General features: G+C 64.6%; 90 protein-coding genes and 1 pseudogene (2 of these 91 only partly in view). 48 read left to right on the forward strand and 43 right to left on the reverse strand.

Features of this window, described 5'->3' with window-relative positions; genetic code table 11:
- The 6 genes from ACSX1D_RS10845 to ACSX1D_RS10870 all read right to left on the reverse strand — a co-directional run.
- Positions 1 to 274 carry the beginning of a P-loop NTPase fold protein gene (locus tag ACSX1D_RS10845; RefSeq protein ID WP_439862212.1) on the reverse strand. It extends 3104 nt beyond the left edge of the window, so only the first 274 of its 3378 coding nucleotides appear in the window; the start codon lies at positions 272 to 274; its stop codon lies off the left edge, out of view.
- Positions 275 to 510: 236 nt separating this feature from the next.
- The gene (locus ACSX1D_RS10850; RefSeq protein WP_439862213.1) at positions 511 to 1227 is read right to left on the reverse strand and encodes a M48 family metallopeptidase; all 717 of its coding nucleotides are present in this window, start codon (positions 1225 to 1227) and stop codon (positions 511 to 513) included.
- Positions 1217 to 4444, reverse strand: coding sequence for a type I restriction endonuclease subunit R (locus tag ACSX1D_RS10855; protein WP_439862214.1), 3228 nt, complete (start codon positions 4442 to 4444; stop codon positions 1217 to 1219). Before ACSX1D_RS10855 ends, ACSX1D_RS10850 begins: the two co-directional genes overlap by 11 nt.
- Positions 4356 to 5147 (reverse strand): hypothetical protein, encoded by a 792-nt coding sequence (locus ACSX1D_RS10860; protein WP_439862215.1) that lies wholly within the window; start codon positions 5145 to 5147, stop codon positions 4356 to 4358. The genes ACSX1D_RS10855 and ACSX1D_RS10860 overlap by 89 nt, the downstream gene beginning before the upstream one ends.
- Positions 5144 to 6391 (reverse strand): restriction endonuclease subunit S, encoded by a 1248-nt coding sequence (locus ACSX1D_RS10865; RefSeq protein ID WP_439862216.1) that lies wholly within the window; start codon positions 6389 to 6391, stop codon positions 5144 to 5146. The genes ACSX1D_RS10860 and ACSX1D_RS10865 overlap by 4 nt, the downstream gene beginning before the upstream one ends.
- Positions 6388 to 8787 (reverse strand): type I restriction-modification system subunit M, encoded by a 2400-nt coding sequence (locus tag ACSX1D_RS10870; protein ID WP_439862217.1) that lies wholly within the window; start codon positions 8785 to 8787, stop codon positions 6388 to 6390. Before ACSX1D_RS10870 ends, ACSX1D_RS10865 begins: the two co-directional genes overlap by 4 nt.
- A gap of 577 nt (positions 8788 to 9364) precedes the next feature.
- Here ACSX1D_RS10870 and ACSX1D_RS10875 point away from each other — a divergent pair.
- Positions 9365 to 11509, forward strand: a complete 2145-nt coding sequence (locus tag ACSX1D_RS10875) for an AAA family ATPase (RefSeq protein WP_439862218.1) — start codon at positions 9365 to 9367, stop codon at positions 11507 to 11509.
- Positions 11510 to 11520: 11 nt separating this feature from the next.
- The gene (gene greB, locus ACSX1D_RS10880; RefSeq protein WP_439862219.1) at positions 11521 to 11994 is read left to right on the forward strand and encodes a transcription elongation factor GreB; all 474 of its coding nucleotides are present in this window, start codon (positions 11521 to 11523) and stop codon (positions 11992 to 11994) included.
- 91 nt (positions 11995 to 12085) lie between these two features.
- On the opposite strand, the pseudogene ACSX1D_RS10885 reads toward greB, so the two are convergent.
- The 3 genes and pseudogenes from ACSX1D_RS10885 to ACSX1D_RS10895 all read right to left on the reverse strand — a co-directional run.
- Positions 12086 to 12253, reverse strand: a pseudogene (locus ACSX1D_RS10885) (transcription elongation factor GreB); the annotation flags it as partial.
- Between the two features lie 34 nt (positions 12254 to 12287).
- Positions 12288 to 14792, reverse strand: coding sequence for an ABC transporter permease (locus ACSX1D_RS10890; protein WP_439862220.1), 2505 nt, complete (start codon positions 14790 to 14792; stop codon positions 12288 to 12290).
- Positions 14792 to 15475 (reverse strand): ABC transporter ATP-binding protein, encoded by a 684-nt coding sequence (locus ACSX1D_RS10895; RefSeq protein ID WP_439862221.1) that lies wholly within the window; start codon positions 15473 to 15475, stop codon positions 14792 to 14794. Before ACSX1D_RS10895 ends, ACSX1D_RS10890 begins: the two co-directional genes overlap by 1 nt.
- 10 nt (positions 15476 to 15485) lie before the next feature.
- Here ACSX1D_RS10895 and ACSX1D_RS10900 point away from each other — a divergent pair, with 10 nt between their 5' ends.
- From ACSX1D_RS10900 to ACSX1D_RS10915, 4 genes are all read left to right on the forward strand, one after another.
- Entirely contained in the window at positions 15486 to 16091 is a 606-nt protein-coding gene (locus ACSX1D_RS10900) for an arylesterase (protein ID WP_439862222.1), read from the forward strand.
- Positions 16092 to 16149: 58 nt separating this feature from the next.
- Positions 16150 to 16431, forward strand: coding sequence for a hypothetical protein (locus tag ACSX1D_RS10905; RefSeq protein ID WP_208706796.1), 282 nt, complete (start codon positions 16150 to 16152; stop codon positions 16429 to 16431).
- Between the two features lie 75 nt (positions 16432 to 16506).
- Positions 16507 to 17463 (forward strand): L,D-transpeptidase family protein, encoded by a 957-nt coding sequence (locus ACSX1D_RS10910; RefSeq protein WP_439862223.1) that lies wholly within the window; start codon positions 16507 to 16509, stop codon positions 17461 to 17463.
- 187 nt (positions 17464 to 17650) lie between these two features.
- A complete protein-coding gene (locus ACSX1D_RS10915; protein WP_439862224.1) occupies positions 17651 to 18853 on the forward strand; it encodes an ISL3 family transposase in 1203 nt (400 codons plus the stop codon).
- Between the two features lie 56 nt (positions 18854 to 18909).
- Here ACSX1D_RS10915 and oprI read toward each other — a convergent pair whose 3' ends face one another.
- Positions 18910 to 19161, reverse strand: a complete 252-nt coding sequence (gene oprI / locus ACSX1D_RS10920; RefSeq protein ID WP_003239826.1) for an outer membrane lipoprotei OprI — start codon at positions 19159 to 19161, stop codon at positions 18910 to 18912.
- Positions 19162 to 19705: 544 nt separating this feature from the next.
- Here oprI and ACSX1D_RS10925 point away from each other — a divergent pair.
- Complete coding sequence (locus ACSX1D_RS10925) at positions 19706 to 20971, forward strand: hypothetical protein (protein ID WP_439862225.1); 1266 nt, start codon at positions 19706 to 19708, stop codon at positions 20969 to 20971.
- 19 nt (positions 20972 to 20990) lie between these two features.
- Positions 20991 to 21272 (forward strand): GNAT family N-acetyltransferase, encoded by a 282-nt coding sequence (locus ACSX1D_RS10930; protein ID WP_439862226.1) that lies wholly within the window; start codon positions 20991 to 20993, stop codon positions 21270 to 21272.
- A 58-nt stretch (positions 21273 to 21330) separates the two neighbouring features.
- On the opposite strand, the gene ACSX1D_RS10935 is transcribed toward ACSX1D_RS10930, so the two are convergent.
- Both ACSX1D_RS10935 and ACSX1D_RS10940 read right to left on the reverse strand, forming a co-directional pair.
- Positions 21331 to 22407, reverse strand: a complete 1077-nt coding sequence (locus ACSX1D_RS10935; RefSeq protein ID WP_439862227.1) for a 3-deoxy-7-phosphoheptulonate synthase — start codon at positions 22405 to 22407, stop codon at positions 21331 to 21333.
- A gap of 172 nt (positions 22408 to 22579) precedes the next feature.
- Positions 22580 to 22999: a PilZ domain-containing protein gene (locus tag ACSX1D_RS10940; RefSeq protein WP_439862228.1), complete on the reverse strand. Its 420-nt coding sequence runs from the start codon at positions 22997 to 22999 to the stop codon at positions 22580 to 22582.
- Here ACSX1D_RS10940 and ACSX1D_RS10945 point away from each other — a divergent pair.
- The 4 genes from ACSX1D_RS10945 (at position 22998) to cysB (ending at position 26157) form a co-directional block, all read left to right on the forward strand.
- Positions 22998 to 23384: a thioredoxin gene (locus ACSX1D_RS10945; protein ID WP_439862229.1), complete on the forward strand. Its 387-nt coding sequence runs from the start codon at positions 22998 to 23000 to the stop codon at positions 23382 to 23384. The genes ACSX1D_RS10940 and ACSX1D_RS10945 overlap by 2 nt on opposite strands.
- A gap of 160 nt (positions 23385 to 23544) precedes the next feature.
- A complete protein-coding gene (locus ACSX1D_RS10950) occupies positions 23545 to 24450 on the forward strand; it encodes a 5'-nucleotidase (protein WP_439862230.1) in 906 nt (301 codons plus the stop codon).
- A 113-nt stretch (positions 24451 to 24563) separates the two neighbouring features.
- Positions 24564 to 25064: a universal stress protein gene (locus ACSX1D_RS10955; RefSeq protein WP_439862231.1), complete on the forward strand. Its 501-nt coding sequence runs from the start codon at positions 24564 to 24566 to the stop codon at positions 25062 to 25064.
- A 118-nt stretch (positions 25065 to 25182) separates the two neighbouring features.
- The gene (gene cysB / locus ACSX1D_RS10960; protein WP_208706805.1) at positions 25183 to 26157 is read left to right on the forward strand and encodes an HTH-type transcriptional regulator CysB; all 975 of its coding nucleotides are present in this window, start codon (positions 25183 to 25185) and stop codon (positions 26155 to 26157) included.
- Between the two features lie 138 nt (positions 26158 to 26295).
- On the opposite strand, the gene ACSX1D_RS10965 is transcribed toward cysB, so the two are convergent.
- On the reverse strand, positions 26296 to 27885 hold the full coding sequence (locus ACSX1D_RS10965) for an ABC-F family ATPase (RefSeq protein ID WP_439862232.1): 1590 nt from the start codon (positions 27883 to 27885) through the stop codon (positions 26296 to 26298).
- Positions 27886 to 28004: 119 nt separating this feature from the next.
- Entirely contained in the window at positions 28005 to 28283 is a 279-nt protein-coding gene (locus tag ACSX1D_RS10970) for a peptidylprolyl isomerase (RefSeq protein ID WP_208706807.1), read from the reverse strand.
- A gap of 164 nt (positions 28284 to 28447) precedes the next feature.
- Between ACSX1D_RS10970 and ACSX1D_RS10975 the strand changes: the two genes are divergently transcribed.
- Positions 28448 to 29647, forward strand: a complete 1200-nt coding sequence (locus tag ACSX1D_RS10975) for a PilT/PilU family type 4a pilus ATPase (protein ID WP_439862233.1) — start codon at positions 28448 to 28450, stop codon at positions 29645 to 29647.
- 128 nt (positions 29648 to 29775) lie between these two features.
- Positions 29776 to 30378 (forward strand): DJ-1/PfpI family protein, encoded by a 603-nt coding sequence (locus ACSX1D_RS10980; RefSeq protein WP_439862234.1) that lies wholly within the window; start codon positions 29776 to 29778, stop codon positions 30376 to 30378.
- Positions 30379 to 30433: 55 nt separating this feature from the next.
- Here the strand turns inward: ACSX1D_RS10980 and ACSX1D_RS10985 are convergent, their stop codons facing one another.
- From ACSX1D_RS10985 to ACSX1D_RS11045, 13 genes are all read right to left on the reverse strand, one after another.
- The gene (locus ACSX1D_RS10985) at positions 30434 to 30748 is read right to left on the reverse strand and encodes a cupin domain-containing protein (RefSeq protein ID WP_439862235.1); all 315 of its coding nucleotides are present in this window, start codon (positions 30746 to 30748) and stop codon (positions 30434 to 30436) included.
- Positions 30749 to 30799: 51 nt separating this feature from the next.
- The gene (locus tag ACSX1D_RS10990; RefSeq protein WP_439862236.1) at positions 30800 to 31105 is read right to left on the reverse strand and encodes a chorismate mutase; all 306 of its coding nucleotides are present in this window, start codon (positions 31103 to 31105) and stop codon (positions 30800 to 30802) included.
- A gap of 39 nt (positions 31106 to 31144) precedes the next feature.
- Entirely contained in the window at positions 31145 to 31627 is a 483-nt protein-coding gene (locus tag ACSX1D_RS10995; protein ID WP_439862237.1) for a DUF3291 domain-containing protein, read from the reverse strand.
- A 48-nt stretch (positions 31628 to 31675) separates the two neighbouring features.
- On the reverse strand, positions 31676 to 32497 hold the full coding sequence (locus tag ACSX1D_RS11000; protein WP_439862238.1) for a GNAT family N-acetyltransferase: 822 nt from the start codon (positions 32495 to 32497) through the stop codon (positions 31676 to 31678).
- Between the two features lie 226 nt (positions 32498 to 32723).
- Complete coding sequence (locus ACSX1D_RS11005) at positions 32724 to 34679, reverse strand: acetoacetate--CoA ligase (protein ID WP_439862239.1); 1956 nt, start codon at positions 34677 to 34679, stop codon at positions 32724 to 32726.
- Between the two features lie 222 nt (positions 34680 to 34901).
- Positions 34902 to 35804, reverse strand: a complete 903-nt coding sequence (locus ACSX1D_RS11010; RefSeq protein WP_439862240.1) for a hydroxymethylglutaryl-CoA lyase — start codon at positions 35802 to 35804, stop codon at positions 34902 to 34904.
- 140 nt (positions 35805 to 35944) lie between these two features.
- Positions 35945 to 37903, reverse strand: coding sequence for an acetyl/propionyl/methylcrotonyl-CoA carboxylase subunit alpha (locus tag ACSX1D_RS11015; protein ID WP_439862241.1), 1959 nt, complete (start codon positions 37901 to 37903; stop codon positions 35945 to 35947).
- A complete protein-coding gene (locus ACSX1D_RS11020; protein WP_439859427.1) occupies positions 37900 to 38700 on the reverse strand; it encodes a gamma-carboxygeranoyl-CoA hydratase in 801 nt (266 codons plus the stop codon). The genes ACSX1D_RS11015 and ACSX1D_RS11020 overlap by 4 nt, the downstream gene beginning before the upstream one ends.
- A 76-nt stretch (positions 38701 to 38776) precedes the next feature.
- The gene (locus ACSX1D_RS11025) at positions 38777 to 40384 is read right to left on the reverse strand and encodes a carboxyl transferase domain-containing protein (RefSeq protein ID WP_439862242.1); all 1608 of its coding nucleotides are present in this window, start codon (positions 40382 to 40384) and stop codon (positions 38777 to 38779) included.
- Between the two features lie 83 nt (positions 40385 to 40467).
- A complete protein-coding gene (locus tag ACSX1D_RS11030) occupies positions 40468 to 41631 on the reverse strand; it encodes an isovaleryl-CoA dehydrogenase (RefSeq protein WP_439862243.1) in 1164 nt (387 codons plus the stop codon).
- 29 nt (positions 41632 to 41660) lie between these two features.
- Positions 41661 to 42059, reverse strand: coding sequence for a MerR family transcriptional regulator (locus ACSX1D_RS11035; RefSeq protein ID WP_208706818.1), 399 nt, complete (start codon positions 42057 to 42059; stop codon positions 41661 to 41663).
- A 275-nt stretch (positions 42060 to 42334) separates the two neighbouring features.
- On the reverse strand, positions 42335 to 44050 hold the full coding sequence (locus ACSX1D_RS11040) for a S8 family peptidase (protein ID WP_439862244.1): 1716 nt from the start codon (positions 44048 to 44050) through the stop codon (positions 42335 to 42337).
- 532 nt (positions 44051 to 44582) lie between these two features.
- Positions 44583 to 46214 carry a S8 family peptidase gene (locus ACSX1D_RS11045; protein ID WP_439862245.1) on the reverse strand — a complete coding sequence of 544 codons (1632 nt, stop codon included), beginning with the start codon at positions 46212 to 46214 and terminating at the stop codon, positions 44583 to 44585.
- Between the two features lie 774 nt (positions 46215 to 46988).
- Between ACSX1D_RS11045 and ACSX1D_RS11050 the strand changes: the two genes are divergently transcribed.
- The 8 genes from ACSX1D_RS11050 to ACSX1D_RS11085 all read left to right on the forward strand — a co-directional run bounded on the left by ACSX1D_RS11050 (position 46989) and on the right by ACSX1D_RS11085 (position 56214).
- Positions 46989 to 48026 carry an AraC family transcriptional regulator gene (locus tag ACSX1D_RS11050; protein WP_439858575.1) on the forward strand — a complete coding sequence of 346 codons (1038 nt, stop codon included), beginning with the start codon at positions 46989 to 46991 and terminating at the stop codon, positions 48024 to 48026.
- 128 nt (positions 48027 to 48154) lie between these two features.
- Positions 48155 to 48922 (forward strand): 3-hydroxyacyl-CoA dehydrogenase, encoded by a 768-nt coding sequence (locus ACSX1D_RS11055; protein ID WP_439858576.1) that lies wholly within the window; start codon positions 48155 to 48157, stop codon positions 48920 to 48922.
- A gap of 70 nt (positions 48923 to 48992) precedes the next feature.
- Positions 48993 to 50186, forward strand: a complete 1194-nt coding sequence (locus ACSX1D_RS11060) for an acetyl-CoA C-acyltransferase (RefSeq protein ID WP_439858577.1) — start codon at positions 48993 to 48995, stop codon at positions 50184 to 50186.
- 14 nt (positions 50187 to 50200) lie between these two features.
- Positions 50201 to 51328, forward strand: coding sequence for an acyl-CoA dehydrogenase family protein (locus tag ACSX1D_RS11065; protein ID WP_439858578.1), 1128 nt, complete (start codon positions 50201 to 50203; stop codon positions 51326 to 51328).
- Positions 51329 to 51561: 233 nt separating this feature from the next.
- On the forward strand, positions 51562 to 52647 hold the full coding sequence (locus ACSX1D_RS11070; RefSeq protein WP_439862309.1) for a gluconokinase, GntK/IdnK-type: 1086 nt from the start codon (positions 51562 to 51564) through the stop codon (positions 52645 to 52647).
- A 63-nt stretch (positions 52648 to 52710) separates the two neighbouring features.
- Complete coding sequence (locus ACSX1D_RS11075; RefSeq protein WP_439858579.1) at positions 52711 to 53988, forward strand: TRAP transporter large permease subunit; 1278 nt, start codon at positions 52711 to 52713, stop codon at positions 53986 to 53988.
- Between the two features lie 74 nt (positions 53989 to 54062).
- Positions 54063 to 55076, forward strand: coding sequence for a TRAP transporter substrate-binding protein (locus ACSX1D_RS11080; protein ID WP_439858580.1), 1014 nt, complete (start codon positions 54063 to 54065; stop codon positions 55074 to 55076).
- A gap of 118 nt (positions 55077 to 55194) precedes the next feature.
- Complete coding sequence (locus ACSX1D_RS11085) at positions 55195 to 56214, forward strand: LacI family DNA-binding transcriptional regulator (protein ID WP_439858581.1); 1020 nt, start codon at positions 55195 to 55197, stop codon at positions 56212 to 56214.
- A gap of 62 nt (positions 56215 to 56276) precedes the next feature.
- On the opposite strand, the gene ACSX1D_RS11090 is transcribed toward ACSX1D_RS11085, so the two are convergent.
- Positions 56277 to 57209, reverse strand: a complete 933-nt coding sequence (locus tag ACSX1D_RS11090; RefSeq protein WP_439858582.1) for a LysR family transcriptional regulator — start codon at positions 57207 to 57209, stop codon at positions 56277 to 56279.
- A 156-nt stretch (positions 57210 to 57365) separates the two neighbouring features.
- Here ACSX1D_RS11090 and ACSX1D_RS11095 point away from each other — a divergent pair, with 156 nt between their 5' ends.
- Positions 57366 to 58595 carry an acyl-CoA dehydrogenase gene (locus ACSX1D_RS11095; protein ID WP_439858583.1) on the forward strand — a complete coding sequence of 410 codons (1230 nt, stop codon included), beginning with the start codon at positions 57366 to 57368 and terminating at the stop codon, positions 58593 to 58595.
- A 59-nt stretch (positions 58596 to 58654) separates the two neighbouring features.
- Here ACSX1D_RS11095 and ACSX1D_RS11100 read toward each other — a convergent pair whose 3' ends face one another.
- The 3 genes from ACSX1D_RS11100 to xthA all read right to left on the reverse strand — a co-directional run bounded on the left by ACSX1D_RS11100 (position 58655) and on the right by xthA (position 62161).
- Complete coding sequence (locus ACSX1D_RS11100) at positions 58655 to 59662, reverse strand: TerC family protein (RefSeq protein ID WP_439858584.1); 1008 nt, start codon at positions 59660 to 59662, stop codon at positions 58655 to 58657.
- 150 nt (positions 59663 to 59812) lie between these two features.
- Positions 59813 to 61195 (reverse strand): substrate-binding domain-containing protein, encoded by a 1383-nt coding sequence (locus ACSX1D_RS11105; RefSeq protein ID WP_439858585.1) that lies wholly within the window; start codon positions 61193 to 61195, stop codon positions 59813 to 59815.
- Between the two features lie 153 nt (positions 61196 to 61348).
- A complete protein-coding gene (xthA, locus tag ACSX1D_RS11110) occupies positions 61349 to 62161 on the reverse strand; it encodes an exodeoxyribonuclease III (protein WP_439858586.1) in 813 nt (270 codons plus the stop codon).
- A gap of 147 nt (positions 62162 to 62308) precedes the next feature.
- On the opposite strand from xthA, the gene ACSX1D_RS11115 reads away from it, so the two are divergent.
- The 17 genes from ACSX1D_RS11115 to ACSX1D_RS11195 all read left to right on the forward strand — a co-directional run bounded on the left by ACSX1D_RS11115 (position 62309) and on the right by ACSX1D_RS11195 (position 92187).
- Complete coding sequence (locus tag ACSX1D_RS11115; RefSeq protein ID WP_439858587.1) at positions 62309 to 62950, forward strand: GNAT family N-acetyltransferase; 642 nt, start codon at positions 62309 to 62311, stop codon at positions 62948 to 62950.
- 76 nt (positions 62951 to 63026) lie between these two features.
- Complete coding sequence (locus tag ACSX1D_RS11120; RefSeq protein WP_439858588.1) at positions 63027 to 64754, forward strand: autotransporter assembly complex protein TamA; 1728 nt, start codon at positions 63027 to 63029, stop codon at positions 64752 to 64754.
- The gene (locus ACSX1D_RS11125; RefSeq protein WP_439858589.1) at positions 64751 to 68419 is read left to right on the forward strand and encodes a translocation/assembly module TamB domain-containing protein; all 3669 of its coding nucleotides are present in this window, start codon (positions 64751 to 64753) and stop codon (positions 68417 to 68419) included. Before ACSX1D_RS11120 ends, ACSX1D_RS11125 begins: the two co-directional genes overlap by 4 nt.
- Positions 68420 to 68553: 134 nt before the next feature.
- Positions 68554 to 69054 carry a thiol peroxidase gene (gene tpx, locus ACSX1D_RS11130; RefSeq protein ID WP_208706837.1) on the forward strand — a complete coding sequence of 167 codons (501 nt, stop codon included), beginning with the start codon at positions 68554 to 68556 and terminating at the stop codon, positions 69052 to 69054.
- Positions 69055 to 69213: 159 nt separating this feature from the next.
- The gene (locus ACSX1D_RS11135; protein WP_439858590.1) at positions 69214 to 70425 is read left to right on the forward strand and encodes an MdtA/MuxA family multidrug efflux RND transporter periplasmic adaptor subunit; all 1212 of its coding nucleotides are present in this window, start codon (positions 69214 to 69216) and stop codon (positions 70423 to 70425) included.
- Positions 70422 to 73520, forward strand: coding sequence for an MdtB/MuxB family multidrug efflux RND transporter permease subunit (locus ACSX1D_RS11140; RefSeq protein WP_439858591.1), 3099 nt, complete (start codon positions 70422 to 70424; stop codon positions 73518 to 73520). The genes ACSX1D_RS11135 and ACSX1D_RS11140 overlap by 4 nt, the downstream gene beginning before the upstream one ends.
- Positions 73517 to 76624, forward strand: a complete 3108-nt coding sequence (locus tag ACSX1D_RS11145; RefSeq protein ID WP_439858592.1) for an efflux RND transporter permease subunit — start codon at positions 73517 to 73519, stop codon at positions 76622 to 76624. The genes ACSX1D_RS11140 and ACSX1D_RS11145 overlap by 4 nt, the downstream gene beginning before the upstream one ends.
- Complete coding sequence (locus tag ACSX1D_RS11150; protein WP_439858593.1) at positions 76621 to 78090, forward strand: efflux transporter outer membrane subunit; 1470 nt, start codon at positions 76621 to 76623, stop codon at positions 78088 to 78090. Before ACSX1D_RS11145 ends, ACSX1D_RS11150 begins: the two co-directional genes overlap by 4 nt.
- A gap of 99 nt (positions 78091 to 78189) precedes the next feature.
- Positions 78190 to 78669, forward strand: a complete 480-nt coding sequence (locus ACSX1D_RS11155; RefSeq protein ID WP_439858594.1) for a chemotaxis protein CheW — start codon at positions 78190 to 78192, stop codon at positions 78667 to 78669.
- Positions 78656 to 80179: a CheR family methyltransferase gene (locus ACSX1D_RS11160; protein WP_439858595.1), complete on the forward strand. Its 1524-nt coding sequence runs from the start codon at positions 78656 to 78658 to the stop codon at positions 80177 to 80179. Before ACSX1D_RS11155 ends, ACSX1D_RS11160 begins: the two co-directional genes overlap by 14 nt.
- On the forward strand, positions 80164 to 80772 hold the full coding sequence (locus tag ACSX1D_RS11165) for a chemotaxis protein CheW (protein WP_439858596.1): 609 nt from the start codon (positions 80164 to 80166) through the stop codon (positions 80770 to 80772). Before ACSX1D_RS11160 ends, ACSX1D_RS11165 begins: the two co-directional genes overlap by 16 nt.
- 4 nt (positions 80773 to 80776) lie before the next feature.
- Positions 80777 to 82423 (forward strand): methyl-accepting chemotaxis protein, encoded by a 1647-nt coding sequence (locus tag ACSX1D_RS11170; protein WP_439858597.1) that lies wholly within the window; start codon positions 80777 to 80779, stop codon positions 82421 to 82423.
- A gap of 54 nt (positions 82424 to 82477) precedes the next feature.
- The gene (locus tag ACSX1D_RS11175) at positions 82478 to 84244 is read left to right on the forward strand and encodes a methyl-accepting chemotaxis protein (protein ID WP_439858598.1); all 1767 of its coding nucleotides are present in this window, start codon (positions 82478 to 82480) and stop codon (positions 84242 to 84244) included.
- A 7-nt stretch (positions 84245 to 84251) separates the two neighbouring features.
- The gene (locus ACSX1D_RS11180; protein WP_439858599.1) at positions 84252 to 86450 is read left to right on the forward strand and encodes a hybrid sensor histidine kinase/response regulator; all 2199 of its coding nucleotides are present in this window, start codon (positions 84252 to 84254) and stop codon (positions 86448 to 86450) included.
- 12 nt (positions 86451 to 86462) lie between these two features.
- The gene (locus ACSX1D_RS11185) at positions 86463 to 87512 is read left to right on the forward strand and encodes a chemotaxis protein CheB (protein WP_439858600.1); all 1050 of its coding nucleotides are present in this window, start codon (positions 86463 to 86465) and stop codon (positions 87510 to 87512) included.
- Positions 87513 to 87514: 2 nt separating this feature from the next.
- Entirely contained in the window at positions 87515 to 91090 is a 3576-nt protein-coding gene (locus ACSX1D_RS11190) for an EAL domain-containing protein (RefSeq protein ID WP_439858601.1), read from the forward strand.
- Between the two features lie 119 nt (positions 91091 to 91209).
- Positions 91210 to 92187, forward strand: a complete 978-nt coding sequence (locus tag ACSX1D_RS11195) for a cysteine synthase A (RefSeq protein WP_439858602.1) — start codon at positions 91210 to 91212, stop codon at positions 92185 to 92187.
- A gap of 25 nt (positions 92188 to 92212) precedes the next feature.
- Here ACSX1D_RS11195 and ACSX1D_RS11200 read toward each other — a convergent pair whose 3' ends face one another.
- The gene (locus ACSX1D_RS11200; RefSeq protein WP_439858603.1) at positions 92213 to 92974 is read right to left on the reverse strand and encodes a Mut7-C RNAse domain-containing protein; all 762 of its coding nucleotides are present in this window, start codon (positions 92972 to 92974) and stop codon (positions 92213 to 92215) included.
- A gap of 327 nt (positions 92975 to 93301) precedes the next feature.
- Here ACSX1D_RS11200 and ACSX1D_RS11205 point away from each other — a divergent pair, with 327 nt between their 5' ends.
- Positions 93302 to 95383 (forward strand): putative bifunctional diguanylate cyclase/phosphodiesterase, encoded by a 2082-nt coding sequence (locus ACSX1D_RS11205; protein WP_439858604.1) that lies wholly within the window; start codon positions 93302 to 93304, stop codon positions 95381 to 95383.
- A gap of 27 nt (positions 95384 to 95410) precedes the next feature.
- Here the strand turns inward: ACSX1D_RS11205 and ACSX1D_RS11210 are convergent, their stop codons facing one another.
- Entirely contained in the window at positions 95411 to 96415 is a 1005-nt protein-coding gene (locus ACSX1D_RS11210; RefSeq protein ID WP_439858605.1) for a TRAP transporter substrate-binding protein, read from the reverse strand.
- Between the two features lie 413 nt (positions 96416 to 96828).
- Here ACSX1D_RS11210 and ACSX1D_RS11215 point away from each other — a divergent pair, with 413 nt between their 5' ends.
- Positions 96829 to 97563, forward strand: coding sequence for an SDR family oxidoreductase (locus ACSX1D_RS11215; protein WP_208706852.1), 735 nt, complete (start codon positions 96829 to 96831; stop codon positions 97561 to 97563).
- A 114-nt stretch (positions 97564 to 97677) separates the two neighbouring features.
- Here ACSX1D_RS11215 and ACSX1D_RS11220 read toward each other — a convergent pair whose 3' ends face one another.
- The 4 genes from ACSX1D_RS11220 to ACSX1D_RS11235 all read right to left on the reverse strand — a co-directional run bounded on the left by ACSX1D_RS11220 (position 97678) and on the right by ACSX1D_RS11235 (position 104641).
- Positions 97678 to 99066: an efflux transporter outer membrane subunit gene (locus ACSX1D_RS11220; protein WP_439858606.1), complete on the reverse strand. Its 1389-nt coding sequence runs from the start codon at positions 99064 to 99066 to the stop codon at positions 97678 to 97680.
- Entirely contained in the window at positions 99063 to 102236 is a 3174-nt protein-coding gene (locus ACSX1D_RS11225; protein WP_439858607.1) for an efflux RND transporter permease subunit, read from the reverse strand. The genes ACSX1D_RS11220 and ACSX1D_RS11225 overlap by 4 nt, the downstream gene beginning before the upstream one ends.
- Before the next feature lie 91 nt (positions 102237 to 102327).
- Complete coding sequence (mexE, locus tag ACSX1D_RS11230; protein WP_439858608.1) at positions 102328 to 103563, reverse strand: multidrug efflux RND transporter periplasmic adaptor subunit MexE; 1236 nt, start codon at positions 103561 to 103563, stop codon at positions 102328 to 102330.
- A gap of 160 nt (positions 103564 to 103723) precedes the next feature.
- Complete coding sequence (locus ACSX1D_RS11235) at positions 103724 to 104641, reverse strand: LysR family transcriptional regulator (RefSeq protein WP_256625431.1); 918 nt, start codon at positions 104639 to 104641, stop codon at positions 103724 to 103726.
- A gap of 213 nt (positions 104642 to 104854) precedes the next feature.
- Here ACSX1D_RS11235 and ACSX1D_RS11240 point away from each other — a divergent pair, with 213 nt between their 5' ends.
- Both ACSX1D_RS11240 and ACSX1D_RS11245 read left to right on the forward strand, forming a co-directional pair.
- Positions 104855 to 105868, forward strand: coding sequence for a zinc-dependent alcohol dehydrogenase family protein (locus ACSX1D_RS11240; protein WP_439858609.1), 1014 nt, complete (start codon positions 104855 to 104857; stop codon positions 105866 to 105868).
- A gap of 130 nt (positions 105869 to 105998) precedes the next feature.
- Positions 105999 to 106682 (forward strand): phosphoribosyltransferase, encoded by a 684-nt coding sequence (locus tag ACSX1D_RS11245; RefSeq protein ID WP_439858610.1) that lies wholly within the window; start codon positions 105999 to 106001, stop codon positions 106680 to 106682.
- Positions 106683 to 106715: 33 nt separating this feature from the next.
- Here ACSX1D_RS11245 and ACSX1D_RS11250 read toward each other — a convergent pair whose 3' ends face one another.
- The 4 genes from ACSX1D_RS11250 to ACSX1D_RS11265 form a co-directional block, all read right to left on the reverse strand.
- A complete protein-coding gene (locus ACSX1D_RS11250) occupies positions 106716 to 107276 on the reverse strand; it encodes a phosphoribosyltransferase family protein (protein ID WP_439858611.1) in 561 nt (186 codons plus the stop codon).
- A gap of 66 nt (positions 107277 to 107342) precedes the next feature.
- Complete coding sequence (locus ACSX1D_RS11255) at positions 107343 to 108467, reverse strand: CapA family protein (RefSeq protein WP_439858612.1); 1125 nt, start codon at positions 108465 to 108467, stop codon at positions 107343 to 107345.
- Between the two features lie 117 nt (positions 108468 to 108584).
- Positions 108585 to 108776, reverse strand: coding sequence for a hypothetical protein (locus ACSX1D_RS11260; RefSeq protein WP_439858613.1), 192 nt, complete (start codon positions 108774 to 108776; stop codon positions 108585 to 108587).
- 355 nt (positions 108777 to 109131) lie between these two features.
- Positions 109132 to 109305: a YgjP-like metallopeptidase domain-containing protein gene (locus ACSX1D_RS11265; RefSeq protein WP_439862310.1), complete on the reverse strand. Its 174-nt coding sequence runs from the start codon at positions 109303 to 109305 to the stop codon at positions 109132 to 109134.
- A gap of 607 nt (positions 109306 to 109912) precedes the next feature.
- Here ACSX1D_RS11265 and ACSX1D_RS11270 point away from each other — a divergent pair.
- The 4 genes from ACSX1D_RS11270 to ACSX1D_RS11285 are packed head-to-tail and all read left to right on the forward strand — an operon-like array spanning position 109913 to position 113035.
- Positions 109913 to 111049: a radical SAM protein gene (locus tag ACSX1D_RS11270; protein ID WP_439858614.1), complete on the forward strand. Its 1137-nt coding sequence runs from the start codon at positions 109913 to 109915 to the stop codon at positions 111047 to 111049.
- A complete protein-coding gene (locus ACSX1D_RS11275; RefSeq protein ID WP_439858615.1) occupies positions 111049 to 111663 on the forward strand; it encodes a 3'-5' exonuclease in 615 nt (204 codons plus the stop codon). Before ACSX1D_RS11270 ends, ACSX1D_RS11275 begins: the two co-directional genes overlap by 1 nt.
- Positions 111660 to 112241 (forward strand): AAA family ATPase, encoded by a 582-nt coding sequence (locus tag ACSX1D_RS11280; RefSeq protein WP_439858616.1) that lies wholly within the window; start codon positions 111660 to 111662, stop codon positions 112239 to 112241. Before ACSX1D_RS11275 ends, ACSX1D_RS11280 begins: the two co-directional genes overlap by 4 nt.
- The gene (locus ACSX1D_RS11285) at positions 112238 to 113035 is read left to right on the forward strand and encodes an aldo/keto reductase (protein WP_439858617.1); all 798 of its coding nucleotides are present in this window, start codon (positions 112238 to 112240) and stop codon (positions 113033 to 113035) included. The genes ACSX1D_RS11280 and ACSX1D_RS11285 overlap by 4 nt, the downstream gene beginning before the upstream one ends.
- A 119-nt stretch (positions 113036 to 113154) precedes the next feature.
- Here the strand turns inward: ACSX1D_RS11285 and ACSX1D_RS11290 are convergent, their stop codons facing one another.
- Both ACSX1D_RS11290 and ACSX1D_RS11295 read right to left on the reverse strand, forming a co-directional pair.
- Positions 113155 to 115161, reverse strand: a complete 2007-nt coding sequence (locus tag ACSX1D_RS11290; protein WP_439858618.1) for a UvrD-helicase domain-containing protein — start codon at positions 115159 to 115161, stop codon at positions 113155 to 113157.
- Positions 115158 to 115343 carry the 3' end of a TOPRIM nucleotidyl transferase/hydrolase domain-containing protein gene (locus tag ACSX1D_RS11295; protein ID WP_439858619.1) on the reverse strand. The gene runs 609 nt beyond the window's last position, so 186 of the gene's 795 nt are visible here — the last part of the coding sequence; its start codon lies beyond the right edge, outside the window; its stop codon occupies positions 115158 to 115160. The genes ACSX1D_RS11290 and ACSX1D_RS11295 overlap by 4 nt, the downstream gene beginning before the upstream one ends.

Raw genomic sequence — 115343 nt, forward strand, 5'->3', positions numbered from 1 at the left:
GCTCTATAAAATGACTCTTGATTGATCCTTGATAGTTTTGCTCACAGTCAAAAAACCAAACTTTGTAACCCTGGTCTCGTTCTGAAAGCTGAGCATCAAGCATGTGTAGTATCGAGCTTTTCCCAGACCCAAACTCACCATCCAAACCTATCACTCGGGATGATTCAGAGTTAAGGATGTACGATGAGATGGCCTGAGCCACCTTTTGATGGCTTCCACCGGGGAATGCATCAGTATTGGCAGGGTGTTCGCTATGGAAGTTCACTTTCAGCATGACAAGTCCTTGTTATATAGGCGAGTCCTTTCAGCAGGCACTTGCCTCAACATACCTTTTTCATTGCCACTGACAGTAGCGCAATGACATCGCAGGGTCTACTTGCTCCCCCAAAACTACCCCCTCACGCCGGTTGATCTGATCGACAACAGCCATCAGCCGCTCAGCGCCAGGCCTTGGTTTGGGCGCTAAAAGATCAGACGTCCGCTCACCACACTGGATTGATGTATCAGGCCTTAAAACTCTGTCAGCACTGAACTATTCAGCTCCTCACGCAGCGTTCGCCATTGCGGCAAATGCAGGTCGAGGAGGGCGGTGAAGCGGTCGTTGTGATGCCGCTCATGCAGGTGAGCCAGCTCATGTACCAGGATGTACTCCAGGCACTGCACGGGCTTCTTGGCCAGCTCCAGGTTGAGCCAGATGCGCCGGGCTTCGATGTTGCAGGTGCCCCACTTGGTCTTCATGCGCTTGATGCCCCAGGCGCGCACTTCAACACCTAACTTCGGCTGCCATTTCTCCAGCAGCTCCGGCAGCAGACGCTTCAGTTCGGCTCGGTAGAAGTCGTGCAGCACCTGCTCGCGGCGTTCGACTGTGGTGTCAGGGCGCACAAACAAATCCATGGTGGCTGTGCCACGCAGGGCGAGGCGTAACGCACCCGTGGTTTCGTGAACGCGCAGGCGGTAGCGACGCCCCAGGAAGTAATGGCTTTCTCCACTGACCATGCGCCGCTGTGATTGTCGGGGCTGGGCCTGAAACTTTGCTCGCTGGCGTTTGATCCAGCCGAGCTTACCCACGACAGCCAAGCGCACCGCTTCATCGTCGACCGCCAGCGGAGCTGCCACACGCACACGCCCCTGCGGCGGATAAACGCCAAGGTGCAGGTTTTTGATCGGCTTGCGCACGATCTCCACGGTCAAACCGCTGACCGTGATATTGCGAGACTCAATATTCATGCTGATGCTTGACCAGTTCCAGCAAGGCTTCCAGCCGCTCGTTGTCCGAGCCGGCTTGGTAGTCGCCCTGGATTTCGGCAGCATCCTTGCCCCATTGATCCAATACCTGCTTAATCGCCAGGCGCACACGTTTGATCTTCATGGCATTGGCGCGCCAGTCGTCCTGCCTGCTATCCAGCACGGCGGCATCTACAGCCAATGCCAGGCCAGCGTTCTGGCCAAGGTTGTCATACAGCGCCTTGCGAGCGTTGCTGTTGATCGAGCCAGGGTAGCTGTTGGCGCTGGTGGGGTTCTTCGCCTGTTTGGTGAGTTCCACCACCTCGGCCAGGTATTCCTGATAGCTGATGGCGTCTTCCTTGCGCTTGGCAATCAGGGCATCGAGTAGCGAGGACATAGTTTCGTAGTACTTCGGGTTGATCGGAGACTCATCGATGATCAACTTGCGCACGTTGTTCTCGATGGTTTCGGCCACCGCTTCCTGGCTTTCGCGGATGCCCTTGGGCAGCGCGTCGATGGCACCCACGCCGCGTTCAACGATCAGCTCAATCAGCGACATATCGTCGAAGGCGGAAATCTTCTCGCTGTCCTCGGCACGGATGTAGGTGTCGATCAAAAAGCGCATGTCCGGCTCGTAAGCCTTGAGGTCGATGTAGTCGCCGCTGGCGAGCTTTACCTCATCGCGCACCTTAGAGAAGTGATCTACTTCGGCCTGGATCTCAGCAATTTCCTTGGTGCTGTAGCCCGCCTCTTCCAGCTCGTTGGCGATATTGCCGAAGCAACGGATCAGCGCCGAAGTCATCTTGTACAGGTTCAGGCGCTTGGGTTCGTTGGTCTTGAGCTGCTCGGCGTTGCCCGACTCAGTACCGCAGAAGAAACGCAGATAAGCCGGCGTATCCTTCGGTTGCTCCACCGGCTCGCAAAGCGCCTTGATTGCCTCGCGGGCATCTTCCAGATCTTCCTCTGCTTTGCTCAGACGGTCTCCCAAGAGCCCGGCCACATCGGCCTCATCGTAGCCGTCCAGCGCACCGCTGGTGTAGTCACCGATGGCACCTTCTAACTGCTTGAACAGGTCTTTGTAGTCGATGATGTAGCCGTACTGCTTGTCCTCACCGTCCAGGCGGTTGACCCGGCAGATGGCCTGGAACAGGCCGTGGTCGCGCATCTGCTTGTCGATGTAGAGGTAGGTGGCTGATGGCGCATCGAAGCCGGTCAGTAGCTTGTCCACCACGATAAGCAGGCGCATCTGCCCCGGCTCTTTGATGAAGCGCTGTTTCACCTCCTTCTCGAAGGTCTCCGGGTCTTTGTCGCCCAGCATCTGGTTGTAGATGGCGTACTGACGCAGCTTTTCGGTCAGCCCTTCGCCAGTGGCTTCACCCTTGATGTCAGCAGGCGATGGCTTGTAGCTGGTGACGATGGCGCACTTGTCACCCATGCCCGCTTTGCTGAATAGCTCGTAGCACTTACAGGCTTCGAAGATACTGCTGGTTACCAGCATGGCATTGCCTCGGCCATCGGCCAGGCGCTGCTTGGTGGCCATATCCAGCAGAATGTCGGCGACGATTTTCTCCAGCCGCGACTGGCTCGACAATACCTTCTGCAAGGTGCCCCAGCGCTGCTTAAGTTGAGCCTTGGCCAGGTCGTTTAGCCCCTTGGTTTTGGCCTCAAACCACTGATCGATTTTCTTCTGTGAGGTGATGTTTTGGTCGATATCGCGGGCCTCGTAGCGCAGGTCGAGCACCACGCCATCGGCTACGGCTTCATTGAATTTGTAGGTGTGGATGTAGCGGCCAAACACCTCGATGCTTTTCTGCTTGTCGGCCTTGAGCAGCGGCGTGCCGGTGAAGCCGATAAACACCGCATTTGGCAGGATCATCTTCATGGCTTTGTGCAGCTCGCCGGACTGAGTGCGGTGGCACTCATCGACGAACACATAGAGATCGCCCTTGGCGCGGAAGTCTGGCGGTAGGCTCTTGCGCAGTTCTTCCACAAAGCTTTCCACGTCGGCATCTTCGCGGGCACCGAACTTGTGGATCAGTGAGCAAAGCAACCAGGGCGATGGCTGGTTTAGCTTGTCGATCAGGTCGGCACCGCTGGTGGTACGGACGATCTGCTCGTTGACGCCGGTAAACACCTTCTCGATCTGCTCATCCAGCTCGGTGCGGTCGGTGATGATCAGCACACGCGAGTCCTGGATGTTTTCCCGAATCCATTTGGTCAGCCAGACCATGGTCAGCGATTTGCCCGAGCCTTGGGTGTGCCAGATGATCCCGCCCTCGCGACGACGCAGGTAACGCTGTGCCTCGCGGATGCCGAAGTACTGGTTATGCCGGCAGAGCTTTTTTACCCCACTGTCGAAAACGATGTAGTCGTGGATCAGCTCCAGAAAGCGCGTTTTGTTGCACAACTGAAGCAGATGCCGATCCAGCAGATTGTCGGCAGTGGCGTTGTCCGCGTTTTCCTCTTTCCAGGTGAGGTAGTACTTCTCGCCGGTCTGGATGGTGCCGTAGCGCAGGCCCTGGGTGTCATTGCCGGCCATCACGTACTGCATGGTGGAGAAGAACGGCTGGATAAATTCAGCCTTCTGGTTATCCAGGTTCTGCCGGATGCCCTCGTTCACTGCCACCTTAGAGCGCTTGAGTTCCAACACACCCAGGGCAATACCATTCACATAGAGCACGATATCCGGACGCTTGGTATTGGCCTTGGCATCAGCCCCCTTGATGGTGACTTCCTCGGCAATCGCGAAGTGGTTGCGCTCAGGCTGCTTCCAGTTGATAAGCCAGACGGTCTGGGTGTTCTCACCGACCTCGGGCTTGATCTTCACTCCATAGCGCAACAGCTCATACACCGCCTTGTTGCGGTCATACAGGCCCTTGTTGGCATCGTTGGCGACCCGATTCAGTTCGAAGATGGCTCGACCGGCAAGATTGGTTTCAACACTTTGCTTCAACAGCCAGTCACGCAGCAGTTCGGTTTCGATATTGGCGTTACCCGAGCGCTCGGCCCAGTCGCCCAGGTACTCGTAGCCCAGTTGCTGCCGGAACAGCGCTACAACACGCTGCTGAGTCATTTTTTCGATCTGGCCGACAGTGCTCATGCGTCCTATTTGCTCCGAGTATAAGTTTCCGTCACGAACTGATTTTGCATGCCCAGTCGTAAAGTTCTGGGCCGAATATCGTTTTAATAAATGAGTTAGTTGCAAGGTACTTTTGAGCAATCCTGCTTTTCGGTTCTTGGTCTGCCAAGTGTTTTTCGGCGGTGTCTTTTAAGAACCTGAATGCTCTGATTTCATTGGGGAAATCTGGCTGATCCCACTCAAGGTAAGGGGCGTCAATTTCACCCATTAAGTCTTCCATGTGCCAGCCGCGTATTTTTATAAACGGGTTAAGCAAAAGCACTTGGTCAGCCTCGCGCATGAGCCATACTTTATCACTTTGAAAGGCGGCGATGGTTCCTGGATGTTTTTCTTCATATGGCTTCCAGGCAGATGGAAGTATGGTAATCCCAATCCAGTTTTCAGCTTGCTCTGCTTCGTGAGCCTCTACTAAGGCAGTTCCAAAGTACACCTGATGCTTCTCAGATTCATCGTTGTGAACCTCAAATGATCCAAAGCTGATTGCGCCTCTTGCCGGTATGCCCTCGGCCAAAAGTGTGGTCAGAATGAAAGAGCCGATTGCATAAGAATCCAAAAATGCCCAATCGCCATACCCTTGCGGCTCTTGATGAAAAAGGAACGTGTCAGAAAAATAAATTGTCTTGAATGCGCCGTTCAATCTTTCCCAGCGGTTAAAAGCTTCAAGCGCTTTATTGATGACACCCAATATCTCATCACTACCTTTAGTGCGTACGAGCTGGCTAAGTCCTAGAATATCTATGAGAAGCAAGTGGCGCCCTTGACACGTTAGTGCTTGGCCACTCATACAAGCCTCACTCTTCCGGTCAGCAGCTCCTGCATCATGCCCTGTTTTAGCTGGCGAGTCTTTTCAAGACGGGATTCGAGGCTGGCAATTTCTGTGTCCATATCGGTGAGTATGGCGGCGATAGCATTTTGTTCTTCTATGGAAGGAATCATGAGTTCAAATTTTTTCATGTCTGCACCGTATAAGTGGAATACAGTGCTTCCAGTTACCAGTTTCAACACCTGATCCTCGTCATGACGGATCACATAGCTTAGAAAAGATCCATTAACCGAGTTTGGGTTGGGGCGAATGACAAGAATATCTCCACCTAAGACCACGTCTTTCAGTGAAAGGCAGCTGGCTTTGGCAAGACCTCTTGGCGTTACATCTGATGTTGGCATCAACACGTCATTTTCTTTAGAAAGAAATCCAGCTAGTTCATTATTTGTTCTGCTTGTCACTTCTTGGATCGTAACGGAGTAATGGGTGAACAGCTCACCGTAATGAATACATGGTCGCGTGCCATCAACGACTAAATCACTTTTGGATAATCCCTGTCCCTTCATAAAAGTGGCAAGACTTCCTAGTCGTGTCATCTCCCACTCCCCACAAAATCCAGGCAGGCGGCGTTGGCCGGTGAGGAGTTGTTGCATGGCGGCTTGCTGGATGTCACGCTTTTTGGCGATCAGTTGATCTAGACTGGTGATCACTGACTCAACTCCAGAAAGAGCAGAAGCTATTGCTTTCTGTTCTGCAAATGGAGGTGTCGGGTAGACGAAATTAACAGCATCACTGATGTTGAACTGCTTTTGTGCAGTGCCGTACTGTACGTTCTCGACTTGTTTTCGGCCAATATCCGAGTTCATGACATAGCAAAGCCAGGTTGAGTCAAATGCTCGGCCTTGCCTTATGATCATCATAGAAGCGCAATTACATCCATCAAGCTCAGGAGGGACTACAGCTGTAACTCCAGGCTCGCCAACACGAACCATGACTAAATCGTTGGCATACAGTCGTGAAGCGGAAACTTGATTGTTGCTCTTCTCGGTAATTTTATTCGCGGTTTGCCATGAAATTGAGTTTTCACTGACATGCGAACCGACAAGCATTGGTATTGTTCCGGCCTCATCGAAATATGAACTTGGATTTATGACAAGGCCTACTGTTTGTGATGGTGAGATGTCTCGTAGTCGTTTGACTTCCCAGTCTTGAGGTATAATTCCGACCTCGGTCTGCTTATACCCCGGCCTCGCTTCTGCATTCATACCGCAAACCCCATCTTCGTCAGGTGCGCATTGACCTTGGCCGCCAGCGCTTCCACCTCGGCATTTAGCGCCGGTAATGGAGTGGCATAACGCTCAGCCAGTTGGCGAATACGGCCACTGAGGGCCTGGGACACCCGACCCAGCTCGGTCTGCACATCGGCTTGCAGGGTTGCTAGCCATTTGTCGTCCACCACCAGGGTTTTCAGCTCAACTTCACTGAGCTGGGCATAGTGGGCCTGCACCTTGGCATCCAGCGCTTTCTGTGCGGCTTTGACCTTCTTGCTGGTCTCGCCCTCGCGCTCGATCAGCGTCAGGCACTTTCCCAGCGCCTGACGTTCTTCATCGGCATCCCAGTCGTGCTTGATGGCTTTCAGCCGAGTCTTGACGCTGGCGGCGGTGAGTTTGCCCTTATCGGTCTTGCCTTCTGACAGCGGGCCATCTTCGCCGCCCTGTTCCTCGTCCAGCTCTTCTAGCTCGCGGCTTATGGCGTCGCGCTTGGCCTCCAGCTCAGTGATGGCGGCAGCCTCGGCGGCGTAATAGCGGCGCACGATCAGTTCAGGCGGCAGCAGGTCGGTGTTCGGCTCGCCTTTACTCAGGCCACTGGCAATCAACGGCTGCCAGCCGTCGATTACCAGTTGGTAAACGTCATCCTGCAAGGTGGCGTACCAATAGTCCTGAAGGTGCTGGTATACGTCGTAGGCATTCAGCAGCGGAGCCGCCTCGAAGCGGTGAAGCAGGTCTTCGGCCAGGGTATTGAGCAGCGCCTTGGGCCGGTCGCCAATAGTGATGCCTTGCAGGCGCGGTCGGTGCTCGTTGCGCCAGGCATCGAACAGGCCACTGATGGTCTGGTTAAACGCGGTGAACTCGGGGTGTGCAAAGATGCTGGACTTGATCTCGGTCTGCACCACCTTGAGTTGCAGGTAACCGGGACGCTGCGGGGCGAACAGGGAGCTGCGCAAGTTGGGCATTACATCCCAGTAGGCTTGCAGGGCATCCACATCGCGCTCGGGGATGCCACCGTGCAGGTGGGCGTCGATGTCTTGCAGGTCTTCCGCTGCGCTGGTGTCGATATAGCGCGGGATATTCAGGTTGAAGTCGTTGGCCTCGATTTCGGCAAGCGGCACCAGGCGTGAGAACTTTGGCAGCTCGCGCTGCTGTGTGCAGGCATCGACGATCTTGTGAATGTCCTGCTCTCGCAGGCGGTTCTTGTTGCCGTCTTTGATAAAGCCTTTGCTAGCGTCGATCAGGAACAGGCCCTTGCGACCGGCGCTGCTGGCTTTGTCGAGAATGATAATGCAGGCGGGAATACCGGTGCCGAAGAACAGGTTGGCCGGCAAGCCGATAATGGCCTGGATATAGCCCTGCTGGAGGATGCGCTTGCGGATCACACCTTCGGCACCGCCACGGAACAACACACCGTGGGGCAGAATCACCGCCGCCTTGCCGGTGCTCTTCAGCGAGGTGAGCATGTGCAGGAGGAAAGCGTAGTCGCCGTTCTTGTCGGGTGGAATGCCGTAGCTGAAACGGTTGTAGTCGTCCTCGGCTGGATTGAAGCCATTGCTCCAGGCCTTGGTCGAGAACGGCGGGTTGGCGACGATGAAGTCGAACAGCTTGAGGTTGCCCATCGGATCTTTGAAATGCGGCGCGGACAGGGTGTTGTCTTTCCATATTTCCGCCGTGGGGCAGTCGTGCAGGATCATGTTCATCTTGGCCAAGGCGCTGGTGGCGTTGTCCATTTCCTGGCCGTAGATTGCCAAGTCGAGGCCGGTGGTGCTCTTGGCTTCATCGTGAGCTTTGAGCAGCAGCGAGCCCGAGCCGCAGGTTGGGTCGTAAATGCTCTGCTTGCTGTCAGTGGCACCGGCCAGGCCGATGACCTGGGCCATGATCCGCGACACTTCTGCCGGGGTGTAGAACTGCCCCTTGCTCTTGCCGGACTCGGTGGCGAAGTGACGCATCAGGTATTCGTAGGCATCACCAAGGATGTCGTCGCCCTGGGCGCGGTTGCTGCGAAAATCCAGTCCCGGCGTATTGAAGATACTGACGAGGTTGGACAGGCGGTCGACCATCTCCTTGCCCTTACCGAGCTTCTCCTGGTCGTTGAAGTCGGCCACGTCTATGACGCCGGTGAGGTTATTGGCCTCGGCTAGGCGAGCGATGATCTGGTTGATCTTGTCGCCGATCTCTTTGTCGCCCTTGAGCGCCACCATGTCGGCAAAGCTGCCGCCGTCCGGCACCTCGATCAGCGAGTTGGGGTCGCCCGCGTACTTGTCCGACACGTACTTTACGAACAAGAGCACCAGGACGTAGTCCTTGTACTGCGAGGCATCCATCCCGCCACGGAGCTCGTCGCAGGATTTCCAAAGGGATGAGTAGAGTTCGGATTTCTTGATAGCCATCGGGCGTACTACCTTGCAATGCGGGATAGCAGGTAGCAGAGGGTCAAGGCCTCGTCCGCGTCCCTGCCGAAAGGATGTAGCGAGAGTACCAGAAATGCGGTGCAGGCCTCATCCTTGGCCGGCAGCAGAGTAGCCTTCGAGATGCTGAAATTCTGAAGGACAGGCACCAACGCCACATCAGCCTTTAGGATGCGGCATCGGCGGATCGTGGCTTGAGTTTTAGGGAGATTCCTTCCTTGTCGCCCTCAATGACCAGCTCATCTCCCAAAGCCCAGCCAAGCTTCTCCAGTAGCGCCGGAGGAAGCTCAACGATGACGTCTCCGCTGCCATCTCCTGGGTCTTGGCAGACAACTCGCCAGCTCTCTGATGCAGCCATGGCTTCGATCTCACGGTTAATGTAATCAGTATGGCAGTATCATCGCGGATAGGACGGCTTCATAGGTTGGGATTGCGACGGACTGGTTTGAGCGTCGCGGTGGAAAGTCAGACCTCAATCAGTTCCGCCAAATGGCTTCCTAATCTCACCACTCAGACCTAGGATGAAGCCTTGGTAGCCGTTTCTCGATAGGGACTGTCAGTGATAAAACAAATCATTCTGCGAGGTGTGACCAGCTATTCCCCGGTTGCGAGTTTGACAATTGGGCCACTGACTAAGGTCAACATGCTCTACGGCCACAATGGTACAGGTAAGACCACCATCAGCAATTACCTCCAAGATCCCAACGACCTGATTTATTCCGAGTGCAACATTCAACCTTCAAATCCTGACCGTGAGTTGCTGGTCTACAACCACAATTTCATGGAAAACCATTTTCAGGAGAGCTCGCAGCCTGGTGTTTTCACCCTCAACGAAGGGAACATTGAGGCAGAAAATGCATTGCTAGCTGCGGAGGAGGAGCTAAAGAAACTGGCGGAACAGCGACAAACTGAGGTTGATGCTGGCAAAGCCTTAACTGCGTCCCAGAAAGCGAACAGAGAAGCCTTGCTAGATAATCTCTGGGCCTTGAGAAAGCAACACGACAGCTCAGATTTGAAGTTCTGTTTTACCGCTTTACACACTAGGGAGCGACTAGCGGAAAAGGTCGAGAGCTTGAATTTGGAGCCTGTATCAGACTCGTTCGATACTTTAGCTCTGGAGGCGAGCGAACTACAGTCTGCAAGTGACCAAGAACGTCCGGTGCTTCCTTTATTCAGTTTTCCAGAGAGGGATGTTGAGTTCAGTCCTGTGCTGGCGGAATCGATAACTGGCTCTGATAGCTCTTACCTCAGCGATATAATTAACGATCTTGGTAATTCCGATTGGATAAAGCAGGCCTTTAGGTTCGTTGATAAAAATAACGACACATGCCCTTTTTGCCAGCAGAAGCTCCAGGCTAACTTCTACGAGGAGCTCGGAAAAGTTTTCGATAAGACCTACCAGAGAAGAATGGAGGGTTTGATTGCATTGAATGAGAGGTATGAAGCAGGTGCAGTCCGGCTAAAGGCGCAATACCAACAGCCTAGCTATCAAATGCCGGAATTCGCGATAGGTATTGCTGAGCTTGAGGTTCTTCTACAAAAAAATTGTCGTCTGCTTGCCGAAAAACTTGCTAATCCTTCAGTCCCGGTCGCCTTAGAGTCGTCAACCGAAATAATAGGCAGCCTGAACTCTTTAGTGAAGGTTGAGCAGGATAAGACCATCGCCTTCAACCTCAAGGTAAAGGACAAAAAAGGTAACCTGGAGAGGATCAAGTCTCGATTCTGGAATTGTTTCAGAGCTGTGAGCGATTCCGTGCTTGCTAGTGCTAAATCTGTTCGGGACGACCTCGATAGACAGATTTCCGCAAAGCGTCAGGCTATTGAATTAATCAAAAGCCAGGCTCAAGAGCATAAGAGAATCATTGCTGAGAATAGGGCAAAAATAACCAATATTGACCAGTCAATAGACAGCATCAATACGTCGCTCAGTACGCTGGGTCTAAAAGGTTTCTTAGTGGTACGGGAAGAGGGCGATTTACCCCGATACCGCCTAGAAAGGCCGGTTCAGCAGCAGGGGGTATTCAAGACCCTGAGTGAGGGCGAGAAGACACTGATTTCATTCCTATATTTCTTAGAGGTTTGCAATGGTGATCTCGATAGTAAGGGCGGAAAGCTCAAGACGAATCGCGTTATTGTTATCGACGATCCAATCTCCAGCCTGTCTCATAATTATGTCTACGATATCGCATCGCTAATCTACCGGAGGGTGCTAAGCCCAAAGGATAGATTCAAACAGGTTTTCATCCTAACCCACAACCTGTTCTTTTTCCATGAGATGCTCAAGCATCTGAAGAAGGCCGATGACTTTTCGCTATTTAGAATCACCAAGGCACAATACACCATTGTCATGCCAATGAAGGCATCTGATATACAGAACGACTACCAATCGTTCTGGCAGGCAATAAAAGACGCCCAGTCAGGCCGAACCTCTGTATCCGTAATTCCGAATATGATGAGAAATATTCTGGAACACTATTTCACCTTTGTGCACAGGCAGGATGATCTCGCAAAGGCATTGCAGGAATTGGCTGAAGAGGACAAAGATTTCAAGTCTCTGTATCGCTATGTCAATCGTGAGTCCCACTCAGATGCTGTGAACCTTACTGACTTTGGTGAGATTGAGCCAGACCACTATATCGAGCGATTCAGGCAGGTATTCGTTCGTACTGGTTTTGAACAACACTACGAGAAAATGATGGCCTAAGGAGTTTGCGTTTGAGCACAAACATAATCACGCAGCAGGGATTCGAGGCTCTGAAAGAAGAGCTTGATCATCTCTGGCGTGTCAAACGGCCAGACACAACCCGCAAGGTGACCTGGGCAGCCTCGCTTGGTGACCGCTCGGAGAACGCGGATTATCAGTACAACAAGAAGCTTTTGCGAGAAATTGACCGAAGAGTCAGATATTTGCGGAAGCGCCTTGAGGATGTTCGGGTTGTTGAGTATTCGCCCGAACAGGAAGGTAGGGTCTTTTTCGGCGCGTGGGTCGAGATTGAGAACGAGGCGGGGGAGCTGAAGAGATTCCGAATCGTGGGGTATGACGAGATCTACGGACGGAGCGACTACATCTCGATTGACTCACCAATGGCTCGTGCCCTTCTGAAGAAAGAAGTGGGTGACGAGGCTACTGTGCAGACCCCGTCCGGCGAAATGGTCTGGTGGGTGAATGAAATTGTGTACGAGAAATAGTATGCAGTTTCGAGTATGTATACTTTTTCTGAGGCCTCGATTTTAGAGGGTTTGTCATGATTTAGTATGCAGGGTAGGGGTCTCCGTTATTCTCGGCGTTTTCCGATCGGTCGCCCTGGGCGGCCGCTTCGCTGACCGACTGAGTGACCTGGGGTCGGCGCACGTGCCACAGCTCATGCAGTTCGGCGCGCAGGCGCGCTTCGCCTTCGGGGGTGATCAGTGGGGTGCCGGCGGAACGGGGTGGACGATAACGACTCATGGGACTGCTTTGGCGATGGTAAGCCGCGATCTTATCAGCCCTCGCGCAGCACCGTCAGCGGGCTAACGTTCAACGCCCGGCGAGTGCCGATAACGCCGGCGCCGCCCACCAGCAGGGCGCCGATCAGCGGCAGGATCAGCAGCCAGGGGTGCGGCTGCCAGTTCAGGTCGAAGGCGTAGCGATAGAGCAGGAAGCTGATCAGCTCGCAGCCCAAGGCGGCCAACAGGCCGCTGGCCGCCCCGAGCAGGGCGAACTCGCTGCGCCGGGCACTGATCAGCAGGCGGCGTTCGGCGCCCAGGGCACGTAGCAGTGCGCCCTGGCGAATGCGCTCATCCAGGGTTGCTTGCAGGCCGGCGAACAGGACCGCGAGCCCGGCGGCGAGGACGAACAACAGCACGTACTCGATGGCCAGGGTGACCTGGGCGACGATGCTGCGCAGCTGCGCCAGCAGGGCATCGACCTGTAGCAGGGTGACGGAGGGGAAGGCGTGCGCGAGTTCGACCAGCTGGCGTTCCTGCCGCGGCGGCAGGTAGAAGCTGGTGAGGTAGGTGACCGGCAGATCCTGCAGGGTGTCGGGCTGGAAGATCATGTAGAAGTTGGGGCGGAAATTGTTCCAGTCAACTTCCCGTAGGCTGCTGACGCGGGCGTCGCGGCTGAGTCCGCCGACACTGAAGCTCAGGCGATCGCCGAGCTTGATCTGCAGACTCTCGGCCAACTTTGATTCCACCGAGACGCCAGGTAGTTCGCCATCCTTGATGGTGCTCCACCAGCTGCCGGCCAGCAGCTGGTTGTCCGCGGGCAGCTCGCTGGCCCAGGTCAGGCTCAGGTCGCGGCGGATGGCGCGCTCGCCCTGACTGTCCTTGCTGACGACCTGACGCACCGGCTCGCCATTGATCTTGACCAGGCGCCCAGGAACGACCGGGTAGAGCGGCACGGGTTCCGGCGACAGTTCGGCCAGGCGGGCGGCGAAGGCGTCCTTTTCGGCCGGCAGCACGTTCAGGGCGAAATGATTGGGGGCTTTGGCGGGTAATTGCTCCTGCCAGGTGTCGAGCAGCTCGCCGCGCAACAGGGCGATCAGCGCCATGGCCAGGATGATCAGGCCGAAGGCCAGGGACTGCCCGACTGCGGCCAGCGGGTGGCGCAACAGCTGGCCGAGGCCGAGGCGCCAGGGCAGAGCGGCGCGCGACAGCAGTCGGCGCAGCGCCTGCAGGCCGAACAGCAGCAGGGCGCCAAGCACCAGGGTGGCCAGCAGGCCGCCACCGAGCAGGGCCAGGGTCAACTTCAGGTCCAGGCTCAGGCGCCACATGATCAGCCCCAGGGCCAGCAGCGCGGCGCCATAGACCAGCCAGGAGCTGAGTGGAACCGGCAACAGGTCACGGCGCAGCACCCGTAACGGCGGTACCCGCCCGAGTGCGGCCAGCGGCGGCAAGGCAAAGCCGGCGAGGGCGACCAGTCCCGTGGCCATGCCGGCCAGGGCGGGGCCTGGCCCACCTGCGGGCAGATCGGCGGGAAGCAGACCCTGCAACAGATAGAACAGACCATGCTGGCCGAGCCAGCCCAACAGGGCGCCGCTCAGGCTGGCGACCAGACCCAGCATCGCCAGCTGCAGGCTGAACAGTCCCAGCGCCTGCCGGCGTGACAGGCCGAGGCAGCGCAGCAGGGCACTGGCGTCGAAGCGGCGGGCGGCGAAGCGCGCGGCAGACAGCGCCACCGCGACACCCGCCAGCAGAACCGCAGCCAGACTGGCCAGGTTCAGGTAGCGCTCGGCGCGCTCCAGCGCACCGCCGACCTGGCGGCTGCCGTCACGCGCATCCTCCAGGCGCTGGTTGGCGGCCAGGCTGGGCTCGACCGTCTGCCGGTAGGCGCCGAGCGCCTCGGGCGAGCCGCGCCACTGCTCGCGGTACCTGACCCGGCTGCCCGGCTGCACCACTTCGGTGGCTGCCAGATCGTCCAGGTGCATCAACACGTGCGGGGTCAGGCTATAGAAATCTCCGGCCTCATCCGGCAGGTAGGTCAGTACACGGCTCAGACGCAGGCTCGTCGAGCCAAGCTCGATACGCTCGCCGACCTGCAGGTTGAGGGCCGCCAACACGCGTGCCTCGGCCCAGACCTCGCCGGGGCTCGGCCCTGGACCGGGCTTTTCCGCGCCATAGGCGGCGCCCGCGCTCCTCAGCTGGCCGCGCAGCGGGTAGTTGCTGTCGGCCGCCTTGACGCTAACCAGCTGAATAGCTTGGTCGCTGGCGATCACGCTGGAGAACTCGACCAGCCGGGCATGCTCCAGGCCCAGGCGTTTACCCGCCTCGATCTGCGCAGGGGCGGCCGGCGAGGTACCGGTGAGCAATAGATCGGCGCCGAGGAACTCGCTGGCGCGGCGCAGCATGCCGTCGTTCAAGCGCGCGCTGAAATAGCCGATCGCCGTGCTGGCCGTGACAGCCACCAGCAGGGCGAAGAACAGCACGCGTAGCTCACCGGCGCGGGCGTCTCGCACAAGCTGGCGGGTTGCCAGCGCCAGCAGGCGGGCGAGCGGCGGGCCAGTCATCAGGGTTCCACGTGATCGATCAGCCGCCCGCCTTCCAGGCGAATAAGGCGCTGACATCGGTGAGCCAGGCGCTCGTCGTGGGTGACCAGCACCAGGGTCGCGCCGCGTTCCCGGTTCAACTCGAACAGCAGCTCGCTGATGCGCTCGCCGGTGTGGCTGTCGAGGTTGCCGGTCGGCTCGTCGGCGAACAGCACCGCCGGCTCGGCGACGAAGGCGCGGGCGATGGCGACGCGCTGCTGCTCGCCACCGGATAGTTGGCGCGGGTAGTGGGTAAGACGCTGGCCCAGGCCGACGCGGTCGAGCAGGGCGCGGGCGCGCTCGCGGGCATCGTGCCGACCTTCGAGCTCCAGCGGCAGCATCACATTCTCCAGGGCGTTGAGGCTGTCGAGCAGCTGGAACGACTGGAAGACGAAACCGACGTGTTCGGCGCGCACCCGCGCGCGCTGGTCTTCATCGAGACGGCCTAGGTCGTTGCCCGCGAGGCTGACCTCACCATCGCTCGGTAAGTCCAGGCCGGCGAGCAGGCCGAGCAGGGTCGACTTGCCTGAACCCGAGCTGCCGACGATGGCCAGGCTGTCGCCCGAATTCAATTCGAGGGAAAGGTCGTGGAGTATGGTCAACTCGCCTTCCGTGCTGGGAACCACTTTGCTAAGGTTCCGCGCGGTGAGAATGCTCGAGGTCATGGAGAATCCGATGCGTAGAGGGTTGGTTGTCGCCGTTTTCGCTCTGCTGCTATCGGTGCAGGCCGCCGTGGCCGATACCGTGCTGGTGGTCGGCGATAGTATCAGTGCAGCTTTCGGCCTGGATACCCGCCAGGGCTGGGTCGCACTCCTCGAGCAGCGCCTGGCCGAACAGGGCTACCCGCACCGGGTGGTGAACGCCTCGATCAGCGGCGACACCAGCTCAGGCGGCGCCGCACGGCTCCCGGCGCTGCTTGCCGAGCATCTTCCAAGCCTGGTGGTGCTCGAGTTGGGGGGCAACGATGGCCTGCGCGGGCAGCCTCCGGCGCAACTGCAACAGAATCTTTCGGCGATGATCGATCAGGCGCGGGCCAGCGGCGCTCGGGTGCTGCTCTTGGGCATGCGCCTGCCCCCTAATTATGGCGCGCGCTACACCCGGGCGTTTGCCGAGGTGTTCACCGCACTGGCCGAGGAGAAGGAGGTTGCCCTGGTGCCGTTCTTCCTCGACGGCGTCGGCGGCGCTCCAGGGATGATGCAGGACGACGGTATCCACCCCACGGCCGCCGCTCAGCCGGTCCTTCTGGAAAATATCTGGCCGCGCCTGCAGCCGCTGTTGTGACAGGCTTTTCTGCACTCAACCTTTCGGCTAATGTGGCGCCCCCGCCCTGGAGCCCTCGATGCCGCGTCCTGCCTGGTCATTGCATGCCTACCAACTGATCGAGCCGGACGAACAGCTGGATCTGTTCGCCTGTCGGGAGGTACGCCTGCACCTGGTCGCGCGCCAGCTGGAGTTGGGCGAGTACGCCGATCGAACCCTGTGCGGCGGCCTGCTGCCCGCGCAACCGCGCTGGCGCGGGCTGGCCAAGCAGATGCTGCGCGACGCGCGCCTGTGCCCGGGATGCCGCGCCACCTTCGAGGCACAGCGCCGTGGCCTTCGACCCGATTGGCCGCTACGTTGAGTACTCCCGGATAGCCTGCGGGCGGTGTACAATCGCCTATTGAACTTGTCAGCCATTCTCGCCAAGGATTACCGGATGTTGTCGCGCATTCCTGCCGTCGCCCGCTCCCTGCCTCTCGCCGCATTGTTTGCAGCGAGTTCAGCCGTTGCCCTGGAGTTACCTCTGCCGCCGCCTGGCGAGGACATCGTCGGCCAGGTGCAGGTGGTCAAAGCCAAATACGAAGACACCTTCGCCGACCTCGGTGTGGCCAACGACTTGGGCTACCTGGAGATGATCGCCGCCAATCCGGGCGTGGATGCCTGGCTGCCAGGCGAGGGTACCGAAATCATCCTGCCCACGCGCTTTATATTGCCGCCGGGTCCGCGCGAGGGAATCGTGATCAATCTGGCAGAGTACCGCATGTACTACTTCCCGAAGGGGCAGAACGTCGTGCATACCTACCCGCTGGGGATCGGGCGCGAGGGCTGGAGTTCGCCAGTGACCGACACCCGGATCACCGCCAAGACACCGAACCCGGGCTGGACCCCGCCCAAGTCGATTCTCGAGGAACATGCGGCCAACGGCGATCCACTGCCATCCTACGTGCCGCCGGGTCCTGACAACCCGCTGGGTCCGTACAAGATGACATTGTCCGTGCCGGGTTATCTGATCCATGGCACCAACAAGAAGTTCGGTATCGGCATGCGTGTCAGCCACGGCTGCTTCCGCATGCTCAACCAGAACGTGCTGCAATTGGCCGATATGGTGCCAGTCGGTACGCCGGTACGCATCCTCAACGAGCCGTACAAGTTCGGCCGCAGCAACGGCAAGGTCTACCTCGAGGCGCATACGCCCCTTGAGGATGCGGGTGCAACGTCGGTAGTCGATAAGCACACCGCCGTGATCAACGCACTGCTCAAGCGCGAGGAACTGGGCGATCTGCGCCTGGACTGGAAGATGGTGCGCGAAGTAGTCGCGGCCGAAGATGGTCTGCCAGTGGAAATAGCCGAGCCTGATGCGACGCTGGTCAGCAGCGCCAGTCTGACGTACTGACCACGGACTGACGATAAAGCCCGCCCTGCGCAAGCAGCGGCGGGTTTTTTATTGCCACTTAGATGCCACTTCCGCAGGCAATAAAAAAGGTTCTTCGCGGACTCTGGGGAAAGAGCGAGTTGACAGTCAGGGAAATGGGTAGATTGGCAGTCGCCAAACACACCAACTCCCAGTCCCTGCTGTCGCCGTGCATCCTATTGATCTTGCCGCTTTCTGGCCAGGCTACGAGGTCGTCGCCTGCCGCCCCGCCGCTGAAAACACCCTGCTGATTGAGCTGGAGCCCCAGGCCAACCAGCTACCCCAGTGTGGGCGCTGTGGCCAGCCCTGTCCGTTGATCCACGAACGGCGCATGCGCCAGGTGCGTGACCGTGACCTGCTGGATCGGCGTGTTGTTCTGCAGTTACCCGTGCGCCGCGTCGACTGCCTGACCTGTGGACGCGTGACCGAGCGGATCGACTGGTTGGCGCCGGCCGCACGCTTGACCCGGCGCTTGCAGATCTGGCTCGAAGGCCTGTTGCAGCTCTTGCCGATAAGCCATGTCAGTCGCCTGACCGGCTTGCACTGGCACACCCTTAAAGCCATCGACAAGCGTCGATTGGAAGCCGCAGTGGGCGCCTTCGAGCCCGCTGACGTGCGGCGCTTGGTGATGGACGAGTTCGCCCTGCACAAGGGCCATCGCTACGCCACGGTGATCATGGATGCCGAGCGAACCCGCGTGCTGTGGGTCGGGCACGGCAACAGCCGCGAGGCGATTCGGCCGTTCTTCGAACTGCTCGGCGAGCGCTGCCAGCAGATCGAGGCGGTGGCGATGGACATGAACACGGCCTTCGACCTGGAGGTGAAGCGCCATTGCCCGCGGGCCGAGGTGGTGTACGACCTGTTCCATGTGGTGGCGCGCTACGGCCGCGAGGTGATCGACCGTATCCGCGTGGACCAGGCCAACCTGCTGCGGCATGACAAACCGGCGCGCCAAGTGGTCAAGCGCAGTCGCTGGTTGCTGCTGCGCAACCGGGCCAACCTCAAGAGCGAGCAGGCGGTGCAGTTGCAGGAACTGCTGCAAGCCAATCAGTCACTGGCCACCGTCTACCTGCTCAAGGATGCGCTCAAGGACATCTGGTACGCGCCCAGCGTCTGGGAGGGCTGGCAGCGTTGGCGGGACTGGCAACGGCATGTCCGGGACAGTGCCCTGGCGCCGCTGCAGCGCTTCGCCAAGAACCTCAGGCGTTACCTCCGCGGCATCCTCGCCAGTGCCCGCTTCCCGATGCACACCAGCGTGCTGGAGGGGGTGAACAACCGCATCAAGGTCATCAAGCGCATGGCCTATGGCTTCCGCGACTCGGACTACTTCTTCCTGAAAATCAAGGCCGCCTTCCCCGGGAAAGTGCGATGAACCATAAAAAAGCCGACCCAGCAACCTGAGTCGGCTCTAACAGCCGTTGCAAGCTATTACTTGCGGCTGGCTTTTTCCAGCATGCGCAGAGCGCGCTCGTTGGCTTCGTCAGCGGTCTGCTGAGCCTTCTGAGCGGCGGCCAGAGCCTCATCAGCCTTGCGATAGGCTTCGTCGGCACGGGCTTGAGCGCGAGCGGCTGCGTCTTCGGTAGCAGTCAGGCGAGCTTCAGTTTCTTTGGACATGCTGCTGCAACCGGTAGCCAGAACTGCGGCCAGGGCCAGAGCAGAGAATTTCAGAACGTTGTTCATCGTGTTCCCCTTGAGGTGGAGTTTTCCATAAAAGCAATTTCCCAATGGTGGGAAATTAGCCGGCGTACATACTACCTATAACCGGCGGTAAGTAAACGGAGCGCAGGTGGGCGCAACACATTTTTTTCATCATCTTGTGGGGGCCGACTATAAGTGGCGCTGTTTTGTATAAAAAACATACAGCCGATCGAGGGGCTCCCACCTGCATTGCCTGGTAATCCCAAAAAGTCTGGACCCTTCGGCCGGCACGGCCAAGTAACCGCAATTGAAGTTGCACGCCTGTCGGAGTCTCCGGCAGGTATGCCGGCCCCTTGTGCGGCACATTTTTTATGTGGAGCCCGGGCATCGCTGGTGCGTTCGCGCAAGTGACAACCCGGCGATATGAGCGAGTCTACTATTTCGGTGCGTTTTAAGGTGCGCGCGTCGTGCGGCTAATCCCTGGGGACGCTAACCCATTGATTCAGCATGGCCGATCCCAAGGCGGCCTGATAAGCTCGGGCAATCTGTAGTGCGGAGCCACCTGTCTCGGACCAAGGATGCGTGCATGTCGAAGTTGATTAAATGGAGTTTGTTGGCGGTACTGGCAATTGCGGTGCTGATCAAGCTGTCCCTGTGGCTGTCGGTGCGTTCGGTCATGGACGATTTCGCCGAGCGACTCTCGCCGATCATGGATATTCGCTACGGCGGTATAACCTCGTCCTTCGATGGACGGGTAGGCTTGAGCAACGTGCAGATTCGAGTGCCTGCGATGGGCGATAGCCTGCAGGTGGCCCATGCCGAACTCAAGTTCGAGGGACTTGGCGAGCTACTGCGCTTCAAAGAGCGCCTGGCCGAAGGCAAGTTTCCCGAGCAGATGACCGTAACCCTCGAGCGCTTGAGTCTGAATGTACACGGCCCGTTCATGCGCCAGCTCTATGCGGCGCCAGCCGAGCGCAGCCTGTTCACGGCAATGAGCGAGGTCGCTTGTGGCAAGATTCGTAACATAGGTGCCGACGAGCTGTTGGATATGGGTTATCGCACCTTCGAAACCGATGGCCAGTTTTCCTACCGATTCCAGCCTGGCGCGCAGACGCTCAGTTTCAGCCTGACGTCCGATACCCGCGATATGGGCGAGCTGCGTGTTGCCTTGTCGGTCATGAATATGCCGGACAATCCAGGGGATCTGCGCGTCAACCCGCCCCGCGTGCAGAGAGTAAGTGTCGAGCTCAACGACAACCAGTACCAGCGCAAGGTCCAAGACTATTGCGCCACCAAGCTCGGGATGGACAGGGAGGCGTACTTGAAGGCCTCAGTAGAGCAATTCCAGAGAGTTTTGCGCAGCCAGCGCATTGCGCTGGACCAGCCGTTACTGGACGCCTATGCCGGCTACCTGGACGACCCACAGTCGTTGCGGGTCGAGCTCGAGCCCACCGAAGGCATGGTCTGGAATGGTCTGCAGTTCTTCGATCCCAAGGATGTATTGGCGATGCTGCGACCGGTGGTCCTGGTCAATCGCCAGGCGGTGCAGCCGCTTGGGTTTTCCTGGGTCGACCCTGCTTCGCTGCCTGTGCCTAGTACGCAAGAGCCGGAGGCCGAACAGCGAGTCGGCTCTGTGGCGGAAGGCGCACGCACCGGCTTTGTCAGCGTGTCCAGCCTGGCCAATCATGTTGGTAAGCGTTTGCGTTTTGTAACCTACGATGGCATGTATTATCAGGGTATCCTGACGCGGGTTGCCAACAACAAGGCCTACCTCCGCCTGCAGGCGGGTAACGGTACGGCACAAATGTCGCTGCGCCTGGAAAAAATCGATCAGGTTCGGGTGCAGTTCTAGGGTCACGAGAGGAGTAGCAATGAGCGAGGCGTTGTCCATTCACCATGACCATAGAGGTCATCAATTCGAGACCATAGTGGATGGGGATCGTGCCTACCTGGCGTATATGGATCTGGGCAAGCAGACCTTGGACATTTATCGGACCTTCGTGCCGAACTCGCTGCGCGGTCGTGGAATTGCCGCGGCACTGACAGAGCACGCCCTGCAGTACGCCGAGCGCACCGGTTATACGGTGATTCCTTCGTGTTCCTATGTCGAGCGCTATATCGAGCGACGCCAGCGCCTCACCGCCAAGAGCTGAGGGGCTGCGGGACAAATAAAAAAGCCGGGCAACGCCCAGCTTTTTTATTGCCGCCTGATCAGGCGCGATGCCGCTTTGGCAGCACATCCTTGAGCTTGGCATGCATGCCGCGCAGGGTCTTCTCCGTGCTGTCCCAATCGATGCACGCATCGGTGATGGAGACGCCGTACTTGAGTTGGGCCAGGTCCTTGGGGATCGACTGGTTGCCCCAGCCCAGGTGGCTTTCCACCATCAGGCCGACGATAGACTGGTTGCCCTCGAGGATCTGATTGGCCACGTTGTCCATTACCAGGGGTTGCAGCGCCGGGTCCTTGTTGGAATTGGCGTGACTGCAGTCGACCATGATGTTCGGGCGGATACCGGCCTTGGTCAGCTCCTGCTCACACACCGCGACACTGACCGAATCGTAGTTCGGCTTGCCGTTGCCGCCGCGCAGCACCACGTGGCCATAGGCGTTGCCCTTGGTGGTGACGATGGATACGCCGCCTTCCTGGTTGATGCCGAGGAAGCGGTGCGGGCTGGAAACCGACTGCAGAGCGTTGATCGCGACAGTCAGGCCTCCATCGGTGCCGTTCTTGAAGCCCACGGCGGAGGAGAGGCCGGAGGCCATTTCCCGGTGGGTCTGGGACTCGGTGGTGCGGGCGCCGATGGCCGACCAGCTGATCAAGTCCTGCAGGTACTGTGGGGAGATCGGGTCGAGCGCTTCGGTAGCGGTCGGCAGGCCCATCTCGGCCAAGTCGCGCAACAGCTGGCGGCCGATGTGCAAACCATCCTGAATCTTGAACGAGTCATCCAGGTAAGGGTCGTTGATCAGTCCCTTCCAGCCGACGGTGGTGCGCGGCTTCTCGAAATACACGCGCATCACCAGGTAGAGACTGTCCGACACTTCGGCGGCAAGCACCTTCAGGCGCTCGGCATATTCATGGGCGGCCTTGATATCGTGGATCGAGCAGGGGCCCACTACCACGAACAGGCGATGATCCTTGCCGTCGAGGATGTCGCGAATCACCTGGCGACCGTTTGCGACAGTGCGCAGCGCAGAATCGGTCAGGGGAATTTCCCGCTTGAGCTGCGCAGGGGTGATCAGGGTTTCGTTGGAGGCAACGTTAAGGTCGTCGATCGGTAAATCAGCCATCGTGCTTTTCATCAGGTCAGAGTCGTCAGGTCACGGGTGCCGGCCGCCAGCGATCCCCGTGTGGCGGAGCACAGCAGTATGAGCACAGCGGGGAAGCTGAACCTTAGCGCGATAAGGGGCGGCGAGACAATGGGGCGAAAGGCGTTACTCGGCTCGCCGAGGGTAGGGACGGCTAAGAGAGGCTGGCGTCGGAGAATTCGCCGGCATGCTGGGCGATCCATTCCCCTGCGACGCTCTCGATCTGCAACTGCTGGCCGAGCTCCCGCTCACGTTGCCGACGATAGTGCTCGATCTGGCAGACTTGCTCGACCATGCGAGCACGGAACAGCGTGTCTTCATCGGTAAAAGCGATCCCCACCAGATAGTCCTCGTCGAGCTTGTGACACCAGGCCACCACACCCTCGTAGCGCGCCTGCTCGCCGAGCAGTGGGATGCGCAACTCAACCGACGTACCGCGGCGAAAGCCACGGCTGGAGTTGCACGCCACGCCCCCCAGGCTGATATTGTTCAGGCGCTGGGCGGGCAGAGGTTTTTGTTTGCGGAGCACCAGCTCCACGGGCATATCACTGGGATGACGCAAGAAACGACGCATGACTACCGACCCCCAATGCCATCAGATTGACATCGTTAATCACAGTATAGTGAATGAACTGCAATTGACCGATTTTGATGCGGATCGCCGACTGCTCGATCTGCCCGGCACCTCGCTGCTTATCTTCACAAGCACGGGCTGTGCCAGCTGTCGCTGGGCGCGTCGGGAGTTGCCGCGGCAGCCTCTGCCTGTGGCGCGCCTGGCCTGGATTGATGCTGCCGACAACGCAGGACTGGTGGCGCGCTACGAGGTCTTCCACCTGCCGGCCATGTTCGTGGTGCGCGATGGTCAATTTTTCGGCGCGTTGCAGAGCCGTCTGCGTACCGACGATCTGCTCGGCGGCTTGGCTGAGGCCCTCCGGCGTCCCGCGGACGAGCTTCCTTGACTACAGCCAACCTGGGCCTGCGTATATGCTGACAGTCGCGCATCGAGCCAGGTGTTGTCCCTGGCCGCCGCCGAGCGAGCGTCGACGGCCGCGGGTTCGCACCCTGTACCAGGCCCTGTGCTTTCTCGCTCAGGCCGACCGCTAGAACGTTGAGGTGTGCATGAGCAAGGGAATGGGCGATAAACTGGTGCTGGCGATCTCCTCGAGCGCACTGTTCGACTTGCGTGAGAGTCACCAGGTGTACGAAAGCCAGGGCGTGGAAGCCTATCGCCAGTACCAGATCGAGCACGAGGACGAGATCCTGCTGCCCGGCGATGCCTTTCCCTTGGTCGAAAAGTTGCTCGCATTGAATCTCGCCCTGGGGCAGCCTCGGGTCGAGGTGATCCTGGTCTCGCGCAACAGCGCCGACACCGGCTTGCGCGCGTTCAACTCGATCCAGCACTACGGACTGGGCATCTCTCGAGCCGCCTTTGTCGGCGGGCGCAGTCCCGACCCGTACCTGGCAGCCTTTGGCTGTCAGCTGTTCCTCTCGACCCACGCCGAGGACGTGCGCAACGCGCTGCGCTCGGGGTTCGGTGCGGCGACCATCCTCTCCGGCGGCGCCCGCCGGGCGGCGAGCAACGAGCTGCGCATCGCCTTCGACGGGGATGCCGTGCTGTTTTCCGACGAGTCGGAGCGGGTCTACCAACAAGGCGGCCTGGAAGCCTTTCAGAGTCATGAGCGCGACGCCGCGCGCCGGCTCTTGGGCGGCGGACCGTTCAAGCCCTTTCTCGCCGCGCTGCACCTGTTGCAGCAAGAGTTCCCCGAAGAGGCCTGTCCGATTCGCACGGCGCTGGTCACCGCCCGTTCGGCGCCTGCCCACGAGCGAGTCATTCGCACCCTGCGCGAGTGGAATATCCGCCTGGACGAGTCCTACTTCCTGGGAGGGCTGGAGAAAGCGGCGATCCTCGAGGCTTTCGCCGCCGACGTGTTCTTCGACGATCAGGCCGGCCACTGCGAGAAGGCCCGTGAGGTGGTAGCCACAGGCCATGTCCCCCATGGCGTGAGCAACGAGCTGCAGCCCTAGTCGATCCCCCGTGCATATATCCATTCGTCCTAAATGGCCCCGCCTTAGTTGACTTGCGGAGCGCGCTGCTAAGCTCAGAAAAGGCCCGCCGCGCCGGCAGTCGAGGAGGCCGCATGATTCGCTCGATTCTTTATGCCACCGATCTTGGTCTTTACGCCCCTTATGTCCTCCAGCACGCGCTGGCGCTGACGCGCGCCTTTAACGCCGGCCTGTATGTCGTGCATGCGGTAGAGCCGCTGGGGCTGTTCGCCGAGTCGGTACTGCAGACCTATCTGGATGAGGATCGACTCAAGGAGTTGCGCAGCCAGGGCCTGAACACGGTGATGACGAGCATCGAGCAGCGCGTGCTGGAGGGGTTTCGCGACGAACTCGGCGAGGCCCAGCATGAGCTGGACGTGATCCGCGCCGTGAGGGTGGTGCAGGGCGACCCACCCCTGGTCATTCTCGAGGAGGCGCAGAGGCTCGGCGTCGACCTGCTGGTGGTCGGCAGTCACAGCCATGGCACCGAGCTGGAGATACCGCTGGGGCGCACGGCCGCGCGCCTGCTGCAATTGTCGGAAGTGCCGGTGTATCTGGTGCCGATGCTGCAGCACCGTGGACGGGGCGAAGCATGAAACAAAGATTCGGCAGCAGTTAAAAATAAATAGTCTAGATTTAACGTCTAAGCCACTAATATGGTTATATAAAATTGCCGGCAAGTGCACGGCTGCCTACCTGCTCTGAGGGTTTTCTATGAAGCTTCAGCAATTGCGCTACATCTGGGAAGTCGCGCATCACGACCTCAACGTTTCGGCCACAGCGCAGAGCCTCTATACCTCGCAGCCGGGGATCAGCAAGCAGATACGTCTGCTGGAAGATGAGCTTGGCGTCGAGGTGTTCGCCCGCAGTGGCAAGCATCTGACCCGCGTCACCCCGGCCGGCGAGCGGATCATCACCACCGCCGGTGAAATTCTGCGCAAGGTGGAAAGCATCAAGCAGATCGCCCAGGAGTTCTCCAACGAGAAGAAGGGCACCCTGTCCATTGCCACCACCCACACGCAGGCACGCTACGCCTTGCCCACGGTGATCAGCAGCTTCATCAAGCAGTATCCCGACGTCGCCTTGCACATGCACCAGGGCACGCCGATGCAGATTGCCGAGATGGCAGCCGATGGCACCGTGGACTTCGCCATCGCCACCGAAGGGTTGGAGCTGTTCAACGACCTGGTGATGATGCCTTGCTACCGCTGGAATCGCTGTGTGGTGGTGCCCCAGGGGCATCCGCTGGCCAAGCTGCCGAAGCTGACCCTGGAGGCCCTGGCCGAGCACTCGATCGTCACCTACGTGTTCGGCTTCACCGGCCGCTCCAAGCTGGACGAGGCCTTCAGCCACCGCGGCCTGACGCCGAAGGTGGTGTTCACCGCAGCCGATGCCGACGTGATCAAGACCTACGTGCGCCTCGGCCTGGGCGTGGGCATCCTGGCCAAGATGGCGGTGGACCCCAAGCTCGACCCGGACCTCGTGGTGCTCGATGCCAGCGACCTGTTCGAGGCCAGCGTGACCAAGATCGGCTTCCGCCGCGGCACCTTCCTGCGCGGCTTCATGTGCGACTTCATCGAGACATTCGCCCCGCACCTGACGCGCGACGTGCTGGCCAAGGCCGTGCATTGCCATAACAAGTCCGAGCTGGAGGAACTGTTCCACGACGTCGAGCTACCGACCTACTAGTCCAGACGAGTGCCTGGGCGGCTGCGCGCCTGACGCCACTCAGCTGGATTTATCGGCGACATAAAAATGCCCGTATCTTGCGATACGGGCATTTTCTTGAGCGGGGTGCTGGCGCCCCAAGGGGGGCACCAGCCGCGATCAGACCAGCACGCCCTGGCTGCGCAGGTAGTCGTCGTAGGTGCCACTGAAGTCGACCACACCGCTGTCGCTCAGTTCGATGATGCGGGTGGCCAGGGAGGAAACGAACTCGCGGTCGTGGCTGACGAAGATCAGCGTGCCGGGATAGTTCTCCAGGGCCAGGTTGAGCGCCTCGATGGACTCCATGTCGAGGTGGTTGGTCGGTTCGTCCATCACCAGCACGTTGGGCTTCTGCAGGATCAGCTTGCCGAACAGCATGCGCCCCTGCTCGCCACCGGAAATCACCTTCACCGACTTGAGTATCTCGTCGTTGGAGAACAGCATGCGGCCCAGGGTGCCGCGTACCAGCTGTTCGCCGCCCTGGGTCCACTGGCCCATCCAGTCGAACAGGTTGCAGTCGTCGGCGAACTCATGGGCATGGTCCTGGGCGTAGTAGCCCAGCTCGGCACTGTCGGTCCATTTCACCGTGCCGGCATCCGGGCTCAGCTCGCCGACCAGGGTGCGCAGCAGGGTGGTCTTGCCGATGCCGTTGGGACCGATGATGGCCACGCGCTCGCCGGCCTCGATCTGGAAGCTGAAGCCCTTGAACAGCGGCTTGCCGTCGAAGCCCTTGGCCATGTTTTCCACGGTCACGGCCTGGCGGTGCAGCTTCTTGGTCTGCTCGAAGCGGATGAAGGGGCTGACACGGCTGGACGGCTTGACCTCGGCCAGCTGAATCTTGTCGATCTGCTTGGCCCGCGAGGTGGCCTGCTTGGCCTTGGAGGCGTTGGCCGAGAAGCGGCTGACGAAGGTCTGCAGCTCGGCGATCTGTGCCTTCTTCTTGGCGTTATCGGCCAGCAGCTGCTCGCGCGACTGGGTCGCCGCGGTCATGTACTCGTCATAGTTGCCCGGGAACAGGCGCAGCTCGCCGTAGTCCAGGTCGGCCATGTGGGTGCACACACTGTTGAGGAAGTGGCGATCGTGGGAAATGATGATCATGGTGCTGTTGCGCGCGGTCAGCACGTTTTCCAGCCAGCGGATGGTGTTGATATCCAGATGGTTGGTCGGCTCGTCGAGCAGCAGCACGTCCGGGTCGGAAAACAGCGCCTGGGCCAGCAGCACGCGCAGCTTCCAGCCGGGCGCCACTTCGCTCATCGGGCCGAAGTGCTGATGCAGCGGAATGCCCAGGCCTAGCAGCAACTCACCGGCGCGGGATTCGGCGGTGTAGCCGTCCAGTTCGGCGAATTCGGTTTCCAGCTCGGCCACCGCCATGCCTTCTTCTTCGGTCATTTCCGCCAACGAGTAGATGCGGTCACGCTCGGCCTTGATGCGCCACAGCTCGTGGTGCCCCATGATCACCGTGTCGATCACGTTGAACTCTTCGTAGGCGAACTGATCCTGGCGCAGCTTGCCGAGGCGCACATTGGGCTCGAGCATCACCTGGCCGGCGGAGGGTTCGAGGTCGCCGCCGAGGATCTTCATGAAGGTCGACTTGCCGCAGCCATTGGCGCCGATCAGGCCGTAGCGGTTGCCGTTGCCGAACTTGACGGAAACGTTCTCGAACAGCGGCTTGGCGCCGAACTGCATGGTGATGTTGGCGGTAGAAATCACGAATCTTGATCCAGGAAGCGGGCGCATGTGCGCGAAAGGGGCGCGATTGTAGCGGTTTAGCCCGCACAAGGGCAGGGCCAGGGATGGGCGGCGGGACTCTCGTTGCGACGGCAGGGCACTCAGTCGCGGAAGAACACCTGCACCAGGTGATAGCCGAACTGGCTCTTGACCGGACCATGCACCTCGCGCAGCGGCTTCTTGAAGATGACCTGGTCGATCACCCGCACCATCTGCCCCGGGCGCACTTCGCCAAGGTCGCCACCGCGCTTGCCGGACGGGCAGGTGGAGTGTTTACGCGCCAGCACATCGAAAGCCTCGCCGGCGGCGATGCGCTTCTTCAGGGAGGCCGCCTCCGCTTCGGTCTTGACCAGGATGTGGCGGGCCATTGCCTTTGCCATGACGGGTTCCTCATTTTGGCTGGCCGTGTATTGTGCCAGTAATTGCCGCGCCAGCAGAATGACGTCAGCTTCAAGACTTCTGTTTCGCCGGGAGTGCTGGCCGAATCTGGCCTAACGTATTAATTCCATCCAACGGAAGCCCCACCCCCATGGATCTTCACTCGATGCTCAAAGTCCTGGCCAGCCAGGACGGTTCCGACCTCTATCTGTCGACCGGCGCGCCGCCCTGCGCCAAGTTCAATGGCGTGCTCAAGGCCCTCAGCCAGGAAGCCCTCAAAGCCGGGGAGGTGGCGCAGATCGCCCAGTCGATCATGGATGTGGCGCAGCGCGAAGACTTCGAGCGCGAGCTGGAGATGAACCTGGCCATCTCCCTGGGCGGCATCGGTCGTTTCCGGATCAACATCTTCAAGCAGCGCAACGAGGTGTCCATCGTCGCCCGTAACATCAAGATGGAGATTCCCAAGTTCGAGGACCTGAAGCTGCCTGAGGTGCTGCTCAAGACGGTGATGGAGAAACGTGGCCTGGTGCTGTTCGTCGGTGGCACCGGCTCGGGCAAATCGACCTCCCTGGCGGCGCTGATCGATTACCGCAACCGCAACAGCGGCGGCCACATCATCACCATCGAGGACCCGGTGGAATACGTGCACCGGCACAAGAAGTCGATCATCAACCAGCGCGAAGTCGGCGTGGATACCCGCAGCTTCCACGCGGCCCTGAAGAACACCCTGCGCCAGGCGCCGGACGTGATCTTGATCGGCGAGATCCGTGATCGCGAGACCATGGAACACGCCCTGGCCTTCGCCGACACCGGGCACCTGGCGATCTCCACCCTGCACGCCAACAATGCCAACCAGGCGCTGGATCGCATCATCAATTTCTTCCCAGAAGAGCGCCGCCCGCAACTGCTCAATGACCTGGGCAACAACCTCAAGGCGTTCGTCTCCCAGCGTCTGGTCAAGACCGCCGACGGCAAGCGCCGCGCGGCCGTGGAAGTGCTCTTGGGCACACCGACGATCCGCGACCTGATCAAGCGCAACGAGTTCTCCGAGATCAAGGAGATCATGGAGAAGTCGAAGAACCTCGGCATGCAGACCTTCGATCAGGCGCTGATCGACCTGGTCCACGAAGGCGCCATCGACGAGGATGAGGCGGTGAAAAACGCCGATTCGGCGAACAACGTGCGGCTCAAACTCAAGCTCTACCGCGACAATCCTGAGGCAGCGGCCCCGGCGCCTGCCGTTGCCGAGGCAGCGGCCGCCGCGCAGACCAAGGCGGCAGAGGCGGGCGATTGGGCGCTCGAACTGAAGCTGGAAGAGATTGAAGCGGAACAGCCGCCAGAGGACCCGGGGCGCTCGGGCATCTAGAACCAAGCCGCTGTCCGGGATACTACTGTGCGGGGAAAATTCGGCCCAGCTGCAGGTAACACTGCTCGCCGCGGCGGTTTATGGTGCATTTCTGCGTCAATGAAGCTGTGCCGAACAGGAGCGATGAGATGCGAATTGCCGTACTGACATTCGAGGGCTTCAACGAACTGGACTCCTTTATCGCTGCGGGTCTGCTCAATCGCTTGAGTGCGCGCGGCTGGCAGGCGCAGATCACCTGTCCAGGCGAGCAGGCCACCTCGATGAACGGGGTACGGGTGCAGGCGCAACAGCCTCTGGAGTTCGCCAACCAGGCCGATGTCGTGCTGTTCGGCAGTGGTATCCAGACCCGAGCGATTGCCGAAGACCGGACGATCCTCGAGCGCTTGCGACTCGACCCCAGACGCCAGCTGATCGGCGCCCAGTGTTCGGGCGCCTTGCTGATGGCCAAGCTGGGGTTGCTGGATAACCTGCCGGCCTGCACCGACCTGACCAGCAAACCCTGGGTGGTGGAAGCGGGTGTACAGGTGCTGGATCAACCCTTCCATGCCCAAGGCAATCTGGCCACCGCTGGTGGTTGCCTGTCGTCGCCTTACCTGGCCGCCTGGGTCATCGCCAAGCTGGCCGGCGAAGAAGCCTGCGCCGAGGCGCTGCACTACGTGGCGCCGGTTGGCGAGAAGCAGCAGTTCGTCGAGCGGGCGCTGGGCGTGATTCGCCCCTACCTGCCGGACTAGTCGACAGCGTGCCAGCGGGTCCCTGCGCGGCGCCGGCCGCACGGGGACCGAGGCGTCAGGCCGAGGGTCGGAACCATAACTCGATCTCGTCGGTGTCCTCGGCGAACTCGGCGGCATGTTCGGTGCCGGCCGGCACGTGATACCAGTCGCCGACCCCGTAGGTAGTGGTCGAACCCTGCATCGTCAGGATCAGCGCGCCGCGGGTGATCACGCCATAGTTGTCGGTGTCATGAGCGTGGGCCGGGATGTGGGTGCCGGCGGGGTAAGAGGCGAAGAGCACATCGCTACCCTCGGCCGCGAGCTTGTAGGCATCGAAACGGCCGTCGTACAGGGGCAGGGTCTTGATCTTGTCGGGGTACTGACCAGCCATGCTGGAGCTCCTTGTGGGGGGGATTGTCCTGGAGGTGGGGTGACTCTCGGCTCAGCCAGGCTGCTGCTGGGCCAGGGCCGCGTGCTCGGCGAGCTCGGCCTGGATAAAGGCGGCGATCATGCTCCGGTAGACCTGCTCGGTAACCTCCGGGTCGGCACCCAGTTCGCGTGACAGCTCGCGTACCTTGGCGATCACCTGCGCGACCCGTTGCGGCGCCCTGACCTCGTCCGTGTCGCTCTTAAAGCGGGCGGCCTGGGCGACGAAGGCGCCGCGCTCGGCCAGCAGAGCAACCAGTTGGCGGTCGAGGCGGTCGATATGGGCGCGCACTTGGGCGAGAGATTGGCAATCAACGTCCATGTCTTGCTTGTCTCCTGTCAGGGATATGGGGATTGCCGCTCAGTACTGCAACTGGTGCTTCCCCGTTGGCATTCCGGGCTGGGCAAAGGTGAAGGCCGATAGCGAAGGACCCTGCGCCCTGAGCGTCGTCAGGGCCTGTTTGGCTTCTTCGAGACTGGGGACATGTCCGCTCGGCACCCACCACAGTGCCAGGATGGGCTCGCTGGGTTTCTCGAACCACTGCTTCTTGTTTCTCAGCAGGTTCAGGTGAGCGCTGCCGTAGACGAAGCCCTGCAAGGCCTCGAGCGAATCCCAGACCGACAGGTTGACGATGATCCGCTCGTCGGCGAAGACCCTGAGCGCCGTGGCGTCGCCGTCCTCGCTCTGCAGCCGCCAGACGAAGCCCGGGCTGGCTTCGGCCAGCCGATTGATGGACTCGAGCTGCTCGACGAAACCCTGCATGGTGGGCGAGTCGAGCGGCGCCAGGGCTCTGGCGATATTGATCTGGGCCAGTTGGTAGGTGCGGGACCGCGTTTCATCCATGATGCTGTTACTCCCGTTCTGTAACCGGATACAGGCGTTTCCTAGTCTCTATCCGAGTTCGAAGCTGGTGATGCCGAATATGCGTTCGATGGGCATGGCCGGGGCAGCTCCCCGGTACATGCGAGCCGTCTCGAAGGATACCGTCATGTCGTGGCGCTGTGCCATGTCGACCGCTGCGGCATGATTCGCCGGTATATCCAGGAAGATCTCCGCCCCCGCCGGCGCACTGGCCTTGAGTGCTCGGAACAGACGTTCGGCCAACTGCGCGGTATCGGCGAACAGCGGGCCGACCTTGTAGCCGGCGCGGCACCGGCGCAGCACGGCATAGCCGGCCAGCTGCTGGTCGCGCAGGATGCCAAGCGCCGTGCTCTCGGGCTGGGCGATCCAAGCTTGCAGAAAGGTGTCACGGACTTCGGGGAAGAATGCCCGGTCGTAGGCGCACAGATCGGCAAAGGGCAGGCTGGTCAGGGACACGATATCCGCGTCGTTGCACGGTTCATCGCCCGCGACGCCCTGGTAACGCACGTTGGCATGGGCCAGGGCGAAGCCCGACTTGCGGTAGTTGTCCTGCTGCGTGACCACGCCGTCCAGGCCGATGGTGCGGCCGGCGAGGTAGGCCAGGCCGGCATTCCAGATTTGCAGGCCATAGCCCTGGCCCCGGTACTGTGGTTTGACGATGTAGAAACCGAGAAAACCGAAGCCGACGCCGTATTTCACCACCGAGATGACGGCGACGGGCTCATCGCCGAGCAGGCCGATCAGAAAGCCATCGGGATCGGCCGCGTAGTAGCTGTCGGCATCGTGCTGGCCCGGATTCCAGCCTTCCGCCGCGGCCCAGTCGATGGCGATATCGAGCTCCGTGCGGCGCATGGTCCTGATGAGGAAGCGAGGCCTGTGCATGGGGTCTGCCCCGAACAATCAGCGGCAAGGATGCCTGTAGCTCGACGCTAGGCGATCTTCGCAATGCTGTCTATCGTCGGGCAAGGGCAAGGGCAAGGGCAAGGGCAAGGGCAAGGGCAGGGGACTGGTGGCAGGGGCCCTCTGCTTGCGGCAAGAAGCCCGGGCGGGCCGGGCTTCTTGCCGCAAGCTGGTTCACTCAGCCACGCAGTTCCGGAAGGTCCCGATACAGCTCCAGCGCCTGCGGGTTGGCCAGTGCATCGGTGTTCTTCACCGGTTTGCCGTGCACCACGTTGCGCACCGCCAGTTCGACGATCTTGCCGCTGATGGTGCGCGGTATGTCGGCCACGGCGATGATCTTGGCCGGCACATGGCGTGGCGTGGTATTGGCGCGGATCACCTGGCGGATGCGTGCCTGCAGCTCGTCGCTCAGCGACACGCCTTCGCGCAGGCGCACGAACAGCACCACGCGCACGTCGTCGTCCCATTCCTGGCCGATGGCGATGGACTCCAGCACCTCTTCGACCTTCTCCACCTGGCGGTAGATCTCGGCCGTGCCGATGCGCACGCCGCCCGGATTGAGCACCGCGTCGGAGCGGCCGTGGATCACCAGGCCGCCGTGCTCGGTCTGTTCGGCGTAGTCGCCGTGGGCCCAGATGCCGGGGAAGGTCTCGAAGTAGGCGGCGCGGAACTTGGCGCCGTCTGCGTCGTTCCAGAAGCCCACCGGCATGGAGGTGAAGTGGCGGGCGCAGACCAGCTCGCCCTTTTCACCGAGAACCGGCTGGCCGGCGTCGTTCCACACCTGCACGTCCATGCCCAGGCCCTTGCACTGCAACTCGCCGCGCCACACCGGCAATACCGGGTTGCCGAGGGCGAAGCAGGAGACGATGTCGGTGCCGCCGGAGATCGACGACAGGCACAGGTCCTGTTTGATCTCGCGGTAGACGTACTCGAAGCTCTCGTGGGACAGCGGCGAGCCGGTCGAGAGGATGGCCTTGAGCCGTTGCAGCCGGTGGCTGCTGCCCGGCCGGGCGCCGGCCTTCTCCAGGGCCGCGAGGTACTTGGCGCTGGTGCCGAAGATGCTGATGTCCTCGGCGTCGATCAGGTCGATCAGGCGTTCGGCGCCCGGGTGGAAGGGCGAGCCGTCGAACAGCACCAGGGTGGCGCCCAGGGCCAGGCCGGAAACCAGCCAGTTCCACATCATCCAGCCGCAGGTGGTGTAGTAGAACAGGCAGTCATCGTCGTGCAGGTCGGTGTGCAGCCCCAGCTCCTTGACGTGCTGCAGCAGCACGCCGCCGGTGCCGTGGACGATGCACTTGGGCACGCCGGTGGTGCCGCTGGAGTAGAGGATGTACAGCGGATGATCGAAGGGCACCGGGGTGAACCGCGGCTCGCCGCCGGCCTGGTAGAAGTCGTCCCACAGGGCCACCTTGGCGCCGGTGGTGAAGTCCTCGACCTTGGCCTGCGGCCGCGAGTAGGGCACGACGATCAGCTGCTGCAGGGACGGCAGGCGCTCGAGTATCTCGTTGAGCTTGCCGGTCAGGTCGAGGTTCTTGCCGGCGTAACGGTAGCCGGCGGCGGCGATCAGCACCTTGGGCTCGATCTGGCCAAAGCGGTCGATCACCCCCTGGGTGCCGAAGTCGGGCGAGCAGCTCGACCAGGTGGCGCCCAGGCTGGTGGCGGCGAGCATGCCGACCACCGTCTGCCAGGTGTTGGGCATGAAGGCCGCGACCCGGTCGCCGACGCCAACCCCGGCGGCCTCGAGACTTCGCTGCAGGCCGGCGACATGGGCGGCCAGCTCAAGGTAGCTCAGTTGCTCGCGGGAGCCATCCTCGCCGATGGCGACCAGCGCCGGCTGGGCGTCACGGCGACGCAGCAGGTGCTCGGCGAAGTTCAGCGTGGCTCCGGGAAACCAGTGGGCGCTGGGCATGGCCGGGCCTTCCTGCAGCACGGCCTGGGGCTGCTGGCTGAAGCGAATCTCGAAGAAGTCGACGATGGCCTGCCAGAAGGCTTCGCGCTGCTCGACGCTCCAGGCATGCAGCGCCGGGTAGTCGGCGAGCTCGAGGCCGTGGCGCTGGTTGACGAAGCGGCGGAAGGCGTCCATCCGGGTGGCGGCGATGCGCTCGGCCGAAGGGGCCCACAGGGGTTGTTGCATGACGACTCCTCATCTTCATTCGTGTTGTGCCAGGCCATCGAACCTGGCCGATGGCACGCTAGCCTAGCGCTCGCCGCGCGCCTTGAACGGCAGCGACCCTTTTTGCTCGGCTGCCGACCTGGGCCCCGCTGTAGAGCCTGTGCACCGGCCGGATCGCCCCCGTGCCGTGCCCGGCGCTGGCGCTTTACAGCCCGTAAAGCATGGCTGACATCTTTGGTCTGATCAGGCGCCGCCCAGGCGGGCGCGGGCCACCCGCGAGCCGTTTTCCTTACCCAGCACGCTGCAGATTCGCTGGCCGGCGGCGATCAGCCGGTCCAGGTCGACGTCGGTGGCGATGCCCAGGCCGTCGAGCAGGTACAGCACATCCTCGCTGGCGACATTGCCGCTGGCGCCCTTGGCGTAGGGGCAACCGCCGAGACCCGCGACCGAGCTGTCGAACACCGAGACACCCTCCAGCAGGCTGGCGTAGATGTTCGCCAGGGCCTGGCCGTAGGTGTCGTGGAAGTGACCGGCCAGGCGGTCACGGGGAATATCCCGGCCAACCACCTCGATCAGGCGGCGGGTATCGCCGGCGGTACCGGTGCCGATGGTGTCGCCCAAAGACACCTCGTAACAGCCCATGGCAAACAGATCACTGGCCACGCGGGCGACCTGTTCGGGGGCGATGAAACCGTCATAGGGGCAGCCGAGCACGCAGGAGACATAGCCACGCACGCGAATGCCGTGCTGCTGGGCCGCCTCCAGCAGCGGCAGAAAGCGCTGCAGGCTCTCGCCGATCGAGCAGTTGATGTTCTTCTGCGAGAAGGACTCGCTGGCCGCGGCGAACACCGCCACCTCCTTGACCCCGGCCTCCAGGGCCGCTTCGAAGCCCTTCATGTTGGGCGTCAGCGCGGCATAGGTGACACCCGGGCGCTGCTGGATGCCGGCGAACACCTCTCGGCTTCCGGCCATCTGCGGCACCCACTTGGGCGAGACGAAGCTGCCGACCTCGATATAACCCAGGCCGGCGGCGGACAGGTCGTCGACCAGGCGCACCTTGTCGGCGATGCTGATCGGCTGCTTCTCGTTCTGCAGACCGTCGCGGGGGCCGACTTCGACCAGGCGGACGTGGGTAGGCAGGCTCATCGGGATTCCTCCGTAGGGTGCGCTGGGCGCACCGCTTTCTTTCCTCATGGTGCGCATGGCGCACCCTACAGACTCAAGGGAGCCCTTCGTAGGGTGCGCTACGCGCACCGTTTCTTTCTACAGGGTGCGCACCGCGCACCCTACGGGCTCTGTTCTTCCAGCTCCACCAGCAGGGTGCCTTCGGCGACCATCTGGCCCTCGCCGCAGTACAGCGCCTTGACCGTACCGGCGTGGGGCGCGCGGATGCTGTGCTCCATCTTCATCGCCTCCAGTACCACCAGGGCCGCACCGGCCTCGACGACCTGGCCGGCCTCGACCAGCACCCGCACGATGCTGCCGTTCATCGGTGCGGTCAGGCCACCATGCTGGCTGTGGCTGGCTTCGACTTCGGCGATCGGATCGACACGGCTGACAGTGCGCAGTTCGCCGTGGAATTCCAGGTACAGGGTGTCGCCACGACGGATTGCCAGATGACTGCGGCGCTGGCCATCCCGTTCGACCACCAGCTGCTCGCCGCGCAGTTGCGCCGCAGACGGCGCGCTATGGCGCAGGCGCACCACCTGGCGTTCGCCGCCGCAGGCCAGGTGCAGGTCGGTCTCCGCCGGCAGGCCGGCGCGCCAGCCACTGGTGGCGCTCCAGGGCGAGTGATAGTCCTCGTGCTTGCGCCGCACCGGCTCGCTTTGGCTGAAGGCTTCGGCCGCCAGTTGCCAGAATTCGGCGGGCAGGGCGCCGGCCTCGGGCAGCAACTGCTGCTGGTGGCGGGGGATAAAGCCGGTATCCAGCTCGGCGTCGGCGAAGGCCGGATGGGCCAGCACGCGGCGCAGGAAGGCCAAATTGGTCCTGACCCCGCCGATGGCGGTCTGGTCGAGCATGGCCAGCAGGCGCAGGCGCGCCTCCTCGCGGTTGTCGCCCCAGGCGATCAGCTTGCCGAGCATGGGGTCGTAGAAGGGCGACACCTCATCGCCTTCGGCCACGCCGCTGTCGACCCTGCGTCCCTCGCCGGCACTGGCTTCACGGTACAGCGCCAGGGTGCCGGTGGAGGGCAGGAAGTCGTGGTCCGGGTCCTCGGCGTACAGGCGCACCTCGATGGCATGACCGATCAGCGGCACCTGCTCCTGGCTCAGCGGCAGCGCTTCGCCGCGGGCCACGCGGATCTGCCAGGCGACCAGATCGAGGCCGGTGATGGCCTCGGTCACCGGGTGCTCCACTTGGAGTCTTGTATTCATCTCCATGAAGAAGAAATCGCCGCGCTCATCCAGCAGGAACTCCACGGTGCCGGCGCCGACATAGCCGATGGCCTGGGCGGCCTTGACCGCCGCCTCGCCCATGGCGCGGCGCAGCTCGGGGGACAGGCCCGGGGCGGGGGCTTCCTCCACCACCTTCTGGTGGCGGCGCTGGATCGAGCAGTCGCGCTCGTTGAGGTACAGGCAGTGGCCGTGCCGGTCGGCGAACACCTGGATCTCCACGTGGCGCGGCTTGAGCACGTACTTCTCCACCAGCATGCGCGCATCGCCGAACGACGACTGCGCCTCGCGCTGGGCGCTGGCCAGGGCCTCGGCCAGCTCGGCCTCGCGTTCGACCACCTTCATGCCCTTGCCGCCACCGCCAGCGGCGGCCTTGAGCAGCACCGGGTAGCCGATCACCTCGGCGGCGGCGCGGAAGGTCTCCAGGTCCTGGGCTTCGCCATGGTAGCCGGGTACCAGCGGCACGCCGGCGGCCTCCATCAGGGCCTTGGCAGCGGACTTGCTGCCCATGGCGTCGATGGCGGAGGCGGGCGGGCCGAGGAAGAGCAGGCCGGCCTGCTCGATGGCGCGGGCGAAGCCGGCGTTCTCCGAGAGGAAGCCGTAGCCCGGATGGATGGCCTGGGCGCCGCTGGCCTTGGCCGCCGCTATCAGGGCGTCGATGCGCAGGTAGCTGTCGGCGGGCTTGGCGCCGCCCAGGTCGATGGCGATGTCCGCCTCGCGCACGTGGCGGGCGTCACGGTCGATGGCGCTGTGTACCGCCACGGTCTTGATGCCCATGGCTTTGGCGGTGCGCATCACCCGGCAGGCGATCTCGCCGCGGTTGGCCACCAGCAGGGTGTCGATATGGCTGCTCATGCTTGCGGCTCCTGCCAGCTGGGTTGGCGTTTAGTGAGGAAGGCGTTGAGGCCCTCCTGGCCCTCGGCGCTGACGCGGATGCGGGCGATGGCGTTCTCGGTGTAGCGGCGCAGCGCCGGGGTCAGCGCGCCGCTGCCGACTTCGCGCAACAGGCCCTTGGTCGCCTGCATGGCCTGGGGACTGTTCTGCAGCAGGTTGCCGACCCAGTCGGCGCAGGCCTGCTCCAGTTCCCCGGCCGCATAGCACTCGGCCAGCAGCCCCAGCTCGCGGGCCCGCTCGCCGCCGAAGCGCTCGGCGGTCAGGGCGTACCGGCGGGCGGCGCGTTCGCCGATGGCCTGCACCACGAAGGGGCTGATCACCGCCGGGGCCAGGCCGATGCGCACCTCGGACAGGCTGAACAGCGCATCCGTGGCGCCGATGGCCATGTCGCAGCAACTCACCAGGCCGACTGCACCACCAAAGGCCGCGCCCTGGACCACCGCCAGGGTGGGGATGGGCAGCTTGTGCAGGTTGTACATCAGCTCGGCCAGTTCGCGGGCATCATCGAGGTTGGCGTTGTAGTCGAGCGCCGCCGACTCCTGCATCCAGGCCAGGTCGGCACCGGCGGAGAAGTGCTTGCCGCGGCCGCGCAGCAGCAGGAAGCGCAGGCTCTTGTCCGCCTGCACCGCATCCAGGGCGAGGATCAGTTCGCGGATCATCTGCGCGTTGAAGGCGTTGTTCTTCTCCGGGCGGTTGAGCCACAGGGTGGCGACGCCGCGCGGGTCTGTTTCCAGTTGTACGGTAGTGAAATCGTTCATGGTCATTCCTGTAGGGTGCGCCCTGCGCACCGGCGGCCGAGGGGGTGCGCACGGCGCACCCTACGGGCAAAACCCATCACATGCGGAACACACCAAAGGTCGTCGGCTCGATCGGCGCATTGAGCGCGGCGGACAACGCCAGGCCGAGCACCTCGCGGGTCTGCGCCGGGTCGATGACGCCGTCGTCCCACAGTCGCGCGCTGGAGTAGTAGGGATGGCCCTGGCGCTCGTACTGCTCGAGGATCGGCTGCTTGAGCTTGGCCTCGTCCTCGGCGGAGAAGGCCTGGCCGGCGCGCGCCGCCTGTTCGTGCTTGACCTGCACCAGCACGCCGGCGGCCTGTTCGGCGCCCATCACGCCGATCCGCGCGTTCGGCCACATCCACAGGAAGCGCGGGTCGTAGGCGCGCCCGCACATACCGTAGTTACCGGCGCCGAAGCTGCCGCCGATGATCACGGTCAACTTCGGCACCTTGGCGCAGGCCACCGCGTTGACCAGCTTGGCGCCATGTTTCGCAATCCCTCCCGCTTCATATTTCTGCCCGACCATAAAACCGGTGATGTTCTGCAGGAACAGCAGGGGAATGCCGCGCTGGCAGGCCAGCTCGATGAAGTGCGCGCCTTTCTGCGCCGATTCGGCGAACAGAATCCCATTGTTGGCGAGGATCGCCACCGGGTAGCCGTGCAGGTGGGCGAAGCCGCAGACCAGGGTGGCGCCGAACAGCGCCTTGAACTCGTCGAACAGCGAGCCGTCGACCAGCCGCGCGATCACCTCGCGCACATCGAAGGGCTGCTTGGCGTCCGCCGGAATGATTCCGTACAACTCTTCGGCGTCGTACAGCGGGGCGATCGGCTCGCGGTTGTTGAGCACGCCCTGCTTGCGCCAGTTGAGGTTGGCGATCGAGCGCCGGGCCAGGGCCAGGGCGTGCTCGTCGTTGTCGGCGTAGTGGTCGGCCACACCGCTGGTCTTGCAGTGCACGTCGGCGCCGCCGAGGTCCTCGGCGCTGACCACCTCGCCGGTGGCGGCCTTCACCAGCGGCGGGCCGGCGAGGAAGATGGTGGCCTGGTTGCGCACCATGATCGCCTCGTCGGCCATGGCCGGCACATAGGCGCCGCCGGCGGTGCAGGAGCCCATGACCACGGCGATCTGCGGGATGCCCATGGCGGACATGTTGGCCTGGTTGAAGAAGATCCGCCCGAAGTGCTCACGGTCGGGGAACACCTCGTCCTGGCGCGGCAGGTTGGCGCCGCCGGAGTCCACCAGGTAGATGCAGGGCAGGCGGTTCTGCTGGGCGATGGCCTGGGCGCGCAGGTGCTTCTTCACGGTCAGCGGGTAGTAGCTGCCGCCCTTCACCGTGGCGTCGTTGGCCACGATCATGCACTCGACGCCCTCGACCCGGCCGATGCCGGCGATCACGCCGGCCGCCGGCACCTCTTCGCCGTACACCTCGTGGGCGGCCAGCTGGCCGATCTCGAGGAAGGGCGAACCGAGGTCGAGCAGGCGGTTGATGCGCTCGCGCGGCAGCAACTTGCCGCGCGAGGTATGGCGGTGCTGGGCCTTCTCGCCGCCGCCTTCGTGGATGCGCGCCAGCAGGCTGCGCAGGGCGCCCACCTGCTCGAGCATCGCCGCGCTGTTGGCGGCGAACTCCGGTGAACGGGTATTGATCTGGCTATGCAGGATGGTCATGTGCGCTTCCTGTAGGGTGCGCCGTGCGCACCGTTGCCCTGGTTGCGGTGCGCGCGGCCTCGCGGCCGCGCACACCCTACGGGTCACTTGGTTTCGTTGAACAGCTCGCGGCCGATCAGCATGCGGCGAATCTCGCTGGTGCCGGCGCCGATCTCGTAGAGCTTGGCGTCGCGCAGCAGGCGGCCGGTGGGGAACTCGTTGATGTAGCCGTTGCCGCCGAGGATCTGGATCGCCTCCAGGGCCATCTGGGTGGCGCGCTCGGCGCTGTAGAGGATCACCCCGGCGGCATCCTTGCGCGTGGTCTCGCCGCGGTCGCAGGCCTGGGCCACGGCATAGAGGTAGGCGCGGCTGGCGTTGAGCTGGGTGTACATGTCGGCGACCTTGCCCTGGATCAGCTGGAACTCGCCGATGCTCTGGCCGAACTGCTTGCGGTCGTGGATATAGGGCACCACCACGTCCAGGCAGGCCTGCATGATGCCGATCGGGCCGCCGGCCAGGACCACGCGCTCGTAGTCCAGGCCGCTCATCAGCACCTTCACGCCGCCGTTCTCCACGCCGAGGATGTTCTCCTCCGGCACCTCGACGTCATCGAAGAACAGCTCGCAGGTATTGGAGCCGCGCATGCCCAGCTTGTCGAACTTGTTGCCGCGGGAAAAACCCTTCCAGTCGCGCTCGACGATAAAGGCGGTGATGCCGTGGGCGCCCCTGTCCAGGTCGGTCTTCGCGTAGATCACGTAGGTGTTGGCGTCCGGGCCATTGGTGATCCAGGTCTTGCTGCCGTTGAGCACGAAATGGTCACCACGGCGCTCGGCGCGCAGTTTCATCGACACCACGTCGGAACCGGCGTTGGGTTCGCTCATGGCCAGGGCGCCGACGTGCTCGCCGCTGATCAGCTTGGGCAGGTATTTCGCCTTCTGCTCGGCGCTGCCGTTGCGATTGATCTGGTTGACGCACAGGTTGGAGTGGGCGCCGTAGGACAGGCCGACCGAGGCCGAGGCGCGGCTGATCTCCTCGATCGCCACCACGTGAGCCAGGTACCCCAGCCCCGCGCCACCGTACTCCTCGGACACGGTGACGCCGAGCAGGCCCATGTCACCGAACTTCTTCCACATGTCCGCGGGGAACAGGTTGTCGCTGTCGATGGCGGCGGCGCGCGGCGCCAGTTCGGCGGCGACGAAGGCCTGGACCTGCTCGCGCAGCATGTCGATGGTTTCGCCGAGGGCGAAGTTGAGGGACGGATAGCTCATGGTTCCACCTGTAATTGTTAGCTTTAAGTTCAGGAGTTAACGCTTTGTTTTTTATCTGTTTCAGCCAGCGCGATAAGGCAGCGCTCCTCGGCTGTATCCAATTCCAGCTGCATCTGTTGAATATCCAGCAGCTGCTGCTGCAGCTGGGCACGGCGCTCGGCGATCTTGTCCATGAAGGTCTCCAGCTGCTTGCGATTGCCGTGGCTCGGGTCGTACAGCTCGATCAGTTCCTTGCACTCGGCCAGGGAGAAACCGATGCGCTTGCCACGCAGGATCAGCTTGAGGGTGACCTTGTCCTTGGCACTGTAGATGCGCTCCTGGCCACGCCGCTCGGGGCTGAGCATGCCTTGCTCCTCGTAGAAGCGAATGGCGCGGGTGGTGATGTCCAGCTCGCGGGCCAGGTCGGAGATGCTGTAGGGCGCAGCCATGACGGGGTCTCGATGATTTACCTTTACGTTAACGTAAAGCTGTCGGCAGATTTAGTCAACGGCGAGATCGACGAAAGATCGTCTTTGTTCTGCGCACGCTTGCAGTGGGGAGAAATGGCGGCGGATCGAGCCGGTGCCAGCGCGCGGCTGGCCGGCGGCGCTCGGCACATAGCGCAGTCAAGCGCCGCCGAGATGATGCAGCCAGAACCAGGGCAAAGGCCCTGATTCTGGCCGAGGTCCGTCCAGCATATGCGACGGGAAAAGCGGGGCTTGTGTCAGTAGCTCGCCTTCAGGCTTACGCCGGAATAGCTCGCGGAGCCGCTCACCACCACGTAGTAAGTGCCGGCCTGCGGGTTGTTGAACGTGCAGCTTTCGTTGTTGTTGCTGCGCCGTGGACGGCAGTCGTAGCTGGTTGCGGTCGGCTCGGCGCCGAATCGCACGTAGAGGTCGGCATTGCCGGAGCCGCCGTACATGGAAACCAGCAGACGGCTGACGCCGGCCGGCAGGGTGATGCTGTAGCTCTTCATCGAGCGCCTGGAGCCAGACAGACCGGTAATCGGCGTGTCGTTGACCAGGGTATCGCCGGACACGACCGGACCGCCGAGTTGCGCATCGACGGCCGCCCGCGCATCGACCAGGCCGCTGCCGCAGCCTTCCGCGCAGGCAACTGCCAGTGGGCGACTGCTGCTCTTCAGGGTGCTTTCCACCTGCGCCGGGGTCTTGCGCGCTGTCGCCTGCATCAGGGCGACCACACCGGCGACATGGGGCGCGGCCATCGAGGTCCCGCTGTAGTACGCATAAGAGGCGCTGCCCGGCGTCGTGGTGCCGCTGTTGAGGGTGGAGAGGATGCTCGAGCCGGGGGCGGCGATATCCACCACCGAGCCGTAGTTGGAGAAACTCGACCGTGCTCCGCTGCGGGTGCTGGCGGCGACGGTGATGACGCTGTTGCAGTTGGCGGGTGTGAAGCTGCCGGCGTCGATATTGCTGTTACCGGCCGCCACCACCACCGTGGTGCCACGGCTGACCGCGCTGTTGATGGCGTTCTGCGTGGTCTGGCTGCAGCTGCCTGTGCCGCCCAGGCTCATGTTGATCACCTGGGCCGGAGTGCTGGTCAGCGGCACGCCGCTGACGTTGCCGCCGGACGCCCAGATGATGCCGTCGGCGATGTCCGACGTGTAGCCACCGCAGGTGCCGAGCACGCGCACTGGCATGATCTTGGCGTTATAGGCCACACCGGCTACGCCTTCCGTGTTGTTGGTGAGGGCCGCCACCGTGCCGGCGACGTGGGTGCCGTGCCAGCTGGAGTTGCGCGGCGTGCCGCACTGGCCGCTGGTCCAGTCGCCCGGATCGCTCGGGTCGGCATCCCGGCCGTTGCCGTCGTTGGCGACCGTGGTATCGGCGATCATGTCGTAACCGGCCACCAGATTGCCGTTGAGATCAGGGTGGCTGGTGATGCCGGTGTCCAGTACCGCGACCACCACGCCGCTGCCGGTGGAGCGATCCCAGGCGGTCGGCAGGTTGATCCCGCCGGTGGGCTCGTAATAGTGCCACTGCTCGTTGTAGCGCGAGTCGTTCGGGGTGAAGACCGGCTGCAGCAGCGCATCCACTTCGACGTATTCGACGTTGGGGTTGGCTGCCAGCTCCTGCAACAGTGCGGCGGCCTCCGCGCGAGCGAGCTTGCGCGCCGACCTGATGACATCGGCACCAAGCGCGGTGCGCCGCACATGGGCGACGGTCACGCCGCGCCGCTGGCCGGCCTGAGTCAGCGCCTGGGCGCGCAGATTGCTGTTGGCCTGTTCGCTGCTGCCGCCGCGGTACTTGACGATGAAGCGATCGTAGCTCTTGCCTTCCTTGAGCATGCTGGTGTTGACCCGCGCTGCGCCGGTGTCCGTTGCGGAGTGGGCCATGGGTGCGGCGATGGCCAACGCGCAGGCGACTGCCAGGACATGGGCACGCAGCGGCCGATTGGTACGAATATGAATAGAAGACACGTTTGCAACCCCCGATGGTATGGGAACCGGGCCGCGAAGCACGGCCCAGCTAAAGGGAACTACTGCAGAGTGCTTCCAGCGCTTGCAGGGCTGTCCGGCTCGCAGTTGGGCGATACCGGACGCTGGCGAAATCCAGGGTTCAGCTCCTAGCTGGCGGACTGCTCGTCCTTGTGCGGGCATGACGGTTTCCGGCCGTCATGATCCTTCCACTTCCGGTCCTGCGCCCATCATCAGGGCGCGGCCGCTCGGCGCCGTCTACTCGACCGTGTGTGTGTCCGGACAAGCAATCGCGGATGCGGCGAACTATGGAAGTGCTCTGGCTATCGGCATAGCGGCGGTTATCTGGACTGCGATTGCCTTCACATTGCGACGAACGGCCGCTGACCAACGGTATCGGCGCGTTACGCGGCTCATGCGAACCGCCATTGGTGCATCGGGAAGGATGCTTTGCCGGGGAGCTGGCAGGCGGCCGGATGTGCCGAAAAAAGCCCCCGCGGTGGCTGGCGGGGGCAAAGCTCGCCGTCGGAGGGAACTAGTAGCGGGCCACCAGGCTGGCACCGGAGTAGCTGGAGTAGCCACGCACCATCACGTGGTAGGTGCCTGCCTGCGGGTTGCTGAAGCTGCAGGTTTCGTTATTGCCGTTGAGGAAGGGTCGGCAATCGTAGCTGCTGGTGGTAGGGGCCGAACCGAAGCGCACATAGAGATCGGCATCGCCACTGCCGCCGGAGAGGGTGAAGCTCAGGCTGCTGACGCCGGCCGGTACCGTGATGCTGTAGGTCTTGCTGGACCCCTTGCTGCCGGACAAACCGCTGATCGGCTGGCCATTGAACAGGGTGTCCTGGTTGACCGGCGGGCTGCCGAGCTGGACATCGACCGCGGCGCGCGCATCGACGATACCCGTGCCGCAGCCTTCGCTGCAGGCGCCGGGCAGTGGTCGGGTGCTGCCCTTCAGATTGCTTTCCACCTGCGCCGGGGTCTTCGGAGCAACCGCCTGCATCAGGGCGACCACCCCGGCGACGTGCGGCGCGGCCATGGACGTGCCGTTGTAGGCGGCATAGCTGGCGCTGCCCGGTGTGGTGGTGCCGCTGTTGAGGGTGGAGAGGATACCAGAGCCCGGGGCGGCGATATCGACCACCGAGCCGTAGTTGGAGAAGCTCGACCTTGAGCCGCTGCGGGTGGTGGCCGCAACCGTGATGACGTTGTTGCAGTTGGCCGGATTGAAGTTGGCGGCATTGGCGTTGCTGTTGCCCGCGGCCACCACCACCGTGCTGCCGCGGCCGACCGCACTGTTGATGGCATTCTGCGTGGTCATGCTGCAACTGCCGCTGCCACCCAGGCTCATGTTGATCACCTTGGCCGGGGTGCTGGTCGGCGGTACGCCGCTGACGCTGCCACCGGAGGCCCAGACGATGCCATCGGCGATGTCCGAGGTGTAGCCACCGCAGGTGCCGAGCACCCGTACCGGCATGATCTTGGCGTTGTACGCCACCCCGGCCACACCGAGGCCGTTGTTGGTGACCGCCGCCACGGTGCCGGCCACGTGGGTGCCGTGCCAGCTGGAGTCGCTGGGCGTACCGCATTGGCCGGTGGTCCAGTCGCCCGGATCGCTCGGGTCGGCATCGCGGCCGTTGCCGTCGTTGGCGACCGTGGTATCGGAGATCATGTCGTAGCCGGCGATCACGTTGGCGTTGAGGTCAGGGTGATTGGTGATGCCGGTGTCCAGCACCGCGACCACCACGCCACTGCCGGTGGAGCGGTCCCAGGCAGTGGCGGCGTTGATCCCGGCGGTGGCCTCGTAGTAGTGCCATTGCTCGTTGTAGCGCGAGTCGTTCGGAGTCAGGACCGGCTTGAGCAGGGCGTCGACCTCGACGTACTCGACATTGGGGTTGGCCGCGATCTGCTGCATCAGGGCTTCGGCACCGGCGCGGTCGAGCTTGCGTGCGGACTTGATGACGTCGGCGCCGACCGCGGTACGCCGTAGGTGGCCGACGCCCAGGCCTTGCAGCATGCCGGCCTCGTTCAGCGCCTGGGCCCGCATGCTGCTGCTGGCCAGCTCGCTGCTGCCGCTGCGGTACTTGACGATGAAACGGTCGTAGCTCTGGCCGTCCTTGAGCATGCTGGTGTTGATACGGGCAGCGCCGGTATCCGGTGCGGCGACGGCCATGGGTGCTGCCATCACCAGTGCGCAAGCGGTAGCCAGCGCATGACTGCGAAGTGCACGGGTAGTGCGGGTGCGGATAGGAGTCACGTTTGCATATCCCCTGTATTGAAGTGGGCAACGGGCGCACGGTTTGCGCCTCGTTGCTCCTGACTGATAAGGGATGTTCTGCAGCGTGCTTGTGGCGCCTGCAGAGCCCGGTTCGGCTCCTGCCGTGACCAGCCTCTCGCGAATGCGAGGGCTCACGCCCTCGTCTGCGGACTGCACATCCCTGTGTACGATCGAGGCGCCATATCGCCTCGAAGCCCTGCTTGCTTCCAGATGCAAATGGCATAGCCATGGTGCAGCGCCCGAAGTCAGCGGCCTTGGCTCGCCCACACAGCCAGCTGACTGCAGAGCGCGGCAAGGCAAGGCTTTAAGCACTATGGTGCCATTTGCGTCGATCAGCATAGACGCGATTGTGCGGAGCGCGAATGCGCTCACATTTGTTGCCGAGGTAGGCGGGCGGGTGTGGTGCCCATGCGGCCAACGGCCAACTGGACAGCGGCCGGTTGCCACCTTACGTTAACGTCAAGGCGGGCGGCCGTCCTTGGCGGCAAAGCGCTCTCCGAGAACACCCGGGACCGCGCCACTGCCACTCCAGGGCCAAGAAGGGAAACCCATGAAACGACTCAACGATAGCCAAGGCCTGCAGGAGCAGCAGCGTGACAGCCGGACGGAACGGCTCCAAGGCGTTGTCTGAGCCGAGGATGAGCGCATACGCATGAGCAAGGCCGGGATATGACCGAAGTGTCTGCCGAGAAGGGCACGATCTCCGTCCGGCTGGTCGGCGAGGCCTTGCGCCAGTGGCGCGCCCAGGGCCGCGACGCGGCCGAGCTGTTGGCCCAGGCCGGCATCGCCACCGAGCTGCTCGAGCGGCCCAATGCGCGGGTATCCGCCCAGGCATACGCAAGGCTGTGGCGGGCCCTGGCTCAGGCCATGGACGATGAGTTCTTCGGCATGAATGTCCGGCGGCTGAAGTCCGGCAGCTTCGCCTTCATGGCGCGGACCGCGGCGAGGGAGCCGACCCTGGGCGCGGCGCTGGACAGCGTGCTGAGTTTCCTGGTCCTGGTCTTCGACGGCCTGGCACCCCGCCTGGAGCGCCAGGACGGGCTGGCGGCGGTCGTCATAGAGGAGCCGCCGGGACAGGCCTGCCCCGCCTTCGGCTGCTTCACCCTGTGGATGATCGTGCATGGCCTGGCCTGCTGGTTGCTGGGCCGGCGCATCCCGATCCTAGCGGTGGACCTGCGCTGTCCGGCGCCGGACTATATCGAGGACTACCGGGTGATGTTCAGCAGCAACCTGCGTTTCGCCCGTGGGCACAGCCGCCTGTTGTTCAACGCCGACTGCCTCGACCAGCCGGTACGCCGCAGCGACCGCGAGCTCAGGCGTTTTCTCGCCGGCGCGCCGGCCAACATCCTGGTCAGGTACCGCGACCCGCAGAGCCACGCGGCCCGCGTCAAGGCGTACCTGCGCAGCCTCAAGGTCGGACGCTGGCCGGACTTCGAGACCCTGGCCGGGCACTTCTTCATGGCGCCCTCGACCTTGCGCCGCCGGCTAGCGCAGGAAGGGCAGTCCTATCGTGGGCTCAAGGACCAGCTGCGCCGCGATCTGGCCCTCGCGCGCCTGAGCGGCGGCGACGGCAACTTCGCCGAACTGGCGCTCGAACTGGGCTTCGCCGACGCCAGCGCCTTCTACAAGGCCTTCAAGAAGTGGACCGGCACCACGCCGGGGCAATACCACGGGCTGATGCATCCAGAACCGACGCCCGGGAACTGACGCCGACTGTCCAAAGCGCTCAGCCAGATTGAAGCCTTTCGACATTGCCGCCGCCCGGCTGCGTCGCGACCATTCGCTCAATAGGCCATCGGGCGCGGCCAGTCGCCCCCAGAGCAAGGAATCAAAGCATGCGTATCGAAGACCGAGTGTTTCTGCTGACCGGCGCCAGCTCCGGGCTGGGCCTGGCCACCGCCCGTGAGCTGGTGGCCCAGGGCGGCAAGGTCGTGCTCGCCGACATCAACGCCGAGGCCGGCGCGGCGCGGGCCGAGGAACTCGGCGGCAATGCCCGCTTCGTGCCGACCGATATCACCCGCGAGGAGGACGGCCGCCGCGCAGTGGCCGCCGCCGTCGAGGCCTTCGGTGGCCTGCACGGGCTGGTCAACTGCGCCGGCATCGCCCCGGCGGAGAAGGTCCTGGGACGCAACGGTGCCCACACACTGGAGAGCTTCAACCGGGTCATTCAGGTCAACCTGGTCGGCAGCTTCAACATGCTGCGCCTGGCCGCCGAGGCCATGGCCTTGGGCGAGGCGAACGAGGAGGGCGAGCGCGGGGTGATCGTCAACACCGCCTCGGTGGCCGCCTTCGACGGGCAGATGGGCCAGGCCGCCTATGCCGCCTCCAAGGGCGGGGTGGCGGCCATGACGCTGCCGGCGGCGCGGGATCTGGCGCGCACGGGGATCCGCGTGATGTGCATCGCGCCGGGCATCTTCGAGACGCCGATGATGGCCGGTATGCCCCAGGAAGTGCGCGACTCCTTGGCCGCCAACGTGCCGTTCCCGCCGCGCCTGGGGCGCCCGGACGAGTACGCCGCGCTGGTGCGCCACATCATCGAGAACTCCATGCTCAACGGCGAGGTCATCCGCCTGGATGGCGCCCTGCGCATGGCGGCCAAGTAACGTTGTCAAAAGAATGGGCAGCGCGGATCCCATCCGGGCCGCCCGGAATCGGCTTAAGAGGTACAGCGACATGAACAGGCAATCCGATCCGGTGGTAATCGTCAGCGCCGCGCGCACGCCAATGGGCGGCTTTCTCGGCGAGCTCAAGGAGGTCAGCGCCGCCGAGCTGGGCGCCGCGGCGATCCGCGCCAGCCTGGAACGCGCCGGGCTGGCGGCCGATGCCGTGCAGGAAGTGATCATGGGCTGCGTGCTGCAGGCCGGCCAGGGCCAGGCGCCGGCGCGCCAGGCGGCCCTCGGTGCGGGCCTGGACCAGGGCACGCCGTGCTCGACGGTGAACAAGATGTGCGGTTCGGGCATGAAGGCGGCGATGCTCGGCCATGACCTGTTGCTGGCCGGCAGTGCCGAAGTGGTGGTCGTCGGCGGCATGGAGAGCATGTCGAACGCCCCCTACCTGTTGGAGCGGGCCCGCGGCGGCTACCGCATGGGCCACGGCCGGGTGCTCGACCACATGTTCCTCGATGGCCTGGAGGACGCCTACGACAAGGGCCGACTGATGGGCACCTTCGCCGAGGACTGCGCCGAGGCCTACGGCTTCAGCCGCGAGCAGCAGGATGCCTTCGCCATCGCCTCGCTGACCCGCGCGCAGAAGGCCATGGCCGAAGGGCGTTTCGACAGCGAGATCGTCGCGGTGGAGGCCCGGGTAGGGCGCGAACTGCGCAGCATCGTCAGCGACGAGCAGCCGCCCAAGGCTCGCCCGGACAAGATCCCCAGCCTCAAGCCGGCCTTCCGCGAGGGCGGCACGGTGACGGCGGCCAATGCCAGCTCGATCTCCGACGGCGCCGCGGCGCTGCTGCTGATGCGCCTGTCCGAGGCGCAGAAGCGCGGCCTCACGCCGCTGGCGGCGATCCGTGGCCACGCCAGCTTCGCCCATGCGCCGAAGCTGTTCGCCACCGCCCCGGTCGGCGCCCTGCAGCGCCTGATGGATCGCACCGGCTGGACGCTGGCCGAGGTCGACCTGTTCGAGATCAACGAAGCCTTCGCCGTGGTGCCAATGGCGGCCATGCACGACCTGGACATTCCCCACGACAAGCTCAATATGCACGGCGGCGCCTGCGCCCTCGGCCACCCGATTGGCGCCTCCGGGGCGCGGGTGCTGGTGACCCTGCTCAACGCCCTGCGCCAGCACGACCACAAGCGCGGCGTCGCCTCGCTGTGCATCGGCGGTGGCGAGGCCACGGCCATGGCCATCGAACTGCTGAACTGAACCGGGAGAGCCCCATGATTCCTGCTGAACAAGAGCTGCTGATCCGCGACATGGCCCGCCAGTTCGCCCAGGAGCGGCTCAAGCCGTTCGCCGCCGAATGGGATCGGGAGCACCGCTTTCCGGCTGAGGCCCTCAGGGAAATGGGCGAGCTGGGCTTCATGGGCATGCTAGTCCCGGAGGAGTGGGGCGGTGCCCAGACCGGCCATTTGGCCTACGCCATGGCCCTGGAGGAAGTCGCCGCCGGCGACGGTGCCTGCTCGACCATCATGAGCGTGCACAACTCGGTGGGCTGCATGCCGATCCTCAAGTTCGGCAGCGAGGCGCAGAAGCAGCGCTTCCTCCGGCCCCTGGCCGAAGGCAGGATGCTCGGCGCCTTCGCCCTCACCGAGCCCCAGGCCGGCTCCGACGCCAGCAGCCTGAAGACCCGCGCCCGGCGCGACGGCGACCACTACGTGCTCAATGGCAGCAAGCAGTTCATCACCTCCGGCAGCCATGCCGGCATGGTGATCGTGTTTGCCGTGACCGATCCGCAGGCGGGCAAGAAGGGCATCAGCGCCTTTATCGTGCCCACCGACACCCCCGGCTACTCGGTGGTGCGGGTCGAGGAGAAGCTCGGCCAGCACGCCTCGGACACCTGCCAGATCCAGTTCGACGACCTGCGCATTCCCGTCAGCCTGCGCCTGGGCGAGGAGGGCGAGGGCTACCGCATCGCCCTGTCCAACCTCGAGGGCGGGCGCATCGGCATCGCGTCCCAGGCCGTGGGCATGGCCCGCGCGGCCTTCGAGGCGGCGCGCGACTATGCCCACGAGCGCGAGGCCTTCGGCAAGCCGATCATCGAACACCAGGCGGTGGCCTTTCGCCTGGCCGACATGGCCACCGAGATCGCCGTGGCACGGCAGATGGTCCACCACGCCGCCAGCCTGCGCGAGGCCGGCCTGGCCTGCCTGAACGAGGCCTCGATGGCCAAGCTGTTCGCCTCGGAGATGGCCGAGCGGGTCTGCTCGGCAGCCATCCAGACCCTCGGCGGCTACGGCTACCTCAAGGACTTCCCGGTCGAGCGCATCTACCGCGACGTGCGCGTGTGCCAGATCTACGAAGGCACCAGCGACGTCCAGCGCCTGGTGATCGCCCGCAGTCTGTGAGCCCCGGCTGGCGCGGGGATGGTCGTAGCCCCGCGCCACCATCGCCAGCCGCCGCCCCAATCACCCTTCGTCGTTTTTGCCGCTCAATGCGAATCCGAGGCTTGTCGGACAGTATTGATAGCGCTAACATTCGGCCAAACAAAACGACGCCACGTCGATGGCGCCCCGGAGAATCCATGACTACCTGCCTCCCTGCCCGTGGCCTCGCGCCGGCTGACCGCACCCTGGTGGTGATGGGCGTCAGCGGTTCGGGCAAGAGCGACATCAGCCAGGCCGTCGCCACCGCACTCGGCTGGCGGCACATCGAGGCCGATCGCTTCCACCCCCGCGAAAACGTCGAGCGCATGAGCGCCGGCATCCCCCTGAGCGACGCCGACCGGGTGCATTGGCTCGACGCGCTGGTCGCCGAGATGCAGGCCACCCAGGCCGCTGGCGAGGGCTTCGTGCTGGCCTGCTCGGCGCTCAAGCTCAGCTACCGTGAGCGCCTGCGCGCCGCCGTGCCGGGCCTGCGTTTCGCCCACCTGCATATCGATCACGCCACCGCCCTGCAGCGCGTGGGGGGGCGTCCCGGTCACTTCATGCCGACCTCCCTGGTCGATAGCCAGTTCGCCACCCTGGAAGCGCCGGGCGGCGAGCCCGGGGTGTTGACCGTCGACGGCTCCCAGAGCCGCGCCGACGTGGTCGAGCAGGTGTGTACCTGGGTGCGCCAAAGCACCGCGGAGGCGGAAATGGCCGAGCGTGTGGATCTTTCCGCACAGGAATTTGATAGCGCTATCAAGGCCGGCGGCGTGCACCTGACGGGCTCGCCGATCTACCGGGGCGGCCTGGCGCGTCTGTTCGACCGCCTGACCGACAGCCTGATGGCCGTGCTGATGGGCTTCATGGTGCTGGTGGTGTTCAGCAACGTGGTGCTGCGTTACGCCTTCGATTCCGGCTGGTCCGGTGCCGAGGAGCTGTCGAGGCTGGCCTTCGTCTGGCTGGTGTTCGTCGGCGTGGCCTCGAGCATGCGCCGCGGCGAGTTGATGAGCTTTTCCCTGATTCGCGACCGCTTTCCCAAGGCCGCGCGATTGCTGGTCGACTCGGCCAGCTGGCTGCTGGTGGCCGCCGCCAGCGCCCTCGCGAGCTGGGGCGCCTGGCAACAGTTGCAGTTCGGCTGGAGCATCAACAGCCCGGTGGTCGGCTACCCACTGGCCCTGGCGATGTTGCCGGTGCTGGCCTGCATGGCGGTACTGACGCTGCTGGCCCTGGTGCAACTGCTGAACCTCTGGCGCAGCCCCGATGAACCGGCTGCCTCGCTGGCCAATGTCACGGTCGATTGAGCCGGCCATGAGCCACGAACCTTCCAGTAACAAGACCGGGCAGCGCCCACCGAGGACCCACCGATGACAGTAGCGGTTTTCCTATCCTCCCTGCTGGGCTTCATGGCCTTCGGCATGCCCATCGCCTTCGCCCTGATCCTCACCGGTGCGGTGCTGATGTGGTACCTGGAGTTCTGGGACGTGCAGCTGTTGGCGCAGAACCTGCTGGCCGGCGCCGACAGTTTCCCGTTGCTGGCCGTGCCGTTCTTCATCCTCGCCGGCGAGCTGATGAACGCCGGCGGCATCTCCAAGCGCATCATTACCATGGCCCAGGCCTTCGTCGGCCACAAGCGCGGTGGCCTGGGCTTCGTCGCCATCGCCGCCGCGGTGCTGCTGGCCAGCATGTCCGGTTCGGCCCTGGCCGACACCGCAGCGTTGGCCACCCTGCTGCTGCCGATGATGCGCCAGCGCGGCTACCCGCTGCATGCCTCGGCCGGCCTGGTGGCCGCCGGCGGCATCATCGCGCCGATCATTCCGCCGTCGATGCCCTTCGTCATCTATGGCGTGGTCACCAACACCTCGATCAGCCAGCTGTTCATGGCCGGCCTGGTGCCGGGGCTGATCATGGGCGGCGGGCTGATTCTCGCCTGGACCCTGATCGCCCGCGGCTTCACCGAACCGACCCCGCCCAAGGCCAGCCAGGCCGAACGCCGCGCGGCCCTGGTCGACGGCGTCTCGGCGCTGATGCTGCCGGTGATCATCGTCGGCGGCCTGCGCTTCGGCATCTTCACCCCGACCGAGGCGGCCGTGGTCGCGGCGGTCTATGCCCTGGGCGTGTCGACCCTGCTGTACCGCGAGTTGAACTGGAGAGCCCTGGTCGAGGCGATGACCCGCGCCAGCCGTACCACCGCCTCGGTGATGTTCCTCTGTGCGGCGGCGACGGTGTCGGCCTACATGGTTACCCTGGCCCAGCTGCCGGACGAAATCGGCGCCATGCTCGGTCCACTGGCCGACCATCCGCAGCTGCTGGTGGCGGCGATCATGCTGCTGATGATTGCCGTGGGCATGGTCCTCGACCTCACCCCGACCATCCTCATCCTCGCCCCGGTGCTGGCGCCGATCGCGGTCAAGGCCGGCGTCGACCCGGTGTATTTCGGCGTGATGTTCGTGCTGATCGGCTCCATCGGCCTGATCACCCCACCGGTGGGCACGGTGCTCAACGTGGTCGGCGGCATCGGTCGGCTGCGCATGGATGTGCTGGTGCGCGGGGTGATGCCGTTCTTCCTGATCTACCTGGCGATAGTCGTGCTGCTCATCGCCGTGCCGGAAATCGTCACGGTGCCGCTGGCATGGCTGCGCTGAGGCATCTTGCGCAACCCACCCGGGGCCTCCGGTCCCAACCCGTACTCATCCACAACAACAAAGGTACTAGCCCCATGAGACGCTTCCTGATCGCCGGCCTCGCTGCCGCCACCCTGCTTAGCCCGCTGGCCACGCTTGCCGTCCAGGCCGACGAGATTCGCTCGCGGATGATCCGCTTCGGTTATGGCCTCAACGAGGACAGCAACCAGGGTCGCGCCGCCAAACTGTTCGCCGAGGAAGTGGCCAAGGCCTCCGACGGCAAGCTGAAGATCCGCACCTTCGGCTCCGCCAGCCTCGGCGCCGACAACCAGATGCAGAACGCCCTGATCGGCGGCGCCCAGGAGATGATGGTCGGCTCCACCGCCACCCTGGTCGGCATCAGCAAGGAAATGGCAGTGTGGGATACGCCGTTCCTGTTCAGCAGCGAGCAGCAGGCCGACGCCGTCCTCGATGGCCCGATCGGCCGCCAGGTCATGGACAAGCTGGAAGCGCAGGGCCTGGTCGGTCTGGTGTACTGGGAGAACGGTTTCCGCAACATGACCAACAATGTCCGCCCGATCGCCAAGGTCGAGGACTTCTCGGGCATCAAGCTGCGCGTCATGCCCAACCCGGTGTACCTCGAGACCTTCAAGCTGATGGGCGCCAATGCCGTGCCGCTGCCGTTCTCCGAGCTGTTCACCGCGCTCGAGACCAAGGCCGTGGATGGCCAGGAAAACCCCTTCAACACCATCCTCTCGTCGAAGTTCTACGAGGTGCAGAAGTACCTGACCGTGACCAACCATGTGTACAGCCCGTGGATCGTCACCGCCTCCAAGCGCTGGTGGGACGGCCTGTCGCAGAGCGAGCAGGCGATCATCCTGCAGGCGGCGATCAAGGCCCGTGACTTCGAGCGCCAGGACACCCGTGCCGAGGCCGCCAAGGCCCTGGCCCAGCTCAAGGCCAACGGCATGCAGGTCAACGAGATCAGTGCCGAGCAGGTCCAGTTGATGCGCGAAATCGCCCAGCCGGCGATCCAGCAGGTGGTCGACACCGTGGGCCAGGAGCTGTTCGAGCAGGTCCAGGCCGAGGCTGCCAAGGCCGCTCACTGATGAGCTTTCGCGGGTTACGTCGGGTTAGCCGGTGGTTGCATGCTGCCGGCCCAGGGCGGCGTATCCCGCGCTTTTTTTCAGCTGGTAGAATCGCCGGCTTCTTGTCCAGGGAACTGTCATGAGCCAGCGTCGACGTCGCACCGCCGAACGCATCACCCTGTCCGATGTAGCCAAGGCCGCCGGCTGCTCGCTGATGTCCGCCTCAAGGGCGCTGTCGCAACCGGATATGGTCTCCGATGCCCTGCGCGAGCAGGTGATGCGGGCGGTCAAGGAACTCGGCTACGTGCCCCATTCGGCGGCGCGGGCGTTGGCCAGCTCGCGCTCCAACCTGGTGGCGGTGATCATTCCGTCGCTGTCCAACTCGGTGTTCGTCGACACCGCCGAGGCGATCCAGCGGGTGCTGATGCCCGCCGGCTTCGAGATGATGCTCGGCGTCAGCCACTACCGCGCGGAAGAGGACGAACGCCTGCTGCGCGCCTACCTGGCGCACCAGCCGGCCGGCCTGCTGCTCACCGGCTTCGAGCGCAGCGATGCGGCGCGCGAGATTCTCGGCGGCTACCGCGGGCCGATCGTCAGCATGATGGAGCTGAGCGACGCCGAGGACGACTACTGCGTCGGCTTCTCCCAGCAGGAGGCGGGCGCCGCCATGACCCGGGCGCTTATCGATCGCGGCTACCGGCAGATCGCCTTCGCCGCCGCCCAGCTCGACCCGCGCACCTTGCAGCGCGCTGAAGGTTACCGTCAGGCGATGCGTCAAGCCGGGCGCTACGACCCGTCCCTGGAGCTGCTGACCCCGGAGCTGTCGTCCATCGGCCTGGGTGCCAACCTGGTCGATCGCCTGTTGCTGCTGAAGCCGCAGATCGATGCGGTATTCTTCAACAACGATGACCTGGCCCTCGGTGCCCTGTTTCGCGCCCGGCAGCTGAACTTGGCGGTGCCCCAGCGTCTGGCCATCGCCGGCTTCAACGACCTGCCGGCCGCGGCCTGGGTGCACCCGGCGCTGACCACGGTGCGCACCACCCGCGGCAGGGTCGGCGAACTGGCGGCGCAGATGCTGATGAGCCTGATGCGCGGCCAGCAACCGCAGAGCCGGCGGGTCGACGTCGGCTTCGAGGTGGTGCTGCGCGACAGCGCCTGAGTTCCAGCCGTTAACCAAAAGCCCCGCGAATGCGGGGCTTTTTCATTTCGACGCTTGCCGGTTCAGGCATCGGCCTTCGGCTGTTGCCGCTCCTGGGTCGCGACCTGCTGGCAGATCTCGATGATCTGTTCGCGCATCCAGCGGTTGGCGGGGTCCTGGTCGGTGCTTTCATGCCAGTACAGGTGGGTTTCCAGGGTCGGCACGCCGTTGACCGGCAATTCGACGTAGTGCAGTGCGTTGCGCCGGGCGAAGCGCTCGGGCACGGTCATCGCCATGTCGGTGCCCTGCATCACGGTGGTGGCCATCAGGTAGTGCTGCGAACGCAGGGCGATTCGACGCTGGATGCCCAGCTTGCCCAGCGCCAGGTCGACATGGCCGAGGCCGCTGCGCCGGCTGGAAATATGGATGTGGGTCAGGCCCAGGTATTCGTCCAGGCTGATCCTGTCCTTGGCCAGCGGGTGGCCCGGACGCATGGCGCAGACGTAGCGGTCCTCTAGCAACTTGACGTGGCGTACCTGCGGGTCGGTGTTGAGCGGTGCATCGACGGCGAAATCCAGGCGGCCGGCAGCCAGTTCCTTGGTGGTTTCCCGGCGCTTGGCCAGCATGCTCTCGATCACCAGTTGCGGCGCCAGGCGGCGCAGGCGCTGGAACAGCGCCGGCAGGATCACCGCCTCGGTCAGGTCGGTCATGCTGATGCGGTAGGTCTTGCTCGCCTGGGACGGGTTGAAGGTGCGGCTCTCCTGCACCGAGATGCGCAGCTGCTGCAGGGCGCTGCGCACCGGGCCGATGATGTTCTGCGCCATGGGCGTGGGCACCATGCCCTGGGCGGTGCGGACGAACAGCGGGTCGTTGAAGGTCTCGCGCAGGCGAGCCAGGGCGTTGGACACGGCCGGCTGGGTGATACCGACGATCTGCCCGGCACGGGTCAGGTTGGCCTCGGAATAGATGGCATCGAAGACGACGAACAGGTTGAGATCGACCTTGTTGAGATTCATTCCTTGCAGGCTCCGAGGGTTATCCATGTGGGCGGATCATATATCGGTGATGAATGTTTATACACGATGAAAATAGGTTAGATAAATCCATAACCCTGCTCTAGCATCATTTTCACGTCGTCGAGACTTCATTCAATTCCCGCAAAAGGTAGCCCCATGGATTTCGCCTACTCCCCCAAGGTTCAGGAACTGCGTGAGCGCGTGAGCGCATTCATGGAGGCCCATGTGTATCCGGCCGAGGCCGTGTTCGAGCAGCAGGTGGCCGAAGGCGACCGCTGGCAGCCGACCGCGATCATGGAGGAGTTGAAAGCCAAGGCCAGGGCCGAGGGGCTGTGGAACCTGTTCCTGCCTGACTCGGAGCTGGGCGCCGGCCTGAGCAACACCGAGTACGCGCCACTGGCCGAGATCATGGGCAGCTCGCTGATCGGCCCCGAACCGTTCAACTGCGCGGCGCCGGACACCGGTAACATGGAGGTGCTGGTGCGCTATGGCAGCGAGGCGCAGAAGCGCCAGTGGCTGGAGCCCTTGCTCAGCGGCGAGATCCGCTCGGCCTTCGCCATGACCGAGCCGGGCGTGGCATCGTCCGACGCCACCAACATGGAGGCCAGTGCCGTGCGCCAGGGCGACGAGTGGCTGATCAACGGCCGCAAGTGGTGGACCTCCGGCGCCTGCGACCCGCGCTGCAAGGTGATGATCTTCATGGGCCTGACCAACCCGGATGCGCCGCGCCACCAACAGCATTCGATGATCCTGGTGCCGATGGATACCCCCGGCGTCAAGGTGCTGCGCCCGTTGCCGGTGTTCGGCTACGACGATGCGCCCCACGGCCATGCCGAGGTGCTGTTCGACAACGTGCGGGTGCCCTATGAGAACGTCATTCTCGGCGAGGGCCGCGGCTTCGAGATCGCCCAGGGGCGCCTCGGCCCAGGACGCATCCACCACTGCATGCGCTCGATCGGCATGGCCGAGCGCGCCCTCAAGCTGATGTGCCAGCGCGCCGTCGGCCGCACTGCCTTCGGCAAGCCGCTGGCGCGCCTGGGCGGCAATATCGACCTGATCGCCGACTCGCGCATGGAAATCAACATGGCTCGCCTGCTGACCCTCAACGCGGCCTACATGATGGACACGGTGGGCAACAAGATCGCCGCCAGCGAGATCGCCCAGATCAAGGTGGTGGCGCCCAACGTCGCGCTCAAGGTGATCGACCGCGCCATCCAGATCCACGGCGGCGCCGGGGTGTCCAACGACTTCCCCCTGGCCTACTGGTACGCCATGCAGCGCACCCTGCGCCTGGCCGACGGGCCGGACGAAGTGCACCGCGCGGCGATCGGCAAGTTCGAGGTCGGCAAGTACATGTCCCGCGAGGCGATGCCGGCCAGTCGCTGAGCCTGTTTCACCGCGTCCCCCCAAGGCCCGCAGATTTCGCGGTTATTGGCGAATAGGCGTCACGGCGGGCTCTGCTGTCGCCCGAGCTTGGCCCGCTCACGGGTTCCGAGCAGGGAGATCAGCACGCCACCGGCCAGCAGCCCCAGCGTCACGCAAAGAGACAGCAAGGCAGGCACCTCGACCAGATCGTGCAGGAGGATCTTGCCGCCGATGTACATCAACACCAAGGACAGGGCGTACTTGAGATAGATGAAGCGGTGCATCAGCGCCGCCAGGGCGAAGTACAGCGAGCGCAGCCCGAGAATGGCGAAGATGTTCGAGGTGTAGACGATGAACGGATCCTGGGAAATGGCCAGCACCGCCGGCACGCTGTCCACCGCAAACACCAGGTCGGCCAGCTCGATCAGTACCAATGCCAGCAGCAGCGGGGTGGCATGGAGCAGTGGCCTGCCGCTGGCCGGATCGGACAAGCGGACCCAGAAGCGGCCACCGTGGAAGTCTTCGCTGACCCGAATGTGTCGGCGCAGGAAGCGCACCAGCAGGTTCTGCTCCAGGCTCGGGTGATGCTCGGGCTGCTGCTGGCCACGCAGCATCTTGAGGCCGCTGAGCAACAAGAACGCACCGAACAGGTAGAGCACCCAGTCGAAGCGCTGCACCAGCGCCGTCCCCAGGCCGATCATGATGGCCCGCAGCACGATCACCCCGATGATGCCCCAGAACAGCACGCGGTGCTGGTAGCGGCGCGGCACGCCGAAGTAGCCGAGGATCATCGCCATGACAAAGACGTTGTCCATGGACAGCGACTGCTCGACGAGAAAGCCCGTGTAGTACTCCAGTGCCTTGGTGGCGCCCAGCTGCAGCCAGATCCAGGCGCCGAAGGCCAGGCCGATGCTGAAGTAGCCGCTGTACAGCAGAAGGCTCTCGCGCATCTCGATCACATGCTGATCGCGGTGCAGCACGCCGAGGTCGAGGATCAGCAGGCCGAGGATAAGCACCAGGAAGGCCAGCCAGAACCAACCCGGGGTGCCGAACAGCGGGGTATTGAAAAAAGCCAGTAGAGCGTCCACAAGCCCTCCCTGAATGTCTGCCTGAGTGAAAATCGACTCAGTGACTCCGACATCGCGGTGAGGGCTCACCGCCAGAGGGGCCCGGCGTCACGCAATTATCAGGCTAGCGCTGGCGGCGGTTGCTGCCAAGCCCCGGCAGCCTGGCGCTGGTCAATAGACCCAGACTTCGACCCGGCGATTCTTGATTCGTCCCTCATCGCCATCGTTGGCCGCCACCGGCAGTTCGTCGCCGAGGCCGATGATATCGCGGAAGATCACCCCCTGTTTCGCCAGGTCACGCCGCACCGCCATGGCCCGCAGCTTGGACAGCAGCTCGGCGCGCGCGGGGTCGGCCTTGGCGTCGCCGAAGCCGACCAGCACCACCTGGTGCTGCAGCTTGCCCTGGTTTTTGAGGTAGTCGAGCAGGCGTTCGAGGTCGCGCTGGGCCTTGTTGTCGAGCGTGGCGCTGCCCTCGGCGAAGCGAAAGTTCACCGACAGCCGCTTGGCGTCCCGGGCCAGGGCCTGATAGGCGCTGGGCATGGCCTGGCTGGGCGGCACCCGCACGGCTTGCACGGTCTGCGCGATGAAGCCGTTCTGCGCCACTATGGCCTGCCCGCGCGGGCTATGGGCGAAGCGGACCAGTGCCTTGGCCCAGGGGTTCTGCAGGTCCGGCTGGTTGTACAGGAACAGCCGCCGCGACAGCGGATAGTCCTCGGTGGCGATCAGGGTCTCGCTTGGCGGCATGGCGTGCGAGTCACCCGCGGCGATCGCCAGGGCCTTGGCCTGGCGGATATAGGGCAGGCCGATGAAGCCGATGCCCTGGGGATCCTGACTGACCAGATCGGACAGCTGCTCACTGGACTCGAAGCGCCGGGCGCTGGCCGCCAGGGCTTTGCCGTTGGCGGCCAGGACCAGCTCCTTGAAGGTGTCGTAGGTGCCGGAGTTGTCGTCGCGCGCATACAGGTTGATCCGCCCGCGCCCGCCACCGAGCTGTGCCCAGTCGTCGATCTCGCCGGCGAACACCCGGGCCAGCTGGTCGGTGCGCAGGGCCACGATCGGGTTGCTCGGGTGCAGGATGATCGCCAGCCCGTCGATGGCGATGATCTGCTCGGCGGCGTGGCTCTTGAGGTTGCCCAGCGCTGCCAGGGCGCTGACTTCGCTGTCCTTGATCGGCCGCGACGAGGCCGCGAGGTCGGCGCTGCCGTCGTGCAAGGCGACAAAACCGGTACTGGAGCCGTGGGCAGCCACTTCGACGGTCACCAGGCGGCCATCGCCCGCTCGGCCGCTGATCGACTGTTCGTTCGGTACCGGCCCGGGGCGCACCTCGATCGCGCTCAGGCCCTGCTGCTCGAGCAGCCCCTTGGCCAGCGCCGGGGCGAGTTTCGCGCCGATGGTATTGGAGCCCTGGATGCGCAGTACGCTGCGCTCATCCGCCGGGAGCGGCAGGGCGGCGAAGGCCCAGGCGGGCAGCAGGCAGCAGGCGAAGCCGAGCCACAGCCAGGTTGCGACTCGGCTGCGGGGTTGACGGGAGCGGGCAGGCAGGGCGCGCGGCATGCGACAGACACCTTGTATGGGTGGATGAGGATGCCGCGACGATAAGACAGAAAGATGACTGTAATGTGACAGTCGAGTGAGAGGCGGGCTCTCTGGATCGGGGCTTGCGGCCGGGCAGCAGTTATCCGGCCGCGAGTCTGAGTCGGCGGCGAATCAGCTCAGCTCCAGCCAGATTGGCGCATGGTCGGAGGGTTTTTCCATGCCGCGCAGCTGGTAATCGATGCCGGCGTCCTTGATCCGCGCCTGCAGGCCCAGGGAGGCGAGAATCACATCGATGCGCAGGCCGCGCTTGGGCTCATCCTCGAAGCCGCGGCTGCGGTAATCGAACCAGCTGAAACGGTCGTCCACGGTCGGATGGAGCTGGCGGAAGCTGTCCACCAGGCCCCAGTTCTTCAGTTCGGCCAGCCATTCGCGTTCCTCCGGCAGGAAGCTGCACTTGCCGGTCTTCAGCCAGCGCAGGCGGTTCGGCTCGCCGATGCCGATGTCGCAGTCCTGCGGGGAAATATTGATGTCGCCCATCACCACCAGCGGTTGCTGCGGCTGGAACTGGCTGCGCAGCAGCTGCTGCAGATCGGCGTAGAAGCGCTGCTTGGCCGGGAACTTGAGCGGGTGGTCGCGATTCTCGCCCTGGGGGAAGTAGCCGTTCATCACGGTCACCGGGTTGCCCTGGGCATCGGCGTAGGTGCCGTAGATGAAGCGCCGCTGGGCATCCTCGGGGTCATCGGGAAAGCCCTTGTGCAGGGCCAGCGGCGCCTGACGCGAGAGCAGGGCGACGCCATAGTGGCCCTTCTGCCCGTGGTAGTCGACGTGATAGCCGAGCTGGCGGATCTCGGCCTCGGGGAATTGTTCGTCGGCGACCTTGGTCTCCTGCAGGCCGATCACGTCCGGCTGGTGCTTGTCGATCAACGCCGCCAGCTGATGGGGGCGCGCACGCAGGCCGTTGATATTGAAGGAGACTATCTTCATGGGCGGCAGGTCCTGAGGCTTCTGGCTGGTAAGCCGGGGATGCTAGCCGATCCACCCGGCCGGCGGCCAGTCGCCTGGCAGGCACCCGGTAGCGCTGCTACCGTGGGCCTAGGCCACTAAAACTCAATAACAACAGAGGTCGCGCCTATGTCCAACAGCCCCGCGGAGATTCGCCAGCTCGATGGCAGCTACGCGCGCGAAGCGCGCTCGCTGCTGTATCAGGCCTATCGTCACGAGCCGACCTTCGCCTACCTGTTCGAGGCCGGGCGCAGCGGTTATGACCAGCGTGTGCGGGCCACGGTGCGCGAGCTGGTCCTGCAGCACTTTCGCGAGGAGCTGCCGGCGCTGGGCCTGTTGATCGACGACCGGCTGGTCGGCATGGCGCTGATCGCACCGCCGCAGCGGCGCATGGATATCACCGAGAGTTGGGCCTGGCGCATGCGCATGCTGCTGACCGCGGGCTTTCGCTGCACCCGGCGTTACCTGGAATACCATGAGGCCGTGCTGGCCTGCCTGCCGCCCGGCGCCTACCACCTGCTGCCGCTGCTCGGCGTGCACCCGGAATTCCAGGGCCAGCACCTCGGCGAGCAGCTGCTCGAGGCCGTGCACAACTGGTGCGCCGAGGACGGCAGCTCCCGTGGCGTGGTGCTGGACACCGGCGACGAACACTACCTGGAGTTCTACAAGCGCCAGGGCTACCAGGAGGTCGGCCAGGTGGCGGTCGGGCCGATAGTCGAGCACGTGTTCTTCCATGCCAATCCGCAGCCGGCGGTCAAGGCCAGCGCCTGAACAGCTGACCGCGAAAGCGGCTCGATAGCCGGGGCCGCAGGCTCTGGCCAGGGCCTTCCGTGCTAGCATCGCAGCCATGATCACCCTCACCAGACTCTGCGCCGGCCTGGCGCTGTTGCTGCTCAGTGCGTCCATCCTCGCCGAGGCGCGTTTGGAGGTACGGGTGCAGCCGCCGAACAAGGCGCTGCGCAGCAATATCGAAGGCCATATCGGCAGCCTCGGCGAGCGTGACGCGGAATCCCTGCAGCGCTTTCGCCGGGTGGCCGAGGCCCAGACCCGCAAGGCCGTCCAGGCGCTGGGGTACTACCAGGCGCAGATCACCAGCGAGGTGGTCCCCGGAGAGCCGAACCGCCTGATCATCACCGTGCAGCCTGGCGAGCCGGTGCGCCTGCGTCAGGTCACCGTGCGGGTCGAGGGGCCGGCCAGCGAGCTGAAGGCCTTTGGCCTGCCCAGCGACGCCCGCTTGCGCAGCGGCGCGGTGCTCAATCATGGTCGCTACGACGCCGCCAAGCGGCATATCCAGAACCAGGCCTCGCGCTACGGCTTCTTTTCCGGCCGCTTCAGCGCCCAGAGCCTGCGCATCGACCCGCGCGCCGGAGTCGCCGACATCGAGCTGGTCTACGCCAGCGGCCCACGCTACCAGTTGGGCTCGGTGAGTTTCAGCGGCGACGCGCCGTTCGACCGTGAGCTGCTCGAGCGCATGCTGCCGTTCGAGGCCGGCAGCCCCTACGATTCCGAACTGATCGCCGAGCTGTACCAGGCGATGCGCACCAGCGGCTATTTCGAGTCGGTGCGGGTCGACGCCAACCCGGCCAGCGCTGCGGGCCAATCGATTCCGGTCGACGTGCAACTGCAGGTGCGCAAGCCCCGCAGCCTGGGCCTCGGCCTGGGCGTGTCCACCGACGTCGGCGTGCGCGGGCGCGCCAACTGGACGCGCCACTGGGCCAACGCCAAGGGCCACAGCTACGGCGCCGAGATGGAGCTGTCGCAGCCACGGCAGAACGTCGGCCTGTGGTACGACGTACCGCGCGATCCGCCGCTGACCGACAAACTACGTTACGCCGGTGGCTACCAGTACGAGGAGTTGGCCGACACCGACAGCCTCAGCCGGCTGCTGAAGGTCGGCCCGGAATGGCACAGCCGGCTGGACAGCGGCTGGCAGCGGGTGATCTCGCTGAAATGGCAGCACGAGGAATTTCGCCTGGGCGATGACGCCGGGCTCAGTACCCTGCTGCTGCCCGGCATCAGCTTCTCCTACCTGCACAGCGACAACCAGCTGGACCCCAACCAGGGCTATCGCCTGCAGTTCGACCTGGCCGCGGCCAAAGAGGGCCTGTTGTCGGATGCCGACGTGGTGCACGGCACCGCGCTGCTCAAGGGCCTTACCACCCTGGCGGACAGACACCGCCTGCTCGGCCGGGTGCAGTTCGGCGCTACCGAATCCGGCGGATTCAAGGCGGTGCCACCGTCGCTGCGCTTCTTCGCCGGTGGCGACCAGAGCGTGCGCGGCTACGACTACCAGAGCCTGTCACCGGAGAACGCCGAGGGCGACAAGATCGGCGGCCGCTACCTGTTCGCCGCCAGCGCCGAGTATCAATACAGCCTGACCGAGCGCTGGCGCCTGGCGACCTTCATCGACCAGGGCAACAGCTTCAACTCATTGGACTTCTCCGGCCTCAAGAGCGCGGTGGGCTTCGGCCTGCGCTGGGTATCGCCGGTCGGCCCGCTGCGCCTGGACCTGGCCCACCCGCTGGATGACCAGGGCGGCGTGCGCCTGCACTTCTCCATGGGCCCGGAACTATGAAGCCGGCCCTGCGCTACAGCCTGTACGGCCTGCTCGGCGGCATCGGCCTGACGCTGCTGGCGCTGCTCTGGGTGCTCGCCAGCCAGGCCGGCAGCCGCTGGGCCCTGGCGCAGGTGCCGGGGCTGCAGATGGTGGGGTTCACCGGCCGCCTGGGCGGTAGATGGCAAGCCGAGAGCCTGGGTTGGCAGCAGGACGACAGCCGCCTGCAGGTGTCCAGGCCGCTGCTGGAGTGGTCGCCGGGCTGCCTGTGGCGTCTGACCCTGTGTATCGAGCACCTGCAGGCCGAGCGCATCGAGCTGTCGCTGCCGCCGAGCGAGGAGGGCGCCACCCGGTCCCCTGGCCTGCCCGAACTCGAGCTGCCGCTGGCCGTGCAGGTGGCCGAACTGCGTATCGGCAGCCTGCAGATCGACGGCGCCGAGCAGCTGCAAGGCCTGCAACTGGTGGCGCACTGGCAGGCCGATGGCCTGCGGATCGACCGTCTACGGGTGCAGCGAGGCGAGCTGCAGCTCGAGCTGCAGGGCCGACTGCAGCCCCACGGTGCCTGGCCGCTCAGCGCCAGCGGGCGACTGCGACTGCCGGCCCCCGAACAACGCGAATGGTCGCTGGCCCTGCAGGTGGAGGGCGATCTGCTCGACCGGCTGGGCCTGAGCGCCGACAGCACCGGCTATCTGCAGGGGCGCCTGAGCGGCGAGGTGCAGCCCCTGGCGGAGAACCTGCCGGCGACCCTGCAGCTGGTCGCCGATGGCTTCGTGGCCAGCGCCGAACTGCCGCAAACCCTGCGCCTAGACAAGCTCACGCTGAAGGCTGGCGGCGACCTGGCGGCCGGCTACCGGGTCGAAGGCAGCGCCGCGCTGCCGGCCGAGGGCGGCCCCCTGGCGCTGGCGCTGAGCGGACGGGTGGATGGCAACGGCGCCGAGGTGGCGGACCTGAGCCTCAGCGCCGACCCCGAGCGACGCCTGCAGCTGAGCGGTCGGCTGGACTGGCAGGAGGCGTTGAGCATCGACAGCCGCTTCGACTGGCAGGACTTCCCCTGGCGTCGCCTGCTGCCCCAGGTCGAGGAGCCGCCGGTGAGCCTGCGCCAGCTGCAGGGTGAGCTGGCCTACCAGGGCGGCAACTACCTCGGTCATTTCACCGCGCAATTGCACGGGCCGGCCGGGCCTTTCAGCCTGCAGAGCCCGCTCAGTGGCAATACGCGACAACTGTTCCTGCCCGACCTGCTGCTGCAAGCCGGCCAGGGCCAGGCCGGCGGTCAGCTCACCCTGGGCTTCGCCGAGGGCCTGAGCTGGGATGCCCGGCTGCAGCTGAGCGAGCTAGACCCGGCCTACTGGCTAGCCGAGCTGCCCGGGCAGTTGGCCGGCGCGCTGCACAGCAACGGCAGGCTGCAGGACGGGCGCCTGAGCCTGGTGGCAGACCTCGACCTGGCCGGGCGCCTGCGTGGCCAGCCGGCGCGCCTGCAAGCCCAGGGCCGCGGCGCCGGCGCGCAGTGGTCGCTGCCCCAGCTGGACCTGCGCCTGGGCGACAACCGGATCCACGGCAGCGCCGAGCTGCAGGAGCGTCTCAGCGGGCAACTGCAGCTGGCGCTGCCGCAACTGGGCCAGCTGTGGCCGCGGCTGCGCGGGCAACTGCAAGGCCAACTGGCGCTGGCCGGCAGCCTGCAGGCGCCCCAGGGTCAGCTGCAGGCGGAGGGCCGGCAGCTGGCCTTCGCCGACCGGCGCGTGCGGCACCTGCAACTGGATGCCCGACTCGATGCCGCGCAGCAGGCGCGCATCGAGCTGCAAGCCGACGGCATCGCCCTCGGCGAGACCGACTTCGGGCGCTTGAGCGCCACCGGCCAAGGCGACCCGCGGCGCCAGCAACTGGAGCTGCAGCTCGACGGCCCGCTGCTGCACAGCGCCCTGGCCGTGGCCGGCGAGCTGAACAACGGCAACTGGCGCGGTCAATTGCGCAGCGGCGAAGTGCGCAGCGGCGGCCAGGACTGGCGCCTGCAGCAGCCGGCCAGCTTGGTGCGCCAGGCCAACGGCCGCATCGAGCTGGGCGAGCACTGTTGGCGCTCCGGCGACGCCAGCCTGTGCGGCGAGGCGCAACGGCTGCTGCCCGAGCCGAAGATCCGCTATCGCCTGGCCGACTTCCCCCTGGCCAGCCTGAGTCCCTGGCTGCCCAAGGACCTCGACTGGCAGGGCCAGCTGGATGCCGAGATCGCCCTGGACCTGCCGGCCGCCGGGCCGCGCGGCCGGATCACCCTGGATGCCGGCCGGGGCAGCTGGCGCATTCGCGATCAGCAGCAGTGGCTGACCTTCGCCTACGACGACCTGCGTCTGGACAGCCAGCTGAGCCCCGCGAGCATCGACAGCCGGCTCGAGCTGCGCGGGCCGAAGCTCGGCCAGCTGTCGCTGCAGGCGCTGATCGACCCACGCCCGGCGAGCAAGCCGTTGTCCGGCAGCTTCGACCTGCGTGGGCTGGACCTGGCACTGGCGCGGCCCTTCGTGCCACGGGTCGAGCAGCTAAGCGGCCGCCTGGAGGGCAGCGGCACCCTGGGCGGCCTGCTGCTGGCGCCCAGGGTCGACGGCCGCCTGCAACTGCGCGATGGCGAGATCAGCGGCGCTGCGTTGCCGACCAACGTGCGCGACTTGCAGCTGCAGGCGCGCATCGCCGGCGAACGCCTGCGACTCGACGGCGGCTGGCGCAGCGGCGAACAGGGCCGCGGCGAACTCGACGGCGAGCTGAGCTGGGACGATGGCCTGCGCGGGCAGCTGCAGGTGCGCGGCACGCGCCTGCCGGTCAGCGTCGAGCCCTACGCCGAGCTGGAAGTCGAGCCGGACCTGCGCCTGCGCCTGGACGCCGAGCAGCTGTCCGTGGCCGGCCGGGTGGCGATCCCGCGCGGGCAGATCCAGATCCGTGAACTGCCGCCATCCACGGTGCAGGTATCCGATGACGCGGTGATAGTCGGCGAGGACAGCCCGCCCCGCCGGGCAACCGCCATCGCCATGGATATCGACGTCGAGGTCGGCCAGGAGCGCCTGAGTTTCCAGGGCTTCGGCCTCAAGGCCGACCTGGCGGGGCGCGTGCACGTGGGCGACGACCTCGACACCCGCGGCGAGCTGAACCTGAACAACGGGCGCTTCCGCGCCTATGGCCAACGCCTGACCATCCGCCGCGCCCGGCTGCTGTTCGCCGGGCCGATCGACCAGCCGTTCCTCGACATCGAGGCGGTTCGCCGGGTCGACCAGGTGGTCGCCGGCCTGCGCCTGAGCGGTCGCGCCGAGCAGCCCAGCAGCGAGGTGTTCTCCGAGCCGGCGATGAGCCAGGAGCAGGCGCTGTCCTACCTGGTGCTCGGCCGGCCCCAGGGCCAGGGCAGTGGCGACAACAACCTGCTGGCCCAGGCGGCCCTGGCCATGGGCCTGGCCAGCAGCGCGTCGCTGACCGGCAGCCTGGCCAAGAGCCTGGGCATCGAGGATTTCCAGCTGGACAGCGAGGGCAGCGGGGTGACCACCAGCGTGGTGGCCAGCGGCAACCTGTCCGAGCGCCTGAGCCTGCGTTACGGCGTCGGCGTGTTCGAGCCGGCCAATACCCTGGCGCTGCGTTACCAGCTGAGCAAACGGCTCTACCTGGAGGCCGCCAGCGGTCTGGCCAGCTCCCTGGACCTGTTCTACCGCCGCGACTTCTAGGCTTGCCGCTCGGGTCGATAGGGGTCAAGCTGAGCTGGGAGCGGTATCAGCTCCTCGATCGGTCCGCGCAGCCGCAAGCCGGTCAAGCGCTCGGCACGGCAACCGCCCTTAAACTTTGCAGAAGGATTATTCCCATGGCGCAAGTCACCCTCAAAGGCAACCCGGTTCACGTCGACGGCCAGCTGCCGCAAGCCGGCCAGCAAGCACCGGCCTTCACCCTGGTCGGCAACGGTCTGGCCGACGTCAGCCTGGCCAGCCTGGCCGGCAAGCGCAAGGTGCTGAACATCTTCCCCAGCGTCGACACGCCGACCTGCGCCACCTCGGTGCGCAAGTTCAACGCCGAAGCCAGCAAGCTGGCCAACACCGTCGTGCTCTGCGTGTCCGCCGACCTGCCGTTCGCCCAGGCGCGCTTCTGCGGCGCCGAAGGCCTGGAGAACGTGATCAACCTGTCGACCATGCGCGGTGCCGAGTTCCTCAAGAACTACGGCGTGGCCATCGCCGACGGCCCGCTGGCCGGGGTCGCCGCCCGCGCCGTGGTGGTGCTGGACGAGAACGACAAGGTCCTGCACAGCGAGCTGGTCGCCGAAATCGCCGAAGAGCCGAACTACGAGGCGGCCATGGCGGTGCTCAAGTAACGCCCGGCAGTTTCGCCCAACGGCTTACCTCGGTAAGCCGTTTTTGTTGTGGGGTCAGGGAGTTGCCGAGGTCAGGCGCGGGTAAATAGGCGGTAAAGAGGCTTTGCTTCGCCGCTGCGCCTGCTTATCGTTCGGGCTCGCCAAGGAAGTGACCCCAGCATGCCCGAGACCTCCGCAACCTCCCGCTCCACGCACCACGCTCGCCAGTGGCCGATTGGCCTGATCCTGCTGGCCGCCATCCTTGTCCTTATCTGGTGGTTCTGGCCGGCCAAGCCCGAGCCTCGCGGCGCCGGCCATTGGCGCGACGGCGGCCCGGTGCCGGTGCGCATCGCCCAGGTCAGGCGCGGTGATTTTCCGATCCTGCTCAAGGCCCTGGGCACGGTGACGGCCTACAACCGGGTCGAGGTGCGGGCGCGGGTCGCCGGCGAGCTGCTCGAGTTGCGCTTCGACGAGGGCCAGCGGGTCAGGGCCGGCGAGCTGCTCGCGTTGATCGATCCGCGCCCCTACGAGGTCGCCCTGCAGCAGGCCCTGGGGGTGCAGCAGGAGAACCAGGCGCAGCTGCGCAACGCCGAGATCGACCTGGCCCGCTACCGCGGCCTGTACGCCGAGGACTCCATCGCCAAGCAGACCCTGGACACCCAGCAGGCACTGGTCGATCAGTACCGCGGCATCCTCAAGAGCAACCAGGCGGCCGTCGCCGAAGCCCGCCTGAACCTCGACTTCACCCAGGTGCGCGCGCCCATCGACGGGCGCCTGGGCCTGCGCCAGGTGGACGCCGGCAACCTGCTCGGCTCGAACGACGCCCTGCCGTTGGTGGTGATCACCCAGACCCAGCCGATCTCGTTGCTGTTCACCCTGCCGGAGGCCCAGCTGCCCGCCGTGCTGCGCCAGCATCGCAGCGGCCAGGCGCTGCGGGTCGAGGCCTGGGACCGCAGCGAGCGGGTCAAGCTGGCGGACGGCGAACTGGACAGCCTGGACAACCTGATCGACACCGCCACCGGTACGCTGAAGCTCAAGGCGCGCTTCGCCAACGCCGAGGAAAGCCTGTTTCCAAACCAGTTCGTCAACGTGCGCCTGCACGTGGAGACCCGCGAGCAGGTCCTGCTGATCCCCGCGGCGGCGCTGCAGCACGGCGCGCGCGGGACCTTCGTCTATGTGGTCGATGAGCAGGACAAGGTGCACGTCCGGGCGGTGGTGGCCGGGCCCAGCGATGGCCAGCTGACGCTGATCGAGGAGGGCGTCGAGGCCGCCGAACGGCTGGTGCTGGAAGGCACCGACCGCCTGCGTGACGGCAGCCCGGTCGAGGTGCTGGACCAGCAGCCGGCAGCGGCCGGCGGGCAGGGCACAGCCGCGGCGCGGCAAGAGCCATGAACGCCTCGCGCCTGTTCATCCTGCGCCCGGTCGCCACCACCCTGATCATGCTGGCGATCTTCCTCAGCGGCCTGATCGCCTACCGCCTGCTGCCGGTCTCGGCCTTGCCGGAGGTGGACTACCCGACCATCCGCGTGCTGACGCTCTATCCGGGGGCCAGCCCCGAGGTGATGGGCAGCGCGGTGACCGCGCCGCTGGAGCGCCAGTTCGGCCAGATGGCCGGTCTGCAGCAGTTGTCCTCGAGCAGCTCCGGCGGCGCCTCGGTGATCACCCTGCGCTTCAACCTCGACGTTGCGCTGGACGTCGCCGAGCAGGAAGTGCAGGCGGCGATCAACGGCGCCAGCAACCTGCTGCCGGCCGACCTGCCGGCGCCGCCGGTGTACAACAAGGTCAACCCGGCCGACTCGCCGGTGCTGACCCTGGCGGTCAGCTCCACGACCTTGCCGCTGCCCCTGGTGTTCGACCTGGTCGACACCCGCCTGGCGCAGAAACTGGCGCAGATCAGCGGCGTCGGCCTGGTCACCCTGGCCGGCGGCCAGCGTCCGGCGGTGCGCATTCGCGTCAACCCCGAGGCCCTGGCCGCGTATGGCCTGAACCTGGCCGATGTGCGCGCGCTGATCGGCGCCAGCAACGTCAACCAGCCCAAGGGCAACTTCGACGGACCGACCCGGGTTTCCCAGCTGGACGCCAACGACCAGCTGAGGTCCGCCGAGGAATACGCCAAGCTGATTCTCAGCTACCAGAACGGCGCGGCGCTGCGCCTGGGCGATGTCGCCGAGGTGGTCGATGGCGTCGAGAACCAGCGCCTGGCGGCCTGGGCCGACCGCAACGCCGCGGTGCTGGTGAATATCCAGCGCCAGCCCGGCGCCAACGTGATCGAGGTGGTCGAGCGCGTGCAGGCGTTGCTGCCGAGCCTCACCGCGGGGCTGCCGGCCAGCGTCGAGGTCAGGGTGCTCAGCGACCGCACCCAGACCATCCGCGCCGCGGTGCGCGACGTGCAGTTCGAGCTGCTGCTGGCGGTCGCCCTGGTGGTACTGGTGACCTTCCTGTTCCTGCGCAAGCTGGCGGCCACGGTGATTCCGTCGATCGTCGTGCCGCTGTCACTGGTCGGCACCTTCGGCCTGATGTACCTGGCCGGCTTCACCCTCAACAACCTGACCCTGATGGCCCTGACCATCGCCACCGGCTTCGTGGTGGACGACGCCATCGTCATGCTGGAGAACATCGCCCGCCACCTGGAGGCCGGCGAGACGCCACTCAATGCCGCGCTCAAGGGCGCCCGGCAGATCGGCTTCACCCTGATCTCGCTGACCCTGTCGCTGATCGCGGTGCTGATCCCGCTGCTGTTCATGGCCGACGTGGTGGGGCGGCTGTTCCGCGAGTTCGCCATCACCCTGGCGGTGGCCATCCTGATTTCCCTGGCGATCTCCCTGAGCCTGACTCCGATGATGTGCGCCCGCCTGCTCAAGCATGAGCCAGCGGCCGAGCAGGGGCGTTTCTACCGGGCCAGCGGGGCGTGGATCGACGCCCTGATCGGCCGCTACGGCCTGGCCTTGCAGTGGGTGCTCGGGCGCCAGGCGCCGACCCTGCTGGTGGCCGTGGCCACCCTGGGCCTGACCGTGGTGCTGTACCTGGCCGTGCCCAAGGGCTTCTTCCCGGTGCAGGACACCGGGTTGATCCAGGGCATCTCCGAGGCGCCGCAGGCGATTTCCTTCGGCGCCATGAGCGAGCGCCAGCAACGCCTGGCCGAGGTGATCCTGCGCGACCCGGCGGTGGCCAGCCTGGCGTCCCGTATCGGCGTCGACGGCGACAACCCGACGCTCAACAGCGGCCGCCTGCTGATCAACCTCAAGCCCCATGCCCAGCGCGATGTCAGCGCCAGCCAGGTGATCGAGCGGCTGCGCCCGCAGCTGGCCCGCCTCAGCGGCATCGAGCTGTACCTGCAGCCGGTGCAGGACCTGAGCATCGAGGACAAGGTCAGCCGCACCCAGTACCAGTTCAGCCTGGAGTCGCCGGACCAGGCACTGCTGGAGCAGTGGACGAGCACCCTGGTCGACGCCTTGCGCCAGCAGCCGCAGCTCGCGGACGTCGCCAGCGACCTGCAGAGCCGCGGCCTGCAGGTCTACCTGACGATCGACCGCGACACTGCCGGGCGCCTTGGGGTGAGCATCGCCGACATCGATGCGGCGCTGTATGACGCCTTCGGCCAACGGCAGATCTCCACCATCTACACCCAGGCCAGCCAGTACCGCGTGGTGCTCGAGAGCCAGGACGGCGGGCGCCTGGGGCCGGCGGCGCTGGACCAGATCCATGTCGCCGGGGCAGACGGCCAGCAGATCGCGCTGACCGCCCTGGTGCGGGTCGAGGAGCGCGCCGCCAGCCTGCTGGTCAACCGCATCGGCCAGTTCCCGGCGGCGACCCTGTCGTTCAACCTGGGCGAAGGTGTGGCCCTGGGCGAGGCGGTGGCGACCATCGAGCGGGTGCAGCAGCAGATCGGCCTGCCGGCCGGCGTGCAGAGCCGCTTCCAGGGCGCCGCCCAGGCCTTCCGCGCCTCGCAGTCGAGCACCCTGCTGCTGATCCTGGCGGCCATCGTCACCATGTACATCGTGCTCGGCGTGCTCTACGAGAGCTATATCCACCCGATCACCATCCTCTCGACCCTGCCCTCGGCCGGGGTCGGCGCCTTGCTCGCGCTGCTGCTGACCGGCAACGACCTGGGGCTGATCGCGGTCATCGGCATCATCCTGCTGATCGGCATCGTCAAGAAGAACGCCATCATGATGATCGACTTCGCCCTGGAGGCCGAACGCCAGCAGGGCATGGCGCCCGAGGCGGCGATCTACCAGGCGGCGCTGCTGCGGTTCCGGCCGATCCTGATGACCACCCTGGCGGCACTGTTCGGCGCCATCCCGCTGATGCTGGCCAGCGGCTCCGGCGCCGAGCTGCGCCAGCCCCTGGGCCTGGTGATGGTCGGCGGCCTGCTGCTCAGCCAGTTGCTCACGCTGTTCACCACGCCGGTGATCTACCTGTACTTCGATCGCCTGGCGCGGCGCCTGAGCGGTCGCAGTGCGGCGGGGCTGGCGGTGGAGCCATGAACCTCTCGGCGCCGTTCATCCGCCGGCCGGTGGCGACCCTGCTGCTGAGCCTGGCCATCGTCCTGCTCGGCGCCGTGAGCTTCGGCCTGCTGTCGGTGGCGCCGCTGCCGCAGATGGATTTTCCCACCATCACCGTGCAGGCCAGCCTGCCGGGGGCCAGCCCCCAGGTCATGGCCGCCACGGTGGCCACGCCGTTGGAGCGCTCGATCGGCACCATCGCCGGGATCAGCCAGATGAACAGCCGCAGCAGCCAGGGCAGCACGCGGATCATGATCCAGTTCGACCTGGACCGGGACATCAACGCCGCCGCCCGCGAGGTGCAGGCGGCGATCAATGCCGCCCGCGAGCTGCTGCCCAGCGGCATGCGCAGCATGCCCAGCTACCGCAAGCTCAACCCCTCCCAGGCGCCGATCATGGTCCTGGCCCTGACCTCGGAGGTGCTGAGCAAGGGCCAGCTGTACGACGTCGCCGCGACCCTGCTGGCGCAGAAGCTGTCCCAGGTCGGCGGCGTCGGCGAGGTGCAGGTCGGCGGCAGCTCGCTGCCGGCGGTGCGCGTGGCCCTGGAGCCGCGCCTGCTGGAGCAGCATGGCATCGCCCTGGACGAGGTGCGCCAGGCGATCGCCGCGGCCAACGTCAAGCGGCCCAAGGGTGCCCTGGAGGACGCCGAGCGCCACTGGCAGATCCAGGCCAGCGATCAGCTGGAGAGCGCCGCCGACTTCGCGCCGCTGATCATCCGCCAGCAGGATGGCGCGATTCTGCGCCTGGGCGACGTGGCGAACCTCAGCGACGGGGTCGAAGACCGCTACAACAGCGGTTTCTACAACGATGCCAGCGCCGTGCTGCTGGTGATCAACCGGCAGAGCGGGGCGAATATCCTCGAAACCATCGCCGGCATCCGCGCCGAGCTGCCGGCGCTGCGCGCGGTGATGCCGGCCAGCGTCGAGCTGCAGGTGGCCATGGACCGTTCGCCGGTGATCCGCGCCACCCTGCACGAGGCCGAGCGCACCCTGCTAATCGCCGTGGCCCTGGTGATCCTGGTGGTATTCGTCTTCCTCGGTCGCTGGCGCGCGGCGCTGATCCCGGCGCTGGCGGTGCCGGTGTCGCTGGTCGGCACCTTCGCCGCCATTTACCTGCTGGGCTTCTCCCTGAACAACCTGTCGCTGATGGCGCTGATCATCGCCACCGGCCTGGTGGTGGACGATGCGATCGTGGTGCTGGAGAACATCTCCCGGCATATCGAGGCGGGCGAGACGCCCCTGGCCGCGGCCTTCAAGGGCGCGCGCGAGGTGGGCTTCACCCTGCTGGCGATGAACCTGTCGCTGGTCGCGGTGTTCATCTCCATCCTGTTCATGGGCGGGCTGGTCGAGCGGTTGTTCCGCGAGTTTTCCCTGACCCTGACGGTGGCGATCCTCATCTCCCTGCTGGTGTCGCTGACCCTAACGCCCATGCTTTGCGCGCGTTGGCTCAAGGCCGAGGGGCACGCCCGCCCGGCGAACGCCCTGCAGCGCCTCGGCGCCCGGCTGCAGGCGCGTCTGCTGGCGTGCTACCGCTCCAGCCTGGACTGGGCCCTGCGCCATTCGCTGCTGACGCTGCTGAGCCTGCTGGCGACCATCGCGCTGAATGTCTTCCTGTTCGTCAGCGTGCCCAAGACCCTGCTGCCGCAGCAGGACAGCGGCCAGCTGATCGGCTTCATCCGCGGCGACGACGGTCTGTCGTTCCAGGTCATGCAGCCGAAGATGGAAACCTACCGGCGCGCCCTGCTGGCCGACCCGGCGGTGGACAGCGTGGCCGGCTTCATCGGCGGCAACAGCGGCATCAACAACGCCTTCATCATCGTGCGGCTCAAGCCCATCGGCGAACGCCGGCTGTCCGCCCAGGCGGTGATCAACCGCCTGCGCCAGGAGCTGCCGAAGGTCGCCGGCGGCCGGCTGTTCCTGATGCCCGACCAGGACCTGCAGTTCGGCGGGCGCGAGGGGCGCAGCTCGGAGAACGAATACCTGCTGCTGTCCGCCGACCTGGACCTACTGCGCGCCTGGCTGCCCAAGGTGCGCGACGCGCTGCGGGCGCTGCCCGAACTGACCGACATCGACGCCCAGGAAGCCGAGGGCGCCCAGCAGATCCGCCTGGTCGTCGACCGCGCCGCGGCCAAGCGCCTGGGGGTGGACATGAACCTGGTCTCGGCGCTGCTCAACAACGCCTTCAGTCAGCGCCAGGTGTCGACCATCTACGCCAGCCTCAATCAGTACAGCGTGGTGCTGGAGATCAACCCGCAATATGCCCAGCACCCCGAGGCCCTCGACCAGATCCAGGTGATTACCGGCGCCGGCGCGCGGGTGCCGCTGTCGAGCTTCGCCCACTGGGAGCGCAGCATCGAGGAGGACCGGGTCAACCACCAGGGCCAGTTCGCCGCCGAGAACATCGGCTTCTCCCTGGCCGAAGGGGTGAGCCTGGAGCAGGCCAGCGCCGCCATCGCGCGCAGCGTGGCGCGGCTCAACCTGCCGAGCGAGGTGCAGGGCGTGCTCGGCGGCACGGGTGCGGCCTTCCAGCAGGCCCAGCAGAACCAGCCGTGGATGATCCTGCTGGCGCTGGCGGTGGTGTACATCGTGCTGGGCATCCTCTACGAGAGCTATGTCCACCCGCTGACCATCCTCTCCACCCTGCCGTCGGCCGGGGTCGGCGCGCTGCTGGCCCTGCAACTGGTCGGCGGCGAGTTCAGCCTGATCTCGCTGCTGGGTCTGTTCCTGCTGATCGGTATCGTCAAGAAGAACGCCATCCTGATGATCGACCTGGCCCTGCAACTGGAACGCAGCGAAGGCCTCAGCCCGCAGGAGTCGATCCGTCGCGCCTGCCTGCTGCGCTTCAGGCCGATCATCATGACCACCCTGGCGGCGCTGCTCGGTGCCTTGCCGCTGCTGCTGAGCGGCGCCGAGGGCGCGGAGATGCGCCAACCCCTGGGCATCACCATCGTCGGCGGGCTGATCCTCAGCCAACTGCTGACCCTCTACACCACCCCGGTGGTCTATCTCTACCTCGATCGCCTGCGCCATCGCGTCAACCGCTGGCGCGGCGTGCGCAGCGATGCTGCCCTGGAAACCCCGCTATGAGTGCTTCGATGCCCGGCAATTCCCCCCTGACCGCGATCGTCCTGAGCCTGCTGCTGTCCGGCTGCACCCTCGGCCCGGACTACCAGCGCCCGCCGCTGACCACGCCGGAGCAGTTCAAGCAGATTGACGGCTGGACTCTGGCGGCCCCCGGCGATGTCCTGGCCCGTGGCAACTGGTGGACGCTCTATGGGGACGAGGCACTCAACCGCCTGGTCGATCGCCTGAACCTGTCCAACCAGAACCTCGCCGCCGCCGAGGCCCAGTACCGCCAGGCCCGGGCGCTGGCCCGCGGCGCCCGGGCGGCGCTCTATCCAAGCCTGTCCGGCGGCGCCGCCATCAGCCGGGGCGGGCAGGGTGCCGGGCAATCGCTCGGCGCAGGGGAGTCGGCTGCGGGCGTTGTCGACAGCCACCAGCTGAGCCTCAACGCCGCCTGGGAGCTGGATGTCTGGGGCAAGTTGCGCCGCGCCCTGCAGGCCAGCCAGGCCGCTTACCAGGCCAGCGCCGCCGACCTCGCCGGCCTGCGCCTCAGCCAGCAGGCCGAGCTGGTGCAGAACTACCTGCAGCTGCGCGTACTGGACGAGCAGCAACGCCTGCTGCAGGCCACCGTCAGCGCCTACGCCCGTTCGCTGAGGCTCACCGAGAACCAGTACCGCGCCGGCATCGTGGCCAGGTCGGACGTCAGCCAGGCGCTGACCCAGCTCAGGAGCACCGAGGCCCAGGCCCTCGACCTGCAGTGGCAGCGTGCCCAGCTGGAGCACGCCATCGCCGTGCTGGTCGGCGTGCCACCGAGCGAGCTGCAGATCGCCAAGCAAACGCGACTGCCGGCGCTGCCGCAGATACCGGTGGCGCTGCCCTCGCAACTGCTCGAACGCCGCCCCGACATTGCCGCGGCCGAGCGCCGGGTGATGGCCGCCAATGCCGAAATCGGTGTGGCCGAGGCGGCCTGGTATCCGGACCTGACCCTCTCGGCCAGCGGCGGCTACCGTGGCAGCAGCTTCGCCGATTGGGTCAGCCTGCCCAACCGTTTCTGGTCGCTCGGCCCCGAGCTGGCCCTGCGCCTGTTCGACGGCGGCGCCCGGCGCGCCGAGCTGGCGCGCAGCGAGGCCGCCTACGAGCAGACCGTCGCCGAGTACCGGCAGACCGTGCTCAGCGGTTTTCGCGAAGTCGAGGACCAGCTGGTGCAACTGCGCGTGCTGGAGCAGGAAGCCGCGGTGCAGCAGGACGCCGTGGATGCCGCCCGCGAGGCGCTACGGCTAATCGAGAACCAGTACAAGGCCGGCACGGTCGACTTCACCAGCGTGGTCAACGTGCAGACCAGTGCCCTGGACAACGAACGCAGCAGCCTGACGCTGCTCGGCAGCCGGCTGGACGCCAGCGTGCGATTGATCGCCGCCCTCGGCGGCGGCTGGCAGGCGCCATCCGCGGCCAAGATGGAGGAGGCCCGTGATGGCGCCGATACGCGATAGCACTTTGCTATCGATTGCTTGATCCAAACGACTGGACGCCGGTTCTCCCTGAGCTAGGGTAGAGGGTGAGCAACAACGTGTGGTGACAGGGACGGGTCTATGGATAGATACCTGGTGTTGCCGTTCTGGTTGTCGGGTCAACACTTGGCGGTTGCCCTCGATCAGGTGGTTCGAGTGCTGCCGGCACTGCAGAGCACCCCCTTGCCCGGGGCGCCCGAGGCTATTTGCGGGCTGGCGAACGTACGCGGCAAACTGCTCCCGGTGGTGGACCTGGCCCGCCGCTTCGGTTGGAGCTCCCCAGAGCTCACCCTCTGGCAACCCTTCATCTGGCTGACCAGCAGCACACGCGAGCTGCTGCTGCCAGTCGACCTGGTCGAAGCGGTACTGCCCTGCAGCGCCGAGGACTTTACCGCGACGCCCGATCCGCGAGTGCCTTCCAGCCTGCTACGCGGCGTGATGCGCAGCAGTGACGGGCTCTTGCTGATCCAGGATGTCGAACTGCTGCTCAGTGACGCTGACGAGCAGCGCCTCGACACGCTGCTGGCAATGCAGGAGGGGCGCTTCGATGCTGCGCGCTGAGCCCAGCTGTTCGCCGCGGCTGCTGCAAGCATTGAGCCACAAGGTCCTGCAGCATCTCGGCCTGGACTTCGCCGGCGCCAGGCAGACGGACCTGTTGCGCCGCCTGCAGCTTCTGGCGATGGAGCGGCAAGTCGTGGATTTCAACGGCTGGCTGCAGGAGCTGGCCTTTGCCGACTGGGACGACGTGCAAGCGCAGGACCTGATCGCCGCGTTCACCGTCGGCGAAACCTATTTTCGCCGCGATTCCGAAGCCTTCGACTGGCTCGCCGAGCACCACCTGGCGCCGCTGCTGGCGCGCCGCCGTCGTGAGGGGCGCCGGAGCCTGCGGCTGTGGAGCGCCGGCTGCTGTACCGGCGAGGAAGCCTACGGGCTGCTGTTCCTGATCGACGAGCTGCTCACCGGTGAGCGCGAGCAGTGGAATATCGAGCTGGTAGCCAGCGACATCAATGCGGCATTCATCGCCCGGGCGGAGCAGGGGCTCTACGGCAAGAACGCCTTCCGTGTCGATGAAGAGGGCTTCCGCCATCGCCACTTCCAGGCCGAGGGCCGCCAATGGCGGGTGCGCCCGGCCTGGCGCGGGCGCATTCGCTTCATCCAGTACAACCTCGCCGACAACCAGTTAGCGCCGGCGCTTGCCGGCGCCGACCTAATTCTCTGCCGCAACGTGCTGATGTACTTTTCGCCGGCCCGGGCGCAGGCGTCGCTACGTCGTCTGATCGCCAGTCTGAGCCCGGACGGCGTGCTGCTGCTGAGCGCCGTGGAGGCCGGGCTGGCGACCCAGGCCGGCCTGCAGGGACGCTGGGCCGGCTGCAACTATGCCCTGGGCGCGCGCGTCCCCTTGGCGATGGACGGCGTACCGCCACCGCTAGCCTCGATGCTGGCGCCGCGTCGTGCCGAACGCACCAGCCCGAGCGCTCCGCGACCCGCCCCGATCACAGTGACCGTGGCGCCCGCCTCGAGTCCCGCCGAGCGCGAGCGGCGCAACAGCGAAGACTACTGGCGCCAGGCCACCCAGGCCCAGGCCGCCGGCCAGCACGAGCAGGCCCGCGAGGCCCTGCTGGCCTACCTGGGTTGTGCCACGCCGGGCCGCGCGCAACAGCACCGGGCCTGCCTGGCCATGGCGCGCAGCTGGGCCGACCAGCAGCATGTCGAGCAGGCCAGGGAGTGGCTGCAGCGCGCACTGGCACTGGATTGCGCCGCTCCGGCGGCGTATTGGCTGGAGGCGCTGCTGGCTCAGCAGGCCGGCGATAACCGGGCCGCGCTGGCTGCCTTGCAGAAAGCGCTGTACCTGGACCCCGACTTCATCCTTGGCTACTTCCTGCGCGCCCGCCTACTGCACGGCGAAGGCCAGCGCCGCGCGGGCGACAAGGCCTTGCAAGTATGCCGGCAACTGCTCCTGACCCAGGATGGCGGCGCGCTGGTGACCCATGGCGACGGCATCAGTTGTGCGCAGTTGCTGCGTCTGTGCGATCAACTGCAACAGGAAGCGTATACATGTCCGAGTCTCTGAAGGCGGATCAACGCTGGGCGCAGATCCGCCAGCGCCTCGCTGAGTTCGAGCAGCGCCTTGCCGCCGGCTTCGGCGTCGACGCCCAGGAACGTGACGCCCGCCTGCTGGCGCGTACGCGGCAGTGGGCGGAAAACGGGCGGCAGGAACAGGTCGAGGAGTGGCTGGAAGTGCTGACCTTCAGCATCAGTGGCGAGCAGTACGCCATCGAGAGCGAGCATGTCGCCGAAGTGCTGCCACTGGCCCAGTACACGCCCTTGCCGGGCGTTCCGCCGTTCGTGCTGGGCATCGTCAATGTGCGAGGCCATATCGTTTCGCTGCTCGACCTGCGGGTGCTGTTCGACCTGCCGATCGGTGGGTTGTCCGACAAGAATTTCATGGCAGTGCTGCGCAGCCGGGAGATGGAGTTTGGCCTGCTGATCGACCGGGTCCAGGGCATTGCACGTATCCGTCGAGACGGACTGCAGAAAAGCCTGGCCAATCTTGCTGGGGTGCGCGCGGCCTACCTGCTGGGGGTCACCGCCGAACAGTGCACCGTATTGGATGGGACGCGGTTGCTAAGCGATACGAGTTTGCAGATCAAGGTCGAGGAGTAGGGCAATGGAAGCGGCGATGGGCAGGGTTCTCAATCTGGGTATCGGCAGCAAACTGATCGCGGCCTTCGCCGCGCTGATCATCGGGTTCGGTGTCCTGCTGCTCAGCAGCCTGGAGCGCTTCGCCAGTCTGCAGGGCATTGAGGAACAGCAGTTCCAGCAACACTATGCGCGGCTCTCCGATGTCAAGGAGCTACGCCTGAACATCTCGGCCCAGCGCACCGACCTGATGCAAGTGATCAACCAGCAGGCACAGGCCGACCTGCCAAGCATCGAGGACGGTATCCGCCGCCGCACAATGGAGAATGAGCGCCTGATCAAGCGGCTGCAGCAGGCGGCGAGCGAGGACGAGGAGTTTTCCAGTGCTCTCGAAGACATGCTGGCGGTACGCGTCGCCCTGATGCAGACCCGTGCCGAGCAGCTGAACCTCATCCACGCCGGCGCATTCGAGCAGGCCAGACTGTTGAACAGCGGGGTCCAGCTCGAGCGCATGAACCGGATTCATGCACTCGGCGTCCAGCTGTCCGAACTCACCGACCAGCGCGTCACGGCGGCCCTGGAGCGTTCGCGCCAGGCGCTGGAGGCCCAGCGCGAACGGGTATTCAACTTGAGCCTGCTGCTGGTCGGCATCAGTGCCGTGCTGGCCTGGCTGCTCAGCCGGCATATCGCCAGGCCGCTGGCACGCCTGACCGGCTGGGCCGAGCGCATCGGCCGCGGCGAGATTCCCCAGGGCATCGTCGCCGGCACCCGTCAGGATGAAGTGGGGCGCCTGTCCCAGGCGTTCGTCGACATGAGTCGGTATTTGCGCGAGCTGGTACAGGAGATGAACGAGGGCATCACGGTGTTGGCGTCGTCCAGCGAGGAGATCCTCGCCGCTACCAGCCAGGTGGCCACCAGCACCCAGGAGACCGCCACCGCCATCAGCGAGATCGTCACCACGGTGGAGGAGGTCAAGCAGACCGCCGAGCTGGCGGGCAGCAAGTCTAAGACCGTGGCCGAAAGCACCGAGCGCACCCGCCAGGTGGCGCTGAATGGCCGTGAGGCGGTGGAGGAGGCGCTCAAGGGCATGGGCCTGATCCGCGAGCAGATGCAGGCGGTGGCGGAAAGCATCATGCACCTGGGCGAACAGAGCCAGACCATCGGCGAGATCGTCGCCTCGGTGGGCGACCTGGCCGAGCAATCCAACCTGCTCGGGGTCAATGCCTCGATCGAGGCGATGAAGGCCGGCGAGGCGGGCAAGGGCTTCTCGGTGGTGGCCCAGGAGGTCAAGGCCCTGGCCGTCCAGTCCAAGCAGGCCACCGCCCAGGTGCGCGGCATACTCGGTGAAATCCAGAAGGCCATGACCAAAGCGGTGCTGCTGGCCGAGCAGGGCAGCAAGACGGTGGAGTCCGGATTCGAGCGCGCCCAGTCCAGTGGCGATGCGATTCGCGCCCTGAGCAGCAACATCGAGGCCTCGAGCGAGGTGGCGCTGCAGATCGCCGCAACCAGCCAGCAGCAGATGATCGGCATGGACCAGATCGCCACGGCCATGGCCAGCATTCGCCAGGCCAGCCAGGACAACGTCGGCGGCACTCAGCAGGTCGACCTGGCGGCGCGCAACCTGCACCAACTGGGAATGAAACTCAAGAGCCTGGCCAGCCGCTTCAAGCTGTGAGTCCAGGCGCGGCCCTGGGCAGTGGCTCAGTCCCTGGGACAAGGAGAATCAAGCATGTTCAGAAGCATTGCCAACCTGAGTATCGGCAGCAAGCTGGTACTGGTCTTCGCGGCACTCATCCTCGGGTTCGCCGCTCTGCTGCTCACCTCGCTGCAACGCTTCGCCAGCCTTCAGGACAACCAGGCCGCCTTGTTCCAGCGCAGCTTCGAGCGGGTGTCCAAGGTCAAGGAGCTGCGCGTCAACATCATCACCCAGCGCGCCGAACTGCTCCAGGCGATGGCCGACGCCCATGGCGAGACCGGCACGCGCCTGGCGCAAAGCGAAGGCGAAATCGCGGAGTTATCCAAGGCCAATGACCGCCTGTTCGACGAACTGCTCGCCGGTCTGGGCGATGAAAGCGACACCGGTCGGCTGCTCAACCAGCTGATCAACGTGCGCGACGCCTTCGTGCAGACCCGTGACCAGCAATTGCTGCCACTTATTCGCGCCGGCCAGGTGCAGCAGGCCGAGGCGCTGGCCCTGGGGATTCAGTTGCAACGCATGGAGCAGATCAACGACCTCGGGCAGCGTTTGGCCGAGCTGACCGAGCAGAAGGTGCTGCAGATCCTGACCGAGGCCCAGGCGCATGTCGAGCGCCAGCGCCTGCAGCAGTTGCTGATGGGGCTGCTGATGCTGCTGCTCGGCATTGCCATGGCCTGGCAGCTCAGCCGGCATATCGCCCAGCCTCTGGCGCACCTGACCCTGATGGCCGAGCGCATCAGCCGTGGTGAAATCCCCCGGGAGCTGCGCAGCGAGACCCGTCGTGACGAGGTCGGCCGCCTGGCCCAGGCCTTCAGCCAGATGAGCCAGTACCTGCTGGCCCTGGCCGCCAAGGCCGAATACCTGGCCCAGGGTCACCTCGGCCAGGACAGCCAGCCGGTGTCCGACCAGGATGTGCTGGGTACCGCCTTCGCCACCATGCTGGCCAATTTGCGCAACCTGGTCGGCGAGCTCAACGAAGGCATTGCGGTGTTGGCCTCCTCCAGCGAGGAGGTGCTGGCAGCCACCAGCCAGGTCGCCACCAATACCCAGGAAACCGCTACCGCCATCAGCGAGATCGTCACCACGGTGGACGAGGTCAAGCAGACCGCGGTGCTGGCCAGCAGCAAGGCGCAATCGGTGGCCGACAGCACCGCGCGTACCCGCGAGGTGGCCCAGGGCGGCCGGCAGGCGGTGGAGGAGGCGCTCAAGGGCATGGGCCTGATTCGCGAGCAGATGCAGGCGGTGGCGGAAAGCATCATGCGCCTGGGCGAGCAGAGCCAGACCATCGGCGAGATCGTCGCTTCGGTCAGCGACCTGGCCGAGCAGTCCAACCTGCTCGGGGTCAACGCCTCGATCGAGGCGATGCGCGCCGGCGAGACCGGCAAGGGTTTCTCGGTGGTGGCCCAGGAGGTCAAGGCCCTCGCCGACCAGTCCAAGCAGGCCACCGCCCAGGTGCGCGGCATACTCGGTGAAATTCAGAAGGCCATGACCAAGGCGGTGCTGCTGGCCGAGCAGGGCAGCAAGACGGTGGAGTCCGGCTATGAGCGGGCACAGAGCAGCGGCGAGGCGATCCGTGCCCTCGACAGCAGCATCGTCGAATCCAACGAAATGGCCTTGCAGATTGCCGCTACCAGCCAGCAGCAGATGGTCGGCATGGACCAGGTGGCCAATGCCATGACCAGCATACGCGAGGCCAGCCAGAGCAACGTCAGCGGCACCCGGCAGATGGACCAGGCCACCCGCAACCTGCACGAACTGGGTCTCAAACTCCAGGGCCTGGCGGCCCAGTTCAAGCTGTGAGCCGCCCATGAGCCTGGATCGCAAGGCACTGCAGGAACGTTTGCTCGACAGTTTCAGGATCGAGGCGGGAGAGCGCCTGGCCGTGCTCGCCGACACCCTGGCCAACTGGCGCCAGGCGGGGGCCAGCGGCGACTCCATCGAGTCGCTGTTCCGCGAAGTGCACAGTCTCAAAGGCGCCGCCAGGGCCGTGGGCCTGGCCCCCATCGAGCGGCTCTGCCATGCCTGGGAGAGCCTGCTTAGCGCCGCACGTGGTGGATTACTCGAGTTGACGGCGGAGCGAGTCGAACTGTGCCGGCACGCCCTGCGCCTGGTGCAGCAGTTACACCTCGGCGAGAGTGTCGAGGCGGGCGCACCCGAGCAGTTCTGCGAGCGCTTGGAAAGCGCCGCGCGCGGCGAGGCGGTCAGCCTGCCGGCGGCTGTTCCAGCCGCCGTGGCGCCGCCACAGGAGCCGGGAACGGTGAGGGTTTCGGCTCGGCGCCTGGACAACCTGCTGTTCCACAGCGAAAGCCTGCTGCAGCTCAAGCTCGAGGCCCAGGCCCATGCCCGCCGCCTGCGCGAACACGCCGCCGCCTTCGAGCCGCAGCGCGGCAAGCGGTTGCTCGGCGCCGGCAACCTGAAACGCCTGCACGCCCAGCTCGACGAGCTGCCGCTGGCCAGTCGCGACGCCCTCAAAGGGGTGCTCGACTACCTGAACTGGAGCCAGGCGCAGCTCGATCAGCTGCACTTCGAGTCGATCCATCTGGCCAAGGCCGGGCAGCACCTGGCGCAAGGCCTGAGCCAGCTATCCGAGGCCCAGGCCGGCGAGCTGCAGGCGGTGCTGCTGCTGGCCGGCAGCACGCTGGTGGAGGGCCTGCCGGCGATGGTCCAGGACCTGGCCAGTCAGTCCGGCAAACGGGTCGAGCTGCAGGTGCGCGGCACCGACCTGCAGGTCGACAAGCGCATCCTCGACGAACTGCGCACGGTACTCACCCACCTGCTGCGCAACGCCGTGGACCACGGCCTGGAGTCGCCCCAGCGGCGCGAGGCCAGCGGCAAGCCGGCGATCGGGCTGATTCAGGTGGAATTGCTGCAGGAGTCGGCGGATCGCTTCGAACTGCGCGTGCAGGATGATGGCGGCGGCATCTCGGCGGCTTCGCTCAAGGCCAAGGCAGTCGCCGCCGGGCTGCTCAGCCCGGAGCAGGCCCAGGCGCTGAGCGAGGCGGAAAGCCAGCGGCTGATCTTTCGCTCCGGGCTGTCGACCAGCGCGCTGATCACCGACCTGTCCGGGCGCGGCCTGGGCATGGCCATCGTCCAGGAGGTGGTCGAGCGCCTCGGCGGGCGCATCGAGCTGCAGTCCAGCCCCGGCCAGGGCACCTGCTTCCACCTGCACCTGCCGCTGAGCCTGTCGACCTTCCGCGCGGTGATCGTGCGCAACGCCGAACGCACCTTCGCCATACCGGCACTGGCGGTCGAGCGCTGCCTGCGCCTGCCGGCCGGTGCGCTGAAGAACCTGGAGAACCGCCCCTCGCTGGCCCTCGACGGGCGCGTTCTACCGGTCTGGGCCCTGGCCGACGTGCTGGGCCTGAGCGACACGGCGCGCAGCGGCGACGAGCTGACCCTGCTGCTGCTCAAGGTGCGCGGCGAGCCCTTCGTGCTGCTGGTCGACGAGCTGCTCGGCGACCAGGAGATCACCGTGAAGAACCTCGGCAAGCAGCTGCTGCGGGTGCGCAACCTGCTGGGCGCGACCCTGCTCGGCGACGGCCAGCTGGTGCCCATCCTGCATCCGGGCGATCTCTACCGCAGCGCCCTGAACGTCGGCGCCGGCAGCCTGCAGCGCCGCGACGGCGAGGCGCCCGGCGCCACGGCGCAACGCTTGCTGATCGCCGAGGACTCGTTCACCTCGCGCGGCCTGCTCAAGGCCATCCTCGAGGGGGCCGGCTACCAGGTCACCACCGCCAATGACGGGCTGGAGGCCTGGAACGCCCTGAAGCAGGGCGCGTTCGACCTGCTGGTGTCGGACGTGGAGATGCCGCGCATGGACGGCTTCACCCTCACCGCGCGGATTCGCGGTGACCGTGAGCTGGCGGAACTACCCGTGGTGCTGGTGACGGCGCTGCACTCGGCCGAGGACCGCGCCCGCGGCCTCGAGGTCGGGGCCAGCGCCTACCTGGTGAAAAGCGGTTTCGAGCAGGACAGCCTGCTCGACGCGATTCGTCGTCTGATCTGATTGGGAGCTGTCATGCGCGTACTGATTGTCGACGACTCGCCGGTGCTGCGCGTGCTGCTGCGCACGGTGCTGGAAAACGCCGGCTTCGAGGTGAGCGAAGCCGACAGCGGCGAGCAGGCCTTGCGCCTGCTGGCCGGCTATCAACCGGACATCATCACCATGGATGTGCACATGCCGGGCATGGATGGCTATGAAGCCACCGCGCGGATACTGGAAAAGTACGCACTGCCGGTGGTGGTATTGACCGCCAGCGCCAACCTGTACGGTGCCGCCACGGCCATGCATGCGCTGGAAGCCGGCGCCCTGGCCGTTCTGGAGAAGCCCCGTGGGCCTGGCGCGGCGAACTTCGAGGAGCGGGTCGAGGAACTGCTGGGCACCCTGCGCAACATGGCGCAGGTCAAGATAGTGCGGCGCCCGCGCACGTTGAAGAAGGGTGCGACGGCGGAAGGCAGCCCGCTCTATGCCGGGCGCCCGCGCCTGGTGGCAATCGCTGCCTCTGCCGGTGGTCCGGTGGCCCTGAAAGAGCTGCTGTCGCGCTTGACGGCCCAGCAGCCCTGGCCGTTGCTGTTGGCCCAGCATATCGCCGCCGGATTCGTGGCCAGTTTCCGCGACTGGCTGGCGAGCATCTGCACGATATCCGTGGTCATCGCCGAACACGATCAGGCGCTGCAACCGGGGGTCCTGTACCTGTCCCCGGATGGCAAACAGTTTGGGGTCAGCGCCGATCTGCGGGCGCAGCTACGGAGCAGGAACGGCGAGGCGTACTGCCCTTCGGCCGACCATCTGTTCCGCAGCATTGCGCTGTGCCTCGGCAACCAGGCCATTGCCGTTCAGCTATCCGGTATGGGTCGGGATGGCGCCGAGGGGCTGCTTGAGTTGCATCGCCTCGGCGCTCTCACGGTCGCTCAGGAGCCCGCCAGCGCGGTGATCGATGCCATGCCGCTGGCGGCGATCAGACTGCATGCGGCGCGCCAGGTGCTGCCACCCGAGGCGATTGCCGCACTGCTCAATACCATTGCCTCGCGCGGTGCTGCCTGCAGCACCCTGCCGGGAGGAGAGTAACCATGTTCACGGATGCTGAAATTCTCATCGTCGAGGACAGCCCGACCCAGGCCGCCGAACTGCAGTTCCTGCTCGAGGCGGCCGGCTGCCAGACGCGCATCGCGCGCAACGGTGTGGAAGGCTTGGCCTGCCTGGCCGAACGTCTGCCGACCATCGTCATCAGCGATATCGTCATGCCGGAGATGGACGGCTATGAGCTGTGCCGCCAGCTCAAGGGCGATCCCCGCACGGCGAGCATTCCGGTGATCCTGGTCACCAGCCTGGCCGATGCCCGGGACGTGGTGCATGGCCTGGCGTGCGGCGCCGACAACTTCATCGTCAAGCCTTACGACGAGAAGTACCTGATGTCGCGCATCCGCTATTTCATGGTCAATCTCGAGCTGCGCAGCAACGAACGGGTGCAGATGGGCGTGGAGGTGGTGCTGGAGGGCGAGCGCCACTTCATCACCGCCAGTCGCCAGCAGATCCTCGACCTGCTGATCTCCACCTACGAGCAGGGCGTAAGGCTCAACCACGAGCTATTGGCCAAGCATGACGAGCTGACCCGCAGCAACTCGCTGCTCAACTGCCTGTTCCAGTTCACCAGCGGTCTGACCGACGCCAATAGCGAGCGTCATGTGATCCAGACTGCCCTGGGGCGCATCCTCGAGTTTCCCAACGCGGTCGGTGCCTGGCTGCTGCTCGCCGACGGCGCAGAGCAGGTTGGCACCTTGCGCGTGGCGGACGCCCGGGGCCGCGATGGCGACTACAGCCTGGAGCGCCTGGCGGCCTGTTCCACGGACTGCCCGTGCCGGCATGCCTGGCTGAGTGACCAGCTCAGCGTGCCGAGCAATATCGCCGGCTGTCCGGCCCTGGCGCAGATGGCCGAGCACAGTCATGCCAGCATCCCCCTGCAGCTCGGCGGCGAGACCATCGGCATGCTCAATGTGGTGCGTAACAAGGGTCAATCCTGGCCGGAGGATGCGCTTATCGCACTGGCCTCGATCGGTCGCCAGTTGGCCATGGCGCTCGGGCGGGTACGGCTGTTCGAGAGCCTCGAACAGCTGGTGGAACAGCGCACCCGGGCCCTGGGACAGAGCGAGGCGCTGCTGCGCAAGATTCTCGACAACCTGCCGGTCGGGGTATCGGTCGCCGACAGCAGGGGGCGACTGATTCTCAGCAACCCGGAAAACGGCTTGATCTGGGCCGGGCCGCAGCCGGCGGAGCTGGACGAATACGCCCGCTACCGGGGCGCCTGGACGGAGCATGGCGAGCCCCTGGATGCGCCAGACTGGCCACTGGCCCGGGCCGTGCGCGAGGGCAAGGTGATGCGCAATGAGGTCATCGACATCCAGGCCTTCGATGACTCGCACAAGACCACGCTCAATTCCGCAGTGCCCTATCTGGACGAACACGGCGTGGTGCAGGGCGCCATCGCGGTGATCCAGGATATCAGCGAACAGCGCCAGCGCGATCTGGAGATACGCATCCGCACGCGGGCCATGGAGGCCAGCGTGAATGCCATCGTCATCACCGACAACCAGCGCGAGGACCAGCCGATCGTCTACGTCAATCCGGCCTTCGAACGCATCACCGGCTACCGCAGCGAAGAGGTGCTCGAGCGCAATTGCCGCTTCCTGCAGGGCTCCGACCGCGAGCAACCGGAGCTGGACAGCATCCGTCGGGCCCTGGGCGCCCAAGAGGAGGGCAGAGCCATCCTGCGCAACTACCGCAAGGACGGCTCGGCCTTCTGGAACGAACTGCGCCTCGCCCCGGTGGTGAACGATCGCGGCAAGATCAGCCACTTCGTCGGCATCCTCCACGACATCACCGAGGCCAAGGGCTATCAGGAGGAATTGGAGCACCAGGCCAACCACGACAGCCTGACCGGCTTGCCCAATCGCAACCTGCTCAACGACCGCATCCTCCAGGCCATAGCCTTTGCCAGCCGCAACGAGGGGCTGTTCACCCTGGCCTTCATGGATCTGGACAACTTCAAGGTGGTCAACGACAGCCTCGGCCACAACGCCGGCGACCAGCTGTTGGTGCAGGTCGCCGAGCGCCTCAAGGCCTGCGCCCGGGAGATCGACACCGTGGCGCGCCTGGGCGGCGACGAGTTCGTCATCCTGCTGGCCGATGGCGGCCAGATGACCAAGCGCCTCGGTGGCCTGGAGCGTTTCAAACAGAGCGTCGCCGCCCCCTTGATACTCGACGGCCAGGAAGTGGTGGTCAGCTGCAGCATCGGCTTCTGCTGCTTCCCGGAGGACGGCCGTGATATCAGCACCCTGCTGCGCAACGCCGATACCGCCATGTACCAGGCCAAGCATCAGGGACGGAACCGCATCTGCGCCTTCACCCCGCAGATGAACGAGCAGATGCAGCGGCGCCTGCTGCTCGAGCGGGAGATGCGCCATGCCCTGCAGTACAACGAGTTCCAGGTGGTCTACCAGCCGCAGCTGGACCTGCACAACGGCCGCCTGTGCGGCTTCGAAGCCCTGGTCCGCTGGAGCCAGGACGGCAAGACGGTGATGCCCGACGAGTTCATTCCCCTGGCCGAGGAAACCGGACTGATAGTCGGCATCGATTTCTATGTCTTCGACGCCGTCTGCCGGCAGCTGCAGGAATGGAAGTACCTGCTGTTGAACGGCAGCATCGCGGTGAACTTCTCCGCCATCAGCTTCATGGCGCCCGAGTTCGTCGAACGCATCCAGGCCATCCTGCGCCAGCATGAGGTGGCGCCATCGCTGGTCAAGCTGGAAGTCACCGAGTCCATGCTGATGACCAACGCCGATGAGGTGCTGGCCCGCATGCGCGCCTTGATCTCGGTGGGTATTCGCTTCTCGATCGACGATTTCGGCACCGGTTATTCATCGCTGGGCTACCTCAAGCGCTTCCCCTTCAGCGAACTGAAGATCGACCGCAGCTTCGTCACCGACGTGCACCTGGACCCGGACAGCGCGTCCCTGGCGCGCTCGATGATCTCCATCGGCCACAACCTGGGCATCAAGGTGATCGCCGAGGGCGTGGAAAACGCCGAGCAACTGGGCTTTCTGCGCGCCGCCGGCTGCGACGAGCTGCAGGGCTACTACTACTCGCCGCCGTTGCCGCCCAAAGCCTGCATGCAGTTCCTCGACGAAGATGGCGAGCTGCAACTGCCACCCCTCATGGCCGGCGAGCCGGTTTCCCATCTGTTGCTGATCGACGACGAGCCCGGCGTCCTCAATTCGCTGCGGCGCGAGCTACGCCAGGAGAACTACCAGGTCCTGGTCGCCGGCAACAGCGTGGAAGCCTTGAATCTGCTGGCGACCCATCCCGTCGATGTGGTGCTGACCGACCTGCGCCTGCCCGACATGAACGGCGTGGAGTTTCTGAGACGTGTCAGGATGATCTATCCGGAGGTCATCCGCATGGTCCTGAGCGGTTCCACCGATGTGCGCAATATCCTCAAGTCGGTCAACGAAGGAGTCATCTACCGCTTCATCACCAAACCCTGGGATGCCGACGATCTGCGTAGCCAGCTGCGCGACGCCTTCGCCCAGCGGCATCTGGTACAGGAAAACCAGCGCATGCGCGAACAGCTGATGGCGCTGAAGCGCTGACCCAGCCGCAACGTTCGGCCCACCCGCGTGCCATTGCTTCGCACCTCTCGCCACGGCGGCCTGCAAGGGGCGACTTGGCCCACTAGACTGAGAGGGTTACAGCTGGCTGGAGGTGCACCATGAGCCTGCGCGAGGGTTTTATCGGTGCGATCGGCAATACACCACTGATCCGGCTTGCCCGGCTCAGCGCAGAAACCGGTTGCGAGATACTGGCCAAGGCCGAGTTTCTCAACCCCGGCGGTTCGGTAAAGGATCGCGCCGCCCTGGGCATCATCGAGGACGCCGAGCGTAGCGGCCGACTGCGCAGCGGCGGCACCGTGGTCGAGGGTACCGCCGGCAATACCGGCATCGGCCTGGCACATATCTGCGCGGTGCGCGGCTATCGCTGCATCATCGTGATACCCGACAACCAGTCACCGGAAAAACTGGAGCTGTTGCGCCATCTGGGTGCCGAGGTGCGCCCGGTGCCGCCCAAGCCCTACAGCGACCCGCACAACTACCAGAAGATCGCCGGGCGCCTGGCCGCGGAACTGCCTGGGGCGATCTGGGCCAACCAGTTCGATAACACCGCCAACCGCGAGGTGCACTACCGCACCACAGGACCGGAGATCTGGCGCGACACCGAGGGGCGGGTCGATGCCTTCGTCTGCGCCACCGGCACCGGCGGTACCCTGGCGGGCGTGTCGCGCTATCTGAAGGAACGCAACCCGGCCGTGCGCATCGTTCTCGCCGACCCCATGGGCAGCGCGCTCTACCACTGGGTACTGGATGGCGAGCTGCTGGCCGAGGGCAGCTCCATCACCGAAGGCATCGGCACCAGCCGGGTGACGGCCAACCTCAAGGACACCCAGATCGACTCGGCACTGCAGATCGACGACCAGCAGTGCGTCAACATGGTCTACCGCCTGCTGCGTGAGGAGGGGCTGTTCGTCGGCAGCTCCAGCGGCATCAACCTCAGCGCGGCGGTCCGCCTGGCCAGCGATCTCGGCCCCGGGCACACCCTGGTGACCCTGCTGTGCGACCGCGGCAGCCTGTACGCCAGGCGCCTGTTCAATCCCGCCTGGCTGCGGGAGAAGGGCCTGCGTGTGCCGGACTGAGCGCGCAGGGTTGGCGTGAGGTTGCCTAGCGAGGCGCTGGGTCGCTGCCTAACTCGAGCAGTGGCGCCAGTAGGGCGCACATGTTGCGCCAATGGCTGCCCTCCCAATACAGCCGGCGACAGCCGGCGCAGTGCATGAAGCGCGAGTAGCTGTAGCCGATGCGACTGGGCAGCCGCTCGCGGGCCTCCTCGAGATCGCTCGGCTGCAGCGGCAGGTTGCAATGCAGGCACAGGCTAAACGGCTTGATGCTGCGCGCCAGGTCCAGTCGTTCGAACAGCTCGCGCAGCTGCGGGGCCGGTTTCAGCGCATGCACATAACAACCGTGGCTGATCACGCTGCGTTTGAGCAGCTCGCGGTCGCGGGTCAGCACGATGCGTCCTTCCTGCGCCGCCAACTCGGCGATGGCCGCGTCCTCGAAGTGATTGTCGTAGAGCGTGTCGAAGCCCAGCATGCGGAGCAGCCGGGCCAGTCCGCCGAGATGGGCGTCGGCGACGAAGCGCAGCACGCGCAGCGGCCGATCGCGCACCTTGAGCAACGGGCTGATGTCCAGGCGCCCGAACTTCGGATAGACCGCCACCCGGTCGCCGTCCAGCAGCATTCGCTCGAAACCGACCGACTCGCCGTTGAGCAGCACCAGTTCCACCTCGGTATGGGGCACACCGAGCGCCTCGATCATGTGCTTGACCGTCGCCGCCTGCGCGCAGTCGCACTCGAACGCCCTGCGCCGGCGCGCAGGGGCCAGGAAGTCATTGAGCTCCTCGTAGAAGCGAAAAGTGGCGCTAACCATGCCCACAAGCTTAGCCCGGCCCAGGGGCGCACTCGCGACGCAGCGCCGCCCCGGGGTCGGTGTCAACGCAGCCGGCAGGCTGCGACAGATGGGGAATCACTCAAGCTTTGTTAAGCAAGTGGCTGTCCTGTTTCGAATTTTGGGTAACGGCTCACAACTTTATTGGTTAAGATCCCGGGCACTTGTCGCGGAAATGTAGCTGCAAGTGGCCTGCATGAAGCCGGGGCTCCCAGTCGGGATGCGCTCGCCTCTCCAGGGCGCCGGCTTCACTCCAGAACTTAACCCTCTGTTCCCGGGCTGTCGCCCGGCGGCGCATAGAGCGTTGTCATGCTGATCGCGAGCTACGATTTTTCCCTGGTGCTGACATCCCTGGCAGTGGCCATGCTGGCCTCCTATACCGCCCTCGACCTGGCCGGGCGTATCGCCACGGCCAAGGGCCTGGCGCTGCCCCTGTGGATCGCCGGCGGCGCGTTGGCCATGGGCATCGGCATCTGGTCGATGCATTTTATCGGCATGCTCGCCATGAGCCTGCCGATCCCCCTGGGCTACGACCTCGTCATCACCCTGCTGTCCTTGGCCATGGCCGTGCTCGCCTCGGGATTCGCCCTGTGGCTGGTGAGCCAGCCGCAGATGCCTCGCTGGCACTGGCTGCTCGGCTCGCTGGTCATGGGCGCCGGTATCAGTGCCATGCACTACGTGGGGATGCAGGCCCTACGCATGCAGCCGGGCATCGATTACGACCCCGTGCTGTTCGGCCTGTCCCTGCTAATCGCCGTCGCCGCCTCTGCGGCCTCGCTGTGGATCGCCTTTCGCCTGCGCCTGCCAGGCCCATCGGTGCGCCTGGCACGCGCCGCGGCGGCCCTGGTCATGGGCGGCGCGATAGTCGGCATGCATTTCACCGGCATGGCCGCGGCCAACTTTCCGCTCGACAGCTTTTGCCTGGCGGCCGGCACTGGCCTGGACAGCGCCTGGCTAGCGGGATTGGTCAGTACCGCGACACTGGCGGTGTTGGTAATTGCCCTGCTTACCTCGCTGCTCGATGCGCGCATGCAGGCGCAAGTCGCCAGGCTGAGCGAGTCCTTGGCCCAGGCCAACCGCGAACTGACCCAGTTGGCGCTGCATGATCCCCTGACCAAGCTGCCCAACCGCCTGCTGCTGGAAGACCGGATCGGCCAGAGTATTCACAAAATGGCGCGCAGAGGCGGCCATTTTGCGCTGATGTTCATGGATTTGGACGGCTTCAAGCCGGTCAACGACGCCTTTGGCCATCACCTCGGCGACCTGCTGCTGTGCGCGGTGGGCGAACGACTGCGCCAGCGCCTGCGCGCCCAGGACACCCTGGCGCGGGTCGGCGGCGATGAGTTCGTGCTGCTGGCGGAGCTGCGCGAGGCGGACGATGCGGTGAATCTCGCCGAACAGATAGTCCAGCTGATCAGCCAGCCCTTCACAGTCGGCGAACATGAGCTGCGCGTGTCCACCAGCGTCGGCATCGCCCTCTATCCCGGCGATGGCGAGGATCAGCAGGCCCTGCTGCGCAATGCCGATGCGGCCATGTACCACGCCAAGGGCGCAGGCAAGAACGGCTACAGCTTCTTCGAGGCGTCGATGAACGCCAATGCGCGCAAGCAATTGCAGCTGCTGCATGACTTGCGCATGGCCCTGGAGCGCGACGAGTTCCGTCTCTACTACCAGCCCAAGTTCGATGCCCTGAACGGCCGACCGACCGGAGCCGAAGCCCTGTTGCGCTGGCAGCATCCGGAGCGCGGCATCGTCTCGCCGGCCGAGTTCATCGAGCAGGCGGAAAAGACCGGGATGATCATCGTCATCGGCGAATGGGTGCTCGACCAGGCCTGCCGGCAGATGCGCCAATGGTACGAGCAGGGTCACCGCGACTGGCGCGTGGCGGTGAACCTGTCGGCGCTGCAGTTCTGCCATGCCGGCCTGATCGACAGTGTCGCCACGGCGCTGCAACAGCATGCGCTGCCGGCCAACTGCCTGACCCTGGAGATCACCGAGACCACGGCGATGAGCGATGCCGACGCGACCCTGCAGGTGCTCAATCTCCTGGCCGAGATGGGCGTAGACCTGTCCATCGACGACTTCGGCACCGGCTACTCCAGCCTGCTCTACCTCAAGCGCCTGCCCGCCAACGAGCTGAAGATCGACCGCGGCTTCGTCAGCGATCTGGTGCATGACAGCGACGATGCGGCAATCATCTCCGCCATCGTCGCCCTGGGCCAGGCGCTGAACCTGCGCATCGTCGCCGAGGGCGTGGAAACCCTGCAGCAGAAGAGTTTTCTCACCGAGCTGGGCTGCAACTCGCTGCAGGGCTTTCTGCTCGGCCATCCGTTGCCTGCCGATCAGTTCATCCAGGCCTTGGACGGTGGCGTTTTGGTCGGCGCCGAGTGAGCGCTGCCGGTCAGGGGCAGCAATCGTTCAACGGAGCGACTTGCGGTTGACGGCCTGCGCAGCCTTCAGTACATCGGTACCAATCTGCGCCTCGAACTGCTGCCACACCGGACGCATGGCGTTACGCCAGGCCTCGCGCTGTTCGGCGCTCAGGCTAATCACCTGGCTACTACCGGAGGCCTCGATGCGTTGGCGGTCGGCCCGGTTATCGGCCTCGGCCTGGCGGTTCACCGCATAGGAGACCTCATCGACTATAGCCTCCAGTTCAACCCGGATCGTATGGGGAATGGCGTACCAGAAGCGCGGATTGCTCACCAGCATGTAGTCGAGCACGCCGTGGTTGGTCTCGCTGATATAGGGCTGCACGCGGTGCAGGTTCTTGCTGTAGATGTTTGACCAGGGATTCTCCGCCCCCTGTACCCGTCCGCTCTGCAGCGCCTCGAACACCTCGGCGAATGGCATAGCCTGTGATTGCGCCCCAAGCTGCCGGAACTGTGCATCGAGCACCTCGGAAGGCTGGATGCGGAAGTTCAGCCCCGCCGCGTCGATCGGCAGCAGCAAGGCCTTGCTCGCCGACAACTGCTTCATGCCGTTGTGCCAGTAGGCCAGCCCGACGATATCGTGCGCCTCCATGGAACGCAGCAATTGGCGACCCTTGGCGCGTTTCTGGAAGCGATTGACGGCGTCCAGGTCATCGAACAGAAAGGGCAGATCGAACACCTGCAGCTGCTGGGTATACTGGCCGAACTTGGCCAGGGACGGGGCCAGTAACTGGACCTCGTTCTTGCGCAGCGCCGCCAGTTCATCGGCATCGCCATAGTGCGAAGAGTTGGCGTAGACCTCGACCCGGACCTTGCCAGCCAGGCGCTCCTCGACCAGTTGCTTGAATAGCAGGGCGCCTTGGCCCTTCGGAGTGTTGTCGGCGACCACATGGGAGAACTTGATCAGGATCGGCTCCTGGGAGGCAGCCTGGGCACTGACGACGGCGAGCGCCAGGGCGCACGCGGCCATGGCGAGGAATGACTTGAGCATTGACATGTCCTTTCTTGTTGTCGGGATCGGCGGCTGCGACCGGCCTGCTCGCGGGGCGTTCCGGCAATACCGCGCGCGGCCTTCGCGCCTGAGCTCTGCGTAGTGCAATGCCTGAGCCAAAAGCTGGGTATCGCGCGAAGCCGGGGCTCGTCGAAAGAACGGCGTGATGCACCTCACAGCGAGTGGCGGTTTTCCGCCAAGTTAGTGTGCAGCAGTGGCGGACTGTGGCTGATCGGGCGGCACCTGGCCCCAGTCACTGTCCATAGAGTGCCAGCCCGGCGTTGCTCGTCTGTCCGAGTTGGGGATGACTGGTCGAACGCGAAGGAGCAAAGGCGGCTATACCACTGCTAAAGACGTGCACGGCGTTCGCCGGATCCACGGTGGGTGCTTGAGCCGCACGCTCGGGAGTGCCCATGCCGAAAGTAGCCATAGTCACAGGCGCCTCGCGGGGAATAGGGGCAGCCATTGCCAAACGCCTGGCCGCCGACGGCATCCGCGTGGTGGTGAACTACACCTCGCGGCCGGCCGACGCCGAGCAGGTGGTCCGCGACATCGCCCGCGCCGGCGGCCAGGCCTATGCGGTGCTGGCCGACGTCAGCGACCCGGTCGCGGTCGAAGCATTGTTCGACCAGGCGGAGGTGGAGTTCGGCGCCGTCGACATCCTGATCAACAACGCCGGGATCATCCAGCCCGGCATGGTCAATCTCGCCGACAGCGACGATGGGCTGTACCAGCGGCTGTTCGCGATCAACACCAAAGGCACCTTCAACACCCTGCGCCTGGCGGCGACGCGTCTGCGCGAAGGCGGGCGGATCGTCAACTTCTCCTCCAGCGCGGTGGCCCTGGCGCTGCCGGGCTATTCGCTGTTCGCCGCCTCCAAGGCCGCGGTGGAATGCCTGACCCGGGTATTCGCCAAGGAGCTGCGCGGGCGCAGCATCTGCGTCAACGCCATCGCCCCGGGGCCGACTGCAACCGACCTGTTCCTCAGTGGCAAACGGGTGGAACTGGTCGAGCGGCTGGCCAAGCAGGCGCCCCTGGAGCGCCTCGGCAGCCCCGCGGATATCGCCAATGTCGTGGCCTTTCTGGTCAGCGAGGAGGGCGACTGGGTCAACGGCCAGGTGATAGGGGTCAACGGCGGCCTGATCTAGCCGTGCACGGTCGGCGCGCACCTTGGCGCGAGCAAAAAAATGCCCCAGGGTCAGGAGCGACAACCTGGGGCGAAGAGGGTTGGCGAGCAACACCAACCTGGGAGTGAGCAAGGATCAGGCCTGGGGTTGCCAGCCGCCGCCGAGGGCCTTGTAGATGGCCACGATGCCGCGGTACAGCTCGACCTCCGCCTGGGCCTGGGCATCTTCGGCGGCCAGGCGCTCACGCTCGGCATCCAGCAGCACGAGGAAGTCCACCGTGCCTTCGCGGTAGCGGATGGCCGCCTGTTCGGCGGCGGCGCGACTGGCCTCGGACTGGCGCAGCAGGGCGATTAGCTGCTGCTGGGTCTTGGCGTAGTCGCTGAAGGCGTTCTCGGTTTCCTCCAGGGCCAGCAGCACCTGCTGTTCATAGCTCGCCAGCGCGCCCTCGGCGTCAGCCTCGGCGCCGCGCAGGCGGGCGCGCACGCTGCCCAGGTCGAAGGCCGCCCAGCTGATGCTCGGCGCCAGGCCCCAGGCCCGGGCCGCCGAGGCGCCCAGCTGCGAACCCCGACCGGCGGTGAAGCCGAGGAAACCGCTCAGACTGACCCGCGGGAACAACTCGGCGGTGGTCACGCCAATGGTCGCGCTGGCGGCCGCCAATTGCCGCTCCGCCGCGCGGACGTCGGGCCGCCGGCGCAGCAATTCGGCCGGGTCGCCGACCGGCAGCGCCTTGGCGATTGCCGGCAGCGGCCGCGCAGACAGATCCACACTCAGTTGCTCCGGGCGCTGGCCGAGCAGGGTGGCGATACGGTTGCGCGCGCGCAGCTGTTCGCCCTGCAATTGCGGCAGGCTGGCCTCGACGGCGGCCAGACGGGCTTCACTGCGTAACACATCCAGCTCGCTGCCGACGCCGGCATCGCGCAGTTGCTCGACGATGCCCCGTGATTCCCGCTGATTGTCCAGGTTTTCCCGGGCGATGGCTTCACGCAGCTGGGCGCCGCGCAGCCTCCCATAGGCATCGACCAGCTCGGCGATCAGGCTGACCTGCAACTGGAAGTAGTCTGCCTCGACGACCTCGATCAGCGCCTCGCTGGCCTCGAGCTGACGCTGGAGGCGGCCGAACAGGTCCAGCTCCCAGGCCATGTCCAGGCCCAGGTCGTAGCGCTCGCTGCTCACCCGTTGTTCGCTTACCCCCGGCTGCTGGGCCTTGCCGAGTGCGCTGCTGGCTCGCCCGGTGACGGTCGGCAGGCGGTCGTTGGCGACATCGTCGCGGATCGCCCGGGCCGCGCGCAGCCTAGCGAAGGCCACGCGTAACTCGCGGTTCTCCCGCAGCGACTGGCGGACCAGCTGATTGAGGGTCGGGTCATCGAACTGCTGCCACCAGAGCGCCTCGAAACGCGAGCGATCATAGTCCTGGTGCTCGGCGCCGAGCACGCGCGCCGCCGGCGTGTCCGGCGCCCGATAGTCCGGACCGACGGCACAGGCGCTCAGGGCCAGGGCGAGCAGGGCAGGGGTCAGGGCCTTCATGCCTGCACCTCCCGCAAGCGCCGAGCCTGCCTGGCCTCGCGGCCCTCGACGAAGGCGCGAATCAGCACATAGAACACCGGGGTCAGCAGCAGGCCGAAGAAGGTCACCCCGAGCATCCCGCTGAACACCGCCACCCCCATGGCGTGGCGCATCTCGGCGCCGGCGCCGGAGGACAGCACCAGGGGCACCACGCCCATGATGAAGGCGAAGCTGGTCATCAGGATCGGTCGCAGGCGCAGGCGGCAGGCTTCCAGCACCGCCGCGACGCGGTCCAGGCCTTCTTCCTGTTTCTCCTTGGCGAACTCGACGATCAGGATGGCGTTCTTGCAGGCCAGGCCCACCAGCACGATCAGGCCGATCTGGGTGAAGATGTTGTTGTCGCCGCCGCTGATAATCACCCCGGTGATGGCCGACAGCAGGGTCATCGGCACGATCAGGATCACCGCCAGCGGCAGGCTCCAGCTCTCGTACTGGGCGGCCAGCACCAGGAAGGCCAGCAGTACGCAGAGCGGGAAGACGAACAGCGCGGTGTTGCCGGCGAGGATCTGCTGATAGGTCAGCTCGGTCCACTCGAAGCTCATGCCGTTGGGCAGCTCCTCCTTGAGCAGTTTGGCCATGGCCGCTTCGGCCTGTCCGGAGCTGTAGCCGGGCGCCGCGCCACCGTTGATCTCGGCGGTGAGGAAGCCGTTGTAGTGCATCACCCGGTCGGGACCGGCGCTGCCCGAGACCTTGACGAAGGTCGACAGCGGCACCATCTCGCCACGCTGGTTGCGCACCTTGAGCTGGCCGATCTGCTCCGGCTCCAGGCGGAACTTCTGCTCGGCCTGGACGTTGACCTGGTAGGTGCGGCCGAAGCGGTTGAAGTCGTTGGCGTACAGCGAGCCGAGGTAGACCTGCATGGTGTCGAAGATGTCCTCCACGGCCACCCCGTGGCTCATGGCCTTCTCCCGGTCGATGTCGGCATCGACCTGGGGCACGTTGACCGTATAGCTGGTGAACAGCCCGGCCAGTTCTGGTACCTCGCGGCTCTTGGCGATGACGTTCTGCACCTGCTTGTACAGTTCCTCGTAGCCGAGGTTACCGCGATCCTGCACCTGCACGCGGAAGCCGCCAATGGTGCCCAGGCCCTGCACCGGCGGCGGCGGGAAGATGGCGATGAAGGCGTCCTGGATCTCGGCGAACTGGCCGTTGAGCTGGCCGGCGATGGCGCCGGCGCTCATGGACGGGTCCGTGCGCTGGTCGAAGGGCTTGAGCGGGGTGAAGACGATGCCGCTGTTGGGGCTGTTGGTGAAGCCGTTGATCGACAGGCCCGGGAAGGCCACGGTGTTCTCCACCCCGGGGTGCTGGCCGGCGATCTCCGACATGCGCTTGATCACCGCCTCGGTGCGGTCCAGCGTCGCGGCGTCCGGCAGCTGGGCGAAGGCAACCAGGTACTGCTTGTCCTGCGGTGGCACGAAGCCGCTCGGGGTGTTGGCGAAGCCCAGGTAGGTCAGGCCCATGAGCCCGCCATACACCAGCAGGGCGATCGAACTGCCGCGCAGCACGCGTTGCACGGTGCGGCCATAACCGCGACTGGCGCGCTCGAACAGGCGATTGAAGGGCGCGAACAGCCAGCCGCCGAACAGCTTGTCGAGCAGGCGGGAGAAGGCGTCCTTGGGCGCGTCGTGGCGGCGCAACAGGGCGGCGGCCAGGGCCGGCGACAGGGTCAGGGAGTTGAACGCGCTGATCACCGTGGAGATCGCGATGGTCAGGGCGAACTGCTGGTAGAACTGGCCGGTGAGACCGGAAATGAAGGCGGTCGGCACGAACACCGCGCAGAGCACCAGGGCGGTGGCAACGATTGGCCCGGTGACTTCCTTCATGGCCTGGCGGGTAGCCTCGACCGGAGACTTGCCCAGGCCGATATTGCGCTCGACGTTTTCCACCACCACGATGGCGTCGTCCACCACGATGCCGATGGCCAGCACCAGGCCGAACAGCGACAGGGCGTTGAGCGAGAAGCCCAGCAGGTGCATCACCGCGAAGGTTCCGATCAGCGACACCGGTACCGCGACCAGGGGAATGATCGAGGCGCGCCAGGTCTGCAGGAACAGGATCACCACCAGCACCACCAGGACGATAGCCTCGAGCAGGGTGTGCACCACCGCCTCGATCGAGCCACGGACGAAGATGGTCGGGTCGTAGACGATCTCGTAGTCCACGCCCTGGGGAAAGCTCTGCTTCAGTTCGGCCATGCGCGCGCGCACGGCGTCGGAAATCGCGATGGCATTGGAGCCGGGGCGCTGGAACACCGGGATGGCCACCGCAGGCTTGTTGTTGAGCAGTGAACGCAGGGCGTACTGGCTGGAACCCAGCTCGATGCGGGCGATGTCCTTCAGGCGGGTGATCTCGCCATTGTCGCCGGCACGCACGATGATGTTCTCGAACTCCTCCTCGCTGACCAGGCGGCCCTGGGTGTTGATCGACAGCTGGAAGCTGTTGTCGCCGGCAGACGGCGGCGCACCCAGGGCGCCGGCGGCCACCTGGCGGTTCTGCTGGCGAATCGCGGCGACCACGTCGCTGGCGGTGAGATTGCGCGAAGCCACCTTGTTCGGGTCGAGCCAGACCCGCAGCGAATAGTTACCCAGGCCGAACAGCTGCACGTCGCCGATGCCGTCCAGGCGCGCCAGTTCGTCCTTGACGTTGAGCGCGGCGTAGTTGGACAGATAGAGCATGTCGTAGCGGTCGTCCGGCGAGGTCAGGTGGACCACCATGGTCAGGTCCGGCGAGGCCTTGTCGACGGTCACGCCGAGACGCTGCACCTCGCTGGGCAGGGTCGGCATGGTGCGGGTGACGCGGTTCTGCACCTGCACCTGGGCGCTGTCGAGCTCGGTGCCCAGGGCGAAGGTGATGGTCAGGGTCAGCTTGCCGTCGGCGGTGGCCTGGGACGACATGTAGAGCATGTCCTCGACGCCGGTGATCGCCTGCTCCAGCGGCGAGGCGACGGTCTCGCCGATCACCTTGGGGTTGGCGCCGGGGAAATTGGCGCGCACCACCACGGTCGGCGGCACCACCTCCGGGTACTCGCTGATCGGCAGCTGGAACAACGAGATGGCGCCGCCGATCAGGATCAGCAGCGACAGCACGGCGGCGAAGATCGGTCGCTGAATGAAGAATTGCGAGAAGTTCATCGGTAGTCCTTTGGCACCGCTGCGCGCGACCTGGAAGGCCCCGCGCACGCTACGGTCTGGGGTAGGGTGCGCCTAGCACACCCGGGCATGGTCAGCCGCGGGGTATGCCGGGCTTGCTGTGCTGTTCGGCTACGCGGGGCGAGTCGCGGGTTTCGACCACCTGGCGCAGACGGGCGAGGTCAGCCAGGGTCTGCTCATCAGCCATGGGCACCGCCTGTGGCTCGACCGGCGAGCCGGGCAGGACCCGCTGCAGGCCGTTGACCACGATCCGCTCGCCCTTGACCAGGCCGCTGCGCACGATGCGCAGGCCGGCGACCTTGGGCCCCAGCTCGACGGCGCGGTAGCTCACCCGGTTGTCCTCGCCGAGCACCAGGACATACTTGTTGCTCAGGTCGGTGCCCACCGCCGCGTCCTGGATCAGGGCTGCCGCGTAGGTGCTGCTGCCGACCAGCCTCAGCCGCGCATAGAGGCCGGGGGTGAATCGGCCCTCGCTGTTGTCGAACACGGCGCGGCCGCGGATGGTGCCGGTCTGCGGGTTGACCTGATTATCGAGGAAGTCCAGCCGCCCCAGGTGCGGATGACCTGCCTCGTCGCTCAGCCCGAGGTAGACCGGGCTGGCCGCGCGGACGTCGCTCTGCCCCTGGCGCGCCAGCTCCAGGTACTTAAGGAATACCCGTTCGTCGGCATCGAAATAGGCGTAGACCCGCTCGGTGCTGACCACCGAGGTCAGCAGCGTCTGCCCGGCACCGACCAGGTTGCCGGCGGTGACCAGGGCGCGGCTGACGCGGCCATCGATCGGCGCGGTGACGCGGGTGAAGCTGAGATTGAGGCGGGCGTTGTCCAGTTCGGCCTGGATGCCGGCCACCGCGGCCAGTGCCTCCTGGGCGGCGCTGGCGCGGGCATCGGCCAGTTCGGCGGAGATCGCATTGCTCTTGCGCAGGCGCTCGCCGCGGCGCGCCTCGCTGGCGGCCCGTGCCTGGGCGGCGCGGGCCTGCTGGAGCTGAGCCTCGAGACGCTTGACCTCGGCCTGGAACGGTCGCGGATCGATCTGGAACAGCAGGTCGCCGCGCTTGACCAGGCCACCCTCGTCGAAGGCCACCCGATCGATAAAGCCGGACACCCGCGGACGGATTTCCACCGACTCTGGGGCCTCGAGACGCCCGGTGAATTCATCCCACTCGTTGAGCGGTTGCTCGATGACCGTCGCCACGCTGACGTTTGGGGCCGGCATCTGCTGCTGGCTCTGCGGGGCCTCGCCGCAGGCGCCGAGGGCCACCAGCGCAGCGAGTGCCAGGGGCAGGCGCCAGAGGGTGTTGGGCTGTTCCATGTGATTGTCCGCCACTTACTTTTATGGATGGGCGGAGTCTGCATCGCAAGCGGGTGGCGCACGAATCGAACGGCGCGAAGGTGGGTATCACTGGCAGTGATGAGTGCGCTGCTGGTATCGATTGCGCCGATAGTGCCCGAGACAGGGCGGCCCGGACGGGTCAGTCCAGGCTGTCCGGGTCGCCGACGAACATCTGGATGCGCGAGCGCAGCCAGCGCTCGGCCGGATCATTGTCCTGCGCCCCGCGCCAGGCCATATGCAGTTCGAAGGTCTGGGCGTCCACGGGCAGGTCCTCGGTGCGCAGGCCGCCGGCGGCGGTCAGGGCGGCGGCCGTGTAATCCGGCACCGTGGCGACAATGTCGGTGCCGCTAAGCAGGGGACCCAGGCCATTGAATTGCGGCACGGCCAGGACCACACGGCGCTGGCGGCCGATCTTTTCCAGTTCCCGGTCGATAAAACCGCCGAGGTCGCCGGCAAAGGACACCAGAGCGTGGGGCCGCGCGCAAAAGTCGTCCAGGCTCAGGGGCCCGGGCACGCTGTCGGCACGCAACAGTTTGGGTTTGCTACGCCGCATCACCTTGCGTTTGGCGTTGGCCGGCAGTTCCTCGGTGTAGCTGACACCCACCGAAATTTCTCCGGAGGCCAGCAGCGCGGGCATCAGCAGGTAGTTGGTACGGCGAATCACCAGCACCACCCCCGGCGCCTCGGCGCGAAGGCGCTTGATCAGCGGGGGCAGGAGACCGAATTCGACGTCATCGGAAAGGCCGATGCGAAACACAGCCTTGCTGGTCGCCGGGTCGAACTCGGCGGCGCGGCTGACCGCGGTGGAGATCGAGTCCAGCGCCGGAACCAGCAGGGCGAAGATTTCCTCGGCCCGTGCAGTGGGCTCCATGCTGCGCCCGGTACGCACGAACAGCGGATCGTCGAACAGGCCGCGCAGCCGGGAGAGGGCGGCGCTGATCGCCGGCTGGCCGAGAAACAGCTTCTCGGCCGCACGGGTCACGCTGCGCTCATGCATCAGCGTTTCAAAGACGATCAACAAGTTGAGATCGACTCGGCGCAAATCGTTGCGGTTCATCCGGTGTCCATTCTGGAGTGAGGGGCTCGAAGGCGGCCTGGTTCAGGCTAATGCGAACGGGCGCCACGAGGCAACAGACATGTTCCCGACAATGATAGTTGTCGGCCTTTCCATCATCGACAGACATGGTCAATATCACTCCCAGCCGCTGGCTTTGCGCACAAAGCCCGGATAAAGTCCATGGCCATAAGGGGTCAACCGGCGAGGTTTGCGATGTCCCGCATCATCCGTTTCCATCAGTTCGGCGAGGCCGACGTCCTCAAGATCGAAGAGCGCCCGCGCCCAATGCCGGCTGCCGGCGAGGTGCTGCTGCGTGTCGAGGCACTTGGGGTCAGCTGGTACGACGTGCTCTGGCGGCAGAACCTCGGCGACACACCGGCCCAGCTTCCCGCCGGGCTCGGCCACGAATTGGCCGGTGAGGTCATAGCCGTAGGCGAGGGCGTCGAGGACCTGGCGGTGGGTGACAAGGTCGCCAGCTTCCCGGGCCACAGCGCCAATCGCTACCCCTGTTGTGCCGAGGAAGTGGTGCTGCCGCGTCGCTCGCTGACCCGCTATCCCGAGCAACTGACCGCGCAACAGGCCAGCGTGCACTACCTACCCTCGATGGTCGGCTGGTTCGGCCTGGTCGAACTGGCCCGCCTCAAACCCGGTGAAACCGTACTGGTCACCGCCGCCAGTCGCTGCTGGGGGCCCTATATCGTGCAGCTGAGCAAGGCGCTGGGCGCCAAGGTGATCGCCGCGACGGCGGACACCGAGGACCGCCAGCTGCTGCGCGAGCTGGGTGCCGACCAGGTGATCCTCACCGAGGAACAGGATCTGGTTAGCCGGGTCAACAAGCTGACCGACGAGCGCGGCGTCGATATCGTCATGGATTGCCTCGGTGGGCCACAGATGTGCCTGCTCGGCGATGCCCTGGCGCCCCGCGGCCGCCTGGTCCTCTATGGCCTGCAGGGTGGCAACGAGACGCCGTTTCCGGCCTGCGCGGCGTTCCAGAAGAACATCCAGTTCTTCGTCCACTGCATCGGCAACTTCACCGGCAAGGAAGAGCTGGGCATCCCCCAGGACGAGGAAGCGGTGGCCAAGGCGCTGCAGGGTATCAACCAGCTCACTCGCGACGGCCTCCTGCGCCCGCTGATCAAGCAGGTATTCGCCTTCGACAAGGTGGTCGAAGCCCATCGGCTGATGGAGACCTGCCCGACTCGTGGACGCGTGGTGCTGCAGGTTTAGCCGAGCGAGGGCTATTCCCCCTCAGAGACAACCAGCAATCCTTCCCGCCAGCGTCCGCTGGTCATGGCCCAGGGTCGGCCCTGGGCAGCAGGTGCATAGTGGAAGATGCACCGTTGCGGAGGGCAGACAGATGACGCCGGAAGCCTCCATAGCGATCCCCATTCCCGACCGAGTCGCCGCCGGCCAGGCCTTGGCTCACCTGTTATCGGCCTATCGGCGGCGCTCCGATGTCATAGTCCTGGCCTTGCCCCGCGGTGGGGTGCCGGTGGCCTACCAGATCGCCGATGCCCTGGAGGTGCGCCTGGACCTGATGCTGGTACGCAAACTGGGCGTGCCGGGCCATGCCGAACTGGCCATGGGCGCCATCGCCAATGGCGGGGTGCGGGTGATGAACCCCGACGTGCTGGCGTATGCCCGTGTCGACCAGGCCAGCATCGACGCCGTCGCCGCAGCGGAAACCGCGGAGCTGCAGCGCCGCGCCCGTGTCTATCGCGGCGAACGCCAGCCGCCATTGCTGCGCGAGCAACAGGTGATACTGGTCGACGATGGCGTGGCCACAGGCGCGACCATGCAGGCCGCGGTGCGCGCGGTGCGTCAGCAGGCCCCCGCGCGCATCATAGTCGCCGTCCCGGTTGCCGCCCCGGAAAGCGCAGAGCTGCTGCGTGAGCAAGTGGACGAACTGGTTTGCCCCTTCATGCCAGCGATGTTGATGGCCATCGGCCAATGGTATGTGGACTTTGGCCAGACGCCGGATCAGGAAGTGATCGACCTGCTGTCGCAGGCCTGGCAGCGCGAAGGTGAGCGGCCGGGCTGAAACCGGGAATGCGAGACGAGGAGGCAACTGACCTCAACGCGCTACGCCATGGCGCAGCACCTCGATGCGGAAGTCGGCTTCGTAGGGCGGCACATGACATTCGACGACATCCTCAGGCGCCACCTGCAACTGCACCCCGACGATATCGCCATGCACTGGCTGCTGGCAGACACAGCGGTCGACCAGCACCGCAGTAAGTACCCGGCGTGCCCCCAGCTGTGCCAGGTAAGCGCAGGTCCGCATCAAGGAGTGTCCTTGGTAGAGCACGTCATCGACCACCAGTAGCAGGGTGTTGACCAGGTCCAATTCGGCCAACGCCGGGTTCTCTGTGAGGAAAGTCTGCGCGTGCAGTACCCGAAGGTCGTCGGCATAGCGTTTCACCTTCAACTCATAGAGCGGCAGCTCGGACTGCCCCGTCAACTGCGCCAGATGCTGTTGCAGCATCCGCGCCAGCGGCTCACCGCGCCGCAGGATGCCGACCAGCGCACCTTGCCCGGGCGGTAGCAAGGCGGCGGCGCGGCGTGCCATGGTCTGCTCCACAGCGTCGAGCTCCCGGGTGTCATACAGGCAGAAATGCTGGAGTGTGTGCGGCATGACATGTTCTCGAGCGTGGCTGGTACTGTAACCATAGCGCCTGGCCAGGGCGGGCGCCGGCCAGGCTCAGTGCCGCGAGTCCACCCAGATCAGGGCGAAGCCATTGTCACTGGTGGGGCGCAGCGAACAACCGAAGCGGGCGCATTCGCGGCCGAGTGTGTCGTGCAGCCATTGCCGGTCCGTGCCCTCGGCACGCTGGATGCTCAGGCGCTGCTGGTGAGTGGGCAGCAGCTCCAAGCCGAGCAGGCGTCCACCGACATCCAGGTCGGCGAAATACAACAATCCCAGATCGCTCCGGTACGCCCCATGGCCATCGATACCCTCGTAATCATCCAGCAGGTCGCCACAGCCGTAGAGAATCAGACGCTGGCGATACACTTCAATGGCCTTGATATGGTGCGAGGAGTGGCCGTGAACCAGGTCGACGCCGGCCTCATCGATCAGACCGTGGGCGAAACTGACTTGATCGTCGGGGATCGCGAAGCCCCAGTTTCCGCCCCAATGGATGGACGCCACGACCCTATCGCCGCGGCTTTTGGACCTGCGGATACGACTCGCGACCTGCCTCAAGGTATCCGCAGAGAGGTTTTCCAGGCGGGCGACTCCCGGATGCTGGACGTCGGCCGCCCAGTCCGCCGGGACGCCGCTATCCTCGGTGGCGAAGGCGAAATACAACAGTCGACCACCGGGCAGGGGCAGGCTAGCCGGTGCCTGCGCACCGGCCCTGTCGAGCCCGGCTCCGGCATGCTGTATCCCGTGACTATCCAGCTGGCTCAGGGTATCGACCAGGCCTGCCTCGCCCCAATCCAGCACATGGTTGTTGGCCAGGGCGCAGGCATCTATGCCTGCCACCGCCAGCAGCGGCAGGTTGGCCGGGCTCATCCGGTAATTAATGCCCTTGGGCTGTGGCCAGCCGCGCCTGGTCACCGCGGTTTCCAGGTTGACCAGGCGCAGGTCCGGAGCGCGCCGCCTGAGCTCCGCCAGGGCTACCCCCCAGACATAGGCGAACTCCACGGGCCGCAAGATCGCGCCATTGCGTCGCTCGGCCAGTTGCACATAGTCGCTGGCGTCCTTGACGTAGGCCTCATGCAGCTGCGGATCGCCAGGGTAGGGAAGGATCTGGTCGATGCCCCGTGCACACATAAGGTCGCCGCCAAGAAACAGGCTGATGGGCTGGCTGCGACGCAACATAACAGGCTCCCGGCGTTCCCTGCACCTTTGGATCGTGCTCCCTAGGCTTTAGACTGTGACGATCAGCGCTTTCGTTCAAGGTTAGCGGCGATAGTCCGTGTCCCACGTCGGGCAGGGTCAGGCTGTAGTCCTCAGCCTGACATCGGCCACTGCGCCCCTAGTGCCGAGGATATCCAGGCGCCAGGTCACCGAGGCGGGTTCGAGGCGAAACGGCGGCACGCTGTCGCAAACCACGATCCGCTCGAACAGCGCAGGATCGAGCAGCTCGCTGCTGTCAACGAACAGTCCGTGCACAGCGGTGGCGGACACGCGTCCCTCGAGGTCGCGAGGCGCTGGTACGCGCAAGTTCCTGTTAGAAGCTTAGCGAGCGAGTTCCGCACGCAGCGCCTAACTACGCATAATGTATATTATGTTAAATTGCGTATTCAAATGTCTGCCGACGTTGCGATCCTCATGTCGTACGTCAGCTAACTGGAGAATTCCGTCAAGGATGAGAATTCGAAAAGCCCTTCTAGATCAGATACCTACGCTTAAGCGTTTGTTGGCCAATCATGGGAACGGGCATTTTTTCTCCAAACGGACACTGCTATGTGGTGGCGGGACATGTCTGCCTGATTAGTTGAAATTGACGTTGCGCATGGGTTGATACGTCGCCGCGATCAGCCTAGAACTCTGCCAGCACTGACCCGTTCAGTTCATCATGCAGCGCTCGCCATTGCGGCAAGTGCTGGTCAAACAACCCGGTAAAGTGCTCGTTATGGTGGCGCTCCAGCTGATGCGTCAGGTCATGAACTAGGATGGACTCCAGGCAATACACCGGCTCTTTGGCTAGTTCCAGATTCGGCTAGGTGCGCCGCGCTTCCATGTTGCACGCACCCCATTTGGTTTTCATACGCTTGATGCGCCCAGGCGCCGACCGTAACGCCTAAGATTGGCGTCTGCTCTGGAACGTAAAGGCATGGAAAATTTTCTGCTTTTTCTCTGACGTATCAGGGCGCACAGTCAAAAGCATCGAAGACTTACCTCAGAGGGTCAGCCGGGGGGAGCCACCCTCCTCTATTACCCTGAGTCTATGCCGCTGCCCCACTAAGTAATGGCTTTCGCAACTGACCATGTACCACTGGGATTGTCGAGGGCTGGGCCTGGAACTTCGCGGTTTGCCCTCCACCGCCAAGCGCACAGCTTCATCATCTACAGCTAACGGCCCACGCTCCCCAGCGTTCGCTGACTTCATTGACCGGTTAGGACGACTCTTCAAATGGTCGTGATGGCCTTGACGGTGTGTCTGGCACAAGTGTGAACAGCCCTATCGCAAGGGCTGTATAATGATCAAAGGCCGATACTTCGTAGCAGCCGCGTGGTCGCGCATCCGGCGGTTCGCTAATGAGTTAGGCAGTCTTTGACGGGATGACACCTGGCTGGATTGAGTGCCAAGGAGTGCGCCAATGGAAAAAAGCGTCGATATTATTAACGCCATGCAGTTGTCAGACGTCAACCCGAGTCTCAGGGATCCCGTTGAGTACCGCAAAAGCGGTCTGAGCCTCAACCACATCGTCGGCTGCCCCTTGGATTGCAGTTACTGCGTACGGCATCTGTTCGGAAACTTCGATCAGCGGATACCGCAAGCTCTGATGACTGACAAACAGGCGTTTGAGCAGTTCATCTCGCATCGTTACTTTCAGCCTCACATCACGCCGGTTCAGCTGTTCAACCGGGCGACCGATCCGATGCTGCCCGAGGTGAAACCCCACACTCACAATCTCTTGGGATTGCTGGATCAGGCGGGCCTCACCAACAACGTACTAATCATCACTCGCTGGCGTGTAACGCCTGAAGATTGCGAGAGCTTCAATGCTCTGAGCAACATCAAGCTGACAATCCTGGTGACTTACTCGGGAATCGACGATCCCAAGGTTGAGCCCATCAAATCGTCAATAGCTGCCAATAGCCTACGTACTCTGTTCAGGCATTCGCGGCGATATCGGGCGTTGCTCTACTGGCGCCCTATCGTTCCAGGACTAAACGACTCGGCGGCGCACATTGCTCAGGCTGCACAGTTGGCTGCACATGCCCACGCGACGGTCTTTAGCGGACTGTTCTATCGCAAGGAGATCGCCGACTACTATCAGAGCCAGGGCATTCCCGAACCGTACAGTTCCACCGCGAGGCGCAAGCTGCTGCCGCTGGAGGAAGAGCAAAGGTTGCTTAGGATGTATGAGGCGCATGCCCCTGGCACGCCCATTTTCCGGAAAACCTCATGCGGTGTTGCCTACGCTCACCAACAGCCCGATTACAACGGCCATTTCGGCATCACGGAGTTGTGTGACACCTGCCCAGCCACTCAATACTCGACGTGCAAAGCCGCCTGGAAGACGCCTGATGAAGCGTTGCTCAAAAGCCTGTGCGCGACCCTGGGGGTAGATGGCGAGCCACTCGTCACCGACCGAGCGATTATCGTTCGTGGCCTGGACGAGCAGCGGCGATATTTCATGCAGCACACGCTGGGATATCAAGTGCACGACGCCGACAAGCCGCATCACTACGACCGCCATGGCCGCGCGGAAGCGCAGAGGAATCTCTGATGATCGACACTGACTTCCTGTGGCCCTCCGAGCCCATCGTTATCATCGACGTCGAAGGTAATGGTCACATCCCTCCCGATCTCGTGGAACTCGCAATTGCGTCGTTCCCAGTGACCGAAGGTGATGCCCCTTTGAGCTGGCTGATCAAACCGCCCAATCGAATCACATGGCAGGCGAAACGGGTGCACGGTATCGGCAACTCGAAGGTGGAGAACTCCCCAAGCTGGGAAGAAATTCGGGGCGATGTCGAACAACAACTTCAAGGCAAATGGTTGGTCGCCCACAATGCCTCGGTTGACTACGGGGTAATGAAACGCCATTTGCCCAACTGGGCCCCAGTTGGGGTGATTGATACGTTGAAGCTCGCACGACACGTGTATCCCAATGCCCAAAGCCATAGCCTCTCAGCGCTCTTAGAGATGACTGGCTTGGATGATGAAGTCTCAAGCGAGCTGCATCGAGCCGGAGAGGATGCACGGGTGACCGCTCTGCTCCTCAGCCGCCTCATCAAGGACTCCCTCACCAAAAGCTGGATTGAAGTGTGCAAGATCGCCCAGATCAAGACGCAAGTCGATGAAAAAGCACCCGCGCCGGAGCAAGGAAGCCTATGGTGAGCCCCGTCGTCATTGGAGTCGCCGGCACCCACTCGACCGGCAAGTCCACATTCTGCAATGACCTGAAGGTGGCCCTTGAGCTGAAGAGCGTGCGCGTTGCGACCATTCCCTCCTTCGGAGCGCTCGCGGTTGAGCAAGGCATTCCGCTGCTGACCCAACATACCTATGACTCAACGATGTGGTTCATCGACCGCACGCTTGAAGCAGAACAAGCGGCTCGCGCCAACGCTGACGTCGTGCTGGTTGATCGGCCCATTATCGATGCGGTGGCCTATTGGAATGCGGCGGTTGAATTCCGAGGCGCATCCGCCGCAGCTCATGAGATCGATACCATAGGCGCACTGATGCTCAGCCATTGCCCAAATTACACAGCAGTCGTCGCCACCAAGCTGGACACCTCGGTGGCACTCGGCCCAGGGCGAGACACCGACAGCCGTTTCAGGGAGCTGGTTGACACCCACCTGCACGTGCTTTTGGGCCGCCACGGAATACAACACCGTATCCTCTTCCCCCAAGTGCGCGAGGCGCTACTGGCAGAGCTGCAAACTGACGTTTTCAAGCGCATGAGGGTGTCATGACTCTACCTGTGCAGGGCGCCCTAGCAGGAAAGATAGTTCGTCGCCTCGGATTTGGAACGATGCGGTTGACAGGGCCTGGCATCTGGGGCCCGCCTGCCAATGAAAAAGATGCGATTCAGGTGTTGCGCACAGCGGTGGAGTCAGGCGTTCAGCACATCGATACTGCTGATGCCTACGGCCCACACGTCGCCGAATCACTCATTCGCAAAGCGCTGCATCCGTACGCAGATGAATTGATTATCGCGACCAAGGGGGGATTCACTCGACAAGGGCCTGGCCAATGGACGGCTTGCGGTTTACCAGCCTACCTTCGCCAATGTGTAGAGCTCAGCTTGCGAAGGCTCAATGTCGATGCAATCGACCTCTACTATCTGCACCGGATCGACCCCAGTGTGCCGCTTGCCGATCAGCTCGGAGAGCTGGAAAAGTTGCGCGCGGAAGGCAAGATCAAGGCCTTGGGAATGTCTAAGGTCAGCGTCGCTCAGCTTCTTCAGGCAACGGCTATCGCACCGATTGCTGCCGTCCAGAATCCCTTCAACTTGCTGAGCCCTCAATCGGCTGACGTCGTCAGCTGGTGCGAGCGCAATGGGGTTGCGTTCGTACCCTACGCCCCTTTAGGTGCCGGCAAATGCCTTGAGAGCCAGACCTATAGTGATGAACAACCCCTGGTCACTCCCCGGCAAGCCCTGCGGTGGTTGCTCGAATACTCGCCGATCATGTTTCCGATACCCGGAACCTCGAACGTCATGCATCTGGAAGAGAATTTGAGGGCGGATGTGGAGCTGGAGCACTAGTCGCTCATCAATTGGGCGCGGATAAGCCTAACAGCTCGGCTTGATACACCGCATCATGGAGGGCGTCGTGATCACCCTCTTTCCGGGGTAGAACCCTAAATGTGACAGCCAGTAATAGACTAGCCCGTGCTCCTGGGTGGAATCAGATGAACGTTCCAGCCTTGGTCGACCAGCAACTGACGACTCTGCTCGAACGCCTCGCCCTCCCCCAGTGATCGCCTGCTGATCGCCAAGCACAGCAGGTGCGTTGGTCGGGTCATGGCGACATACATCGCCAGCAGGCGTCTCCTCTGCCGAATCTTCACAGACTTTCCGCCATGGCACTGCTGCCCTAGGATCCAGGGCATCAGGCTGTGGAGCACGTGGTCGTAGTTATAGGTTTCCAACACCAGCGTCGCGGTGTGTGTTTGACCTTTGGCCGAATGAACAGAGCCAAGCTTGATGTCGACCGTTTTATGCTCGTGCACGCATCGATACGTATTGAGCGACGGAGCGACGGTTTCCTCCTGTATAACCTCTTGAGTGTCTTCAACCCAACTCAAGTAGTCCGTCCCAGCTTCCGATAACTCTTCGGTACCCGCGAGCACCTTCGCAAGTAGCAAAACGCGATGTCTCAGCTCCTTCCAACGACGCTGAGTGATCAGCTCGGGGCTGAACAAAACTTCTACCACCAGATTTTGGTATCGCTCCAGATCGTCTGGCTGGATCAACAACTGTTGGATCTGGAGGTGCTGCCGCGCTCCAGCCTTGATCCTCATCCGAGGATCAGTCAGGTTCACCAGGTGGATCAAAGCACGAGCCATCTCCTCTACCGCCTGATGGGCCGTTTCCCCTTTCGCGAGGTGACGCCTGGCCAAACGTAGCCGCTCCACCAGTGTCGGTGGTTTGTAGCCTGAGCCGCCGGCGTTGCGGTCGTATTTCCCCCAGTAGTGAGCCACGGTCTTGGGGTAATGCTCATCTTGGTCTTCCGGGTCGATATCCTTGTGCGTAAAGCCCAGTGCAGTGATCGTCGCTTTCTGAAGCAGCTCGGCAGAAAGGTGTTGCAGTATGTGGCGACCATAGGCATCGAGCACCGCGCCGCAATCTCCATCCGGGAAAACGAAAATAGTATGGGGCAGCTGTTGCCCCTCACCCCTAACGCGAAGCCCCCTGAGGCCCTTTGCGACGGGATGGAGCGCAAAAGGGTTCGCGAGCAGCGCTATCGACTCGTCAAATCGGAAGCTGCTGGCGATGTCCAGCGGCTGGTCAACATCGGGGAAATCGCTGCCCCGGGAGCTTGCATCAGAGTCGAAAATGGCCTGGTTGGGATCGCCCACCCGTGTCACGCAGATGTCCCCATCTCCCCGGGGGAAAATGGTGCTAAGGAATTCGTTCTGAAGATCAGACGTATCCTGCATTTCATCAACGAGTACACAGGGAAAACGGTGACGCAAAGATGCCCCAACGCCCGGCCGTTCGGCGAGTTGTGCCTTGCCCAGAACGAAGATTTCGTCATAGCAAAAGTAACCACGCTTAGCTGCCTCACCCATCGCGGCGGCCATGATCTTGTAGCTGTCAGCATCTGGGCCGCAGGGAAAACTATTACCTTTGAGCGGGTCGGCGAAGTCGGTGCTGGTCAGCCTCAGACTCTCAGCCTTGAACTTACGGTGCTCGAAAAAAGCACGAACTGTTTTTCTTTCAGCGAACGTCATGCAATTGAAACGCATGCGATGAGTCAGCTCATCATCGATGACTGTGAACCGGAACCGGGCAGAGAGCAGCCATGGCGTGGCGAGATATCGGCTGACAAAGCCGTGGATCGTATCGATGTAGTGTGGGTAGTTCAGCAGCCCCCGTCCCACCTCAGTATTCCCGAGCCGCTGCTCGATTTCGTGACGCGCAACGTTCGTGTGGGAGAGGACGCAGATCCCTCGGGTGCGGCTCGTCCACTTGCGCGCGAGAATGGCGAGCTTCGCGACGGCCATCGTTGTTTTACCGCTCCCGGGGCAGGCCGAGACATCCAGCGTCTCACGCGATTGCAGGAACTCGATTCGAGGTGCATCGAGATTCTTGAGTTGCATGAGTTCGGTGACCCAGGCAACGTCCTCCTCCGTGATCTCGGAAACTAGTTCTCGAAAGGCAGTCATGATGCTTCGCCCGCCGGCTCTTGAGCCAACTCCAGATGCGTCGTCGCGTAGATGATCGCCTCGGTTAGATACCCTGGCAACCAGTCCACAATCTGCTCGCAGCTGAGTACCTGGCGTTTCAGGCAATCGTCCAACACCTCGACCAGGTATTGCGCGGTGATGGCTTTGGACGCCGTCTTGGA

The organism is Pseudomonas sp. MBLB4136, from assembly GCF_051904765.1.
Classification (GTDB): Bacteria; Pseudomonadota; Gammaproteobacteria; order Pseudomonadales; family Pseudomonadaceae; genus Aquipseudomonas.

Bases quoted from the DNA above. Each gene is read 5' to 3' on its own strand.
- ACSX1D_RS11150 (WP_439858593.1), top strand. From the start codon at position 76,621: ATGAGTGCTTCGATGCCCGGCAATTCCCCCCTGACCGCGATCGTCCTG.
- ACSX1D_RS10850 (WP_439862213.1), bottom strand. From the start codon at position 1,227: ATGAATATTGAGTCTCGCAATATCACGGTCAGCGGTTTGACCGTGGAG.
- ACSX1D_RS11235 (WP_256625431.1), bottom strand. From the start codon at position 104,641: ATGAACCGCAACGATTTGCGCCGAGTCGATCTCAACTTGTTGATCGTC.
- ACSX1D_RS11140 (WP_439858591.1), top strand. From the start codon at position 70,422: ATGAACGCCTCGCGCCTGTTCATCCTGCGCCCGGTCGCCACCACCCTG.
- ACSX1D_RS11190 (WP_439858601.1), top strand. From the start codon at position 87,515: ATGTTCACGGATGCTGAAATTCTCATCGTCGAGGACAGCCCGACCCAG.
- ACSX1D_RS10925 (WP_439862225.1), top strand. From the start codon at position 19,706: ATGTCGAAGTTGATTAAATGGAGTTTGTTGGCGGTACTGGCAATTGCG.
- ACSX1D_RS10890 (WP_439862220.1), bottom strand. From the start codon at position 14,792: ATGACTGGCCCGCCGCTCGCCCGCCTGCTGGCGCTGGCAACCCGCCAG.
- ACSX1D_RS11035 (WP_208706818.1), bottom strand. From the start codon at position 42,059: ATGGCTGCGCCCTACAGCATCTCCGACCTGGCCCGCGAGCTGGACATC.
- ACSX1D_RS10980 (WP_439862234.1), top strand. From the start codon at position 29,776: ATGCGAATTGCCGTACTGACATTCGAGGGCTTCAACGAACTGGACTCC.
- ACSX1D_RS11245 (WP_439858610.1), top strand. From the start codon at position 105,999: ATGACGCCGGAAGCCTCCATAGCGATCCCCATTCCCGACCGAGTCGCC.
- ACSX1D_RS11285 (WP_439858617.1), top strand. From the start codon at position 112,238: ATGACTCTACCTGTGCAGGGCGCCCTAGCAGGAAAGATAGTTCGTCGC.
- ACSX1D_RS11060 (WP_439858577.1), top strand. From the start codon at position 48,993: ATGAACAGGCAATCCGATCCGGTGGTAATCGTCAGCGCCGCGCGCACG.
- ACSX1D_RS11075 (WP_439858579.1), top strand. From the start codon at position 52,711: ATGACAGTAGCGGTTTTCCTATCCTCCCTGCTGGGCTTCATGGCCTTC.
- oprI (WP_003239826.1), bottom strand. From the start codon at position 19,161: ATGAACAACGTTCTGAAATTCTCTGCTCTGGCCCTGGCCGCAGTTCTG.
- ACSX1D_RS11095 (WP_439858583.1), top strand. From the start codon at position 57,366: ATGGATTTCGCCTACTCCCCCAAGGTTCAGGAACTGCGTGAGCGCGTG.
- tpx (WP_208706837.1), top strand. From the start codon at position 68,554: ATGGCGCAAGTCACCCTCAAAGGCAACCCGGTTCACGTCGACGGCCAG.
- ACSX1D_RS11080 (WP_439858580.1), top strand. From the start codon at position 54,063: ATGAGACGCTTCCTGATCGCCGGCCTCGCTGCCGCCACCCTGCTTAGC.
- ACSX1D_RS11050 (WP_439858575.1), top strand. From the start codon at position 46,989: ATGACCGAAGTGTCTGCCGAGAAGGGCACGATCTCCGTCCGGCTGGTC.
- ACSX1D_RS10905 (WP_208706796.1), top strand. From the start codon at position 16,150: ATGCCGCGTCCTGCCTGGTCATTGCATGCCTACCAACTGATCGAGCCG.
- ACSX1D_RS11275 (WP_439858615.1), top strand. From the start codon at position 111,049: ATGATCGACACTGACTTCCTGTGGCCCTCCGAGCCCATCGTTATCATC.
- ACSX1D_RS10935 (WP_439862227.1), bottom strand. From the start codon at position 22,407: ATGGCTGATTTACCGATCGACGACCTTAACGTTGCCTCCAACGAAACC.
- ACSX1D_RS10970 (WP_208706807.1), bottom strand. From the start codon at position 28,283: ATGGCAAAGGCAATGGCCCGCCACATCCTGGTCAAGACCGAAGCGGAG.
- ACSX1D_RS10860 (WP_439862215.1), bottom strand. From the start codon at position 5,147: ATGAGTGGCCAAGCACTAACGTGTCAAGGGCGCCACTTGCTTCTCATA.
- ACSX1D_RS11030 (WP_439862243.1), bottom strand. From the start codon at position 41,631: ATGAGCTATCCGTCCCTCAACTTCGCCCTCGGCGAAACCATCGACATG.
- ACSX1D_RS11270 (WP_439858614.1), top strand. From the start codon at position 109,913: ATGGAAAAAAGCGTCGATATTATTAACGCCATGCAGTTGTCAGACGTC.
- ACSX1D_RS11090 (WP_439858582.1), bottom strand. From the start codon at position 57,209: ATGAATCTCAACAAGGTCGATCTCAACCTGTTCGTCGTCTTCGATGCC.
- ACSX1D_RS11200 (WP_439858603.1), bottom strand. From the start codon at position 92,974: ATGGTTAGCGCCACTTTTCGCTTCTACGAGGAGCTCAATGACTTCCTG.
- ACSX1D_RS11215 (WP_208706852.1), top strand. From the start codon at position 96,829: ATGCCGAAAGTAGCCATAGTCACAGGCGCCTCGCGGGGAATAGGGGCA.
- ACSX1D_RS11015 (WP_439862241.1), bottom strand. From the start codon at position 37,903: ATGAGCAGCCATATCGACACCCTGCTGGTGGCCAACCGCGGCGAGATC.
- ACSX1D_RS10865 (WP_439862216.1), bottom strand. From the start codon at position 6,391: ATGAATGCAGAAGCGAGGCCGGGGTATAAGCAGACCGAGGTCGGAATT.
- ACSX1D_RS10990 (WP_439862236.1), bottom strand. From the start codon at position 31,105: ATGGACGTTGATTGCCAATCTCTCGCCCAAGTGCGCGCCCATATCGAC.
- ACSX1D_RS10975 (WP_439862233.1), top strand. From the start codon at position 28,448: ATGCTCAAAGTCCTGGCCAGCCAGGACGGTTCCGACCTCTATCTGTCG.
- ACSX1D_RS11145 (WP_439858592.1), top strand. From the start codon at position 73,517: ATGAACCTCTCGGCGCCGTTCATCCGCCGGCCGGTGGCGACCCTGCTG.
- ACSX1D_RS11160 (WP_439858595.1), top strand. From the start codon at position 78,656: ATGCTGCGCGCTGAGCCCAGCTGTTCGCCGCGGCTGCTGCAAGCATTG.
- ACSX1D_RS10955 (WP_439862231.1), top strand. From the start codon at position 24,564: ATGATTCGCTCGATTCTTTATGCCACCGATCTTGGTCTTTACGCCCCT.
- ACSX1D_RS11170 (WP_439858597.1), top strand. From the start codon at position 80,777: ATGGAAGCGGCGATGGGCAGGGTTCTCAATCTGGGTATCGGCAGCAAA.
- ACSX1D_RS11125 (WP_439858589.1), top strand. From the start codon at position 64,751: ATGAAGCCGGCCCTGCGCTACAGCCTGTACGGCCTGCTCGGCGGCATC.
- ACSX1D_RS11240 (WP_439858609.1), top strand. From the start codon at position 104,855: ATGTCCCGCATCATCCGTTTCCATCAGTTCGGCGAGGCCGACGTCCTC.
- ACSX1D_RS10995 (WP_439862237.1), bottom strand. From the start codon at position 31,627: ATGGATGAAACGCGGTCCCGCACCTACCAACTGGCCCAGATCAATATC.
- ACSX1D_RS11070 (WP_439862309.1), top strand. From the start codon at position 51,562: ATGGGCGTCAGCGGTTCGGGCAAGAGCGACATCAGCCAGGCCGTCGCC.
- ACSX1D_RS11085 (WP_439858581.1), top strand. From the start codon at position 55,195: ATGAGCCAGCGTCGACGTCGCACCGCCGAACGCATCACCCTGTCCGAT.
- ACSX1D_RS11210 (WP_439858605.1), bottom strand. From the start codon at position 96,415: ATGCTCAAGTCATTCCTCGCCATGGCCGCGTGCGCCCTGGCGCTCGCC.
- mexE (WP_439858608.1), bottom strand. From the start codon at position 103,563: ATGGAACAGCCCAACACCCTCTGGCGCCTGCCCCTGGCACTCGCTGCG.
- ACSX1D_RS10940 (WP_439862228.1), bottom strand. From the start codon at position 22,999: ATGCGTCGTTTCTTGCGTCATCCCAGTGATATGCCCGTGGAGCTGGTG.
- ACSX1D_RS11020 (WP_439859427.1), bottom strand. From the start codon at position 38,700: ATGAACGATTTCACTACCGTACAACTGGAAACAGACCCGCGCGGCGTC.
- ACSX1D_RS10950 (WP_439862230.1), top strand. From the start codon at position 23,545: ATGAGCAAGGGAATGGGCGATAAACTGGTGCTGGCGATCTCCTCGAGC.
- ACSX1D_RS11005 (WP_439862239.1), bottom strand. From the start codon at position 34,679: ATGCAACAACCCCTGTGGGCCCCTTCGGCCGAGCGCATCGCCGCCACC.
- ACSX1D_RS11175 (WP_439858598.1), top strand. From the start codon at position 82,478: ATGTTCAGAAGCATTGCCAACCTGAGTATCGGCAGCAAGCTGGTACTG.
- ACSX1D_RS11220 (WP_439858606.1), bottom strand. From the start codon at position 99,066: ATGAAGGCCCTGACCCCTGCCCTGCTCGCCCTGGCCCTGAGCGCCTGT.
- ACSX1D_RS11135 (WP_439858590.1), top strand. From the start codon at position 69,214: ATGCCCGAGACCTCCGCAACCTCCCGCTCCACGCACCACGCTCGCCAG.
- ACSX1D_RS11165 (WP_439858596.1), top strand. From the start codon at position 80,164: ATGTCCGAGTCTCTGAAGGCGGATCAACGCTGGGCGCAGATCCGCCAG.
- ACSX1D_RS11045 (WP_439862245.1), bottom strand. From the start codon at position 46,214: ATGGCCGTCGCCGCACCGGATACCGGCGCTGCCCGTATCAACACCAGC.
- ACSX1D_RS10870 (WP_439862217.1), bottom strand. From the start codon at position 8,787: ATGGCTATCAAGAAATCCGAACTCTACTCATCCCTTTGGAAATCCTGC.
- ACSX1D_RS11000 (WP_439862238.1), bottom strand. From the start codon at position 32,497: ATGCGCCGCACGGAGCTCGATATCGCCATCGACTGGGCCGCGGCGGAA.
- ACSX1D_RS11120 (WP_439858588.1), top strand. From the start codon at position 63,027: ATGATCACCCTCACCAGACTCTGCGCCGGCCTGGCGCTGTTGCTGCTC.
- ACSX1D_RS10985 (WP_439862235.1), bottom strand. From the start codon at position 30,748: ATGGCTGGTCAGTACCCCGACAAGATCAAGACCCTGCCCCTGTACGAC.
- ACSX1D_RS11115 (WP_439858587.1), top strand. From the start codon at position 62,309: ATGTCCAACAGCCCCGCGGAGATTCGCCAGCTCGATGGCAGCTACGCG.
- ACSX1D_RS11250 (WP_439858611.1), bottom strand. From the start codon at position 107,276: ATGCCGCACACACTCCAGCATTTCTGCCTGTATGACACCCGGGAGCTC.
- ACSX1D_RS11290 (WP_439858618.1), bottom strand. From the start codon at position 115,161: ATGACTGCCTTTCGAGAACTAGTTTCCGAGATCACGGAGGAGGACGTT.
- ACSX1D_RS11185 (WP_439858600.1), top strand. From the start codon at position 86,463: ATGCGCGTACTGATTGTCGACGACTCGCCGGTGCTGCGCGTGCTGCTG.
- ACSX1D_RS11025 (WP_439862242.1), bottom strand. From the start codon at position 40,384: ATGACCATCCTGCATAGCCAGATCAATACCCGTTCACCGGAGTTCGCC.
- ACSX1D_RS10900 (WP_439862222.1), top strand. From the start codon at position 15,486: ATGCGTAGAGGGTTGGTTGTCGCCGTTTTCGCTCTGCTGCTATCGGTG.
- ACSX1D_RS11195 (WP_439858602.1), top strand. From the start codon at position 91,210: ATGAGCCTGCGCGAGGGTTTTATCGGTGCGATCGGCAATACACCACTG.
- xthA (WP_439858586.1), bottom strand. From the start codon at position 62,161: ATGAAGATAGTCTCCTTCAATATCAACGGCCTGCGTGCGCGCCCCCAT.
- ACSX1D_RS11105 (WP_439858585.1), bottom strand. From the start codon at position 61,195: ATGCCGCGCGCCCTGCCTGCCCGCTCCCGTCAACCCCGCAGCCGAGTC.
- ACSX1D_RS11055 (WP_439858576.1), top strand. From the start codon at position 48,155: ATGCGTATCGAAGACCGAGTGTTTCTGCTGACCGGCGCCAGCTCCGGG.
- ACSX1D_RS10910 (WP_439862223.1), top strand. From the start codon at position 16,507: ATGTTGTCGCGCATTCCTGCCGTCGCCCGCTCCCTGCCTCTCGCCGCA.
- ACSX1D_RS11225 (WP_439858607.1), bottom strand. From the start codon at position 102,236: ATGAACTTCTCGCAATTCTTCATTCAGCGACCGATCTTCGCCGCCGTG.
- ACSX1D_RS11180 (WP_439858599.1), top strand. From the start codon at position 84,252: ATGAGCCTGGATCGCAAGGCACTGCAGGAACGTTTGCTCGACAGTTTC.
- ACSX1D_RS11155 (WP_439858594.1), top strand. From the start codon at position 78,190: ATGGATAGATACCTGGTGTTGCCGTTCTGGTTGTCGGGTCAACACTTG.
- cysB (WP_208706805.1), top strand. From the start codon at position 25,183: ATGAAGCTTCAGCAATTGCGCTACATCTGGGAAGTCGCGCATCACGAC.
- ACSX1D_RS11205 (WP_439858604.1), top strand. From the start codon at position 93,302: ATGCTGATCGCGAGCTACGATTTTTCCCTGGTGCTGACATCCCTGGCA.
- ACSX1D_RS10945 (WP_439862229.1), top strand. From the start codon at position 22,998: ATGACTACCGACCCCCAATGCCATCAGATTGACATCGTTAATCACAGT.
- ACSX1D_RS10895 (WP_439862221.1), bottom strand. From the start codon at position 15,475: ATGACCTCGAGCATTCTCACCGCGCGGAACCTTAGCAAAGTGGTTCCC.
- ACSX1D_RS11255 (WP_439858612.1), bottom strand. From the start codon at position 108,467: ATGTTGCGTCGCAGCCAGCCCATCAGCCTGTTTCTTGGCGGCGACCTT.
- ACSX1D_RS10930 (WP_439862226.1), top strand. From the start codon at position 20,991: ATGAGCGAGGCGTTGTCCATTCACCATGACCATAGAGGTCATCAATTC.
- ACSX1D_RS11065 (WP_439858578.1), top strand. From the start codon at position 50,201: ATGATTCCTGCTGAACAAGAGCTGCTGATCCGCGACATGGCCCGCCAG.
- ACSX1D_RS11010 (WP_439862240.1), bottom strand. From the start codon at position 35,804: ATGAGCCTGCCTACCCACGTCCGCCTGGTCGAAGTCGGCCCCCGCGAC.